General features: G+C 45.6%; 97 protein-coding genes (2 of these 97 only partly in view). 28 read left to right on the forward strand and 69 right to left on the reverse strand.

The features are described 5' to 3' along the window. Nucleotides 1-2,576: the 5' portion of an S-layer homology domain-containing protein gene (locus NSU15_RS29105; protein ID WP_339288451.1), read on the reverse strand. It extends 1,153 nt beyond the left edge of the window; the window shows 2,576 of its 3,729 coding nt (coding positions 1-2,576); its start codon is at nucleotides 2,574-2,576; its stop codon lies beyond the left edge, outside the window. A gap of 74 nt (nucleotides 2,577-2,650) precedes the next feature. Then, nucleotides 2,651-3,418, reverse strand: coding sequence for a hypothetical protein (locus NSU15_RS29110; RefSeq protein ID WP_339288452.1), 768 nt, complete (start codon nucleotides 3,416-3,418; stop codon nucleotides 2,651-2,653). A gap of 412 nt (nucleotides 3,419-3,830) precedes the next feature. Between NSU15_RS29110 and NSU15_RS29115 the strand changes: the two genes are divergently transcribed. Continuing rightward, nucleotides 3,831-5,189: a dicarboxylate/amino acid:cation symporter gene (locus tag NSU15_RS29115; RefSeq protein WP_042132548.1), complete on the forward strand. Its 1,359-nt coding sequence runs from the start codon at nucleotides 3,831-3,833 to the stop codon at nucleotides 5,187-5,189. A 143-nt stretch (nucleotides 5,190-5,332) separates the two neighbouring features. On the opposite strand, the gene NSU15_RS29120 is transcribed toward NSU15_RS29115, so the two are convergent. The 4 genes from NSU15_RS29120 to NSU15_RS29135 form a co-directional block, all read right to left on the reverse strand. Further along, nucleotides 5,333-6,328: a Gfo/Idh/MocA family oxidoreductase gene (locus NSU15_RS29120; protein ID WP_339288454.1), complete on the reverse strand. Its 996-nt coding sequence runs from the start codon at nucleotides 6,326-6,328 to the stop codon at nucleotides 5,333-5,335. 162 nt (nucleotides 6,329-6,490) lie between these two features. After that, nucleotides 6,491-7,444 carry a 1,4-dihydroxy-2-naphthoate polyprenyltransferase gene (gene menA / locus NSU15_RS29125; protein ID WP_339288456.1) on the reverse strand — a complete coding sequence of 318 codons (954 nt, stop codon included), beginning with the start codon at nucleotides 7,442-7,444 and terminating at the stop codon, nucleotides 6,491-6,493. Nucleotides 7,445-7,482: 38 nt separating this feature from the next. Next, a complete protein-coding gene (locus NSU15_RS29130; RefSeq protein ID WP_249923585.1) occupies nucleotides 7,483-8,259 on the reverse strand; it encodes a DUF6081 family protein in 777 nt (258 codons plus the stop codon). Nucleotides 8,260-8,392: 133 nt separating this feature from the next. Continuing rightward, complete coding sequence (locus tag NSU15_RS29135) at nucleotides 8,393-9,310, reverse strand: prenyltransferase (RefSeq protein WP_076120223.1); 918 nt, start codon at nucleotides 9,308-9,310, stop codon at nucleotides 8,393-8,395. A gap of 336 nt (nucleotides 9,311-9,646) precedes the next feature. On the opposite strand from NSU15_RS29135, the gene NSU15_RS29140 reads away from it, so the two are divergent. The 4 genes from NSU15_RS29140 (at nucleotide 9,647) to NSU15_RS29155 (ending at nucleotide 12,998) form a co-directional block, all read left to right on the forward strand. After that, entirely contained in the window at nucleotides 9,647-10,270 is a 624-nt protein-coding gene (locus NSU15_RS29140; RefSeq protein ID WP_042131454.1) for a GPR1/FUN34/YaaH family transporter, read from the forward strand. Between the two features lie 54 nt (nucleotides 10,271-10,324). Further along, on the forward strand, nucleotides 10,325-10,642 hold the full coding sequence (locus tag NSU15_RS29145; RefSeq protein WP_042131455.1) for a hypothetical protein: 318 nt from the start codon (nucleotides 10,325-10,327) through the stop codon (nucleotides 10,640-10,642). Nucleotides 10,643-10,885: 243 nt separating this feature from the next. Next, nucleotides 10,886-11,362 (forward strand): DsrE/DsrF/DrsH-like family protein, encoded by a 477-nt coding sequence (locus NSU15_RS29150; protein ID WP_042131456.1) that lies wholly within the window; start codon nucleotides 10,886-10,888, stop codon nucleotides 11,360-11,362. A gap of 124 nt (nucleotides 11,363-11,486) precedes the next feature. Then, on the forward strand, nucleotides 11,487-12,998 hold the full coding sequence (locus NSU15_RS29155) for an aminotransferase class V-fold PLP-dependent enzyme (RefSeq protein WP_339288458.1): 1,512 nt from the start codon (nucleotides 11,487-11,489) through the stop codon (nucleotides 12,996-12,998). An 8-nt stretch (nucleotides 12,999-13,006) separates the two neighbouring features. Here NSU15_RS29155 and NSU15_RS29160 read toward each other — a convergent pair whose 3' ends face one another. Beyond that, on the reverse strand, nucleotides 13,007-13,921 hold the full coding sequence (locus NSU15_RS29160) for an aldo/keto reductase (RefSeq protein WP_339291508.1): 915 nt from the start codon (nucleotides 13,919-13,921) through the stop codon (nucleotides 13,007-13,009). Between the two features lie 44 nt (nucleotides 13,922-13,965). After that, the gene (locus NSU15_RS29165; protein WP_042131461.1) at nucleotides 13,966-14,583 is read right to left on the reverse strand and encodes a TVP38/TMEM64 family protein; all 618 of its coding nucleotides are present in this window, start codon (nucleotides 14,581-14,583) and stop codon (nucleotides 13,966-13,968) included. A 182-nt stretch (nucleotides 14,584-14,765) separates the two neighbouring features. On the opposite strand from NSU15_RS29165, the gene NSU15_RS29170 reads away from it, so the two are divergent. Next, nucleotides 14,766-15,290, forward strand: a complete 525-nt coding sequence (locus NSU15_RS29170; RefSeq protein ID WP_339288459.1) for a GNAT family N-acetyltransferase — start codon at nucleotides 14,766-14,768, stop codon at nucleotides 15,288-15,290. Between the two features lie 285 nt (nucleotides 15,291-15,575). Here NSU15_RS29170 and NSU15_RS29175 read toward each other — a convergent pair whose 3' ends face one another. Genes NSU15_RS29175 through NSU15_RS29190 form a run of 4 tightly spaced genes read right to left on the reverse strand, consistent with a single transcriptional unit; the run spans nucleotide 15,576 to nucleotide 19,983 of the window. Continuing rightward, entirely contained in the window at nucleotides 15,576-15,827 is a 252-nt protein-coding gene (locus NSU15_RS29175) for a hypothetical protein (RefSeq protein ID WP_339288461.1), read from the reverse strand. Then, nucleotides 15,827-17,254, reverse strand: coding sequence for a dihydropyrimidinase (gene hydA / locus NSU15_RS29180; protein ID WP_339288462.1), 1,428 nt, complete (start codon nucleotides 17,252-17,254; stop codon nucleotides 15,827-15,829). Before hydA ends, NSU15_RS29175 begins: the two co-directional genes overlap by 1 nt. 2 nt (nucleotides 17,255-17,256) lie before the next feature. Continuing rightward, a complete protein-coding gene (gene preA, locus NSU15_RS29185; RefSeq protein ID WP_339288463.1) occupies nucleotides 17,257-18,546 on the reverse strand; it encodes an NAD-dependent dihydropyrimidine dehydrogenase subunit PreA in 1,290 nt (429 codons plus the stop codon). Nucleotides 18,547-18,591: 45 nt separating this feature from the next. Then, complete coding sequence (locus NSU15_RS29190; protein ID WP_042131466.1) at nucleotides 18,592-19,983, reverse strand: NAD(P)-dependent oxidoreductase; 1,392 nt, start codon at nucleotides 19,981-19,983, stop codon at nucleotides 18,592-18,594. A gap of 316 nt (nucleotides 19,984-20,299) precedes the next feature. On the opposite strand from NSU15_RS29190, the gene NSU15_RS29195 reads away from it, so the two are divergent. After that, complete coding sequence (locus NSU15_RS29195) at nucleotides 20,300-21,988, forward strand: PucR family transcriptional regulator ligand-binding domain-containing protein (RefSeq protein WP_339288465.1); 1,689 nt, start codon at nucleotides 20,300-20,302, stop codon at nucleotides 21,986-21,988. On the opposite strand, the gene NSU15_RS29200 is transcribed toward NSU15_RS29195, so the two are convergent. From NSU15_RS29200 to NSU15_RS29225, 6 genes are all read right to left on the reverse strand, one after another. Further along, complete coding sequence (locus NSU15_RS29200; RefSeq protein ID WP_339288466.1) at nucleotides 21,954-23,321, reverse strand: aspartate aminotransferase family protein; 1,368 nt, start codon at nucleotides 23,319-23,321, stop codon at nucleotides 21,954-21,956. The genes NSU15_RS29195 and NSU15_RS29200 overlap by 35 nt on opposite strands. Nucleotides 23,322-23,351: 30 nt before the next feature. Next, on the reverse strand, nucleotides 23,352-24,815 hold the full coding sequence (locus NSU15_RS29205) for a CoA-acylating methylmalonate-semialdehyde dehydrogenase (protein ID WP_339288468.1): 1,464 nt from the start codon (nucleotides 24,813-24,815) through the stop codon (nucleotides 23,352-23,354). Between the two features lie 105 nt (nucleotides 24,816-24,920). Continuing rightward, nucleotides 24,921-26,021 carry an ABC transporter substrate-binding protein gene (locus NSU15_RS29210; RefSeq protein WP_339288469.1) on the reverse strand — a complete coding sequence of 367 codons (1,101 nt, stop codon included), beginning with the start codon at nucleotides 26,019-26,021 and terminating at the stop codon, nucleotides 24,921-24,923. 243 nt (nucleotides 26,022-26,264) lie between these two features. Then, entirely contained in the window at nucleotides 26,265-27,182 is a 918-nt protein-coding gene (locus NSU15_RS29215) for an ABC transporter permease (protein WP_339288471.1), read from the reverse strand. After that, nucleotides 27,182-27,994 (reverse strand): ABC transporter permease, encoded by an 813-nt coding sequence (locus tag NSU15_RS29220; RefSeq protein WP_339288473.1) that lies wholly within the window; start codon nucleotides 27,992-27,994, stop codon nucleotides 27,182-27,184. The genes NSU15_RS29215 and NSU15_RS29220 overlap by 1 nt, the downstream gene beginning before the upstream one ends. A 2-nt stretch (nucleotides 27,995-27,996) precedes the next feature. Further along, nucleotides 27,997-28,779: an ABC transporter ATP-binding protein gene (locus NSU15_RS29225; RefSeq protein ID WP_339288475.1), complete on the reverse strand. Its 783-nt coding sequence runs from the start codon at nucleotides 28,777-28,779 to the stop codon at nucleotides 27,997-27,999. Between the two features lie 282 nt (nucleotides 28,780-29,061). Here NSU15_RS29225 and NSU15_RS29230 point away from each other — a divergent pair, with 282 nt between their 5' ends. Continuing rightward, a complete protein-coding gene (locus NSU15_RS29230; RefSeq protein ID WP_339288476.1) occupies nucleotides 29,062-30,654 on the forward strand; it encodes a histidine kinase N-terminal 7TM domain-containing protein in 1,593 nt (530 codons plus the stop codon). A gap of 139 nt (nucleotides 30,655-30,793) precedes the next feature. After that, entirely contained in the window at nucleotides 30,794-32,266 is a 1,473-nt protein-coding gene (locus tag NSU15_RS29235; protein ID WP_339291510.1) for an alpha-amylase, read from the forward strand. Nucleotides 32,267-32,865: 599 nt separating this feature from the next. Here NSU15_RS29235 and mprF read toward each other — a convergent pair. The 7 genes from mprF to NSU15_RS29270 all read right to left on the reverse strand — a co-directional run bounded on the left by mprF (nucleotide 32,866) and on the right by NSU15_RS29270 (nucleotide 40,248). Beyond that, entirely contained in the window at nucleotides 32,866-35,517 is a 2,652-nt protein-coding gene (gene mprF / locus NSU15_RS29240; RefSeq protein ID WP_339288478.1) for a bifunctional lysylphosphatidylglycerol flippase/synthetase MprF, read from the reverse strand. 280 nt (nucleotides 35,518-35,797) lie between these two features. Further along, nucleotides 35,798-36,148 carry a FlxA-like family protein gene (locus NSU15_RS29245; RefSeq protein WP_339288479.1) on the reverse strand — a complete coding sequence of 117 codons (351 nt, stop codon included), beginning with the start codon at nucleotides 36,146-36,148 and terminating at the stop codon, nucleotides 35,798-35,800. Nucleotides 36,149-36,259: 111 nt separating this feature from the next. Continuing rightward, entirely contained in the window at nucleotides 36,260-37,492 is a 1,233-nt protein-coding gene (locus NSU15_RS29250) for a multidrug effflux MFS transporter (protein ID WP_339288481.1), read from the reverse strand. 154 nt (nucleotides 37,493-37,646) lie between these two features. Next, a complete protein-coding gene (locus tag NSU15_RS29255) occupies nucleotides 37,647-38,267 on the reverse strand; it encodes an alpha/beta hydrolase (RefSeq protein ID WP_339288483.1) in 621 nt (206 codons plus the stop codon). Next, nucleotides 38,264-39,214: a ring-cleaving dioxygenase gene (locus tag NSU15_RS29260; protein WP_339288485.1), complete on the reverse strand. Its 951-nt coding sequence runs from the start codon at nucleotides 39,212-39,214 to the stop codon at nucleotides 38,264-38,266. The genes NSU15_RS29255 and NSU15_RS29260 overlap by 4 nt, the downstream gene beginning before the upstream one ends. 17 nt (nucleotides 39,215-39,231) lie before the next feature. Next, nucleotides 39,232-39,633, reverse strand: a complete 402-nt coding sequence (locus NSU15_RS29265) for a DoxX family protein (RefSeq protein WP_076120206.1) — start codon at nucleotides 39,631-39,633, stop codon at nucleotides 39,232-39,234. A 141-nt stretch (nucleotides 39,634-39,774) separates the two neighbouring features. Beyond that, entirely contained in the window at nucleotides 39,775-40,248 is a 474-nt protein-coding gene (locus tag NSU15_RS29270; RefSeq protein ID WP_042131483.1) for a MarR family transcriptional regulator, read from the reverse strand. 286 nt (nucleotides 40,249-40,534) lie between these two features. On the opposite strand from NSU15_RS29270, the gene NSU15_RS29275 reads away from it, so the two are divergent. The 3 genes from NSU15_RS29275 (at nucleotide 40,535) to NSU15_RS29285 (ending at nucleotide 43,064) form a co-directional block, all read left to right on the forward strand. Continuing rightward, complete coding sequence (locus NSU15_RS29275) at nucleotides 40,535-41,197, forward strand: futalosine hydrolase (RefSeq protein ID WP_339288487.1); 663 nt, start codon at nucleotides 40,535-40,537, stop codon at nucleotides 41,195-41,197. Continuing rightward, nucleotides 41,197-42,048, forward strand: coding sequence for a 1,4-dihydroxy-6-naphthoate synthase (locus NSU15_RS29280; protein ID WP_076120203.1), 852 nt, complete (start codon nucleotides 41,197-41,199; stop codon nucleotides 42,046-42,048). Before NSU15_RS29275 ends, NSU15_RS29280 begins: the two co-directional genes overlap by 1 nt. A gap of 194 nt (nucleotides 42,049-42,242) precedes the next feature. After that, entirely contained in the window at nucleotides 42,243-43,064 is an 822-nt protein-coding gene (locus tag NSU15_RS29285; RefSeq protein ID WP_339288489.1) for a class I SAM-dependent methyltransferase, read from the forward strand. 60 nt (nucleotides 43,065-43,124) lie between these two features. Here NSU15_RS29285 and NSU15_RS29290 read toward each other — a convergent pair whose 3' ends face one another. The 7 genes from NSU15_RS29290 to NSU15_RS29320 all read right to left on the reverse strand — a co-directional run bounded on the left by NSU15_RS29290 (nucleotide 43,125) and on the right by NSU15_RS29320 (nucleotide 50,377). Further along, a complete protein-coding gene (locus NSU15_RS29290; RefSeq protein ID WP_339288490.1) occupies nucleotides 43,125-44,105 on the reverse strand; it encodes an alpha/beta hydrolase in 981 nt (326 codons plus the stop codon). Nucleotides 44,106-44,300: 195 nt separating this feature from the next. Further along, a complete protein-coding gene (locus NSU15_RS29295; protein ID WP_076120200.1) occupies nucleotides 44,301-45,668 on the reverse strand; it encodes a HAMP domain-containing sensor histidine kinase in 1,368 nt (455 codons plus the stop codon). After that, nucleotides 45,665-46,339: a response regulator transcription factor gene (locus NSU15_RS29300; protein ID WP_076120199.1), complete on the reverse strand. Its 675-nt coding sequence runs from the start codon at nucleotides 46,337-46,339 to the stop codon at nucleotides 45,665-45,667. The genes NSU15_RS29295 and NSU15_RS29300 overlap by 4 nt, the downstream gene beginning before the upstream one ends. A gap of 233 nt (nucleotides 46,340-46,572) precedes the next feature. Further along, the gene (locus tag NSU15_RS29305; RefSeq protein ID WP_042131490.1) at nucleotides 46,573-47,646 is read right to left on the reverse strand and encodes an ABC transporter substrate-binding protein; all 1,074 of its coding nucleotides are present in this window, start codon (nucleotides 47,644-47,646) and stop codon (nucleotides 46,573-46,575) included. Further along, complete coding sequence (locus tag NSU15_RS29310) at nucleotides 47,643-48,476, reverse strand: ABC transporter permease (protein WP_042131492.1); 834 nt, start codon at nucleotides 48,474-48,476, stop codon at nucleotides 47,643-47,645. Before NSU15_RS29310 ends, NSU15_RS29305 begins: the two co-directional genes overlap by 4 nt. Continuing rightward, on the reverse strand, nucleotides 48,466-49,278 hold the full coding sequence (locus tag NSU15_RS29315) for an ABC transporter permease (protein ID WP_076120198.1): 813 nt from the start codon (nucleotides 49,276-49,278) through the stop codon (nucleotides 48,466-48,468). Before NSU15_RS29315 ends, NSU15_RS29310 begins: the two co-directional genes overlap by 11 nt. Next, nucleotides 49,268-50,377 carry an ABC transporter ATP-binding protein gene (locus tag NSU15_RS29320; protein WP_042132553.1) on the reverse strand — a complete coding sequence of 370 codons (1,110 nt, stop codon included), beginning with the start codon at nucleotides 50,375-50,377 and terminating at the stop codon, nucleotides 49,268-49,270. The genes NSU15_RS29315 and NSU15_RS29320 overlap by 11 nt, the downstream gene beginning before the upstream one ends. A gap of 302 nt (nucleotides 50,378-50,679) precedes the next feature. Between NSU15_RS29320 and NSU15_RS29325 the strand changes: the two genes are divergently transcribed. Continuing rightward, nucleotides 50,680-51,783: an FUSC family protein gene (locus NSU15_RS29325; protein ID WP_081389926.1), complete on the forward strand. Its 1,104-nt coding sequence runs from the start codon at nucleotides 50,680-50,682 to the stop codon at nucleotides 51,781-51,783. 181 nt (nucleotides 51,784-51,964) lie between these two features. Here the strand turns inward: NSU15_RS29325 and NSU15_RS29330 are convergent, their stop codons facing one another. Continuing rightward, entirely contained in the window at nucleotides 51,965-52,852 is an 888-nt protein-coding gene (locus NSU15_RS29330) for a DMT family transporter (protein ID WP_042131495.1), read from the reverse strand. A gap of 96 nt (nucleotides 52,853-52,948) precedes the next feature. Between NSU15_RS29330 and NSU15_RS29335 the strand changes: the two genes are divergently transcribed. The 3 genes from NSU15_RS29335 to NSU15_RS29345 are packed head-to-tail and all read left to right on the forward strand — an operon-like array spanning nucleotide 52,949 to nucleotide 56,248. Then, the gene (locus NSU15_RS29335) at nucleotides 52,949-53,821 is read left to right on the forward strand and encodes a LysR family transcriptional regulator (RefSeq protein WP_339288491.1); all 873 of its coding nucleotides are present in this window, start codon (nucleotides 52,949-52,951) and stop codon (nucleotides 53,819-53,821) included. 27 nt (nucleotides 53,822-53,848) lie between these two features. Next, nucleotides 53,849-54,823, forward strand: a complete 975-nt coding sequence (locus NSU15_RS29340) for an aldo/keto reductase (RefSeq protein ID WP_339288492.1) — start codon at nucleotides 53,849-53,851, stop codon at nucleotides 54,821-54,823. Nucleotides 54,824-54,856: 33 nt separating this feature from the next. Then, nucleotides 54,857-56,248, forward strand: a complete 1,392-nt coding sequence (locus tag NSU15_RS29345; RefSeq protein WP_339288493.1) for an aldehyde dehydrogenase — start codon at nucleotides 54,857-54,859, stop codon at nucleotides 56,246-56,248. Nucleotides 56,249-56,318: 70 nt separating this feature from the next. Here the strand turns inward: NSU15_RS29345 and pgmB are convergent, their stop codons facing one another. The 5 genes from pgmB to NSU15_RS29370 all read right to left on the reverse strand — a co-directional run bounded on the left by pgmB (nucleotide 56,319) and on the right by NSU15_RS29370 (nucleotide 64,526). Beyond that, nucleotides 56,319-59,324: a beta-phosphoglucomutase gene (gene pgmB, locus NSU15_RS29350; RefSeq protein ID WP_339288494.1), complete on the reverse strand. Its 3,006-nt coding sequence runs from the start codon at nucleotides 59,322-59,324 to the stop codon at nucleotides 56,319-56,321. Between the two features lie 119 nt (nucleotides 59,325-59,443). Continuing rightward, nucleotides 59,444-60,535, reverse strand: a complete 1,092-nt coding sequence (locus tag NSU15_RS29355; RefSeq protein ID WP_339288495.1) for a carbohydrate ABC transporter permease — start codon at nucleotides 60,533-60,535, stop codon at nucleotides 59,444-59,446. Further along, the gene (locus tag NSU15_RS29360) at nucleotides 60,535-61,659 is read right to left on the reverse strand and encodes a sugar ABC transporter permease (RefSeq protein WP_339288497.1); all 1,125 of its coding nucleotides are present in this window, start codon (nucleotides 61,657-61,659) and stop codon (nucleotides 60,535-60,537) included. Before NSU15_RS29360 ends, NSU15_RS29355 begins: the two co-directional genes overlap by 1 nt. A gap of 106 nt (nucleotides 61,660-61,765) precedes the next feature. Further along, nucleotides 61,766-63,190, reverse strand: coding sequence for an ABC transporter substrate-binding protein (locus NSU15_RS29365; RefSeq protein WP_339288499.1), 1,425 nt, complete (start codon nucleotides 63,188-63,190; stop codon nucleotides 61,766-61,768). Between the two features lie 331 nt (nucleotides 63,191-63,521). Beyond that, on the reverse strand, nucleotides 63,522-64,526 hold the full coding sequence (locus NSU15_RS29370) for a LacI family DNA-binding transcriptional regulator (protein ID WP_339288500.1): 1,005 nt from the start codon (nucleotides 64,524-64,526) through the stop codon (nucleotides 63,522-63,524). A gap of 256 nt (nucleotides 64,527-64,782) precedes the next feature. Between NSU15_RS29370 and NSU15_RS29375 the strand changes: the two genes are divergently transcribed. The 4 genes from NSU15_RS29375 (at nucleotide 64,783) to pepT (ending at nucleotide 69,417) form a co-directional block, all read left to right on the forward strand. After that, complete coding sequence (locus tag NSU15_RS29375) at nucleotides 64,783-65,796, forward strand: LLM class flavin-dependent oxidoreductase (RefSeq protein WP_339288501.1); 1,014 nt, start codon at nucleotides 64,783-64,785, stop codon at nucleotides 65,794-65,796. A gap of 479 nt (nucleotides 65,797-66,275) precedes the next feature. Further along, nucleotides 66,276-67,400, forward strand: coding sequence for a hypothetical protein (locus tag NSU15_RS29380; RefSeq protein ID WP_339288502.1), 1,125 nt, complete (start codon nucleotides 66,276-66,278; stop codon nucleotides 67,398-67,400). Between the two features lie 34 nt (nucleotides 67,401-67,434). Continuing rightward, nucleotides 67,435-68,088 (forward strand): sortase, encoded by a 654-nt coding sequence (locus NSU15_RS29385; protein WP_052414768.1) that lies wholly within the window; start codon nucleotides 67,435-67,437, stop codon nucleotides 68,086-68,088. A 96-nt stretch (nucleotides 68,089-68,184) separates the two neighbouring features. Further along, nucleotides 68,185-69,417, forward strand: coding sequence for a peptidase T (pepT, locus tag NSU15_RS29390; protein WP_339288504.1), 1,233 nt, complete (start codon nucleotides 68,185-68,187; stop codon nucleotides 69,415-69,417). A 97-nt stretch (nucleotides 69,418-69,514) separates the two neighbouring features. Here the strand turns inward: pepT and NSU15_RS29395 are convergent, their stop codons facing one another. From NSU15_RS29395 to hxlA, 3 genes are all read right to left on the reverse strand, one after another. Next, nucleotides 69,515-69,892 (reverse strand): helix-turn-helix domain-containing protein, encoded by a 378-nt coding sequence (locus tag NSU15_RS29395; RefSeq protein WP_042131506.1) that lies wholly within the window; start codon nucleotides 69,890-69,892, stop codon nucleotides 69,515-69,517. Nucleotides 69,893-69,976: 84 nt separating this feature from the next. Next, nucleotides 69,977-70,534 (reverse strand): 6-phospho-3-hexuloisomerase, encoded by a 558-nt coding sequence (gene hxlB, locus NSU15_RS29400; protein ID WP_339288505.1) that lies wholly within the window; start codon nucleotides 70,532-70,534, stop codon nucleotides 69,977-69,979. 7 nt (nucleotides 70,535-70,541) lie between these two features. Next, nucleotides 70,542-71,174, reverse strand: coding sequence for a 3-hexulose-6-phosphate synthase (hxlA, locus tag NSU15_RS29405; protein WP_339288506.1), 633 nt, complete (start codon nucleotides 71,172-71,174; stop codon nucleotides 70,542-70,544). Between the two features lie 264 nt (nucleotides 71,175-71,438). Here hxlA and NSU15_RS29410 point away from each other — a divergent pair, with 264 nt between their 5' ends. The 6 genes from NSU15_RS29410 (at nucleotide 71,439) to NSU15_RS29435 (ending at nucleotide 77,149) form a co-directional block, all read left to right on the forward strand. After that, nucleotides 71,439-72,830 carry an MATE family efflux transporter gene (locus NSU15_RS29410; protein WP_339288508.1) on the forward strand — a complete coding sequence of 464 codons (1,392 nt, stop codon included), beginning with the start codon at nucleotides 71,439-71,441 and terminating at the stop codon, nucleotides 72,828-72,830. Between the two features lie 249 nt (nucleotides 72,831-73,079). Continuing rightward, nucleotides 73,080-74,750: a GAF domain-containing sensor histidine kinase gene (locus NSU15_RS29415; RefSeq protein ID WP_339288510.1), complete on the forward strand. Its 1,671-nt coding sequence runs from the start codon at nucleotides 73,080-73,082 to the stop codon at nucleotides 74,748-74,750. Nucleotides 74,751-74,772: 22 nt separating this feature from the next. Then, a complete protein-coding gene (locus tag NSU15_RS29420; RefSeq protein ID WP_042131514.1) occupies nucleotides 74,773-75,465 on the forward strand; it encodes a response regulator transcription factor in 693 nt (230 codons plus the stop codon). Nucleotides 75,466-75,615: 150 nt separating this feature from the next. Next, entirely contained in the window at nucleotides 75,616-76,179 is a 564-nt protein-coding gene (locus NSU15_RS29425; RefSeq protein WP_042131516.1) for an NADPH-dependent FMN reductase, read from the forward strand. After that, nucleotides 76,176-76,643, forward strand: coding sequence for a VOC family protein (locus NSU15_RS29430; protein WP_339288512.1), 468 nt, complete (start codon nucleotides 76,176-76,178; stop codon nucleotides 76,641-76,643). The genes NSU15_RS29425 and NSU15_RS29430 overlap by 4 nt, the downstream gene beginning before the upstream one ends. A gap of 44 nt (nucleotides 76,644-76,687) precedes the next feature. Beyond that, nucleotides 76,688-77,149, forward strand: coding sequence for a VOC family protein (locus tag NSU15_RS29435; protein WP_339288513.1), 462 nt, complete (start codon nucleotides 76,688-76,690; stop codon nucleotides 77,147-77,149). A 104-nt stretch (nucleotides 77,150-77,253) separates the two neighbouring features. On the opposite strand, the gene NSU15_RS29440 is transcribed toward NSU15_RS29435, so the two are convergent. The 3 genes from NSU15_RS29440 to NSU15_RS29450 all read right to left on the reverse strand — a co-directional run bounded on the left by NSU15_RS29440 (nucleotide 77,254) and on the right by NSU15_RS29450 (nucleotide 78,342). Continuing rightward, on the reverse strand, nucleotides 77,254-77,484 hold the full coding sequence (locus NSU15_RS29440) for a cold-shock protein (RefSeq protein WP_042131520.1): 231 nt from the start codon (nucleotides 77,482-77,484) through the stop codon (nucleotides 77,254-77,256). A gap of 119 nt (nucleotides 77,485-77,603) precedes the next feature. After that, entirely contained in the window at nucleotides 77,604-77,804 is a 201-nt protein-coding gene (locus NSU15_RS29445; protein WP_019914790.1) for a cold-shock protein, read from the reverse strand. A gap of 259 nt (nucleotides 77,805-78,063) precedes the next feature. Next, the gene (locus NSU15_RS29450) at nucleotides 78,064-78,342 is read right to left on the reverse strand and encodes a hypothetical protein (RefSeq protein ID WP_042131521.1); all 279 of its coding nucleotides are present in this window, start codon (nucleotides 78,340-78,342) and stop codon (nucleotides 78,064-78,066) included. Nucleotides 78,343-78,580: 238 nt separating this feature from the next. On the opposite strand from NSU15_RS29450, the gene gdhA reads away from it, so the two are divergent. Continuing rightward, on the forward strand, nucleotides 78,581-79,966 hold the full coding sequence (gdhA, locus tag NSU15_RS29455) for an NADP-specific glutamate dehydrogenase (RefSeq protein WP_042131522.1): 1,386 nt from the start codon (nucleotides 78,581-78,583) through the stop codon (nucleotides 79,964-79,966). A 100-nt stretch (nucleotides 79,967-80,066) separates the two neighbouring features. On the opposite strand, the gene NSU15_RS29460 is transcribed toward gdhA, so the two are convergent. Together NSU15_RS29460 and NSU15_RS29465 are read right to left on the reverse strand one after the other, a co-directional pair. Next, nucleotides 80,067-80,780 carry an HAD family hydrolase gene (locus tag NSU15_RS29460; protein ID WP_339288515.1) on the reverse strand — a complete coding sequence of 238 codons (714 nt, stop codon included), beginning with the start codon at nucleotides 80,778-80,780 and terminating at the stop codon, nucleotides 80,067-80,069. A 33-nt stretch (nucleotides 80,781-80,813) separates the two neighbouring features. Continuing rightward, nucleotides 80,814-83,381, reverse strand: a complete 2,568-nt coding sequence (locus NSU15_RS29465) for a DUF2339 domain-containing protein (protein WP_339288516.1) — start codon at nucleotides 83,379-83,381, stop codon at nucleotides 80,814-80,816. 158 nt (nucleotides 83,382-83,539) lie between these two features. Here NSU15_RS29465 and NSU15_RS29470 point away from each other — a divergent pair, with 158 nt between their 5' ends. Next, nucleotides 83,540-84,580, forward strand: coding sequence for a stalk domain-containing protein (locus NSU15_RS29470; RefSeq protein WP_042131525.1), 1,041 nt, complete (start codon nucleotides 83,540-83,542; stop codon nucleotides 84,578-84,580). Nucleotides 84,581-84,660: 80 nt separating this feature from the next. Here the strand turns inward: NSU15_RS29470 and NSU15_RS29475 are convergent, their stop codons facing one another. From NSU15_RS29475 to NSU15_RS29585, 23 genes are all read right to left on the reverse strand, one after another. After that, nucleotides 84,661-85,368 (reverse strand): DNA alkylation repair protein, encoded by a 708-nt coding sequence (locus tag NSU15_RS29475; RefSeq protein WP_339291512.1) that lies wholly within the window; start codon nucleotides 85,366-85,368, stop codon nucleotides 84,661-84,663. A gap of 62 nt (nucleotides 85,369-85,430) precedes the next feature. Continuing rightward, nucleotides 85,431-87,005 (reverse strand): diguanylate cyclase, encoded by a 1,575-nt coding sequence (locus NSU15_RS29480; protein ID WP_339288518.1) that lies wholly within the window; start codon nucleotides 87,003-87,005, stop codon nucleotides 85,431-85,433. An 83-nt stretch (nucleotides 87,006-87,088) separates the two neighbouring features. After that, nucleotides 87,089-87,610, reverse strand: coding sequence for a YcxB family protein (locus NSU15_RS29485; protein ID WP_042131529.1), 522 nt, complete (start codon nucleotides 87,608-87,610; stop codon nucleotides 87,089-87,091). Between the two features lie 149 nt (nucleotides 87,611-87,759). Further along, nucleotides 87,760-88,008, reverse strand: a complete 249-nt coding sequence (locus NSU15_RS29490) for a type B 50S ribosomal protein L31 (RefSeq protein ID WP_042131530.1) — start codon at nucleotides 88,006-88,008, stop codon at nucleotides 87,760-87,762. 207 nt (nucleotides 88,009-88,215) lie between these two features. Then, nucleotides 88,216-89,070, reverse strand: a complete 855-nt coding sequence (locus NSU15_RS29495) for a diguanylate cyclase (RefSeq protein WP_339288519.1) — start codon at nucleotides 89,068-89,070, stop codon at nucleotides 88,216-88,218. Then, entirely contained in the window at nucleotides 89,060-91,156 is a 2,097-nt protein-coding gene (locus tag NSU15_RS29500; protein ID WP_042131532.1) for a cellulose biosynthesis cyclic di-GMP-binding regulatory protein BcsB, read from the reverse strand. The genes NSU15_RS29495 and NSU15_RS29500 overlap by 11 nt, the downstream gene beginning before the upstream one ends. 52 nt (nucleotides 91,157-91,208) lie before the next feature. Then, entirely contained in the window at nucleotides 91,209-92,459 is a 1,251-nt protein-coding gene (locus NSU15_RS29505; RefSeq protein ID WP_339288520.1) for a glycosyltransferase family 2 protein, read from the reverse strand. A gap of 28 nt (nucleotides 92,460-92,487) precedes the next feature. Continuing rightward, a complete protein-coding gene (locus NSU15_RS29510) occupies nucleotides 92,488-94,044 on the reverse strand; it encodes a hypothetical protein (RefSeq protein ID WP_339288521.1) in 1,557 nt (518 codons plus the stop codon). Further along, nucleotides 94,041-95,591, reverse strand: coding sequence for a hypothetical protein (locus NSU15_RS29515; RefSeq protein WP_339288523.1), 1,551 nt, complete (start codon nucleotides 95,589-95,591; stop codon nucleotides 94,041-94,043). Before NSU15_RS29515 ends, NSU15_RS29510 begins: the two co-directional genes overlap by 4 nt. Nucleotides 95,592-95,622: 31 nt before the next feature. Then, a complete protein-coding gene (locus tag NSU15_RS29520) occupies nucleotides 95,623-96,762 on the reverse strand; it encodes a glycosyl hydrolase family 8 (protein ID WP_339288524.1) in 1,140 nt (379 codons plus the stop codon). 173 nt (nucleotides 96,763-96,935) lie between these two features. Then, nucleotides 96,936-98,984: a catalase gene (locus tag NSU15_RS29525; protein WP_339288526.1), complete on the reverse strand. Its 2,049-nt coding sequence runs from the start codon at nucleotides 98,982-98,984 to the stop codon at nucleotides 96,936-96,938. 157 nt (nucleotides 98,985-99,141) lie between these two features. Continuing rightward, entirely contained in the window at nucleotides 99,142-104,196 is a 5,055-nt protein-coding gene (locus NSU15_RS29530; RefSeq protein ID WP_339288528.1) for an S-layer homology domain-containing protein, read from the reverse strand. Between the two features lie 181 nt (nucleotides 104,197-104,377). Then, nucleotides 104,378-105,391: an ion channel gene (locus NSU15_RS29535; RefSeq protein WP_339288529.1), complete on the reverse strand. Its 1,014-nt coding sequence runs from the start codon at nucleotides 105,389-105,391 to the stop codon at nucleotides 104,378-104,380. A gap of 139 nt (nucleotides 105,392-105,530) precedes the next feature. Further along, on the reverse strand, nucleotides 105,531-105,923 hold the full coding sequence (locus NSU15_RS29540) for a DUF350 domain-containing protein (protein ID WP_042131538.1): 393 nt from the start codon (nucleotides 105,921-105,923) through the stop codon (nucleotides 105,531-105,533). Beyond that, nucleotides 105,920-106,513, reverse strand: coding sequence for a signal peptide protein (locus NSU15_RS29545; protein ID WP_339291514.1), 594 nt, complete (start codon nucleotides 106,511-106,513; stop codon nucleotides 105,920-105,922). Before NSU15_RS29545 ends, NSU15_RS29540 begins: the two co-directional genes overlap by 4 nt. A 39-nt stretch (nucleotides 106,514-106,552) precedes the next feature. Further along, entirely contained in the window at nucleotides 106,553-107,755 is a 1,203-nt protein-coding gene (locus NSU15_RS29550; RefSeq protein WP_339288530.1) for a glutathionylspermidine synthase family protein, read from the reverse strand. After that, nucleotides 107,752-108,438: a hypothetical protein gene (locus NSU15_RS29555; RefSeq protein ID WP_042131541.1), complete on the reverse strand. Its 687-nt coding sequence runs from the start codon at nucleotides 108,436-108,438 to the stop codon at nucleotides 107,752-107,754. The genes NSU15_RS29550 and NSU15_RS29555 overlap by 4 nt, the downstream gene beginning before the upstream one ends. A gap of 27 nt (nucleotides 108,439-108,465) precedes the next feature. After that, the gene (locus NSU15_RS29560) at nucleotides 108,466-108,681 is read right to left on the reverse strand and encodes a hypothetical protein (RefSeq protein ID WP_042131542.1); all 216 of its coding nucleotides are present in this window, start codon (nucleotides 108,679-108,681) and stop codon (nucleotides 108,466-108,468) included. 67 nt (nucleotides 108,682-108,748) lie between these two features. After that, nucleotides 108,749-110,104, reverse strand: a complete 1,356-nt coding sequence (locus tag NSU15_RS29565) for an MFS transporter (protein ID WP_339288531.1) — start codon at nucleotides 110,102-110,104, stop codon at nucleotides 108,749-108,751. 86 nt (nucleotides 110,105-110,190) lie between these two features. Next, nucleotides 110,191-111,225 (reverse strand): sugar diacid recognition domain-containing protein, encoded by a 1,035-nt coding sequence (locus NSU15_RS29570; protein WP_339288532.1) that lies wholly within the window; start codon nucleotides 111,223-111,225, stop codon nucleotides 110,191-110,193. A gap of 139 nt (nucleotides 111,226-111,364) precedes the next feature. Further along, nucleotides 111,365-112,522: a glycerate kinase gene (locus NSU15_RS29575; RefSeq protein WP_339288533.1), complete on the reverse strand. Its 1,158-nt coding sequence runs from the start codon at nucleotides 112,520-112,522 to the stop codon at nucleotides 111,365-111,367. Between the two features lie 33 nt (nucleotides 112,523-112,555). Further along, entirely contained in the window at nucleotides 112,556-113,854 is a 1,299-nt protein-coding gene (locus NSU15_RS29580) for an SLC13 family permease (protein WP_339288535.1), read from the reverse strand. A gap of 212 nt (nucleotides 113,855-114,066) precedes the next feature. Continuing rightward, a protein-coding gene (locus tag NSU15_RS29585) for a nucleobase:cation symporter-2 family protein (RefSeq protein ID WP_339288536.1) crosses the window boundary here: on the reverse strand, nucleotides 114,067-115,343 show its 3' portion. Its footprint extends 43 nt past the window's final position; 1,277 of the gene's 1,320 nt are visible here — the last part of the coding sequence; its start codon lies off the right edge, out of view — the gene reads right to left on this strand; the stop codon is at nucleotides 114,067-114,069.

A 115,343-nucleotide genomic window follows, 5' to 3' on the forward strand; every position in this document is an offset into this window, starting at 1 on the left:
GTTGATGATAAATTCACAGTATTACCGGTTGTTGTTGCAGCAACCAGTTGAGGGCTTGCTGTTGGTGTTGGTGTAGCCGTGCTCGGCGCAGAATTGCTGCCGCCAGGCCCACTTGTTCCTGGGTCTGAAATAGATACATAAGCAGGGACAACGATAGCGGTCACTGGACTTGCCTTATAACCTTCTTTCGCTGCGTATCGAACTTGATACGTACCTGGTATTAGACCTGTAATCTCTTTATCTGGTGCATACACATAATTAGTCACACTGGACAGCTTATATTCTAAGGCTGTTGTGGTTCCTGTAATTTTCCCATCATTGTTCGCTGTAGAGGTAGGTGCTACCCCCTGCAAACCGGATGGCGCTGCTTGCTCTGCAGTGAATACTGGAACAATCACTTCTGCTGCTCTGCCCGCATTAAATCCCTCTTTGGCTGCATATCTTACTTGATATATCCCCGGTACCAATCCAACGATCTCTACTTCTGTTGCATAGACATAATCGGTTACCGTTGCTAGCTTATATTCCAAAGCTTTCGTAGTCCCGGTGATTTTACCGTCATTATTGGCTGTGGTAGTCGGCGCTACGCCCACTAGCCCTGTAGGAGCTGCTTGCTCCCCATAGGCCGGAACTTCAACAGTAGTATCTTTACCTACGCTGTATCCTTCTTTTGCCGCAAATCTCACCTTATAAAAGCCCGGAGTAAGACCTGTGATGGCTACGCCTGTAACAGGCTTATAATCAGCTTCTACAGCACCCTTATACTCCTGCCTCTCAACTGAGCCCGTAATTTGCCCATCATCGTTAGCTTCAGAAGTAGGAGCTACCCCTAATAGACCTGTTGGAGCTGCTTGTTGATGGATATAAGCAGGCACCTCCACACTTACGTCTTCTCCAGCATTATAAGGAATGATCGTTGGTCCCGCTGCGTTCGTTGGACCTTGATATCCTGATGTAGCCGCATATCTTACTGTATAAACACCAGGCGCAAGCCCTGTAATCGCTGAACCTGATACTTGCGTATATGCCGTATCTCCAGCCAGCTTATATTCCAAGGCCGAACTTGTGCCCAAGATTTGCCCATCCTTACTGTCTGCTGCGGTTGGTGCTACACCTGTAAGTCCAGCAGGCACAGCTTCAAGTTTTGAGAATAGCTTATCCAGCGCTGTTGTAGTGTTAGTGTATCTGGCTCCAATTGGGTAATTAGCCTGCACGTAATCCGGTTGGATGTTCGTCCAGCTATACATAAGCTCAATATGCCCTAGAATAGGTGCATTAGTACCACTTGTATCTTTGTTGTCCTTGTTATACGTGAACAGATATGGAACCTGAAGTCTATCTCCTATCACAGTGTTTCCAAGCTCATTCACATAACTAATCACAGATGGTTTAGCTGCTGTATTGTTCTCGGTCTTAATATTGGTCAGATAAGTACGGACCAGATCAACATACAAATTTGCATATGGATGATTGGTTGTTCTAATCTGAAGCTCATTATTATTATGCGGATTAGCGTTGCCCTTAGTGCCGCTGTTGTTGCTTGGTTCAGCAACCGTCACCCCAGAGTCGAGCTTCGTATCGAAGAAGTAGACCTTATCGATATTATGTTTTTTGGCATACTCGTTAATATATTTGATAACCGCTTGTGTGTTGGGGCACCATGAGCCGCCTAACAAAATCGCATAGTTGCCATCACTCGCCAAAATTTGCTTCAGCTGATGATAGGTCACATGTTCATACACGAGCGTACCGTCCGATTCGTTGAAGATCGTAGGTTTGCCCTCATTTTCGCCCTCATAGTTCTTGTTAAATGCGGCCTTGATATAAGCAGACTCATCGATCGTGCTATACCCAGAAGCGGCACTAAGCACCTCTCTTACTGATGCTTTATAAGCATTAACTTTCGTAGCATCTAGCGTTCCGTTCGTTAGGAACTCATTCCACGAATAGCTCTTATCCAGATAGGATACAACAGGAGCACTATTTCCCTGTGCATCTTTGTGATCCTTGTTGTACACCAAGAGAAATGGAGATTCGATCTTATTAGCAGTTACGACATCCCCGTTTTTATTGGTATAGCTAACATTGCGTTCTGGAACGTCCTTCGAGGACAGATTCAAATTCTTTAAATATTTGTTTACCAGGTCAACGTATTTGTAAGCAAATTTATTATTGCTGTCTGCAATCTGGAGCGTGTCACCGTCCAGCTTAGTATCAAAGTTATAAATCGTAGAGATGCCATATTCTTTAGCTACTTCATTGATAAAGCCGATATCGGCCTGTGTATTCTCGCTCCAAGCGCCGCCAACCAGAACAGCGTAAGTGCCTTCACTCTCAAAAAGATGAACGATATCCTCATAGGTTGCCGTTTTAAATACATGGCTAGCATCATTCAAACGGTCATAAACATGACTGAAATAATCAAAGTGGCTTACACCGCTATTTGAGGCTAAAGAGGTTAGTGCCTCTGCGTTATCCGTTTCGGCATTAGCTCTGCCCGCTTGAAAAGGCAGGACAAGCAGGGAAGCTGCTAGAAGCAGCGTTACAATTTTTTTGAATCGCAATGGTTTTATCATTTATGTGCACCTCGCCTTATATCGATTTATGTGATGAATTTGCTGAAAGGAATCCTGAATGAGCACGCGACCCATCAAGGACAAACCTCTTCCTCAGCGGCAGGTGCGGGTGCTTGAGCCGGTTCCGCTGGCGCTGGCGCGCTGACGGTGGATGATGGTGCATTAGTAGAAGTCTTTGGCTGAGCTACCTCAGCCACTGGAGCGGCCGTCGCTTTAACCACCTCAGTTGTAGAGAAGGTAATGGATTTCGATTTCGAAGGTGCTTCCGTTGCCGTTACTGCAGGAGCCGAAGTTGCCTTTGGCTGAGCAGATACAACAGGAGCAGACGTTGGTTGAGCCGCTTTGGCGGTTACGATTGCTTTGGGAGCCGTCGTAGGCGCAGCGGTTGGAGCCGGTGTTGCTGTCTGGGTTTGCGTTTTGACAGTAGCAGCAACCGTGGTTGTAGTTGTTGCAGCCTTAGCGGTGTCCGCCGCCGGAGCTGCGGTCGCCTTAGGTGCAGCTTCACCCACTACAGGAGCAGCTGAGGCAACGGTCTTAGTCTTTGAATCTACTGTGGCATCTGGAGCAGCAGTCGCTTCTGCCGAGACAGTCTCCACTACTGGAGCTGAAGATTCCGGCTGAACCGTTTCTACAACTGGTGCCGATGTGGCTTCTGCTTGAACAACGACTGCGGCCGCTGCAGTAGCTACAGGTGCAGCCGCTGCAGAAACGGATACTGCTGTATTACTGCTTGCTTCAATAGATGCTGCCTCTGCTGTCTTTTTATTAGCGGATACTGCGGCATACGTCAGTGCGGAGAAGACGACAGTAGCAGCAACCAAAGATATCGTAAGCTTTTTCATATGTGTATCATCCTTTTCAATTAAAATAAGATCCGGGCACGGCACGTATTACGTACCTGTTGAATCTCTGGCTGTCCAGTAGATCCATGCTTCTTAACTACCATTGTTGTACCTTAACCCCTTATTTCTCCTTTCTCTAAAATAAAAAAGAGACTCAACGAGACGCCTAACTAAGCGTCTTTCGTTGAATCTCCGGCTGTCCAGTCGATTCCAATTGGTCTAACGATTAAGTTCCATATTATTCATGCAAGAGTCCCTTGTCAATCAATTTTTATTTTTCATATGGTTTTTGTCGGGATTGATTATTTTTAACATATTATTACATTGACTTTACTATAAATTCTATATAGATTGATCTCAATAGGATTAATCATATTAAAAAACTAGGTTTAAGGGGGTATTAGTAGTGAACATAGATAACAACTTGTTATCCGCCATCGAAACGAACTGGTATGGATTTGTAGCTTCCATATTTGTTTTTGCAATTTTGTTTCTACTGGCACGTAAACGCATTGGATTTGGTACTCGAGTACTCATCGGACTTGGCATTGGACTAATTGCCGGAATATTCTTTCAATACTTCGATTTAGAGACCAAAGCCATCAGCACATTCGGCAGCATTTATGTCAGCTTGATTCGCATGCTCGTCATTCCTTTAGTATTTGTACTCGTATTGAACAGTATTTCTTCCTTAACCAATCTGGAGTATTTGCGTAAAATAGGAATCAAAACCTTCGCCTGGTTCCTCGGAACGACGGGTATCGCTTCTATTATTGGCCTATCTGTTGCATTACTGTTCAATCCTGGTCAAGGGATACAACAGGACGTACCTGCAGATTTCGCCGCTCGGGAAATCCCGACCTTCTCACAGGTTATTCTGGACCTTGTGCCATCCAACCCTGTGAATGAAGCAGCTACAGGTAAGGTTGTGCCTCTGCTCATTTTCGCTATCTTCCTAGCAGTAGCTATAATCAAGATTGGCTCCAAGAAACCGGAAGCCGTTAAACCTGTACGTGATCTTATTGAATCCCTGACACTGATACTGCATCAGGTCGTTAAATTCATTATTCGCTTGACGCCTTACGGTGTCTTCGCACTGATTGCAGGAATTACCGCACGTTATGGCTGGGAAACGTTGCAGGAGCTGGGCAGTGTAATTATTACCTCATATGTCGCAATGATTATACATTTTGTTCTTATCTTTGGCGGGTTGGTTCTATTAGTAGCGAAGGTGAATCCAATTCGTTTCTTCCGCAAAATCTATCCAACCATTACCGTTGCCTTCACGACTAGAAGCAGCTACGCAACTCTTCCTGTCAATCTTGAAGTCATTACGAAGCGCCTTCATGTCTCCCCGCGGATCGCGAGCTTTATTGCGCCGTTAGGAGCATCGGTCAACTTCAATGCGTGCGGTGGCATTTGGCCGGCGATTGTGGCTGTGTTTACCGCCCAAGTATTCGGTATTGATCTGAACTGGACTGACTACATTACGCTGGTCTTAGTAAGTATTATCTCTTCTATTGGTGTAGCTGGCGTACCTGGACCAGCCGTAATCTCCACTACGGTAGTCTTAACCGCTCTTGGTCTGCCGCTTGAAGGAATCGCTATCGTTGCAGGTGTAGAAGCGCTCATCGATATGGGTCGTACCGCTGTAAATGCAACAGGAACAGCTGTAACCGCGCTGTTGGTCGCGAATTCAGAAGGTGAATTCGACCGCGAAGCCTTTAATAGCAATAATGACGAAGATGATATTCTCTTGAGCACAGTTTAAAATCCGAACATGCAAGCAAAAACGCCTTCGGCGTCCCCAAAGGACGGTACGCGTTTATGCGAGAAATATAAAAAACCTTCGACTATCTGCTTATAGCAGAAAGCCGGAGGTTTTTTCGCGTACATCTATATTAGATTCAGCTGTTACAGCATGCTAATTCTTTGCCGTTGTTTTGCTGAAGCAAGGCAGGTTTCAACCAGCCGCATACTTAGCACCGGATCCTCCGGTGCAATGAGTCTCTTACCTGTGAACACAGCGGCTGCAAAATCATCCACCTGCCGAATGTAAGGATTAGCCGCTGTGGCATCGACCCGTCTCACCTCATCGCCAGTGTACACAAAGAATTCCGCATCCTCGTCTCTAGCGTTGAAAGGCATAGGCACCTCTATTCGCCCCTCAGTCCCAAGAATCTCCAAGAGCTGACGGTTATATGCCCACATGCCACAATCAAAGATCAAGCTTAAACCATTTGGAAACTCTACCAGCCCTGAAGCCATCATATCAACATTATCATGCTCAGGGGAGAACTTCGCATGCACGGTCACAGCTTCCGGCTCCGTCCCAAACAACAGTCTCGCCGCGCTTAACGGATAACAACCAACATCATAAAGCGAGCCGCCACCCCAAGCCGATTTAAAACGAATATTTGAAGTGTCTGTAGCATCATTGTAAGTAAATGTACCTCGAATCGAGCGTAATTCTCCGATTTCACCGCTAGCGATAATATCCTGGAGTTCAGCAATCCGTGGATGATGCCGATACATGTACGCTTCTGCTAAGTGAACGCCTGCATCGTTGCATGCTTTCACCATCTCTGCGGCCTCTGCACTGTTCAGCGCGATCGGTTTCTCACACAACACATGCTTACCCGCTTCTGCCGCACGGATCACCCATTCTCGATGAAGATGATTAGGGAGCGGAACATACACCGCATCAATTTCTTTATCCGCAAGTAACTCTTCATAACTTCCATATGCCTTCTCTATTCCGAACTCTGCGGCTACAGCGCTGCTTTTTTCCAAGCCACGACTTGCTACCGCTGTAATCACTCCTGAATCTGAATTCATGATAGCTGGCATCACTGAACCTGTCGCAATCTGCGCACAGCCTATGATTCCCCACCGAAGTTTTTGTACCATGATGGCTACACACCTCTTCCCTTGGATTAGTTACTATACTTTAAGACACCTTATCATAGAATGAAACTCATCACTAATAGAAAAGAACTGTTACAACGCAAAAAAGCAGCAGCCAAAGGAGCTTAGACTCCGATGGATACTGCTTTTAATTCAGGGCAAAAATTACATTATCCTATTTAACAGCACCGCCGCACCAAGCACAGCAATACGCGCCGCGTTCATCAGCACGAAATTTTTGACGGCAAGAATAAAGGTACTCGCCTTCTCCTGCTTCCGTGTGAATACATCGATATTTCGGTGCAGTGGAATCAGTGTAAGTAGAATTGCCAAGACAAGAATAGGGTTAATCCCCAAGATCAGCAGCACTACAAGATCCAGATAAGAAACATAGTAGAGATATTTAAACAGCACGAGCGCATTGCGGCGGCCAATATAGACCGGAAGCGTATACCTGCGGTTCTCCACATCTTCATCAATATCACAAATATTATTAGCGAGCATAATCCCTGCAATCCCCAGAATGGCGGGAACAGAGAACCAGAACAGGTACAACACTTCCACAATGTTGATATTCAGACTGGCCCAACCGTTCTGAAGCACCAGCGATACCACATGATTATCTGTATGAATATAGGCAGAGATAAAAATAATGACAAAGCCCATAAACAAACCTGAGAACAGCTCACCTAACGGCATCCGCGAGATCGGAATCGGCCCGAACGAATAAAGGATACCTATTAAGAACGACAGCCCACCCAGCAAAAAGACCAGCAAACCCGTCTGCGTAACTAGCGCAATCCCGCCCCCTGCAGCCAGAAATAGCAAAATAACAATCGTCGCCACAACGGTGCTCTCTTTTAGCTTAAAATGTACAATCGCATTATGCGTCTCATAGCCATAGCCGTGGGTTTTGGAAGCTTTTTTGAAATCGTAATAGTTGTTAATCGCCGTTGTCGCCATATCAAAACTAAGCAAAGAAACGAACATCAACGCAAAACGTAACACATAAAAATCCTCAAACCGATACAGGGCATACAGCGTTCCCATTAGAAAGGGAATCATACTGGCTACTTTTGTCGGCAGCTCCACAAATCTTAGAAAGCTTTTAATATTCACACCATACACCCTTATTTATCAAATGAGCCTGCAAGGCATTACTGTTCAGTCGTTGTGATCTTCACTGGGGACCATTCTGCAATAACCGTTTGTCCATGCACAGACACGCTGCCTTCAGGACTCAGATCCTTCTCTGTCATAATTCCGAGCGCTACTGTAAAGTTGTTGAATTTGATCGGGATATTTTTCTCACGGCGTACTTCTTTACCATTCAAATAGAATACAGCCTCATCGTTGCCACGGTGGTACGTAATGCGGTAGGTATTAAATTCACGCGGTTTGAAATCCGTATCTTCTTTAAAAATGCAGAAATATTTCGTGCCTGTGCTCTCTGGTACTTGTACCCCCGGGAACGGCAGAATACCATACACACTAGCGTATTTATCATTTCCCGCAAAAAAGTCAAGCGCCGCACCTGTCGTAAAATCAAGCAGATTCAGCGATACATAACCGTCGTACAAATCTCCAGGTGCTGTTCCTTGTGTACGGCTGCGAATTTGCAGCTCAAAGCTGATCTCTCCCGCCTCAGGAATTACCACTGGCTCCGCGGAGTAATACATATGCTTAGCATTGTCTAGAATTTGAACTTGATGGTTCTCACGTGATAATTTCGCGCGTACATAGAGCGTGTCATTACGAACAATAACTACCGCTTCCGGTTCACGATAAGCCCAGAACGATCCATCAGGCAGTGTAAATCCACCTGTCTTCCAAACCTTTCCTTCTTCTAAAATAGAGTGGAAATCTCCAAGAACCATTTGGCTGCCTTTAGCGTTTTGTTCTTCCTTCATTAATTCCTTGTCCTTCTTTTCCATGAAAGCTCACTCCTTCTGTATGTTAATTATTAGTACAAGCAAAAACGCCTTCAGCGTCCCTAATGGACGGTAAGCGTTTATGCGAGAAATATAAGGATAATGTATAGCGTGAAACCTATATATTCTTATATTTTCAGAATAATCCTTGAATTAGTAATGCTGCTGCCATCACTACTCCGCAACGAACGGAGGCTTTTTGTGAAGCACCCATGAGCGGGATATAGGCTGGCGAAGCATTATGTGGCTTCAGTCCACGATAAATACGAATCGGCCAGAAGGCTGTAACCAAGGCCAACAGTGCATAAACAGGAAGTACGCCCATCAGTACACAGATCACAACAGAGGCGTAACCGGTGAAAAGAAGTACACGTGAGAATACAAGTGCCTTTTGTTCCCCCCATACTACAACAAGCGTAAGCTTACCCGCCTGCTCGTCTGCTTTCCAGTGTAGGAAATGGTGATTAAACAACAGTAATGTAGTCAAGAATCCAACCGGCAATGAAAGAATTACAGGCTTCAGACTAAAATGACCGGTTTGTACGAAAAAGGAACCTAACACAGGCATAATCCCAAAAGCTATAAAGATAGCCATCTCGCTGTATCCCTTACCGCGATATCCATAACGCAGTGGCGGGGCTACATAGAAATAAGCAATTAAAGCACCCACAAGCACAAACCAGAGGATGTTCCAACCGCTATATATACTTAGAATTCCACCGCAGATTAGGGCAATAGCCAGCATACTCCAGGTCATCCTTGCATAAAAAGACTCCGAGAGGATCCCACCTGTGAGTAGCCCGGAGTTTGTGCTGATTTCACCAGCGGAATTCTTTGCTTCTGTATCCGTTCCATTGCGGAAATCCCACAGATCATTCACCATATTGGAGAATAGATGCGCCGAAATCGCCCCTATTAAGGTAAGAATAAATAAAACCGGATGGAAAGTCCCTTCCCATACATATGCCCCAACGGTCCCCAAAACAATCGGGATGAGCATAACAGAAAAGCTCCAAAACCGGGTCGCCTTGGTAAATAATGTCCATTTGTTCACTTCAAGCTTACCGCCTTTTCTTTATGACTTGATAATAATTATCACTGACTATTATACATCAATTTTCAACAGATTGTGAAGAATATCACTGCATATAATGTCTAATCTTGGCATAGTTTCTCCGTTTGTTTGGCTTAGGAGCCTGATAATTGAAGCTGGACCTGACAATAACTTCTTTATTTATCATTAGACCACCATTTTACAACAAAAAATGAGTGTTGTTTTATAGGCAAGCACATACCGATATGATATGATAGGCAAGCCTATGAACAGCGCTCTTTGAGTGCTGTTTTTAAGAGCGTAAAACTATATATAATAATGGAGGCTTTTACTGTCATGTCAGCGCAATCCCCTAACACCCAATCTGTCAAAATCGTCACCGCAGACCCTAGCGCCATCGGGCTTTTCGGACTGGCTATTGTCACATTGGTTGCTTCTTCACAGAAGCTTGAACTTACAACAGGACTTAGCTACGTCATTCCTTGGGCTATCTTCCTGGGAGCATTCGCTCAACTATTTGCCGCAATTCAAGATGCTAAGCACAACAACACCTTTGGTATGACCGCTTTTGGCGCCTACGCTTTCTTTTGGTTCGGCATGGCTAGCAGCTGGCTAATCAAGCTCGGCGTATTCGGCCCAACGCTTGCAGAGGCTGTAGATCCTAAGCAGCTCGGATTTGTATTTCTGGGTTACTTGATCTTCACGATCTTTATGACCATTGGCGCGGTTGAGGCTAATAGAGTTTTGCTTATCATTTTTGTATTGATAGATTTCCTCTTTCTTGGACTCACTTTTGATTCCTTCGGCATTGCTCCTGAGTTCTTCCATAAGCTTGCTGCTTGTGCCGAACTTGGAATTGGTGTCGTGTCCTTATACGGATGTGGCGCTTCTGTGCTAAACGCTCATTTTGGACGCACTTTCTTACCGATCGGAGCTCCGCTAGGTATCTTCAAGAAATAGTAATTCACCTTTTTTGAACCCTAACTTTTGCAAGCCGAAAGGATGCCTGAGACCATGCATGTCCTATCCTCTTCTGAATTAGCCGTAACCGCTATATTTGCGCTTATTCTCGCAGTTATTGCCTATTTAATCATTCGGAATATCCCAAAGATGACTGGAGATATTGCGGCTTTTCGCAAAAGAACAATGGTCTGGACCCAGGTTTCGCTTGTACTAACGGTACTTCAGCTGAACTTCAAAGCAGGCGACTGGCGATTCTCTATCGTGCTTGGACTCATCGTATTATTTACCGGAAGCATTTGGCTTTCCGCCCGTTACCATGATATCCGCAGCACTCTAGATCCGGAAACTAAAGATTCTGAAGTACATTAGTAGAAGCTAAGGCAACAGAATAAAGGTGATGAAGCTCCCGTAAGGGGGCTTTTTTTTGTGAATTCGGAAGGTCGCTTCGCATACTTCTCCCCACCATAACCATACTAATGACATTCCAAGCTATAACGCCTTCGGCGTCCTCTTAAGGACGGTAAGCGTTTATGCGAGAATTATAAGAAAACCGTATATCGTGAAACTTATACTTTCTTATAATTCAAAATAAGTAACGGGAGGACTATGCAGGTGAGTAAAAAAATCAATCTGCTGATGTTTAGCGGAGAGTATGACAAAGCCATGGCGGGACTGATCCTAGCGAATGCCGCGCGAGATATTGATGTCGAGGTTACGATGTTTTTCTCTTTCTGGGGCCTGTTTCTGGTGCGTGATCCGGAAAAAATGACACTCGAGGATAAGAGTATTTATGAGAAGCTGATGGATGTTATTACGCCAAAGGGGCCTGGACAGCTACCTCTCTCCCATTTGAACTTCAGCGGGCTGGGCCGAATGATGTTAGAAGAAATGATGGAGGAGCAAGGCGCGCCGAAGCTGATTCATTTTCTGAAAGGGGCTCGTAAAAAAAACATTAAATTCTATGCCTGCAAGCTCTCCGTCGAGATCATGGGCTTTAAAACAGAGGAACTGCTGCCCGAGGTAGAGATTATCGATGCTGCGGCGTATTTAAAAGATGCACTAGAAAGCGACGTCCAATTATTTATTTAAATGATACCACTAGGCTTTAACCCAATTCTCCAAGCAAGCATATACTGGTGCCATAGAAACTACTGGTACGCCGAAAACACACTATAACTTTAGAATAGACGGTGTACGGGCTGGAGGGAAATCCGTGCTAAACATCATCCACGACTCTTCTGCAGAGACGCCCGCTTCACTACAAAACCATTTCGAGACTTTTCGCGAGCACACCATCGGAATTCGGCATCAGATCACCACACCCTATGGTAGACAGCCACTGCTGTATGCCGATTGGACAGCAAGCGGACGTTTATATGAACCGATCGAACGGAAGCTGCAGGAAGCCTTCGGTCCATATGTCAGCAATCCGCATACAGACTCCAACACTACCGGATTAACCATGACACTGGCTTATCATGAAGCACGACAAATCATCAAAAGGCATGTAAATGCCGGCCCTCAGGACGTCCTGCTCTTCTGCGGAAATGGAACAACGGGAGCTGTAAACAAGCTGCAGCGAATCATGGGCTTAAGGCTCCCTGAATGGCTTCAGGACTATGGTTCCCATTCGATGGAGGAGCGTCCTGTGATCTTCACCAGCCATATGGAGCATCATTCCAATATTCTTCCTTGGCAGGAGGGAGTTGGTGACGTTGTGACTGTTCCTCCCGGAGAGGACGGGAATGTAGATCTTCAGCAGCTTGAAGCGCAGTTAAAGTTATATCAGCATCGCCACTGGAAAATCGGTTCATTTACGGCTTGCTCCAATGTGACCGGAATTCAGACTCCCTACCAAAAGCTTGCCGCGATGATGCACCGTCACGGAGGCCTGTGTTTTGTAGATTTTGCCGCTAGCGCTCCCTATGAGCCTATCGATATGCATCCGGTCTCACCACTGGAGAAGCTGGATGCGATCTTTTTTTCTCCGCATAAATTTCTGGGTGGACCGGGCACGAACGGAGTTCTAATCTTTGATGAAGCACTAAGTAATGGGCGTATTCCTGACGAACCGGGTGGAGGTACAGTGGCTTGGGTCAATCCTTGGGGAGGACGCCGTTACACCAATGAAATTGAGATGCGGGAAGACGGGGGAACGCCGGGGTTTCTGCAAGCCTTTCGAACGGCATTATGTGTGAAACTGAAGGACCAAATGAATGGAAACGGTCATTACATGGCGATTAGAGAGCACGAATTGTGCCAGCAATTAATGAACGGACTCCGCTGCATACCCGAGTGCTCTTTACTGGCTGGGCATCATACAGAACGCCATGGGATTGTATCTTTTACACTACGTGATATTCATTATAATCTTGCAGTTCAACTACTGAATGATCGCTTTGGTATACAAGCCCGGGGTGGTTGCTCTTGTGCAGGTCCTTATGGGCATTACTTACTTGAATTGGGGTGGGCGCAATCTGCTCAGATCGCTAAGGCAATTACTGTAGGAGACCAGTCGCTTAGACCGGGTTGGATCCGCATCTCTCTACACCCCATTATGACGAATCAGGAGGTAGAGAGAATTGTATCCGCTATACGAAATATCGTGATCCATTTCCAACAATGGAAACAGGACTATTTTTATGATGCTTCTACGAACAGTTGGACCCATATCTACAATGAGGATCCCGCTGAGGCGAAGGTCAAAGCGCTTTTTTCGGTATAGTCTCCAACCTATTGCGCAGTATCCTTCACCATGTCCAGATCAGCAGCACTGGCGTTGGAAATGACCTGTTCTACATTCTTACAACCTGGAATCACACTGGTTACTGCGGGATGCTGAAGGCACCACGCCAAAGCCCACTGCGCCATATCGAGACCCGAAGGCACTTCGTTGGCAGCAATTTCAGCTACAGCCCGCAGCTGCTTTTGTCTTACATCCTCTTTATGGTTAGCACGCACATCACCCTGATCAAATACCGCATCCGGCTTGTACTTGCCGCTTAAATAACCACTCGCTAACGGAACACGCGCCAACACACCTAATTGATTCTCGATGCAGAGTGGAAGAATCTCTTCCTCCGGTTGACGATCCAGCCGATTATATACTACTTGTATGGCCTCTGCCTGCACATCCGCTGCCGCAGAGGTCTGATGTACACCCGAGCCCGATGCGCTGATCGAGACACCAAGGTGACGGATTTTGCCTGCCTGCTTCTGTCTGTCGAGCATACTCCACAGCTTGTCATTATCGAATTGCTCATCGGTTCCGGAATGGAATTGATAGAGGTCGATATACTCGGTCTGGAGTGCACGCAGTGAATCATCCAGCTGCTTCAGCACATCCTCAGCACGCCATAGCTGTTCCCGCTTCAAATGACCCTGAAAATGATGCCCGAACTTCGTAGCCACAATCCAGTCCTCACGCTTCCGGCGAGCCAGATAGCCCCCGATGAACTTCTCAGACAAATGATCTCCATAACACTCTGCCGTATCAATCAGGTTAATGCCCAGTTCTCCAGCCTTATCCAGCATAGCGTCAACTTCCGCTTGAGTGAAATCCTTGCCCCATTCTCCACCGAACTGCCAAGTACCCAAGCCGATCACCGATACATTCATCCCTGTACTGCCAAGTTTACGATATTTCATCATCATTTCCTCCTTTGTTCTATCAAAATAATTCATTCACAGGACTAAGCGACCTTATTTCCATCTTGCACCGTTCTAGCGAATCGCGCCTCAATAGCTTTAACTCCCCATAACGACAGTCCAATAAACACTAAGACATAGATGATCTCCCATGGTTGGCGAATGAAGCGTTCCAAGTCATTGCCAATGTATGAAACCGCAAATACCATGATCGCTTTGCCCACAGTGAGCGCAAGAAGATACGATCGAAATCTCATCCCAGCAAGACCAGCAGCCATATTAATTACAACGAAGGGCCCTACCGGGAATATACTAAGCAGAAACACATAACTGAATCCGCTTTGCCGCACCCATGTCATACTTTTGGCTACCTTTGGCCGTTCTGCCCATTTTCGCAGATACCGATGCGAAGCTACTTTGCGAATAATCCAAAATGTTGTCACACAGCCCGCAACCAAGCCGAGCCAAGAATACAAAAAACCTAACCATAAACCATATACAGCCCCGTTTAATCCTACGATTGCAATAGTTGGTAGTGGTGGTATAAATGATTTCATAAACGTTAATGCGATGCCCGGAAAGGGCCCAAACGAACGATATTGTTCAAGCAGATGCCGCAGATTATCCTCTGTCAGCCAAGACATAATATCAAGATAGTACATAACCAGCTGATCTCCTCATCCGATTGGAATTCTTAACTCCTGGTCTCAATTATACACGAAGTTTCGATCATTCCTACAGCCCTTCCAATATAAAGAAAACAAGCTAGAACTACATGAATGACAGCAAGCTAATCATCCGTTACCATAGATAGAAAATACATATGAGACAGGGGCGCATGGTTATGATTCTCCATTCAGAAGCCTTGGATCTACAACGCACCACTAAGCAGGATTTAGCGTTCGTTCTAGCCATTGAACAAAGTGAACTAAACCGCGTCTACATCGGTCAATGGAGTAAGGAGGAGCACACTACAGCTCTCCAAGATCCAGATATTCTACACCTTACAATTTGGGACAGCACAGGGAAAAGAGTCGGCTATATGATCGTAACAGGGCTTCAAGACACCCATCTTACCGTTTGCATTAAAAGAATAGTCATCCATTCCAAGGGGTTTGGGTATGGCAAGTTGTCGCTTCGTCTCGTGACCGACTGGATCTTTCGCAGCACTGAAACGCATCGTCTATGGTTAGATGTTAGAGACCACAACACCAGGGCACGGCATGTCTATGAAAGCTGCGGCTTTACACTGGAAGGCACTCTACGTGATTGCATAAAAGTAGGTGAACGCTTTGAATCTCTGCATATCATGTCCATATTACGGCATGAGTATATAACGCGTACAGAGCGTGAGCAGAAGGATAAATAGATTAGGGAAACCCTCCCTAATTATTGGTCTTTTAAACGATAAAAATTGCACTTTGGGGAACCCCCCCCTAATTTTTAGCGGTTTGGAACAAAATCGGCCTTGTTTTAGTGATTTTTAGGGAGATTTTCCCTAAAACATCTAGTTTGGGGCCGTAATCGGCTAATTTTGGGGAGAATCTCCCTAAAAAGTATATTACGCGCCGCTAATCAGCTACGGACACACAAAAAGCCGTGCACCAAGCCTCCCGATCTAGAAGCTTACTACTCGGCTTTCAATTCTTTCACCTCAAACCTCTCCACTGTAACAACTGGCCTGCTCACCAGCCGCCATCAGACCCGCAACCACAACGGTGGTCACATACTTACGGGCATCTGCCGTCAGCAACAATAGCTCTATCGAGCTCTTGGCCGGTTCCCCTCTAACAAACTTTATTCGAGCGCCGTCCAAGTCCTCTTGGATACTGGCAATTGTATATCCTTTAAAGAGCAGCCCGTCGATCTCTTGCTGTTCTTTGGCATATTCCGCATAGGCAGACATTAGACTACACCTCCGCTAATTTCCGCCTTAGACGGAAGAGCGGCCTCCGCTGCAAAACGCTTGCGTTTTAAATATTTTCCCGAACCGGCCTTGCCGACAAATTGCTTATCTCGAATTACAAACTCACCTCGACTGAGGACGGAAACAGGCTCTCCCTTTACATCAAAGCCCTCAAACGCATTATAATCGACGTTCATATGATGCGTGTCCGCAGAAAGTGTTCTTTCTACAGAAGGATCAAAAATAACCAAGTCAGCATCGCTACCTACCGCTACTGTGCCTTTTTGCGGATACAATCCAAACAGCTTGGCACTGGAGGTCGAAATGATGTCTACGAATTTGTTCAACGAGATCCGGCCCTTCTGTACACCTTCGGAATAGAGAATCGTAAACCGATCCTCGATGGTCGGGCCACCATTCGGGATTTTTGAGAAATCACCAAGTCCAAGATCCTTTTGTCCTTTGAAATCAAAGGAGCACTGATCCGAGCCAATTGTCTGCAAGCTGCCGCTCCACAGCGCATCCCATAGCACATCCTGATTCCACTGCTCACGCAGCGGCGGAGACCACACGTATTTGGCGCCTTCGAAATTAGGCTTTTCCAGCGCCGTCTGATCCAGCACTAAATACTGTGGACAAGTCTCGCCGTAGACACGCAGTCCCTTTTTACGCGCTTCAGCAATCTTCCAAGCGGCTTCCGCACAGGTCACATGTACAACATACAGCTGTGAATCCGTCAGTTCTGTTAAATAAGCCGCGCGTCCTGTGGCTTCACCTTCCAGCTCCGGCGGGCGGGTCAGCGCATGAAAGATCGGGTCGGTATTTCCAGCGGCTAAAGCCTGCTCCACCAGGTATTCAATGACATCCCCATTCTCCGCATGCACCATCACAAGTGCACCTTCTTTTTTCGCGGCTTGCAGCGTCTTAAAAAGTGTGCCGTCATCTGCCTGAAAAGTATTCTTATATGCCATAAATACCTTAAGTGAGGTAATGCCTTCATTCTCAATAATCTCCGGAAGCTCGCCCAGTACTTTATCGTTTAATTCCGAAACCATAAGGTGGAAGCTATAATCAATAACCGCTTTATCCTGCGACTTATGATGCCATGTATCTACGGCTTGCTGTAGCGGTTGTCCTTTGGTCGTTAAGCAAAAATCAATAACTGTAGTCGTACCGCCATATGCAGCCGCAATGGTTCCCGTCTCGAAATCATCCGCTGTAACTGTACCGCCAAAAGGCATATCCAAATGCGTATGCGGATCAATACCGCCAGGAAATACATAACACCCAGAGGCATCTATAATCTCCGCACCTGGAGACTCCAAATGGAGACCAATCGCTGTAATAACACCATTTTCAATAGCCACATCGCCTGTATAAGTATCTGCTGCGGTAACGATGATTCCATTCTTAATAATTTTCTTCATCCTTACACCACCTCCGCTTCCGAATAGGAGCCGTTCAAACTACTGATCACTTTCTGGCGTTCATTCCAGGTTAAAGGCGCAGCCCCAGTGTCCACTGGAACCATATCAATCGCCCCGTCTGCTGGACAGACAATAGAACAAAGATTACAGCCTACACAGTCTTCCTCGCGCACCTGTAGAATAGCTTTCCCATCTGCATTCGTTAACATATCAATACATTGATGTGAAGCATCCTCGCAGGCAATATGGCATTTATTACAGTTAATACAATTCTCTTCATTAATGCGTGCAACGACCTTATAATTGAGATCCAGATCTCCCCAGTTGGAGTATCTGGATACCGATTTTCCGATTAGCTCTGTTACGGAAGCCAACCCTTTGTCATCTAAATAGTTGTTCAGCCCATCGATCATTTCTTCCACAATCCGGAAGCCATGATGCATGACCGCTGTACACACTTGAATGCCCGTAGCGCCCATTAGCATAAATTCAACAACATCCTGCCAGGTTGAGATCCCCCCAATGCCTGAAATAGGAATACCTACCCCACGGTCACGAGCGCACTCAGCCACCATACTAAGCGCAATTGGCTTCACAGCCGGACCGCAATAGCCGCCATGCGCACCCTGACCCCCAACGTTCGGAATCGTATTCCAGCTATGAATATCTACCCCTGCAAGACTGTTGATGGTGTTGATCATACTAATCGCATCCGCCCCACCCTTAACCGCATGACGGGCAACGACAGTGATATCCGTAATGTTGGGCGTCAGCTTCACAATCACCGGAGTGGTCGCCACCTCTTTTACCCAAGTGGTCTGCGCCTGCACCAGATCAGGCTGCTGCCCCGAAGCCGCGCCCATCCCACGCTCAGCCATCCCATGTGGACAACCAAAGTTAAGCTCCAGACCGTCTACGCCGACATCTTCTACCCGCTTAACAATCTCATGCCACTTATACTGCGAAGGTTCTACCATCAGGGAGGCAATAATAGCGTGATTCGGAAATCTCTTCTTCGTTTCATAAATTTCCTTCAGATTGACCTCAAGCGGACGGTCGGTGATCAATTCGATATTATTAAAGCCCGCAACACGTTGCCCGTTGAAATTCACTGCCGCAAAACGCGATGAGGTATTAATAATCGGATCACCGAGCGTCTTCCACACTGCCCCGCCCCAACCTGCTTCGAAGGCCCTTTGCACTTGATAGCCTGTATTCGTAGGCGGCGCAGAGGCCAGCCAGAACGGATTGGGTGATTGGATTCCTGCGAGATTAATACTTAAATCTGCCATTGATGTTCCCTCCCTGTCTTGTAAAATCCAATTTGATTTCTAAGCTCAACCCGCAGATCTAACGACAACCTCCTGCTGGCCTGAGAACTGTTTCACAATTGCATAGGCTGCGTCCTTCCCCTGCTGCGCTGCAGATACCACCATCGCCTCACCTTTACCTGAGCCAAATATGATATCTCCAGCGGCATAAATTTGCGGATCGGAGGTTTGGCAAGTAGCCTCATCTACCCTCACAACGCCGCGGTCATGCACAAGGCCTAAGGAATCTATTAGATCCAGGCGACGCTTTTGACCAATAGCAATTACAACCGCATCAACAGGAATCAAGAATTCAGAACCCGCTATAGGGATAGGCACTGGACGTCCATCCTTGCCTAGCTCATCCGTCAGCTTCATCTGCACACATTCCAGTGCGGTTACATTCCCAAGCTCATCCCCCACGATACGTTTTGGTAAGGTAAGCCAACTAAACTCCACACCTTCTTGTTTCGCGAATTCATATTCAAAGTCGTAAGCCGTAATCTCTTCACGAGTCCGGCGGTAGACCATTTTTACATTAGCGGCTCCAAGTCGTACTGAGCATGTAGCTGCATCAATAGCTGTATTGCCTGCACCAATGACAGCAACCCGCTGACCCATCAGCTCTAGCAGAGGGATGCCGGTCTTAGTCGATTCTACAAGTGCAATGGCATCATATACGCCAGCCAATTTTTCACCTTCAATCCCTATCGGAGGTACATAACCCATACCCGCTGCCAAAACGATGGCATCATAGTTCGACTTCAACTCTTCTACAGAGACATCTACTCCAACTTTTACACCTGTACGTATTTCCACACCCAGCTTCTCTACCTGCTCCACTTCCCAGAGCGATATAGCCTGCGGAAGCCGAAATGACACAATCCCATGCGTATCCAATCCACCTGCCAGCTCTTTCGCCTCGTAAATCACTACAGCACAACCTTCACGAGCGAGCTCCCTAGCCGCTGACAATCCGGCAGGACCACCGCCGATTACAGCTACCTTTTTTCCATTAGGAATACCTGCTTTAAATAATTGAACTCCGCTATTCATCGCCCAATCTGTCGCATAACGCTGCAACAGTCCAATTTGGATCGGTGCCGAAGCATCATTTAACACACAAGCTCCTTCGCACAGTTCATCCGTAGGACAAACACGAGCACAGCTGGCACCCACAGGATTGGAATCCATAATCGTCTGTGCTGAGCCCTTCAAATTATCAGTAGCGATCCGTTTAATAAAAGAGGGAATATTTATACTGGTCGGACAAGCTTTTATACAAGGGGCATCGTAGCAATATAGACAGCGATTGGCCTCATCCATGGCACCCTTATGGGTCAGAGGCGGCTCAGCCTCGGCGAAATTGCGCATGAACATATCAGGTGTAAATGCTGTTAACGGAGAAGAATGCTCCATCACTAGTCCCTCCTTATGGATAATTTTTCTTATTTGTGTTATATAATATAACATTAATTCAACTTTTGTCTGAATATTTTACTTACATCCTAGAATTAATGTAGTAATATAAGCATTAACAGAAAAAAACCTTCATTTTCTCCCTAATCGAGTTATATATACTAACATCCGTTAATCAAACTATAGTCATTTCGAATTTTTGTTGCATTAGACACTTTGTCTAATTTCAAAACCTTATTTTTTACGTGTGAGAACAGGCTGAGAATAGCAAGACCTAAACAGAGGGTGGCGCACAGAACCGCGAGGGGGAATAACTATGGATTGGGAGCTTGTATTAACCATTCGTGACGCTTTAAAAAGACCACTATTCACAGAAGCCGAAGTCATCGGCGGTAAGAGCGGCTTAAGCCGTGCGATTCGTTGGGTACATGTACTGGAAAGTGCCAATTTCGATACCCTGATTCATGGAGAAGAAATGATTTTGACTACGGGGATTGGCGCAAGTGTCGATCTGTCCTCCTCCTTGGAATTTATGCAGAATTTAATTGATAAGAATGCAGCTTGCCTATGTATTGAACTAGGCACATACTTCAGCACCATCCCGCAAGAAATGATCGACTTAGCCAACACAAATGACTTCCCGCTGATCATTTTCACCCGAACGGTCCGCTTCGTAGATATCACTCTGGACCTCCACTCCATCATCATCAATCGGCATCACCGGATGCTGCAAGAACTCGAAAGCATCTCTCGTGAATTTCACCGTCTGACATTGACCTCACAAGGAACAGTGAAGGTGCTGCAATTATTATGCAAAAGCACCCGCACACAAATCGTCTATATGCAGCTGCAAGGCAAACCCTTATTCTTCCCGGCCCTTTCTCCCGAAGAGCAAGCACCTCTGCTGGATTTCTTCACCGCCTTCAGTGACGAGATGGAAGGCATTCAACCAGACACCGCTCCTTACACCCGAGAATACGGGCAAAAGACGATCGCCGTTAAACCTGTGGGCGCACTGGATCAGACCTGGGCTTACATCCTGATGGTATGCAATCACAAGCCACAGGAATTTGACTGCCTGCTGCTGGATTCCGCCTCTCTGTCCATCGCTCAGGAGCTGCTGCGTACTCGGTATATGGAGGAGCGTAAGCTTTTTTCAGAAAATCTATGGGTCGACGAGCTAATCAACGGACGCATAGAGGATGATAACCGCCTAAAGGGACTGATCGGAACGAGCTTCAACGTAGTCAATGAGCTCCCTTACCGCGTATGCCTTATCGAGATCAAGAACCCCAGAGACGTAAAATGGAACAGCTCAGAGAACGAATGGGAATCCATCACCTTCCACCTTTCGCTCATCCTGCGTTCCATTTTCGAAAAATATTCCCTACGTCCGCTGATCACACTCAAGAACAATCGCCTCACCGTCATCGCACTCGACATTCAATCGAAAATGCCTGGAAAAATGCGACTTCAACAAGCACTCGAATCCCTTCAACACATCCGCTCCGACGAGAAGCTAAAGGATTTACAGCTGGTCATCGGAGTCAGCAAATCGCATAAGCGCCTAAAACAAGCCTTTACCGGATATCAAGAAGCGCTGCAGGCTTTGTCGTTATACTCTTGTTACCAAAAGTCACTGCTCTTCTACGAAGAACTTGGCGTATTCCAGCTACTGCTTAGCCTAAATGACGGAAAGACATTACAAAATTTCATCCGCAGCTATCTGGGTCCGCTGATTGACCACGACCAAACTAAGGGCAGTGAACTACTCCTCACTCTGCGTGTCTATCTGGATCACGATGGTTCCAAACAGATTGCCGCGCGAAATTTATTTATCGTCAGGCAGTCACTGTATTATCGTCTCGACAAAATAACAGAGTTGTTAGGGGAGGACTTCATGCAGCCAGAGAACCGAATCTCCATTCAGGTCGCTCTACGCGCCTATCAATTCCTGTACCCGGACAAAATTACTTTGCCCAGCCCCCGTTCAGTACAGATTTAAACGTATCGATAATGAACGCTACATCTTCATCCGTCGAGGATAACGGAGGAGCGAAGGTAAGCACATTATTGAACCCGGCTACTGTATCGCCATTCTTACCGATAATAAGTCCCTTGGATTTGCATTCAGCAATGATGCCTTTAACGATATTCAGCTCAACCGGCTTCTTGCTAATTTTGTCTTCAACCAGTTCAATCCCTGTCACCAAACCAAAACTGCGGACATCACCCACAAGCTTGTGATCCAGCAAATCGCTGAATGCAGCGTTAAGTCTTTTGCCCAAAAGCTCTGCACGCTCCACCAGCATCTCCTGCTCAATAATCTCTAGATTACGAAGCGCCAGTGCGCAAGAGGCAGGATTGCCACCAAAGGTATTCACATGGCGAAAATGACCGTAATCATCACTATTATCTTTGAACGCCTCGTAGATCTCTTTACGCACAGCAGTGGCAGACAAGGGAAGGTAAGCACTAGTCAGCCCCTTAGCCATCGTAACAATATCAGGCTTCACGTTGTAATTGTGGTGTCCAAATTTCTGTCCGGAACGACCAAATCCGCATATGACCTCATCGATAATGAGCAGCACTCCATGCTCACGACAGATTTCCTGCACTCGATCCAGATAGACCTGATGCGGCACAATTACACCGCCACCAGTAATCACTGGCTCCATGATTACCGCCGCTACCGTCTCCACACCTTCCCAAATAATCATGTCCTCAATGGACTGTGCACACTGGAGGTTAAATTCTTCTACAGACATCCCTGCCGGGCGGCGGTAGCTGTCCGGGGGAGCTACATGTAAGAACCCACCCGTCAGCGGTTCATATTTATATTTGCGCTGCGCCTGACCTGTTGCGGACAACGCGCCAAGCGAACTGCCATGATATCCACGATAACGCGCAATGAATTTATGGCGATAATGCTGGCCGATTTGCTGCTGATATTGGCGGGCCATTTTGAAAGCAGCCTCGTTGGCCTCTGACCCACTATTGGAAAAGAAGATCACGTACTCGTCTCCAAGCCACTCATTTAGCTTCTCCGCCAGCGCAATCGCTGGGAGATGACTTTGTGTCAGAGGAAAATAGGGCAGGGTCAGCAATTGGTTGTATGCAGCTTCTGCCAATTCCTTGCGGCCATACCCAACATTTACGCACCATAGACCAGACATTCCATCCAAAAATCGATTGCCCTGAATATCCGTAATCCATGATCCACTCGCCGAGGCGGCTATCATAGGCGGGTTCTTCTCACTATAAGGTGTAATATTGTGCCACAAATATTTCTGATCCTTGTTCACCACAAGCTCGCTATCATTCCCCAGACTCTGCATAACTCTTCTCCTCTCAACTTTCCATTCTCATTAATAACGGGCAGTAATCATCTTTTTGCGCGTATAGAATTCCACCCCATCACACCCATTGGCATGCAGGTCTCCATAGAACGATTTCTTATAACCTGAGAAGGGGAAAAAGGCCATCGGCGCAGGCACACCCAGATTGACGCCCAGCATCCCTGCATCAATTTCTTCCCGGAACTCGCGGATCGCTTTTGCACTATCTGTGTAAATACATGCCCCGTTCGCAAACGGAGATTGATTCGTTACTGAAATAGCCTCACTTAGACTCTTCACACGGATCACTGACAATACCGGTGCAAAAATTTCATCCTTCCAGATGGTCATTCCCGGCTGCACATGATCAAATATTGTCGGTCCGATAAAATAACCAGCAGCGCCGGTCGCAGCATCTTTCCGCCCATCCCGCACAAGCTCAGCTTGTTCAGCCTCGCCAGTCTCAATATAATGCAGCGTTCGATCCTTATTGGATTGACGGATCACAGGACCTAGAAACACTCCAGCCTCGGCGCCATTGCCGATCTTTAATTCATCCGAAGCTGCCACTAGACGACTAACCAGTTCTTCAGCGATATCCTCATGAACTACCACAACCGAGCAAGCCATACACCGCTCACCCGCAGAACCAAAGGCTGCCGCGATAATATTCTTCACCGCATTGCCCAGCTCCGCATCAGGTAGCACAATCGAATGATTCTTGGCTCCAGCCAGTGCCTGCACCCGCTTTCCCTGCGCCGTCCCAGTTTTGTACACATATTCCGCTACCGGCTGGGAACCCACGAACGAAATCGCCTTCACTTCTTCATGCGCCAGCAGCCCGTTCACAACCTCATGCGCCCCATGAACGACATTCAGAACGCCTGGCGGAAAGCCCGCTTCAGCAAACAGTTCAGCTAACCGATTAACCAGCAGCGGCGTACGCTCAGAAGGCTTCATCACAAAGGTATTGCCGCAAGCAATGGCGAGCGGGAACATCCAGCAAGGGACCATCATCGGAAAATTGAAAGGAGCAATCCCACCGATAACGCCTAGCGGATAGCGGTACATCCCGGATTCAATTCCCGTAGCGATATCCGGAAGCTGGCTGCCCATCATCAACGTGGGGATGCCTGCGGCAAATTCGACACATTCAATGCCGCGCTGCACCTCGCCTTGCGCTTCTTCCAGACTCTTGCCGTTCTCCAGCGTAATCAGCTCCGCCAGCTCATTCCAATGTTTTACCAATAGCTGTTGATATTGAAAAAAGTAACGCGCACGACGCGGCACAGCGACTCTTTTCCACGATTGAAATGCCGTAGCCGCAGCCTCGACCGCCATACTAAGCTCTTCTTTGCTTGATATAGGCACATAGGCAATCACTTCACCAGTCGCGGGATTGTATACCTCTTCTTCCAGTCCGGATAAAGATTCTACCCAAGCTCCATTCACATAATTCTTAACTCTTTCAACCTGCGTTACTAGGAGAGACATAGCTCGCACCTCTTTCTCTGTTTCAGATGCACTGATGGACTGCTGATTACAATAGATGACCGCCAAATCAGGCGGTCATCTACTATAACACTTGAGCTCAACTGGTTATTTTCCTGCCATTTCTACGATTTCATTCGTGTAAGCTTCATCCACTTTAGCAGGCTCTTTAATGACACCGAACTTTTGCGAAATATCAGCCGTTTGCTGGAATGCAACCGCATCGGTATACCCCATCTTGGAGCTGTCGAAGCCCTCAGGGAGAATCAGTTTGGCAACCTCAGTCATCATCGTCAACTGATGCTCCTTCGTTGTACTGCCGTCTTCCGCTTGCTTCATTACGCTGTCTACTGCCGCCGCAGGATCGGCAATGGCATCCTTCCAACCTTTCAATGAGGCACGAACAAACTTCGCCGCAGTCTCTTTGTTCTCCGCAAGCCATTCTTTGTTGGCGAACAAGTTATCCTCAAGCATCGCAACACCTTCCGTGTTCATATCGATGACATTCAGATCTTCCGCTTTTATGCCCGACTCCAGCACAACTTGATACTCGTTGTAAGTCATTGCCGAGGCTGCATCGATTTGGTCACCTAAGAACTGATCCATTGTGAACCCTTGCTTCGTAAAGCTTAGATCTTTGTTCGGATCGAACTTGTATTTATCGAATAGGGCCAATAATCCAAATTCGTTCCCCCCCATCCAGTTGCCGACCTTCTTACCCTTAAGATCAGCCGGGGAGTTGATGCCTGCAGATTTCTTGGAGACTAGGACAAGTCCACTCTTTTGGTAGATCTGAGCGATTTGCACAAGTGGCATCCCCTGTTCAAGGCTCGGAAGCAAGCTGGCTACCCAGCCAACACCGATATCCGCAGAGCCACCTGCCACTTGCTGCTCCGGAACAATGTCCGGGCCACCAGGCATGATCTCTACGTCCAGTCCTTCCTCCTTGTAATATCCTTTATCCTGCGCCACAAAATACCCTGCAAACTGTGCCTGCGGCACCCATTTCAACTGCAATTTCACTGTAACCGGATCAGCCGCCGGTTCGGTAGTTGCACTTGCCTCAGGAGCTGTCGAAGCCTCAGGTGCAGTAGTTGCCTCAGTGGCCGAATTATTATTGTTGCCCCCACACCCTGCCATTAAAGAAACTACCAACATCATCACTACCGCCAACAATCCACCACGAAATTTGCGTTTTTTCCCGTTCATCAATCGAACTCCCCCTACCGTATTTTTTGTTTGTAACAAGCACAAATGCCTTCGGCGTCCTTACAAGGACGATGAGCGTTTATGCGAGAAATATAAGGAAGATGTATAGTGTGAAACTTATAGCTCCTTATATTTCAAGACGGCACAGTATGGACAATCATCGTGGTGCGTTTTATGCATACAGCCGTGGGCGGTTTCTCTTTTTCCTTCCCACTAGGACTGGATGTAATGATGTTATAGAGCTCATTTACGTTGCGAAGGATGCCACTTAATGAACACTTTCTCAAGCCGCTCAACCACTAAATAGAAAAGCACGCCGGCAATTGCGGCCAGAACGATACACGACCAGCCCAGCGGCATTTTGGCGACTTTAATGGAATTGGAGAGCAAATACCCAAGCCCTTTGGAGGAGAAAAAGAATTCTCCAACAATCGCCCCAATCATACTAGCCGTTGCGTTGATCTTCAGCGCCGTAAATACATAAGGTAGACTGTTCTGAATCCGCAGATAACGGAACACTGCAGGTTTACCAGCCGCATAGGAATGCATCAGATCCAGCGCCAGCGGATCAATCGCAGCCATGCCCTTATAGGCGTTAATTGCCATCGCAGCCATCGTCGTTGCCGTAACAATGGCAATTCTTGAACCAATCCCATCTCCGAACCAAAGATTCATAATGGGCGCGAGGGCGACGATAGGCACAGCGTTCAGTGCAGCAACTAGCGTTAAGCTTCCACTACCCCAACGCGGCCAAGCTGTAGCTGCTAAAGCAATCAAGAAACCGATAGCCGAACCAACCAACATTCCCAGCACAGCCTCAGCAAGGGTGTATCCGGTATAGGACAACAACAAGCTGAAATTATCCTTCATCGTCTCGGCAATTGCTGTGGGTAGCGGCAGCTGATATTTTTTCAAATCAAAGATCTTATGGAAAAATTCAAACTCCCATAGCCCAAGAAACAACACACCCGCCAATACAGGCAGTAGCACCCCTGCACTAAACGCCTTCTTTAGCCCACGAGAACCGCCTTTATGTTTCGCAACCACCATAGGGTGCGAGCTTGTCGCAGCATTTTTCTGTGTAGCCGTTAATGCCGGCTGGGTTATCTCTGTACTAGTAGAGCCAATAAATGAAGCCTCCCGAACGGAGCCCGTTTCCATTAGCGGTCCCCCCCTTTCGGTCGAAATTCAGGTTGCCACGGCGCCACCAAACGCTCGATCAGACTGATCAACCAGTAGCTCACGATTCCAAGCATGGCGCCTACAATCACCGTAGACCAGAACATGTAGGTATGAGAGCTTCCATAATAGAGATTACGTAGCATAATCACGCCAATGCCATGCTGAGCACCCATAAGCTCCACAAGAATCGCACCCGTAACAGCAAGTGGAGCAGCAATCTTGAGTCCTCCGAACAACCCAGGCAAAGCTGCTGGAAATTTTAGCTTCCAGTACACAGCCCAAGGCTTCGCAGCATAAGAATGCATTAATTCCAGCGCGGAAGGGTCTACACTTCGCAAGCCACGCAGCATATTAAGAGCCACCGGAAAGAATGTAATATAACCCGAGATAATAATCCGCGAAGTCTGCTCATCTCTCACAATCCCATATATGATTGGTGCCAACCCCAGAATCGGAATCATCTGCGAGGCGATAGCGTAAGGAAATGTTAACTGCTCTATCGTCTTCGATAAGCTCATCAGAACTGCCAGCGAGGCACCAGCCACCGCACCTATCAGGAAGCCAACACCCGCATTTCCAAAGGTGGCAGCCCCCTCCTTCAGAAGTGTGCCACTATACTTCCATAGCGTGGACAGCACCTCATGAACGTAAGGCAACTTGGACTGAGCTAGCGGCGTCTCCACCACATGGAGCAACATCCATGATGTTCCTTCCCAGACCAGCAGCAAACCAAATATCCAGACAAACAACGGCAGCAGGCGACCTCGTACAAAGATACTGCCCCCTTTCATCCCTACACCCCTTCGAAGCTGTCGCGAATACGCGCGATCAGTTCGAAAAATTCGGGGCTGTTTCTCATTTCCGCTGTACGCGGACGCGGCAGGGGAATATCAACCACGGCGGACAAGCGACCCGGATGTGGGGACAGAACGAACACCCGATCAGAGAGGAATATCGATTCAGGAATACTATGGGTTACGAAGACAATTGTGTTCTGCACCTTGCTCCAGACGGATAACAGCTCTTCGTTCAGACGCTCACGTGTAAACTCATCCAGTGCAGAGAACGGTTCATCCATAAGCAGAATTTCCGGCTCCATCGATAGGGCTCTGGCAATCGCTACACGTTGCTGCATCCCCCCACTAAGCTGCCAAGGGTATTTATCTGCGAAGCTCTGTAAGCCCACTAGGTCAAGAAGCTCTAACGCCTTCTCCTCACGGATCGACTTTTTGACTCCCATCAACTCCAGCGGCAATGTGATGTTATGCTTCACCTTCCGCCAGTCATATAGCACAGGACTTTGAAAAACAATCCCATATTTCTGCGCCAACCTTGCTTCTCTAGCGCTTTTCCCAGCTACTACAATATTCCCACCTGTTGGCGCGATCAGATCGGCCATCAGTCTTAAAAGCGTTGTTTTACCGCATCCGGAAGGTCCGAGCAGTGAGACGAATTCCCCCTTTGCAATATCAAGACTCACCTGATGCAGCGCAAGCACTTCCGCAGCTTCCGTCCTATAACGCATTTCAACATTTTCCAGCTGAATCTCAGGAATATTTGTCGCGAGCAATGACATCCCCAGCCCCCCTTATCAAAATAAGCTATGCACTGAATGTTAATTAACCTTACTCATAACAGAGATTTTTGAGTCTAAATCTTCTCTCACGTAGTATTAACTAACATGTTACACGCTGTTCAATGGACTCACACTAGACAATTAGTAAAATAGCTCCCGCTAAATTACGTCATTTTGTCTAGGGGACATTTTTTAAAGTTTTGCATTAAAGTGATTTTTAAATATTTGTAGATATGTGGTAATATTTATCCATATCTTTCCTCAGTAGGAGACAATAGACCCATGGGATCTGTAATTTCGAATTATATTGTTATTGTGGCTATATCAGGTGTTCTGAGTGTCTTACTAGCCCTTTTCGCCTATTATAAGAAAACTGATTTCTTAGGAATCAGAGCCTTTGTTATAAGCTCCTGCACTTCCGCAATTTATACCTTCGGCTTCGCGCTAGAGCTGTCGGGAAAAACACTGGAGGAAATGAGCTTTTGGATTAAGGTAGAGTATCTGGGGATGCCTTTTATAGCGCCGGCGAGCCTTATCATGGTAATGCATTTCGTGGGACTGGAAAGTCTATTTAAAAAGGGCATGCGAGCAGCGCTGTACATCATACCGTTCATCACAACACTGATGGTGTGGACCAATGATTATCACCATCTCTTCTATAAGTCCATTTATTTGCGAGACAACACCCCCTCCCCACTCGTTGATGTAGTAATGGGTCCTTGGTATATCGTTCACGGCAGCTTTACCTTTGGCTGTCTACTGGCAGCCATCTGCCTCATGTTATGGCAGTGGAATCGGATGAAACGGGTATACCGCAGACAAATCGTTACCATTCTAATTGGACTAAGCCTCCCAACGTTAGGCTCTTTTTTATATTTGATGGGCCTGACTCCTTACGGCATGGATCCCGTTCCGATCATTATGAGTGTTACCTCTACCCTATATATCTGGGCCATCCTATCAAGAGGCATGTTAACAGCCGCACCTATCGCTCGTGAGAATTTGTTCGAAAGTATGCGAGACGGGGTGCTTGTCACCGATCGTTCGGACATGCTCGTCGATTACAATCGCGCAGCCGCGGATATGATAGAAGGACTTAATTCCTCGGCGATTGGCAAACCGCTGGCACAACTGTTTCTCAATGCAGGTAAAGACGCCTTGTCCTATGTTATGGATGCAGAGCCGCTGCTACGCGAAGAACGGGAAGTGGCTTGGAACAAAGGAGACGAGATTTGTTACTATCAAATTCGATCCTCTCCCGTACAGAAACAAGGGGGATACTTAGCAGGACAAATGATCATGCTGATTGACGTAACTGAACGAATACTGCTTCAAGATAAGCTGCGACAATTGGCAACGATGGACAGTCTTACGGGGATTTATAACCGTACCTATTTTTTGGAGCTGAGCCGAGGGCTTCTAATTCAGTCCGCAAGCGATCGGAGTTCATTATCAATTATTCTGCTGGATGTGGACTTCTTCAAAAGTATTAATGATCGATTCGGACATCAATATGGAGATCAAGCCCTTCAGCACATTGTTGAGGTATGCAGCAGACATCTGCGGGAAGGTGACATCTTCGGCCGTTATGGCGGTGAGGAATTTGTGATCTGTCTTCCGGGCACATTCTTAAAGCAAGCCGCATTGCTCTGTGATACCATCCGTGCGGATATCGAGCATAGTACATTACATACCATGATCGGCCCTATTCATGTGACCGCCAGTTTCGGAGTCGTAGAGGCCTTAAGCCCAGAAGATACTCTGGAAGAGCTGCTGTCAGAGGCTGACCATGCCCTGTACAGTGCCAAACGAAACGGGCGTAACGCCGTCCACCTTTCCCAGAGATCAGAAATTACACTTTTTAAGCCTATATAAATCGCATCTTTGTACCTCCCCACCGCATTCATCAGCCTGCCTTATTTTTCATAGTCTGTTTTTAAGTTTAATAAGAGTTATCTGAAAATCTAATCAGAGTGAAGAAAAAATTCGCTTTATGGATATGGAGGCGCAAGAAATAATGAGGAACCATACAATGATGCAATTTTTTGAATGGCATGTTGCTGCGGATGGGAAACACTGGGATCGCCTGAAAGAAACAGCTTCCGCACTAAAAGCCGTGGGCATTGATTCTGTTTGGGTACCTCCTGTGACAAAGACCGTCTCCGCCGACGATACAGGCTATGGCGTGTATGATCTATACGATCTGGGCGAATATGACCAAAAAGGCACGGTACGCACCAAATATGGCACCAAACAAGCCCTAATTGAAGCCATTTCAGAATGTCAAAAAAATGGGATTTCCGTGTACGTTGATTTGGTCATGAATCACAAGGCAGGAGCGGACGAAAAGGAAGTCTTCCAGGTGATCGAGGTCGACCCTAATGACCGGATGAAAGAAATCTCCAAGCCTTTCGAGATAGAAGGCTGGACTAAATTCACCTTCCCCGGCCGCGGTGATGAACACTCTTCCTTTAAATGGAATCACAATCATTTTAACGGCACTGACTTTGACGCCAAATCGGGGCGAACAGGTGTATTCCGTATCGTAGGCGAGAATAAAACATGGAACCAGAATGTTGACGACGAGTTCGGCAACTACGATTATCTAATGTTCGCAAATATTGATTACAGTCATCCAGAAGTCAAAAAAGAAATGATCCAATGGGGAAAATGGCTGGTGGACACGCTCCACTGCAGCGGCTTTCGTTTAGATGCCATCAAGCATATCAATCATGAGTTTGTGAAAGAATTCGCGGTCGAAATGTTTAATAAATGTGAGAAGGATTTCTATATCGTGGGTGAATTCTGGAATTCGGATTTAGAATCCTGCCGGCAATTTCTAAATACCGTCGACTATAAGATCGACCTCTTCGATGTCTCCCTTCACTACAAGCTGCATTCAGCTTCCTTGGGGGGTAGAAACTTTGATTTAACCAAAATCCTCGACGACACACTGGTGCAGACCCATCCTACCAATGCCGTAACGTTCGTGGACAATCATGATTCTCAGCCCCATGAGGCTCTTGAATCGTGGGTAGATGATTGGTTCAAGCAAAGTGCTTATGCGCTTATCCTGCTGCGACGCGATGGATATCCTGTGGTCTTTTATGGAGATTATTATGGGATCGAGGGACCTACACCTGTGGCAGGCAAAAAAGCGGCGATTGATCCACTACTATATACCCGCTACCACAAGGCTTACGGTGAACAGAAGGATTACTTCGATCACCCGAACACGATTGGTTGGACCCGCCTCGGCGTGAAGGAGATTGAACACTCTGGATGTGCGGTTGTGATCAGTAACGGTGAGAACGGTCAGAAGAGAATGTTCGTAGGGGAACAACGCGCCGGTGAAGCATGGGTAGACTTTACTCATAATCACAAGGCGACTATAACGATTGAAAAAGAGGGCTGGGCGACCTTCCCAGTCAACGGTGGCAGCGTATCTGTCTGGGCCCTGCCTGATGCAGAAGTCGACGAAAAATAAAGGTTGTGCTGCTCAAAATAGATGAGGCTGCTCTCGAAAGTAGTGAATGCTGCTTACGGGGCAGCCTCATCTATTTTATGGAATAGTCCAAGTAAGGATCTCACTTAGCCATTAACCCTTTTCAGATTGGGTGATGATGGCAGACGATGATGAGGATATGGAGCAGGAAAGTGCGTTGGAAATGAGCTGCGGGGACGTAAAATGACCGCGGGGATGTGCAGTAGGCGTTTTTGCGGTGAGCGGAGTGGGTTTAGCCACTAATTAGGGAAAAGCTCCCTGATAATATTCGATATTCGCTTATAATTAACGAAATTAGGGAATTCCTCCCTGAAAATTAGGGTGATTGCTTGAAATTCCACCAAATCAGATGAATTTTAGGTATATTTTCCCTAATTGTAAATCTAATGACCAGTAATCTAAGAATTTCAGGGAGAAATTCCCTAATTATTGAATTGGTGTTTCACTCAAACCATCATTTGAAACTTCAATTAACCTTCAACACGAAAAAGGGCCGTCCCCAAGTAGCTAAAACTACTTTGAGACGCCCTCCTCTTCTTTAGTGGCTTCAATGTACACAGAGACTTCACCCTCGTCTCCCTCTATTCCTCCGCCTTTGGATGGCGGGATACTAATCTCACCAGATCCAGCGTCAAGATCGGCAACGCAATGGAAGCCGGATAAGCCAGGTAACGCGGTTCCCACTCCGGACTGAACTTTTCTTTGTATCGGCGAAGTCCGACAAAGCCGTACCAATGCCCCCCTCTTTTAAATACGAGATGAGCCAGCTTCTCTTCTTTCAAGGCCCCAGCATTCTCGCCTACACTGGACAGAGGCGCATTACCTAGATTAAATCGATGATATCCCTTAGATTTCGCCCATTCTAGTAAACGGACAAATAAGTAATCCATCGTTCCGTTCGGCACATTCTTTCGATGGCGCATCAGATCAATCGATAGGGTCATGCCCTGATCATACCCATATGCAATAGAAGCAAATGCCAGTATCGTCCCTTTGGCATTCCGCAGCAGCGCGATCGGAGCCAGCTGTAGATAGGGCTTGTTAAACCAGCCCAGCGAATACCCTTTTTCGGTACGCCCATTCAGCCATTCATCTGAAACGGATCTCAGCTCTTTAAATAGATCTTCATTGTGCGGTGCCTCTGCAACTCCAAAGGTATATCCTTCCCGTTCAAACCGGTTGCATACGCTACGCAGATCACTGTTCTTCTTGCCACTGAGCGTGAAGGTATCGAGCGTTACCAACGCCTCTTCCCCCAGCTTGAAAAAGTGATATCCCTGCTCATGATAGATCGATAAAAATTCAGGTGTAGCCTGATAAAAAACTACTACCAGACCGTATTTATCCGCAGCTTGCCTAAATTCACTGATCGCCTCATTAATGAGGCCTCTATTACCCAGTGGATCACCAAGGACGACAAGTTTATCCCTAACTCTGGCGAAAGCGAGCAACACTTTTCCGTCTTGCGCCCAGAAGAAGCTTTTATCACCCAAAAACAACATATGAGTTAAGGTATTGCCTTGAAACTCCCCTAGAAAACGTTCTAGCCTTGCCATATCAAAGTTTCCGAATAGCTCCTCTGGCTTACGGTGAGGTCTGAGAGTGATCAGTAAAGTAAGAATGATCCAAGAGAAAGCTAGTCCCCCTACAGCCGTAAATGCAACATCACTATGACGTTGCAGCCACTCTGGCTGCACACCGGGTGGGAGATGCTTCAGAAAGCCACGATGTACATGGCTTCCCAATAGATAGTAGCTTAGGGCAATTACCGAAGTAAGCGCAAGCCACCAGATCGTACTCTGTCTGCTAACGGGAGCACTAATCCGGTAGAACCGGGATCTGGAGATCCACAGAATGAGTGCAACGAGAAGCAGAAACAGCGCCTCTTCATAATCAAAGCCTTTAGCTACCGCAAATATAGACCCAGAAAATAGTAGAGCACTGGTCCAAATGTATGCGCTACGGACCCTTAATGTAATGCCTCGCGACAACAAAATGAGCATAAAACCAATAAGTACAGATAAATGATGTGAAAGCTGCATGATCGGGAATGATAATATTTCCTCTGTAATCTTCAGCCTATACAACAATCCAGGTGTAGCTGTTGATAGTAAGAGAATAAGCCCGCTAGCTAGTACAAGCTTGCCTAGAGCCCACACACCAAGATCGCTCAGAAAAGTATACTGCCCTGGCCAACCCCATATCTTTTGCCATATGTTAAGAGAGGGTTCAAACCCGGGGGCTGAACGATCTTGTCCCTTTTTTCCTTGCAAACCAAACTCCAATGCAGCAAGCACCAATCCGATCAACCACGGAATGAGATAATAGAACAATCTAAAAACGACAAGCACTGCCATAGCCTGATCACTTTTGAATCCAAGCTGCGTAAGACCCAGCAATGCGATAAGGTCAAAAGCACCGATACCGCCAGGTGCCATACTCAAGATGCCCGCAATAGCCGCTATTGTAAAGATGCCGAATATGACTGGAAAATGCACATCTTGCAAGAGATGGCTACTGATTGTCCAAAAGGTTACCCCGGCAAAACTCCATTCTAGAAAGGAAGCACCCACAGAGGCAACAACTGTAAGCCATGGCGTTCTGCCCTTTCCCCGGTTAATCCACTTTGCATAAAGCGACGAGCGCTGTACAAACACGAAAAACGGCAAATAAAGCGCCATACCCCATACCGCAAATACTAACCAATGATGCTCTTCGAGCAATGCCGTTGCCGGCAGCAGGCCAAAGATATTTGCCCAAGAAAGTAAAGATAACCCGGTTATCATTAGCGGTGAAAGAAATACGATTGCCGGCGTTAGGACGGAAGTTGGCACACCGCTTTTTTTATACATCAACGTCCGTAAACCTACTCCAGCCAGACCCGCAAAACCAATCAAATTATTAAACGTATTAGCAATCCAGCCATAACGGAAGGTGTCCCAGAGCCCTACTTTTAAACGGAAATGTGCCCGAATCAAATAATCATAGGCACTCATGACAGCTACTGCGAGAAGTGCGAATCCGATCATTTGCAAGACAGCGGACGTAGGTACTCTTCTTAATTCACGCATGATAAGTCCTAAATGAACCTGCTTCAGCTCATGCTGTCCCTCCCAATACACCAGCGCTATGATAGCCACTGGAAAGAGAGCTCTCACCGCCCGTATCCGGTATATGGATAAGAACAGCCTTACAATTTTAAATCTTTCTAATGTCTGTTGTTTTGAATGCATGAGGCACCTGCCTTTACCGCTGACACACGTTGTGCTAGACAAATTTTCAACCATTTCATTATAACAATTATTGGAATAAAAAACCCATGATAATCAACACCTATTCAATTAGACTCCCAGTACAGCCCCAATCCCTGCAATAGTTAAAGATTGTTATTGGAATTCTATACCGCTAAAGGGCATTGAAACTGTAGTTTACACATAAAAATACATAACAAAAAGGACATCCCTCACGGCAAAGGATGCCCTCTCTGTTATGTAACACAGGTCTAACTAGCGTTTACACTCGAATATCAAATCTGCCTTTACTATCCGTTGTTGCGGTAGCGATCTCTTGCGGACTTGCTGCAGCAAGCGCATTGTTCGCTGGTTTGGCAGGTGCCTCTACTCCACTACCTGCGGTGGAAGCGCTGCTCTGAGACTTTTGTGAAATTTGTGCCTCGATGGTTTTGATCTGTTGCTCAATTTGCTTCGTCTTCGTTTCTTTGGTCTTTTCATCGTCCGAGCTGGCATCAATCTTGTCTAGTTCAGCTTCCAGCTTCGCTTTTTGTTTCTCAAGCGCACTGGTATCTGTAGTGCTTGATGTCGAGGTGGTATACGATGCGGAACCTGAAACTGCTGATATACTCATGGTCATCCCTCCCTTCCTTACCTCCAATATAATCCTTTTGCAGATAAGGAACGTTAAGACCCGCTGAAAGTTTGCTGAAAGTACTACTTGCTAGGTTACAATGATAGACTGCTAGGTGCTGGCTTTTCCCCGTCTAACAAGCAGCAGATAAGACAAAATGGAGAGAACTCCAGTACATGCTATCACTATGGCCATCGGAAGTGCTGACTCAACTCCCCCAAGACCGACAAGTGGCGCTACACAGCTACCTAACAGTAGAGGAATCAAACCGATTAACGCCGAGGCACTGCCTGCAGTTTCGCCTTGATCTTGCATCGCCAATGAGAAGCTGGTCGCTCCGACAATCCCCACACTGGAGACAACTGCAAATAGACAGATCAGAATTGGGATTAATCCTCCTCCTACTAGAATCGTCAGCAGCAGCAAGATACCTCCCATCGTACAGAGCAATAGTCCACTAAGCAGCAGCTTAGTCTCACTTACCTTACCAGCAAGTCTGCCGGCAATTTGACCCGTAATAATAATCCCGAGACCATTCATAGCAAAAATCAGACTATATACCTGCGGAGTAACCGCAAAAATATTTTGCAATACAAAAGAAGAACCTGAAATATAAGCGAACATAGATGCCGTTACAAAACCTTGAGACAAGGCATAACCCATAAACTTACGGTTGCCCAGCAATACTCGGAAAGTAAGCAGCGTACCCTTCAGTCCGCTCTTAGAGCGTCGCTCCTTCGGCAGTGTCTCCGGCAATCGCAATAAAATCGTTAAACAAATAATAATTCCGGCAGCAAATAATACGAGGAATATCCCTTGCCATGTGGTCACTCTTAACAGCTGCCCCCCAATAACCGGAGCTAATATCGGTCCGAGACCATTCACAATCATCAATAGCGAGAAGAACTTCGTGAGCTCAGAGCCACTATATAAATCACGAACAGCCGCTCTGGAGACAACCACACCTACTGAGCCAGCAAGACCTTGAATAAACCGCAAACCGATCAGCAGTCCGATCGAAGGACTAAAGGCACATAATACTGAGGAAACGGCATAAATGAACATCCCTATAAGCAGCGGACGGCGGCGGCCATATACATCACTCAGCGGTCCGGCTACCAACTGACCCGAAGCTAGTCCCAACAAAAAAAAGGTCAGACTAAGCTGCACTAAAGCAGCAGTCGTACCGAAATCCGCGACAAGCGTAGGCAGTGCCGGCAAATACATATCAATCGACAGCGGGCCGATCGTTGTAATGGAGCCAAGAATCACAGCGAGCTGCAATCTCTGCTTCCTTGACGGTCCATCAGCGGTAAGCTTATTACCCTTTTGAATTCCAATCATGATTCTTATTTCAACCTTTCTACAGCAACCCTTGGGCCTTTTTTTGTATTCCTCATACTAACGTAAAGGAAGTGAATTGATCAATCCTTTTATGGAGGGTTATAGGTGGCTGTATAACAAGAATAACCGCCATTCGGCGGTTATTCTGATCGTTTTATGCATTTGTGGATGTACTGCGCATCTGCAACCAATCTCTGGCGGCTTCAGCCTCAGCAACACTCAGACGATGACCTTGATTACCCCAATGTGTTGTAACCTCTGCGCCTGCCTTCTGCAAAATAATCTCCAAATCCTCAGTCTCCGAAGAAGCAATGAGTGGATCATTCGTGCCTGCTCCAATGAAGATAGACACGCCTTCCAACGAAGGAAGTGTAATATTGCGGAGCGGCACCATTGGATGCAGTAGAATGGCAGCGCGGAAAATATCCTTATAATGAAACAGCAAGCTACCCGCAATGTTCGCACCGTTAGAGTAACCCACGGCTACCAGATTGTCAGCATCGAATCCGTACTGTGCGGCGGCATCATCCAGAAACTGCTTGAGCTCATGCGTACGGAAGATTAGATCTGCCTCATCGAATACCCCTTCAGCCAGCCGTCGGAAGAACCTCGGCATTCCGTTCTCCAGTACATTCCCTCTGATGCCCAACACTGATGACTCGGGAGATAGTAACCCGGCGAGCGGCAACAAGTCTTGCTCATTGCCTCCAGTACCATGGAATAATACAAGCGTGGGTTTCGTTACATCTTTACCTTTATGGAATACATGAATCATCCCTGCTTCACCTCAATTTCTCTTATTTGAATAGGACTTAAATTTTCTTCGATGACTGCACGATGCGGTTCATACCAAGATGGCAGCATCAGCTTCTCACCCAGCGCATCTGCGGCTTCATCACGGGCAAAGCCCGGAGGGTCCGTAGCAATCTCGAAGAGGATTCCACCTCTTTCGCGGAAATAGATCGCATTAAAGTATTGGCGGTCTTGAACCGGTGTCGGATGATGTCCATGACTCTGTACATGATGCGCCCATTCCAGCTGCTCAGCATCATCTTGTGCACGCCAAGCGATATGGTGAACGGTACCAGTACCTCCTGCTCCTTGCGGAACCGGCGTTGTCTTTAGATCAATAATATTACCCAAATTGCCAGTAGTTCTATAACGACTGTATCCATCTCCATCAGCGATATGCTCCATTCCCATCGTATGGACAAGCGTTTCTGCAGTTTGTAGCGGATCGTTGCTATAGAGTACAGCGCCTCCAAACCCTTTGATCGCATGCTCGGTAGGAACCCCACCGAAAGACCATTTACTAAGCGGCCCTTCCTCACGTTCCACCAGTTCAATGCGCAAACCGTCATAATCAGCAAAGGATAGATAAGATTCCGAGATTCTATTTTTAAGGGTAACTGAAATTTGATATGCGGCAAGACGCTGTTCCCAGAATGCCAGAGAGCCCACCGGTACCGCGTAAGTCGTTACACCAACCTGACCACTGCCGATTCTTCCTTTACGCCCTACAGGTGAAGGGAAAAAAGTAATAATCGTTCCCGGAGCACCTGCCTCATTTCCAAAATATAAATGATAGACTTCCGGAGCGTCAAAATTAATCGTCTTCTTCACAAGCCGTAGTCCCAGAATGCCTGCGTAGAAGTCAACATTACGCTGAGCATCTCCAACAAAAGCGGTAATATGATGGATTCCTGCAGTTTGAAGTGTCATAATAATAAACCCCCTTCTTAGTTAAAAATCAATGCATCCAGAGAAATCGAACCTGGTCCTGTAAGTGCTATACCTGCAGCAACTACCAGTACCGTAAGCGGAAACTCAATTCCGTTCGAAGTAGACCAGAAGCCATTTGGAGCATGAACCTTAATGATAGCCCCCAGCATAGTTGCAACAATCAACACTGCTGCAACAGGTGTCAGAAGACCAGCCGCGAACATGAATCCGCCTGCCAGCTCCATTATTCCTGCCAGTACTGCCATAGTAACCCCCGGTTTAATGCCGATGGACTCCATCCACCCACCTGTACCCTTCGGGCCGTATCCCCCAAACCATCCAAATAACTTTTGTGCACCATGTCCTATGAATGCAATCCCGATCACTAATCTCATCAATAATATTCCTACACTTATCATTGTTAATCCACTCCAATTTTCTTCGATTTAATTATCTTAACATTAAGATATATGATAAAAATTTTTGTCTTTCAGCGGTAAGAAGCAGCGAACTGCTTCCGACCTTATAGATGTGCCCTTAATTACGCTATTTCAGCGCTCCTATACACCTTTGCCTAGCTTCTTCAGTAATTCGATAGCCTGCCCCTTCTCATCCTTATCCAGTCCACGCATCAAATCATGAATCGAAGCCACATGACGCGGAAAAATCTGATCGAACAGCTCACGCCCTGCATCCGTAATCTCCGCATAGGTCACGCGTCTGTCCTCGCTACACGGCACACGTTTCAGCAGACCTTTCTTCTCCAGCTTATCGATATTATAGGTGATGCTTCCACTCGTAACGAGAATTTTCTCCCCGATCTGTTGCAGTGGAATACGGGTCCGGTGATACAGCACCTCAAGCACCATGAACTCGGCAGATGCCAGCCCATAACTCTTCATATCCTTCACAGCTTGATCCATCAAGCTTCTATAAGCCTTAGATAATACAACAAATAACTTTAAAGAAGACGCCTGATCCATCTCCGTAGTATTCTCTGCATTACGTACGTTCTCTTCGGTACTACTCATCATTTCCACCTCCACTCGGACAGCCTTGTTGTTCAATACAATGTAAATGTCTTTACATTAAATATCTTTAAGTTAAGATAACTATACTTCTTCACACTATCTTTGTCAACCTCGCCGCTAAAAAAGATTAACTAAGCGGCCTAACGAACTGCTTATGTTTTATTTGCGATCTTTTACGAACGTGATGAAAATCACTCTAAGTTTGACCTGACCCCTAAAACGGCGTATTCTTGTCTTTACGAATGACTATTTAGGAAGCGATTTCACAACCCTTAAAGGAGGCAGCCTGATGGTGGAGCAACAAGCTGGAACGCGGCGCGTGCTGATCGTAACAGCCGTAGCCGCAGAGCGTGACGCGGTCCTGCGCGGCCTGCAAGGCAGCGACAGGTTCCATGTGATTGCTGCCGGCGCAGGTACGGCAGCAGCGGCGGCGGGAACCGCCGCGGCACTCGCAGCCGGGTCTTACGGCTGCGTAATCAGCGCTGGGATCGGCGGCGGGTTCCCCGGGGTGGCACCTTTTGGCTCGCTGGTCGTTGCCAGCGAGATGATTGCCGCCGACCTCGGGGCCGAGACGCCGGAGGGCTTCCGCAGCGCTGCCGAGCTCGGCTTCGGCAGCGTGTCCGTGCCGGCTGACCGCGGCACGGTGCAGGCGGTTTCGGCCGCGCTGACAGCGGCCGGACTGACCGTAAGCACGGGGACCGTGCTTACGGTCTCAACGGCGACCGGCACCGCGGAGACGGCCGCCGCTCTCATCGCGCGGCATCCCGGTGCCGTCGCGGAGGCGATGGAAGGCCACGGAGTTGCCGTGGCCGCTGAGGCGCTGGGGCTCCCGGTACTGGAGCTCCGCGCTATTTCGAACCCGGTCGGTCCCCGCGACCGGGCTGCTTGGAAGATCGGCGATGCAATGGAAGCATTAACGGCGGCAGCCGCTATACTACTGGAGGTGCTGTAATGACAACTGAGCTTAATATCGCTTTTTCCCCTTGCCCTAACGATACCTTTGTATTTCATGCCTGGGCACACGGGCTTGTCCCGGATGCACCACAACTTAATGTAACCTATGCCGACATTGATATTACTAACACACTCGCTGCTAACGGAGAAGGACCTGAGGTCCTTAAAATCTCCTATGCCGCTCTACCTTGGGTTCTTGATCGCTACAAACTGCTGCCATGCGGCGGTGCACTGGGTCGTGGTTGCGGCCCGCTGCTTCTTACAGCAAGTGGCCCAACAGCGATCAAACGTCCCGAGAAGCTGGCCGGGCGCCGGATTGCAGTGCCTAGCGAACGCTCTACAGCATATTTACTCTTCAGATTATGGGCAGCACAGCATGTGACGGGAGGCATTGGCGAAATCATTGTCATGCCTTTCGATGAGATCATGCCTGCCGTTCGCGATGGACATATCGATGCCGGGCTGGTGATTCACGAAGCCCGCTTTACTTACGCGTCTTATGGTCTTAATATGCTGACTGACCTTGGCAGCTGGTGGGAAAGCGATACCGGATTGCCAATTCCACTGGGTGCGATCATTGCTCGCCGCGATCTGGATGCCGATGCCATTACTGGCTGGATTCGCAGCTCTCTTCAATATGCGTGGGATCATCCTACCGATTCTAGAGACTATGTGCTTAGTCATGCTCAAGAGCTGGCTCCAGAAGTGGCCAAATCTCATATTGATCTCTATGTGAACGACTTCTCGATGAACCTAGGCGATGACGGTTACGCTGCAATTTCCGCCTTACTAAATCGCGCTGCAGCAGAAGGACTTGTCCCTGCGATCGATCCTGCATTACTTCGGTAGCATGTACTAGACGTTCTTAGCGTACTATAAAATTAAATATTACCTAGATCCCCGATTACACCCATAAGGTGTCCTCCGGGGATTTTGTTTATTCTAAGTAGCATTATCTGCGATTGCCTGGTGACCATTATTTGGCATGTTGGAGCAATGGCTATACAATAGACCTATAAATAGGTTCTATGAAGGAGGATCACATGATACCTGAAAACAATAGCAAGCAGAATATCGACCGATTCCTAGGCTTTCAAGATGACTATGACCGCTACCGCCCCGAAGCTCCTGCCATGATTATCAAACTGCTGACCGATTACTTAGGCACCTCACCTTCACTCATCGCAGATATAGGCTGTGGTACGGGCTTATCTACTTTTCTGTGGAAGGGTGTCGCGGACAACATCATCGGCATTGAACCAAATCGAGATATGCTAGGAAAAGCAATCGATAAATTAAGCCAAATAGAAGATCCCCAATCCATCACATTTGTACAAGGTTATTCTAACCAGCTTCCACTTGCAGCGGACAGCGTAGACATTGTGACCTGCTCACAGTCATTCCACTGGATGGATCCTCAAAGTACACTTCGAGAAATATCCCGGGTCTTAAGAACGGGTGGCGTCTTCGCAGCCTACGATTGCGACTGGCCTCTCCCCCTTCATCAGAAAGTAGAAGAACGTTACAACCAACTAATCTCCAAATCAGAGGAACTGCTCGCCTCACTCTTACCTGATGCAGAGAGAGCTTACAAATGGGACAAAGAAGGGCATTTGTCACAGATTCAGGCTAGTGGCGCATTCTCTTTTGCTAGAGAAATCGTATTTCATAATCTAGAGTCCTGCGATTCAGAGCGCTATGTAGGACTCGCTCTAAGCCAAGGTGGAATACGAACCGTGCTGAAGCAAGACGCTGCCTTACTCGATCAAGACATTGCTGATTTCAGCGCTGCCGTCGAAGATCATTTCCAAGGACGCACCTTAGAGGTTCTGATCAGCTACCGAATGAGAATCGGCATCAAATAATCTCTACCCATAACGCAAAAACGCCCCGATTCTCCCCTTAGGACGGAGCGTTTTCTTATTTTATTTGACTTCTTCCATGAACAAATTTAGGTTCTCAACGATTTCCTTAGATCTGGAATGGTGTAAATAATGTCCGCCTTCGAATGTCATCACTTTTCCATGCACAGATTCCTTAACTTGCCCTTCATGCAGAGGAATCCAATCTTTCACGGTTGTATTATTCGCTTGTATAAAGAATATAATGGGAAGATTCTTGTCGAATTTCAACCCTCTGGCTGCGACAAAGTTAGGATATATATGTTCCATTTCATTTAAGGTAGTGGAATTATTCATATTTTTGAGCGATATCAATTTCATTTGTTTTTTGGTCTCATCATCAAATGGAAGTCCATCATAAGGGTCACCGCTTAATTGCAATCCCAATCTAATGATACCTAAGTCTTTGAGCAGCTTTAATTTTTTTATCGGGAATTTAACATCCATACCGCCTTGTTCAGGAACACTACTATCAACCCCTACAAATGCACTCACTTCGTTTGGATATTTCTTCGCATATTCCAATCCGTAAATACCTCCAATGGAGTGACCCATTAGAATATATTGGTCAATGTTTAGATTCTGTACGGCTTCATGAACTTCACTTACGATATTCTCTGTGGTTCGTTCTTTTTTAGTTTCATCGCTGAGTCCATACCCAAACGGTTCAACCGCCACTACTTTGTAAAATGGTGATAACTCATCAATCAACGGCTTAAAATCAAGTGCTGGCGCTCCAGTCCCAAAGCCCGGGATAAGCACAATAGTCTGCTCCCCTTGTCCTTGGATCAAAACATTCATACTTTTTCCGTCAACAGGAACTAATTGACCATATTGATGTATTTTTTTCTGATCTGTTTTGTTGCTAATCACATTAACTGTATAAACAACGGCTAGAAAAAGCACGATCAAAATCACTATTGCTCCTAATATTTTTAGCAGCAGGTTACGTACTTTATGCTTCTTCTTTCCGTTCCCCGTTTTTATTACCTCTGTTTGTGTCACCCTCATCTTCTCCTGTTCTAATCTGTTTCTAAAGTCGCCCTAACGTTTGCGCTAATGAGAGCTTAACCAAAGAAGATGTACTCCTAATGACGACAACATGAACGGAATATGAACAGGTGAAAAAAACTCCGGCATCACATGCAAGGAGGTTTGCATGTAACGCCGGAGCATGAAGAATAGCCCTTGCAATCAAATTTAAGCTGTCGGTGTTGTGATAGGTAAAGTCACGATGAAAGTCGTTCCGTTTCCAGGTTCGCTTTCCACTCGAATGTCACCTTGATGAAGCGAGACGATCTGTTTGACAATCGCCAGTCCCATACCGCTACCGCCATACTTGCGACTATGGGAACGATCTGCCTTGAAGAATCGTTCAAATATGCGCTCTTGGTCCTCAGGAGAAATGCCAATACCAGTGTCGGATATTCGGACGGTCACGTTGTTTAACTCTTGGGTGATACTGACGGTTATCACACTGTCATCTTTGGAGAATTTGATGCTATTGCCAAGGAGATTCGTCCACACCTGACTTAACAGGTCATGGTCAGCCCATACAATTACCGGTTTCAAATCAAGTTCAAAGCTAATGTTGCGTGCCGACCATTGAGGCTGTATCGCCACAATTACCCGTCTGATCTGTTCATCAAGACTGAACGTGATAAGCCGCAGTTGTTGCGATTGCGATTCAAGCAGACTCAGCTTTAACAGACTATCGCTCATCTTGGACATCCGCTCCGCTTCGGCAATTATAATGTCGAGATAACGATTTCGTTCATCCTCTGTGAGTGCTACTTTCTTGAGCGCAATAGCATAACCAGATATCGAGGTAAGCGGAGACTGAACCTCATGCGACACATTCGTTACGAACTCCCTGCGCATTTGCTCAAGATGCTGCAGATCGTGCATCATTTCCTCGAAGCTATTAGCCAAGGTACCTAGCTCACCCATCTGCTTAATATTTAATTCGACATTGAAATCCCCAGTTGCTATACGCCTAGTTGCCTTTGTAAGCCTTTTGATCGGTCTCACTAAGAACATAGAAGCGACCAATATCAATACGCTTCCCGTTATTAATGAATACGCCAAAAAATTAAATAGCAGATTCCTCGTAGAAGACAAAGTAGGAGGCACAAGCGGCTCCACAAACATCGCCTTCGTTCCCATTTCAGTTTTCAAAGGTAGTCCTAAGAGGTTGGAAGAACCTATACTCGGTTTAACTTGAACAGCTTCACCACCCAATACTTTCTTTAGTTGCTCCCTAGTCACGGTAACAGGGCTCTCTCCATTAAGCACTCCGTAAGACTGGAACTGGCCGTTCTCATCGTAAATTCGAATATGGTAGGAATCAAGCTGCTTCATTCCACTTATAAGAGCATCCGCTTCACGTGATGGTAAGGTTTCGTATATCCGGGCGATGTCCTGACCAAAGCGAAGTAAGGGAATTCGCAGGTTTTCGTTTAATTTATCTTGAAATACCCAGGTTGTCACAAATAGAGAAATCAATGTGCCTCCGATCACGGAGACCAGAAAGGTCAGAACAACACGTGTATATAACGATTTGATCATTCGTAAACCTCAAGCCGATACCCAAGTCCCCGCACGGTCTCGATTCGAAAATCAGGTGTAGTCGCAAACCGTTCGCGCAGCCGTTTAATATGTACGTCTATCGTTCGATCATCCCCAGCGTAATCAATCCCCCAAATCTGATCAATTAACTGCTCGCGCGTATAGACTTGCCCGGGCGTTCCAGCGAGCTTATACAACAATTCGAACTCCTTGAGTGGCAACGTCAGTGACTCAGTTCCTCTCATCACCTTATAGGTCTGCCGATCAAGGATGACATCGCCGAACTGGATCGTCTGTGTGGAACCAATCTTGTATCGCTTCAGTAAGGATCTAACACGAACCGTCAACTCCAGTGGATCGAATGGCTTCGTCAAATAATCGTCTGTCCCCAGTTCGAAGCCCTTCACCTTTTCCCAGGTCTCCCCCCTCGCAGTGAGCATAAGTAAGGGAAGATCAGGATCGGCTCTTCGGAGCTCCTTGCAGAGCGTCCAACCATCCATAATCGGCATCATAATATCGAGTACAACAAGATCAATATGCTTAGAGCCATAAACGGCTAGCGCTTCCTTGCCGTCTGCAGCTTCAGCTGTATCGAATCCGTCGTTACGTAGAAATAAACAGACAAGTTCGCGAATGTTCGCATCGTCGTCAGCAACTAGTATAGTAGGCATTCGTACCCTCTTTTCCTGTTATCCATCCTAGCCATTATACTACAATATTCTTCCGGCCAAGAAGGAGCGCCTTGCCCTCGGCATTCTTTCAGGACGTTGATTGTTTCTGCGAAAAATATAAGGATAATATATAGCGTGAAACTTATCCTTCTTAAGCTTCAAAAAAAGAGCGTCTAACACGGGAATCCGCATGTAGACGCTCTTGGAGTCGTTTGACTTTACCTCCAAACGACTTACTTCTTATTCATCTTAAACTTCAGGAAGAGCTCATTATAATGAGCAAGCATCCGTTTCCCAAGGTTATCATACACCTCAAGCCGATCCGTAATCTCGGCAGGCGGGTAGAACCGGGTATCCTCGGAGGTTTCCTTCGGCAGTAGCTCCAGCGCAGGAATGTTAGGTGTGGAATAACCTACGTATTCTGCATTCTTAGCCGCAACATCTGGGCGAAGCATAAAGTTAATGAACTTATGCGCTCCATCCACATTATCCGCAGTTCGTGGAATGACCATGTTATCAAACCACTTGTTCGAGCCTTCCTCAGGCACTACATAATCCAGCTTATCATTCTCGTCCATGATCTCAGAAGCATCACCGGACCACACAATCCCGACCGCTGCTTCTTCATTTGCAAGCAGCATTTTGATTTCATCTCCGACAATTGCTTTTACGTTAGGGGACAGTTTATTCAGCTTGGTCAGCGCCTCTTGAAGATGCCCTTCATCCCGGTCATTTACGGAATAGTGCAAGCTGTTCAAAGCCATCCCCATCACTTCACGCGCTCCATCGACCAAGAAAATATTGTTCTTCAGTCTGCTGTCCCAGAGAGAATCCCAGCTGGTGAAGTCCATCCCTTGGGTCATGTCCGGGTTGAAGATAATCCCGACCGTTCCCCAGAAATAAGGTACGGAATACTTGTTGCCAGGATCGAAAGAAAGGTCCATAAAACGTGAATCAATATTCTTTAGATTCGGAATCTTGTTATGATCTAGCGGTATGAGCAGATTTTCTTCTTTCATCTTAGCAATGGCGTAATCAGAAGGAATTACGACATCAAAAGTAGTTCCACCCTGCTCCACTTTCGTTAGCATGGCCTCATTAGAGTCAAAGGTTTGGTAAATGACCGTTAATCCAGTCTCTTTTTCAAATTCCTTCAACAGATCAGGATCGACATAGTCGCCCCAGTTATAGATAGTCAGCGTATTTCCTCCGGAATAGCCCTCTCTCGAGTTCATCCAGGAGCCCAAGTACATTAGCGCAAATGCCGTGATCACGATCGCCAGAAAAGCATTTACCAGCTGTTTCATCTAGGCACCCCCGCTTCCGCTACCGGCTCCGCCACAGCTTCCGAGGTATTCTGACGGTTCTTCTTAAGAGTCAAGAAGTAATAACCGACAACAAGTAGTATCGTGAACAGGAAGATCAGCGTCGACAAAGCATTAATGGATAACGATACCCCTTGCCGAGCTCTGGAATAAATCTCAACAGATAGCGTCGAATAACCGTTACCCGTTACGAAGAACGTAACTGCAAAGTCATCTAGTGAATACGTAAGCGCCATGAAGAATCCACTAAAGATCCCCGGTTTGATAATCGGCAGAATCACCTTAGTCAGAACATCCTTGCGGCTTGCCCCAAGGTCACGCGCTGCATCCGTCAATGAAGGACTCATATCCTGTAAATGCGGCAGAATCATCAACACGGCAATCGGCACACTGAACGCGACATGCGAGAGCAGGACGGACACGAAGCCAAGCTTGATGCCAGCAATGGTGAACAGGATCAGGAACGATGCACCGATAATGACATCCGGACTAACGATCAGTACGTTGTTCAGAGATAACAAGGTGTTTTTAGCACGGCGGTTCTGTACACTCTTAATGGCCAGTGCACCAATAATAGCGATAAGCGTGGCGATAGCCGAGGACAGAAGCGCGATTACAAGCGTGTTGATCATGATAATAATCAAACGTGTATCCTGAAGAACCTCACGATAATAATCCAGCGTAAAGCCCTCGAATTTATGCATCGTTCCCCCGCTGTTGAACGAATAGTACATCAAATAAAAGATTGGCGCATACAGAACAGCGAACACTAGCACTAGGTACAGATTGGAGAACCCGTTTTTATTTCTCATTCCGCACCCCTCTCCGCGATCCGCCTGTAATAATCATGAACAGCGCCATAATAGCAATCAGAAATACTGCAACCGTGGAGCCCATGCCCCAGTCCTGTGTGACCAGAAAATGCTGCTCAATCGCAGTACCGAGTGTAATGACCCTGTTGCCTGCAATCAGACGAGTAATCATAAACAGGGACAGCGCTGGTATGAATACCGCCATACATCCGGAACGTACACCCGAAATGGTCAATGGAAAAATAACGCGCCGGAACGTTGTCCAGCCCGAAGCACCCAAATCACGTGCCGCATCCAGCAAGGATAAATTGAGATCCTCCAAAGCACTGTAGATCGGCAGGATCATGAATGGGATAAAGATATACACGGATACAAATACAAAGCTAAAGCCCGTAAACAAAATTTGCTGTTCTCCGATTCCCAGCAGATCAAAGAAATTGTTAATCGGCCCGAACGTACCGAATATGCCGATAAAAGCGTAAGTTTTCAGCAGCAAATTAATCCATGTCGGTAAAATAATCAGCAGTAACCATAGCTGCTTATGCTTCGTTCTCGTCAACAGATAAGCCGCCGGATAGGCGACCAGCAAAGAGAATGCTGTAATTAGAAACGCGTACCAGAATGAGGTCAGCGTCATTTTTAAATACACAGGTGTAAAAAAGTTCACGTAGTTATCTAGCGTAAGATGCCCGTCCAGATCAAATAGAGAATAATAGATGACAAGTAGCACCGGTGCGATTACAAACAAGGCGATCCACAGGTAATAAGGGATGAGATAATACGATCTGCCCTTATTCTTCATGACTCTCCACCTCGGCGTAAGCTTCCAGACGTTTGTCGAATTCTTCCTCCGTTTCACCGAAACGCATAACATGAATCGCTTCAGGGTCAAAATAAAGGCCAATTTCACTGCCTACAGTCGCCTTACGTGTAGAATGCACAAGCCATTCATGTCCGGATTCATCATAACAGCTGATTTCATAGTGCACGCCCCGGAACAACTGGGAATCCACTCGCACACGTAGTTTACCCTGCTCCAGTGTTGAAATCTCCAAATCTTCGGGACGAATAACTATTTCCACAGCTTCGTTTGGTTTAAGCCCGGCATCGAAACATTCAAAGCGCCGACCGTTAAACTCCACCAGATAGTCTTCAATCATAACCCCCGGCACAATGTTGGACTCGCCAATAAAATCAGCCACAAAACGGTTGATCGGCTCATCATAGATATCGTTAGGCGTACCGCTTTGCTCGATTTTCCCTTTGTTCATGACAAAAATCCAGTCGGACATCGCAAGTGCCTCTTCCTGGTCATGGGTAACGAAAATAAAGGTAATGCCTAGCCGTTGCTGCATTTCACGCAGTATGTACTGCATCTCTGTACGCAGCTTCAGATCGAGCGCAGATAGAGGCTCGTCCAGCAATAGAACCTGCGGCTCATTCACAATCGCACGGGCAATGGCCACGCGCTGCCGTTGACCACCAGACATTTCGTTAATGGCACGCTGCTCGTAGCCCACAAGGTTAACGAAACTTAGTGCTTCCTGCACCTTCTTCGCGATGACGTCTTTCTTAAGCTTCTTAATGCGCAGTCCGAAAGCCACATTCTCGAATACGTTCAGGTGTGGAAATAATGCGTAATCCTGAAAGACCGTATTGACCTGCCGCTCATTGGCTGGAATGTGGTTAATCACTTTACCGTTTAAATAGATTGAACCGCTTGTTGGCTCTGCGAACCCAGCAATCAATCGTAGAATAGTCGTTTTACCACAGCCTGATGGACCAAGTAGTGTATAGAATTTGCCTCGCTCTATCTCGAAGCTAACTCCTTTCAACACCGGATCTTCGTCGTCATATTGCTTGGTAACCTCTTCAAATGAAATAATGGTGCCTTCCTGAATAGCTATAGCTAACAACCTCCCTTACCTTAAGTATTACAATACTATTTTACCCGCATCTCGCGGAGAACAATCGAATGGGCATGCTCAGCGCTAATAAGCGACAATTCCTCCTTTCATTTGACACTCCAATAGATATAGCATATTAGATTGTACCATTATATACGATAGCGTACATATTAAAGGAATGCGTAAACTTAACAACTTTGTAAAATATCCAGTCTTCCAAGGCTTTTTTTGGATGCTATAATGAAAACGTACTGAAAGACCAGACAGTTTTTTCATTTTTTTCCGAAAGAAGATGAATGATAATGAACGAGGGGTTACAAGACCGCCTTGAAAAATATGGTTTCTCACTTTACATGATACGAATTACGCTGGCTGCTTCACTTTCATGGGTCGCCGTACACAGCATATATGGTAGCCAATATTTATATTTTGCACCCCTTGCGGCTATCCTCATCACTCAAGCCAGCGTTAAAGCATCGCTTGAAAAAGGAATCTACCGCCTGCTCGGCATTATTCTTGGCGGGATCGTTAGCCTAGTTGTTGGCCAGTTTTTTGATGTAGGTGGACTTTCTATCCTGCTCATTCTACTCATCGGGATTGGTATCGCTACTGCTTGTAAGATGAACATTCAAGCTGTCTCACAGGTAGGTGTTACTTCCGTTCTAGCTCTTACTTTTTACCAGAATGACTACGTGCTTTGGAGAATAGGGGAAACATTTATTGGTGTGCTGATCGCCCTGGCCATCAATATGATTATCGTGCCGCCGAACAGGTTCGTCAAGGTAAAAGCATTGGCATTCGAAGGAAGTCTTCTGCTTGCGGATGCATTAAAAGATCTCGTAGGCGTAAGACGTGATTCTCCGAAAGATAATTTACTGGAAGAAGCAGGTAAACTCCTGTCAAATAGCAGCCGGGAACAGAAAGAAATGTTCTATACCCTCACACATTATCAGTGCCGTGGTAAACTGAAGGGGCTCATAGAGGCTACCTCACATCTAAAAAGCATTCATTCCTATGTCAAAGAGATTGCAGACGATATTCGTCTTCTGCCCGCGCATCATGCCTCTTCAGACTGGATGAAGGATGTGCTGGAGGCAACCGCAGATTGTATTGCTCTTTATGGAACCAAAACTTTATCGGATGCCGAGTGCCAACGTTCTCTTGCGGATTGTATCCAACACGCTCGTGATCTGCAATTGGCTAGTTTCTCTGAACTGCAAGGGAATTGTTCGCTAGCAAGTATTCGTGATCTTGGCGCAGTCTTCAGTCACCTAAACCGGGTGCTGGAAGAAGTAGAACGTGCTAAATCTGCTACTTATGTCGTAGCCACTCGGCCCTCAACGGTTGAAGTCGCACGCGCTTTACGCTTTATTAAAAAGGGACTCTCCCAGAAGCTATAAGCTTCGGGGGTGTCCCTTTTGTTCAAATATAAGAAAGTATAAGTTATACACTATACTTTATCCTTATATTTCTCGCTTAAACGCTTACCGTCCTTATAAGGACGCCGAAGCCGTTTATGCTTCCCTATTCATCAATATGCCCTCTTAGAACCCTGATTACTACTTATACTTTATATTTGAACTAAACCGACTGCTTCGCGGCACGCCCGATCCTCACATTCACCAGAACGATGCTGCTAACAATAAGCAACAGGCCAATCACAAGATTCAAGGTAATCTGCTCATTTAAAAAGACTACGCTTGTCCCTATTGAGATCAGTGGGATTAAAAAGGTGAATGATCCAACCTTCCCTGCCTCTCCCTCGTTAATCAGCTTGAAGTAAATCAGCCATCCTAGCGCGATCACAAAAATTGCGATAAACAATGTATCCATGATAAACGTTCCGCTCCAAGTGATATCCGACCACTTCTCTGTAGTAGATCCCGAAAGCAGCAAAATGATACCGCCGATCGAAATTTGCATAGCGGTCATCCATAGCATATCCACGCGCACAGCATTTCGTTTCATATATACTGTTCCTAACGCCCAGCTCAATGCACTGGCTAAAGCAAGTATAATTCCCCAGATAGAGATGCTTCCATTAAGTCCTCCAATACTGAGGGAGGCTACGCCGAGGAACCCTAGCAATAGACCCGCCATTTTAAGCCCATACATGTTCTCTCCTAACCACAGCCAAGAAAAAATGCCGAGCAATACCGGCTGCAGAAACACAATAGATGAGAACAATCCTGCGGGTACATACTGCAAGCCAATCGTCTGAAAGCCATAATAGAACACAATACTTAATATAGCCGAGGTCAGATAGATCGGCCAGAGCTGCTTGAAGCGGAGCTCCTTCACCTTAGGAAGTGCAATTAGAATCAGAATAAATCCGCCGATGACGGTTCGGATACCTGCAAATAATAAGGGCGGAGCGTAGTCTAAGGCGATTTTAGATATAGGCCAATTAATGCCCCATACAATCACCAAAAATATAAGAAGGATGATGCTTTTCTTCTGCTGATTCATGTATTCACTCCTTGGTGTAGATTCATCACAAATGATACAATAATTAAGAATATAAATGAAATGAATAATACTCATAAGGGGCATATCATATTTGTTATGAACAATACTCAAATTCGCTTGTTCGTCAAAATCGCCGAGAGCGGTAGTTTTACCAAAGCTGGTGTAGAACTGAATATGACCCAGCCTGCTGTCAGTCGAGCGATCTCGTCTCTAGAAGCCGAACTGGATGTTAAGCTATTACTTCGGGATCGGCGTAACGGTCTTATGCTTACTGACATTGGCAAGCGTATCCTTGTTATTTTTCGTGAAATTCTAATGGGCTTTGATAAGGTCAATCAGGAGATTTACGCGGAGCGGGGACTTGAGAAAGGAAGCATTCGGATTGGCGCTTTTCCCGTGGCTTCTGCCTATTTTTTACCGAAGATTATTAGCTCTATCACTGCACGATATCCGAATATCACGATCAGCCTGCAAGAAGGCTCTATCGCCGAAGTCAGAGAATGGCTGGAATCCAAAGAAATTGATGTTGGCTTGTTGCTTGCTCCCTGCGAATCGTTCGAAACTATCCCATTATATAGAGAAAAGTTGTACGCCGTAATCAGAGATGACCATCCCTTGCATAAACAATCTGTCATAGGTGTGAGAGAATTAGCGGGAGAGCCCATGCTGATCTGCAAAGCAGGCTATGAACCGCCGGTGGTGGATTTATTCCGCAGAAGTAGCAGCCATTTGAATGTAAAATACGTGGTAAATAACTATGCAACAGCTCTTAATATGGTTCAAGAGGGGCTGGCTGTTGGTGTCATGTCTGAGTTGTCCTTGTTATCTTTACCTCCAAATGTAGTTACCCGCGAACTACAGCCCGACGCCTTCAGAGATATACATATCGCGGTTAGTTCGCTTACCGATACTTCCATAGCTGTGAAGATGTTCATGGAGACAGCTCTGGATCTTTTTGCTCAAGAGTAGATCATTTTATTATGAGGAGTGCTGAGTATGAACTTTAAAAGACTTGGGAATAGCGGCTTACAAGTATCCACATTGGGACTGGGGACGAACGCTTTTGGCAAAAGGGCAGATCAAGAGACCTCCATTCAGATTGTACATGCTGCGCTGAATCACGGAATTAACTTTATTGATACCGCTAATATTTACGCTGGAACAGAATCCGAGCGAATCATCGGCCTGGCCTTGGAAGGTAGAAGACATGAGGCTGTTCTCGCCACTAAAGCAGGCTTAGTTAAGCATGACGGACCTAACGGAAGCGGCTCCTCAAGGCGCCATTTGATGCAGGAATTAGAAGATAGTCTTCGCCGTCTACAAACGGACTATGTCGATCTATACCAGATTCACACCTTTGATCCCTATACGCCACTTGAAGAGACGTTACGGACCTTGGACGATATGGTGTCTTCGGGAAAAGTGCGCTATATCGGGGCTTCCAACTATACAGCATGGCAATTGATGAAGGCGATTGGAATCAGTGAGGCTCGGAGCTTCGCCAAGTATATTTCGATTCAGTGCAGCTATTCCTTAGCGGATCGGACGCCGGAGAATGAGCTTCTCTCCCTTTGTCTTGATCAAGGTGTAGGAATCATTCCTTATTTTCCACTGGCGGGCGGAATTCTCACAGGCAAATATAATTCAAGCGGTTCCGCACCTTCAGGGTCCAGAGCAGATACCGATCCTAATTTCAAAAGATTCCTTGATCATGACCGAATCGAACTGGGGCAGAAAGTAGTGCAAATTGCTGAAGAACTGGGAACCTCTTCTACTGCGCTTTCCTTAGCTTGGCTCATGAATCGTCCTGCCGTCTCGACAGTTATTGTTGGGGCTACACGCGTGGAGCAGCTGGAACAGAATTTGCAAAGCACGTCCATTCAACTTAATGAAGAAACGGTTTGCAAGCTAGATGAGGCAAGTGCTTCCTTTCGTTTTGGCGAGCCCTTTGCCTTTTACCGGCTCCCATAAATCGGGCCTATTACAAAGAAGGAGGGGAGTATTATGACTCCACAGACAACGGCTAGCATCCAAGTGATGCTTGAAGAGCATAAGGACTTTTTTAATCGTGGCGTAACGAAAGAGGTTGCTTTTCGACTGAGTCAGCTGCAGAAACTTAAAGACAGTATTAAACGATATGAGAGTCGGATTATGGCTGCTTTACATCAAGATTTAGGAAAAAGTGAGTTCGAGGCTTATGCCACAGAAATCGGCTTCACCTTGGACAGCCTCGGTTACATGATGAAGCATCTCAAACGTTGGTCGAAACCCGTAAAGGTTAGATCACCACTCCATTTATTTCCTGCAAAGAGTTATATCTTAAGTGAACCTTACGGTACTGCACTCATTATTGGCCCATTTAATTATCCGTTTCAGTTGCTGATTGAGCCGCTGATCGGTGCCATTGCCGCCGGCAACTGCGCTGTCCTCAAGCCATCGGAGAGCACACCTGCTATCACGGCAGTGATAGAGCAGCTTATTCAGGAAACCTTCGAATCGCAGTATATCCGCGTAGTTCAGGGGGAGAAAGAGACAACGAATTTACTGATCCATGCCAGGTTTGATTATATTTTCTTTACGGGTAGTGTTCCGGTCGGCAAAATCGTTATGGAAGCCGCTGCGAAAAATCTAGTACCTGTAACTTTGGAGCTCGGCGGGAAAAGTCCGGTCATTGTCGACAAATCAGCCAATCTGGATATTGCAGCGAAGCGAATCGTATGGGGCAAATTATTAAATGCCGGTCAAACCTGTATTGCGCCCGATTATTTGCTTGTACAAAAGGACATTGCTAATGAATTGATCACCAAAATCAAACATCAAATCACTGAATTCTACGGTCAAAATGCACAGCCGAATACTGACTATGGCCGGATCGTGAATGAGCGCCAGCTGCAAAGACTTTCCGACCTCATTGAGCGGGATCGGGAAAAGGTGGTAATGGGCGGAACCGTCATTTCAGAAGAACGTTATATTGAACCTACACTAATCTATCCTGCGGTTTGGACTGATGCTTCTATGGAGGATGAGATCTTCGGTCCGATCCTACCCATATTGGAATATCATCAATTGGATGATGCGATCCGGAGTATTAACGAGCATCCAAAACCGCTTGCGCTTTATCTGTTCACAGAGGATAAACATGTTGAACAAGAGGTACTTTCCCGAGTCTCATTTGGTGGTGGCTGCATCAATGATACGATCTCTCATGTGGCGAACACTAACCTGCCATTTGGTGGAGTCGGCAATTCTGGAATTGGCAGTTATCACGGTAAACACAGCTTTGAAGTCTTTTCCCATCGCAAAAGCATCGTCAAGAGAGGTACACGAATCGACCTCGGGATTGTATACCCACCCTATGGGAATAAGGTCAAGCTGGTGCGGAAAGTATTGAAATAGACAAAACAGCAAGCCTCCCATGATCGGGAGGCTTGCTGTTTATCAGACTTTTCAGGAGCAAGACTTTTCACTACTGAAACAACTGTACCAAATTCTCTACCTGTAACTCCGAGGTAGAAGGAACCCATAGTTCAGCACTATCTCTCATAGACATATCTCCAACTCCAACAGACCTCAGACCAGCGGCTTTAACGGCAGCTATCCCCTCCTCTGTATCCTCGACACCTACGCAGCAGTCAGGTGAGATGCCCAGCATCTCAGTAACCTGCAAATAAATTTCCGGATCTGGTTTGCCCCTACGAATGTTTTTGGGATCAGCAATAGCCTGAAACAAACGCCCAATCTTCAAGTGTTCAAGAATCAACATCGCATTCTCATTGGTTGAAGCCAGACCAACGGGGATTCGCTTTTCTTTCAAACTGGTCAGCAGACTATGGATACCCGGGAGCAAATCATCCGGTGTCATTTGTTGAATTAGCTGTTTATACTTTTCGTTCTTTTTGTTGCAGAGCATTCCCTTTACCGGTTGGGGTAAATTCAGGCCGCTTCCCTCCAGTAGGATTTCTAAACATTCCATTCGGCTATGGCCCTTCAGACGTACATGCTTCTCTCTATCAAAAGAAATCGCCAGCTCATCGGCTAAGGCTTTCCAGGCCAGATAATGATGCTCTCCAGAATCGGTAATAACCCCGTCCAGTTCGAAAATAACAGCCTCAAGCTGCTTTGTAATTGAAAGGGACAACGGCTTCTTTGCAGTCAGCTGCACCAGATTTCCCTTATGCAGAATCTCAATCATATCACCTACTAATAGGGTATAGACGACTACCTTATCATCCACATAAATATCCAATAGCTGTCCGCCGCTTGTTACTTTAAACCGATAGCTGTCCCATTGTGCCGGCAAGACAGGATTAAAGGATAGCATACCGCCACATAAGCGCATCCCACCAAAACCATTTACAATCGACAGCCAAGAACCCGCCATAGCAGCAGTGTGTAGCCCGTCCTTCACATTGCGGTTAATATCATCCAAGTCCATCCGTACCGTACGATCAAAATAGGAATAAGCCCCCGCTAAATCACCAATCTCAGCAGAAATAATACTGTGAATGCACGGAGACAAAGAAGAATCATGTGTCGTCAGCGGTTCATAGTAATTGTAATTGCGGATCTTGTCCGCCAAGCTAAACTGATCACCCAGCAGGAACATGGCCATCACCAAATCTGCCTGTTTGAGCACCTGATGACGGTAAATTACCAGCGGATGGTAATGGAGCAGTAGCGGATATTTATCCTCTGGCGTATGTTCGAAATCCCACTTCTTCTTAGTCAAAAAAGTATCATCCTGAGCATAGATGCCCAGCCCCTCATCAAAAGGGATATACATCTTCTCCGCTGCAAGTATCCAATCACCTGGCTCTTTCTCAGTCAGACCAATCTTTCGCTTCAGACGTTCAAAATACTCCGGATACTGCTTGCCTAGCAGTTTGGCTGTCTCATATGCATAATAGAGTTGATCTCGTACCATTAGATTAGTGTACGCATTATTGTTAACGATAGCTGTATACTCATCGGGACCCGTTACCGCATCAATACAGAACGCACCCTCCCTGGCCGGATTAAAATGACCCAGATCTACCCAAAAACGGGAGGTCTCGAATATCATCTCGGCTCCCTTCAGAACTAAAAACTCATCATCTCCAGTAGCCCGCACATACTGTTTAATGGCATAGGCAATATCCGCGTTAATATGCATTTGTGCTGTTCCTGCCGGAAAATAAGAAGAGTTCTCAGCGCCATCTATGGTACGCCAAGGATATAATGCTCCCCTCTGAGACATCACCGCTGCTCGCTCCCGCGCCTTATCTAACGTGGCATAACGAAATTCGAGTAGCTTCCGGCTAATCTCCGGCTGTGTGAATGTAAAGAAGGGGATCATGTACATCTCGGTATCCCAGAAATAGTGACCTTCGTATCCTTCTCCCGTCAGGCCCTTGGCCCCGATGTTCGTAACCCCGTCACGTCCTACGGATTGCAGCAATTGAAACGCATTAAAGCGGATACCCTGTTGAAGCGCAAGATCCCCCTGAATCTCCACATCAGTATGTGCCCAGAAATGATCCAAAAAAGCCCGTTGTTCTTGAACCAGAGCTTTAAACCCACCATTCTCCGCCAAGCTCAGCACTCCCAAGCACTTGCTTAACAGCTCATCTTCTATGTAATCCTTAGAGGTATGATATGAAATGTACTTGGTCAAGGAGATCCTTTCCCCCATCACCACCGGAACAATCCATTGCATGGATAATCGCTGACCTTCTAGCTGCACGGCCCTTTCATATCCAGAGCTACAATTCAGACTATGGCTCACCCCTGTTAGTAGCGCAAACCGGGTATGCCGAGTCCTATGCTTCATCCACAAAAAGTTCTGTTCGAGCTCATGACCGGTATCCACCAGCAGCAAACTAGGTTCTTTACTCCCCGAGCCCAGCCGGGGGTCATCCGTAACCCCCGGCCTTTGAATCTCACCATCGATCGATGAAGTGAGCATTAGGGGCCCTTCAAAATTCAAGGCCGTGACCTCGTAATCGATGGCGGCTAAATGTTTATGCTGCAAAGCCACCATCCGCCGAATGTTCAGCTCTACCCTGTGTCCGGCAGGAGATTCCCATTCTAACTGTCGATGTAGGATTCCATTTCGCATATCCAGCTGCCGTTCATACCGATGCACTTTTCCACTGTTTAACTGAAAGGCATGCCCCTCAATGCTCAGCTCAATAATCTTGGCGTCCGGCACGTTAAGCATAGCTTGATTGCGGGAAGGATAACCATAAGCTCCCTCTGGGTATACAATAGGCTCGGAATCAAAAAATCCATTCAAATAGTTCCCTGTTACAGATGAGCCCGAGTGGCCATGGTAGCCTTCCTCGAAATTACCGCGCATGCCAATATATCCATTACCAAGAGCAAATACACTTTCGCTTCTTTGATTGTTCTCTTCATTATAATTTTCTTCATCTAGGCTCCACTCCCGGTAAGGATATACTGCAGCTGGATGTACGTATGGTTTCATCTTCATCTCTCTAAGTCCCCCCCTGACACAGTTTTGTTCAGTTATAAGAAAGTATAAATTTGACGCTATACTTTAGCCTTGTAATTCCCGCGAAGGTGTTTGCTTACGTTTCCACAATGTTCAAATCAGCCTTTTATCGATCCACCCATAAGTCCTCTGACGAAATACTTTTGCAGCAGGAAAAAAATAGCGAGCGGCATCAGCATGGAGATAAATGCAGCCGAGGTGAGTAAATGCCAGTCGTTGCCCCGTGAGCCTACTAAGTCGGCAATTTTCATCGACATGACCTGAACAGAAGGTTGATTGCCGATAAAAATCAGCGAGACTAAATAATCATTCCACACCCATAAGAATTGAAAGATTCCGATAGAAGCCAGTGCAGGCACAGATAACGGTAGTATCAATCTACTGAAAATAGTGAAATGGCTCGCCCCATCCATAAAAGCCGACTCAAACAAGTCCTTAGGTAGCTGACTGATAAAGTTATACATAAAGTACGTAACTAGCGGTAGCCCAAAAGCTGTATGCGCCAGCCAAATGCCCAAATAGCTTCCGTTCAGTCCAAGCGCGGTATAATCTTTAAGCACTGGAATAAGTGCCACTTGGATTGGAATAACGAGCATAGCGATAATGATGACAAAGAGTGTTCGCCGTCCAGGAAAACGCAGCCAAGCAAATGCATAAGCAGCAAAAGAAGCAATCAACACCGGAATAACCGTCGCCGGAACAGCAATCGTCAGTGTATTCCAGAAGGCTTGCGACAATCCGGTACCTTTTTGCACCGTTTCACTGCCATCAGCTTGCTTGAGCTTATATTCCTTACCCGAGAGCACATTATTATAGTTATCCAATGTAAGATCCGGTGTCATTTTCCAGCCTTGTTCCTGTTGATTTATGGTACGTGCTCTACGGTTCTCCCACATCAAACGACTGCCATCGGCCTTCACGCCTGCCTTCAGTTGATCATCGGTATAGGTTTTGCCGTTTACCTCAATCGGCTCCCACAGATCCACATCCTTCGATAACTGAAGGGTCTCTCCAGCCTTCCACTCCTGATGGGGAAAAGCTTTCCACCATCCAGTCTGCAAAATATCGGCAGCCGGACGAAAGGAGGAAATAAACAGCCCCAGCGTCGGAAGTAGCCAAATGAAGCAAATCACACCCAGCACGATATTTACAATCGTCTTGCTGCCTTTTCTCTTCTTTTTCCCGGCCATTAGAATCCCCCTTGCTTACGGAACTGACGTAGATTGATTATGATCACTGGCAACACCGCGATCAGCAGAACAATAGCCAGCGTGGAGCCGTAACCGAAGTTTCGGTACATAAAGAATTGCCGGTAAAACTGCGTAGCCACTACCTCTGTATCGTATTGACCTCCTGTCATCACCATGACGACGTCAAATATTTTCAACGTAAAGACGATAATGGTCGTTGTCACAGTCAGAATAGTTGCTGAAATATAAGGGATCATGATTCCAAAGAAGATCTTCACCTCATTAGCACCATCCACCCGTGCAGCTTCCAGAATGTCGTCAGGAACTCCCTTGATAGCTGCAGAGAATATTACCATCGCAAACCCAGTCTGCATCCAGATCAGAATAATAATGAGGAAAAAGTTATTCCACGGCTGAAGCATACTCGTCCATGCCTGTGGTTCTCCCCCAAAATAAGTAACGATGGCGTTCAATAGTCCAATTTGTTCATCACCGGGTTGATAGTAATATACAAACTTCCAGATGACCCCTGCTGCGACAAAAGAAATAGCCATCGGCATAAAAATGATCGATTTGGCCATTTTCTCGTAGCTGCTTCGATCTGCAAGAATTGCAATTAGGAGTCCAAAAGCTACACATGCCAGTGTACCTATGAACACCCAAAGTAAATTGTTACGCAGTGCCGTCGCCATCAGATGGTCGCTAAAGATCGCAGCATAGTTGCTCAGGCCTACAAATTTCTCTGAAGAAGCATTAAAAAAGCTCAAATAGAGTGTTCGCAGTGCAGGCAGCACCAATAGCCACCCCAATAAAATCACTGCCGGACCTATAAAAATATAGGGCAACACCTTTCGGCGTATATGATCAGGATATTGTTCAACTGCCCAGGTAAGTGTGTAGTAGATCAGATAGACGCCCAGAACTCCCCAAAGAACGGCTAGAACTGCTGTTAGTAGTGGGTTTAACGTCGAATCCCGAAAGAATAAAAAGATCAAGCCATTCACAACAACGTTAGCAATCAATACTAGAAGAGACAGTAATACCGCCCTAAGCCTGACAGCTTGCTTAGCTTGTGATTGCGGCTCCCTCTGTGGCTGTGGTTGTGTTTGTGTTTGTGCACCCATATTAGCTCCAGCTCCTCCTATACTCGCGCTTTGGAAAACAAAAAGAGGGGCAGAGTACTCTCAATTCCCGCTGCCCCTCTTTTAACTGTGTGCTTTCAATATTAGGTTAGTTGTTCCAGCCAGACTGGATTTGTTCCAACGCTTGATCCAGCGTCGCTGTACCACTTACATAGTCGGTCATGCCTTTCCAGAAGGTACCTGCACCTACTTTACCCGGCATCAAGTCAGAGCCATCAAAGCGCAGTGTGGAAGCATCCTGAACCAGCTTCGCCATCCGGCGGTCGGATTCTGAGGTATACCAATCGAGGGAAGCATCGTTCATTGGCGCAATTACGCCGCCCGACTGTACCCAGCTCTTAATGGACTCACCTGTAGTGAAGAATTCCATAACCGCACGTACTTCAGGACGATCGTTGAACATAGCGTAAATATCGCCAGCAACTAGCACCGGTTTGCCATATTGAGGATCAATAGGCGGCAAGTAGAACCAATCGTAATCTACATCAACCTTTGCCGTTTCAGGGAAAAAGCTTGTAATAAAGTTACCGAGCATATTAAACCAAGCTTTAGGCGGATTATTGAACATTGGTGCCGGTGCATCCCCGAACGATGTCGTCACAATGGATTTAGCACCACCATAGACATAATCCTTGTTGAGCCAGATTTTAGACATTACTTCTACTGCATTCTTCACTTCTGGAGAAGTGAATGGCAGCTCACCTTTTACCCATTTATCGTAATTCTCAGGTGTAGTTGTGCGCAGCATTATATTTTCTACCCAGTCTGTTGCTGGCCAGCCTGTTGCAGCACCACTCTCGATTCCAATTGCCCAAGCAGGATCGCCGTCTTTAGCAATTTGTTCCGTCAGAGCTATCATCTCATCCCAAGTCTCAGGAACCTTGTAGCCCGCTTCATCAAATTGTTTCTTCGGATACCAGACTAAGCTCTTTACGTTACTGCGGTTCCAAATCCCCGCCATGATCTTGCCGTCTTTCCCGTCCATGTTAGACATATCGAGCCAGCTCTTGTTGTAATTAGCCGTCAATTTAGCTTGATCCAGCACGTTGGTCAAATCGATAACCTTACCAGTCTTAGCAATCGAGGCTAACAGACCCGGCTGTGGAAAGTCCGCGATATCCGGCGCATTTCCACCGTCTACTCGAATGTTTATCGTAGCTTCGAACTCTTTGGAGCCCTCGTATTGAATATCAATTCCGGTCTTCTCTTCAAACTCTTTGATACTATTCTCAAATTTCACTTGGTCAGCATCCACGAAGGGGCCGAACATCGTTACTTTAGTTCCTTTATAGTCGCCTTTCATGGCTAGCTCTAGTGGAGACCCCGTAGGCTCGGTGCTTGGAGCAGCCGTTGCTTTCTCGGTGTTATCTGCTGTTGGGCTGGTAGTCGCCGCAGGCGGATCTGTAGGCGCTGCATTGTTGTTATTGCCCCCGCCGCATGCGCTCAGCATCATAGTGAAGGATAAACACAGTACTAAAGCCAATGACTTCTTACGTCCTGAGGTCTTCTTCATCTTTGTACATCCCCTTTAATGGATTTAGAGATTGCTTCTGACTCAATCATCCGGTACCCTGGCATGTAAAAGCAGCTTGTAGCAGATCACCTCCTTGCAAAGCTTTTCAGAATCTAAGGATCTATACTAAATAAGAATCGAATCACAAGTTCCAATTAATTGTAGCGCTTACATTTGTTATAGTATCATATAAAGTAAGCGTTTCCAATCCATATCTGAAATGTTTTGGTAAAAATTATTTTTATTGTCCAAGCAGATATTCAATTATTAATTAAAATTAGTCCGAAATTCTGAAAAGCTTTTCAGAGGGTGGTACAAAAGTGAACTACCCTTATTTCTCCCGTGTAGATTCTCGCACAATCAGCTTATGCTCCATCTTCTCATTCAATACCTGCACTTCTCCTGTTGTAAGTAATTCATGCAGCTTCCCGGCAGCACGATACCCTAACTCGTAAATCGGTTGGGCAATTGTAGTTAACTTCGGAATGAACATCCCTGACATTCTTAAATTATCAAACCCAATCACAGATACCTGACCTGGAACAAGAATGTTACGATCCTTCAGATAAGAAATCGTCCCCATCGCGAATTCATCAGCAACACAGAACACAGCAGTTATCTCGGGGTAATCCGTAAATAATTCATGCGCAGCTTGGTAAGCATGTTCAAACCGGTGGCTGGCATATTTGCTCTTCACGATATTTTGCTGTAGCCCTGACTCTGTTAGCGCCCTTACAAACCCTTCATAGCGTGGTGGGCCTGATACAGAATTATCATGGTTAAAGCCAATCATACCAATATCTTTATGACCTAAATCAATCAGGAACTTCACCGCATCATAAGCAGCTGCTTCATCATCCACCTCCACATTTGGAATGTCGAACTCATCAGAATGCGAGGACACTAGCACAAACGGAATTCTACAACCGACCAATTTGTCATGATATTCAGGATAAAGGACATCACTGGCAAATACGATTCCATCTACCTGTTTCTCATGGAAGTTATCAATATAGGACAGTAGCCGTTCTTTATCGCGGTCTGTATTGCAGATCATTAGACTGTACCCAAGCTTGATGCATGCATCCTGCATTCCCCGAATCACCCCAGCGAAGTATAGGTTCTCAATATCGGGAATAAGCAGCCCCAGTGTAAAAGACTTCTTGTAAATCAGACCACGTGCAAATGAATTAGGTTGATACCGTAATCGTTCTACAGCCTCCATCACTCGATTCCGTTTGCTCTCCACTACCGAATTCGGTGCATTCATAACACGTGATACCGTGCTAATTGACACCTCGGCCATTCTGGCAACATCTCTTATGGTTGGCTTCATTATGATAACTTCCTTTTTTAGGGGACTTTTCGAAGTGATTATAGCAAGCCCGTTTGGAAATAACAACAGAATTTTTGAAGCGCTTACATTATTTTTATTAATTAATCTTGTCCTTCTCTTTCCTCATTCTGTGAACATACAACTTACTTAAAGTGTGTATATAGTTTTATTTCATGATATACTAGCCGAGTAGCGATATTCATAGCTGCAAATACTGCTCTAGGAGCATAGAGCATTTATTATAGGAGGGATAACATTGAAACAACCTCGGGACATTCGATTCTCCGTGCTGGACTTAGCTTCTATTGTGGAAGGAGGGACAGCAGCAGACTCTTTCCATAACTCTCTAGATTTAGCCCGACATGCTGAGAAGTGGGGCTATCATCGGTATTGGTTTGCTGAGCATCATAATATGATCGGAGTGGCCAGCTCTGCTACCTCACTCTTGATCGGACATATCGCGGGTGGCACTCAAAGCATACGTGTTGGCTCTGGTGGTATTATGTTATCCAACCATGCACCACTAGTCATTGCCGAACAATTCGGCACACTCGAATCTCTATATCCGGGACGGATCGATCTTGGACTGGGCAGAGCACCCGGATCTGATCAACCAGCTTCCCGTGCGCTGCGTCGTGGCCTCGGAAGCGATGGCAGTGAATTCCCTGATCAGCTAAGTGAGTTAAGAGCTTACTTCGACCCTGCAGGCGCAGGATCCCGTCCAGCTGGCGTGCGTGCGGTTCCTGGAGAAGGCCTAAATGTTCCAATCTGGCTCTTAGGCTCCAGTGGCTTTAGTGCTGAGCTAGCAGCCAAGCTAGGTTTGCCTTTTGCCTTTGCCAGCCATTTTGCACCTGAGTATTTACTTCAGGCCCTGCACATATACCACAGTAATTTCCGTCCATCAGAAGCACTAGACAAGCCTTATGTTATGATCGGACTAGGGGTTACAGCGGCCGACACCGTAGATGAGGCAAGAAAGCTGGCTACCTCGCAGCAGCAGCAGTTCCTCAATATCATCCGTGGGCGTACCGGAAAGCTACAACCTCCCGTTGAAAGTATGGATGGGTTATGGTCGATACAAGAAAAGGCAATCATGCTCGATAAGCAGCGTTATTCTTTCTCTGGCGATAAAGCGGCGATTAAAGAAAGACTTCAAGCCATTCTGAAAGAGACCCAAGCAGATGAACTGATTATCTCTGCAGGAATTTATGATCATGAGGCTCGTCTTCGTTCTTATGAAATTGTAGCTGAGGCTATGAAAGAACTGTAAGATTGCAAACTTAACAAGGCAGGACATTTTATCTGACTATCGGGAATTCTTCCGTTTCAGATTAACGTCCTGCCTTTTTTTGTTTTATTTCCAAAGCCGTTCTTAATAAAACACTATTAAGATATGAATAAACATAAAAATAAAGAGATATAGAGAGAAATCAACAGATAAATAGATAATATACTTGTTATTTAACCAAATATGACCTAATTGGTTGTAATACATCGTTTTTCTTTAGATATCATTTTGATTATACTTTATGTATTCGCTATAACGAACGAATTATGTTTTAGCTATCCCCCTCTTCCTTCGTTCTTTCGGAAAGATTCCGTATGCAATTGCAAGAGTGGTACCTTTCGAAACTACTTATTTCGACATTGTAGGATGGAATAATCGTTTAAAACGAAGGATTTTGCCGGAAGCCCGCAGATTTTGTTTTTCAACAGCTACAGTGGGCTCAGGAGAAAGGAGCAACGAAAATGAAGAAAAAATACCACTCGGTCTTCATAGCTGCTTACGTTCTGATTATTCTGGTAGGAGTAATATGGCAGGCTGGAGGGGTAAGCGCTCAGGATACCATTAAACTTACTGTGAATTCTCACACTACGAGCACAGCAACCATGAACAATATGAAGCCCGGTGACGAAATGAGCTCAGAGTACACGATAATTAACGACGGCACAGAAGGCTTTGATTATTTTGTGGACTTTAAATTCATCTCTGGGGACGTAGAGTTGTACAATATTCTCCAAATGACTCTCGAAAAAGAGGGAGTAATCATCTATTCGGGAGTGATGAGTGAAGCTGCTGGCAGAGTGACCATTGGTTCACTTGCTGGAGGGGAAAAGAGTGTAATTCAAATGGCTGTAACTTTCCCTTGGGAAGCCGGCAACGAATATCAAGGGAAGGCCACGACCGTAGCTTTTGAATTCTCCGCTTCCGGAGAACCAGGCCCATCTGCGGAGCCTACTTCAACACCAACGCCGACAGCAACAGTTACACCTACACCTGATCCATCACCTACAGCAACCGCAACGGCGACAGCTACAACTGAACCGACTACAACACCTGCTGAAACACCTACAGCAACCACAACACCAACAGCTACACCAGAAGCTTCACCGACACCAACAGTTGCACCAACCACAACACCTACAGATTCACCAACAACTACAACTTCACCAACAACTACAACTTCACCAACTACGACACCTACAGATTCACCAACGAATACAGCTTCACCTACAGCTGTCGTAACACCAGGTCAATCAGTGCCACCAACAACAGTTACACCAACACCAACACCATTGCCTACACCTACACCGCCTGCAGATGAAATTAGCGTTACTGAAGAACCGATCCCAATGGGCGGAATCAGTAATAATCCAACATCGTCACCAAGTGCTGGTAATCAAACTACCAATGTAACGCCTCAGCCAAGTGATGAAATAGCCTTACCTGACGGCGACATTCCTTTGGGCGCACCAGAGGCAGGTGACAAGCTCCCAAATACCGCGGAGCCTTGGTATAACTTAATTCTTGCCAGCTTAGCTATCGCAGTGCTCAGTGTGATTGTTATGCGCAGATTGAAATCGAAGAAATAATAACATTTAGTAACATAAGTCTGGAGGAGAGAGTATGAAGAAGCGTAATGGTGTCTTACTAGCCGTGAAGCTAATCTTTATACTCTCTTTAGTTGTGCTGATTTATTCGATCGTTCAAGTCGTCAAAGCACCGATTGAGGCCAAACAGGCCCTAAATGATTGGGCAAAAAAGAGGGAGGAAGCTATCGCCCGCCCCCTTCCAAACGAAGAGAACCCTCTTCCTAAAGGAATGGTCAGTTCTCCAAAAGAACAACCCATTTCTCCTCCGTCCTATACAGAGGGAGAGGTGATTGGGGAGATCCGCTTCCCTACCTTAAATAAGAAGGTGGCTGTTCTGGAGGGTACGGATAGCCCTGAGTTAAAAAAAGGGGCCGGACACTATATAGGTAGCGCAGCTATCGGTGCCGCCGGCAATAGTGTGCTTGCTGGACACCGTGATACCGTATTCCGCAATCTAGGAGAACTCGTCGCAGGGGATCTGATCGAACTGGAAAGCACGGACGGTACGTTCATCTATGAGGTGACAGGCAGTAAGATTGTAGACGGAAATGAACGCGGAGCTATAAAATCAAGCGATAAGGCCATTCTTACTTTGATCACCTGTTATCCTTTTTCATACGTTGGATCAGCACCCGACCGGTATTTACTTTCAGCGAAGCTAGTGAAGCAAGAGACATTGCCTCAATAATGCTAATCTCAACTCTTAATCTTCTTTCTCAGGGATGAGACCGGATATGGAAAGTGATACTATATAGATACAACAGTAATGAGGAGATGACCCATAGTGAAAAAAGAGGTTATAGAACGGTTTATTTCGTATGCTCAAATGGATACCCAATCAAACGAGGATAATGAGACTTGTCCATCCACTCCGGGGCAGATGGTGCTTGCTCACAAGCTGGTTGAAGAGCTCAAGGAAATCGGCATGGAGGATGTCCAGGTGGACGAGCATGGCTATGTTATGGCGACACTCCCTGCGAATACGGACAAGGATGTTCCGACCATTGGTTTTTTAGCCCATTTGGATACGGCGACTGATTTTACTGGAACGAATGTGAAGCCACAGATTATCGAGAACTACGATGGCCAAGATATTCTTTTGAACAAAGAGTTGAATGTTGTATTGTCCACAGTGAGCTTCCCAGAGCTGGCAGAATATAAAGGCCACACATTAATAACAACCGATGGTACCACTCTGCTTGGCGCAGACAACAAGGCTGGTATTGCTGAGATTATGACAGCGATGAATTACCTCCTTCAGCACCCTGAAATCAAGCATGGCAAGATTAGAGTCGCCTTCACACCGGACGAAGAAATCGGCCGCGGCCCTCATAAATTTGACGTTGCTGCTTTTAATGCTTCTTATGCTTACACTGTGGACGGAGGCCCTCTCGGTGAACTAGAGTATGAAAGCTTTAATGCCGCATCTGCAAAAATCTCTGTATACGGCGTCAACGTACATCCTGGTACCGCGAAGGGAAAAATGATTCATTCCGCAAAAATCGCCATGGCTCTACACCTCAGACTCCCTTCTGAGGAAGCCCCAGAATTCACGGACGGTTATGAAGGCTTTTACCATCTTAGCTCCATTGAAGGTACCCCCGAGTTCAGCAAGCTCCAATATATTATCCGTGACTTCGACCGCGAGAAATTCGAGGCACGTAAAGCCTATCTCTCGGCCATCGTAGATGAATTCAAGAGCATTCACGGTGAAGAGAACATCGTACTCGAAATGAAAGACCAATATTACAACATGCGTGAAAAAATCGAACCCGTGCGTCATATCGTCGATATTGCCCATGAGGCGATGGAGAATCTGGACATCACACCGGTCATCCGTCCGATTCGCGGGGGGACAGACGGCTCACAGCTTTCCTACATGGGCTTGCCTACACCTAATATTTTCACCGGGGGCGAGAATTTCCATGGTAAATTCGAATACGCCTCTGCTGACAACATGGTAAAAGCGGTAAACGTCATCGTAGAGATCACCAAACTATTCGAACAAAAAGCTTAATTGGTTATCCGAGTTACTCCATAATTGACACAATAAAATCCCTGTAGAAGGTCTATTCAGACCTCTCAGGGATTTTTAATGATCAGAGACTATTTGATTAGCATCTTTCGTCTGGCGGTGTGTCTTTCCAGATCACATTTTCTCCGTAATTTTTGCCCCAATCATACATCAGTCGAAGGACGGGAAGCAGACTCTGACCATATGAAGTCAGGGAATACTCTACTTTTGGCGGAACCTCGGCATACACTTTCCGAAGAACCAACTGATCTTCTTCAAGCTCGCGAAGTTGATTGGTTAACATTTTTTGCGTAATATGAGGAATTAGCTTCTTCAGCTCACTGAACCGTTTGGTCCCTTCAAGCCCTAGATGCCACAGGATAATCAGCTTCCATTTGCCTCCAATTACCGCAAGCGTTAATTCCTTCTCGCAATTAATTTCCTTCAAGTTGATGCGATCCTTAATCTCGGTTGCCATACCTAAAGCGCCTCCTCTCTTCTGTTATCATACTAACACAAAAACGAATATCCTCCTTATAGGAAGGCATTCGTTTCTGTAAGCTCACTCTAAATTAGCATGCTTGCCAAACATCTGCTTAGTCGTCTGCCCCGTCTTCTCCATCATCCGCAGAATCACCGCATCGTAAAAGACTAACATCGTCTGTTCAAATAAAGAAGCCATTGGCTGAATTGTGTTGTAGCTTCCACTAGCCTGATCTTTTGGAGATCCTGGCAGCTTCACTACATAGCTCGCTAAACGTCCGACGGTTGAATCAGGCGCAATTGTAACAGCAATAACCTCTGCACCCACTCCTTTGGCCTTCTCAGCCATAGAGATCAGCCCCTTCGTCTCTCCTGAACCGGAACCGAGCACAAGCACATCACCAGGCTCAATACCCGGGGTTACCGTTTCTCCTACGACGTACACTTCTTTACCGACATGCATGAGTCGCATTGCAAAAGCTCGTCCCATCAATCCCGATCTACCAGCCCCGGCCACAAATACCTTATTCGACTGAAGAAGAAGCTCAGCCATTCGTTCAGCCTCTTGATGATCAAGCTGAGAAATGGAGCGCTGAAGCTCCTCAATAATTCGCTGCGCATATTTCATTGTGTCCATTGTAATCTTAAGCCTGGCTTACTAAACGCTTCATTTCTGCTGCAGCGGCCTTTTGATCAGCTTCAGCTGTGATGCCTCCGCCAACGATAACAAGATCAGGATTCGCGGCGATGACCTCTGGAAGCGTGCTAAGTTTGATCCCTCCGGCGATAGCGGTTTTAGCCTGTTTAACCACACTCTTAATTGCATTCAAATCCGCAAAAGAATTTTTACCTTCTGCTTGATGGTCATACCCAGAGTGTACGCAGACATAGTCTACGCCAAGCGCGTCTACTTCAGCAGCTCTTGTCTTGATATCCTTCACATTGATCAGGTCAACCAGAATCTCTTTATTGGTTTTCTTAGCTTCCTCCACTGCACCTCTAATGGTAGCATCATCAGAAACACCAAGTACCGTAACAATATCCGCTCCTGCTTCCACGGCCTTCATGACTTCATATCCACCTGCATCCATGATTTTCAGATCAGCCAACACGGTCAAAGAAGGAAAAGCTTCCTTAATAGCTTTCACTGCGTGCAAGCCTTCATTTATAACGATAGGTGTTCCAATTTCAACGATATCTATATATTCGGCAACCTCTGATACAATCTCTTTCGCTCCCGTAATGTCCACTAGATCCAGCGCTAATTGTAATTTCATATTTATTTGCACTCCTTGTTAATATATTTTAGTAAGTCATGTACAAATTCTAGATCCTTACACCCCTTAAGGGAAGTAGGCACTTTATTGTGATGTAGTTACCTGGAGGATACTAATGTGCTGCTACCGGCTTTATCTTTGCAGTAATTAAGAAACGCCTTGTCATATTTTTGTAAAAGTACTGCATTTTCATGAAAGCTATGCTAATATTACAGTTTGTTTATGGAATATCAGGAAATTTATCATGATGTAAGAAGGTGTACAATGAAGCAAAATAACCACCAAGAATTTAACCTCGTAAAGCTGACTTGGCCGATATTTCTGGAACTGTTCCTTTTTATGCTCATGGGCAGTGTGGATACTTTTATGATTAGCTCTGTGTCGGACGATGCTGTATCGGGTGTCGGTGCAGCGAATCAGATCATTGCGATAGCCATTTTAGTTCTAAGTGTAATTGGCAACGGTGCGGCAATTGTGGTCTCCCAATACCTCGGTTCCAAAAAACCTCTGGAAGCGGCTCAAGTGACCGGAAATGCCATTACCCTCAATCTGTTAGTAGGAATTCTCTTAAGTACGTTTTTGCTGATATTCGGAGGGACGCTACTGACTGCCTTAAATGTTAAAGGGGATATTCTCGTTTATGCCAAATCGTATATACATATCGTCGGGGGCGGAATTTTTCTTCAAGCATTAATCAATGCTCTGGCGACCACAATCCGTACACACGGCTTCACTAAACAGACGATGGTCGTATCCTTGCTGATGAATATCATCCATGTGGTGGGTAACTACCTGCTCATCTATGGTCATTTCGGTCTTCCAGCGTTAGGTGTCGAAGGAGCGGCTATCTCAACGGTGGCCAGTCGTTTTATCTGTCTAATCGTCTTCTTCCTGCTACTCTACAGAGTGATGGAGATACGAGTGAAGTTCACCTACTACATTCATCTTTCCAAAAAATACGTGCTGCAAATTCTCAAAATCGGCATCCCGTCCGCTTTTGAATCGATTACCTATCAGTCCTGTCAGCTTGTATTCACACTGTATATTACTTATTTGGGTGCTGAAGCTATGGCTACTCGCCAATACGCGCTCAATATTTCCAACTATATTTATTTATTCAGCGTAGCTGTTTCTATGGGAACCTCCATTGTCGTAGGGCATCTGGTGGGAGCTAGGCGTCCCGATGAGGCCTATAAGCGTGTGTTCTCCAGTGTGAAGTGGGCGTTGCTGGTTACAGTAATAATAGACGCTCTGGTGATTATTTTCCGAGTACCGCTATTTGGCCTCTTCACTGAAAATGAGAACATTATCACGATGGGGGCTCAGGTTATACTGCTTAGCTTCTTCCTAGAAACTGGACGTACAACTAATTTGGTCATTATCAACTCACTACGGGCCTCTGGCGATGCGAAGTTCCCTGTATATATGGGACTGATCTCCATGGTCTGCATGAGCTTGCCCCTTGGCTATTTTCTGGTGTTCCAGCTTAATCTAGGGTTAGCCGGTGTGTGGATTGCCACTGCGGCCGATGAGTGGCTAAGAGCTGTCATTATGTATTTCCGTTGGAAGAGTCGGGCTTGGGAGAAACACGGACTTATTCAGCACGATGATGCAGAACACAGCACACCTTCCACTACCCCTGCAGCTGTAAATTAACGCATACCCTTAGCGGTTCTTTAAGGTCATACCAGACCTTAAGGGGCTGCTTTTTTATGGCATCATGATTACATAAAATTTTAGAATGAATGGAGTATTCTAAGTTACAATAGATAGAACCTTATCAGCATATACGCCTTCGGCGTCCTAATAAGGACGGCAAGCGTTTAAACGAGAAATATAAGACATAAAGTATGGTGTGAATCTTATGATTTTTTATACTTTAATTAACCTAAAGGGGAGAACCTCATGCCGGAAGAAACCGGAATCCACGAGTTACTGACGCTCAAGACAATTGCGGAGACCTTAAATAGTTCCAATGAGCTCAAACCGATGCTCGATACAGTTATGGGCAAGCTGTTAGACCTAACGGGAAATACAGCAGGCTGGATCTTCCTGAGCGAAGAGAATATGGAATATGAATGCGCCGTAGATCGAGGTTTGCCGCCAGCGCTGCAACGGGATAATAAACAGCCGATGCAGTGTGGAACCTGCTGGTGCTTAGAGCGCCTATGGGACGGACGGTTAGAACAAGCTGTCAACATTCTAAACTGCAAGCGGCTGAGTAATGCCAGGCAGTATAACTGGGGGGATACTTTGGGGATCACCCACCACGCCACCATCCCGCTCCATTCAGGCGATCGCTACTTAGGGCTTATGAATGTAGCAGCACCGGGCAAAGCGCATTACGCCGACAGCGAGCTTGCTCTACTGCAATCGGTGGCCTTGCAAATTGGCAGTGCCATTGAACGCATGCAGCTATACAGCACCGAGCAGCGCCGGGCCAATCTGTACGCCAAATTAGGTGAATTCAGCGCAGCTTTAAATCTCACGGCTAGTGAATGCATCTCTCCAAGCATTCTGGTAGAGAAAACTACCGCCCTGATTGTCCAATATTTTGATTGGCCTTTTGCAACGATTATCGGACAACGAGAGGAGAAATTCGAAGTACACGCAGCCGCTTATGCAGCTAATATAACACCTGAAATAGCCCCTTTTGAGCTCTCAGATTCCTTTAAGAATCGTCTAGTAGATATCTCGCAAGGACACCGCTTTGCAACATTAACCTCTGACGAGGAACAGGAAATTACGAAATCTTGCTGCTCTGAACAGCCTGATAGAGAGCGAGTTGTAATGCTTGCCGTCCCCTTTCGGCAGATTACCGTGCAAAGCTCAGCCATTCTACTCATCGCCTCGCCTAAAGCACTCGCCTCGGCGACCGCAGATGGAGAAGTACTCGAAGCGATCGCTGAGCATATTTCAGCTACGCTGGAAAGCGTACAGCTCGGAGAGAAGCGCCGAGAAATCGCTCGTCTAGACGAGCGGAATCGACTGGCCCGTGACCTGCATGACTCAGTGAATCAGATCCTGTTCTCCCTTTCAATGACAGCCAAAGGTGTGGAAAGTATGCTGAAGCAAGAGCACACCTCCCATCCGGCTACTGAGGCTGTCCGTGATATACAAGAGCTCTCGCAATCTGCACTCAAAGAAATGCGCGCTTTAATCATGCAGCTTCGTCCTGCAGGGCTGGAAGCCGGGTTGTTGACCGCGCTTCAGGCCCACGGTCAGCAACTAGGGCTGCTGATACAGACTGGGCGAAGCGGCGTTCTCGAGCTCCCTCGCAATATTGAAGAGGGTCTACTACGCATTGGTCAAGAAGCACTCAATAATGTGCGCAAGCACTCCGGAGCTTCTAAAGCTGAAGTATCTCTGCATTTGAACGCTACCGAGGTGATACTGAGTATCATCGATCAGGGTAAGGGCGGCGCCAAACGGCGCTGTAGCACAGACACCAATGAATCTATCGGGCTGCATATTATGAAGGAAAGAGCCGAGGCGCTTGATGGCCATTTTTCTATTCACAGTGAGGAGCATCAAGGTACAACGGTTGAGGTAACCATCCCTTTACCATCAAATTAACATGAAGTCGGGTGATCAATAAATGACGATAAACTTATTATTAGTAGACGACCATGCAATGGTACGCCGTGGGCTGCAGGTGTTTCTCTCCACACAACCTGATATCAAGGTTATAGGTGAAGCCTCCAACGGCCGTGAGGCGTTAGAAAGAACCGCCGAATTGAATCCGGATGTTATATTAATGGATTTGCATATGCCCATTATGGACGGCATTGAGACCGCTCAAGCACTGCGGATCTCCCATCCGCAGGTCAAGGTCATTGTGTTGACCTCATTTTCGGATCAGGATCATGTACTGCCAGCAGTCCGCGTAGGGATTAAAGGCTATTTACTTAAAGATATAGAACCAGAAGCACTGGTAGTCGCTATCCGCAAAGTACATAACGGGCAAGTCGAGCTACATTCCGAGGCTGCCAGTCAGCTGATGAATCTAATGGCAACTTCTACACTAGAGCAATTGGAAGTCCGTACTTCAGATCCAAACGATCCAAATACAACACTAGCTGCTATCACCGGATTAGAGCTCCTTACTCCACGCGAGCAAGAAGTATTAGATCTAATTGCACTCGGCATGAGTAACAAAGAGATTGCCAGCAAGCTGGTCATCACCGAAAAGACCGTTAAAACACATGTCAGCCATGTACTCGGAAAGCTAAACTTATCAGATCGGACTCAGGCTGCTATTTTTGCATTAAAAAACGGCTACAGCTCATAGCGACTCAGCTCATCTACAACTTTAGTCTTAGACGTTCAGCACAATGGCTGAGCGTCTTTGCTATGCAGGTTCATTCCATGTGCTGATTTCAATAAATCCCGATTCAGCTATCATTGGTGTATAGCAATCACCTTATAGGAGTGGATACAGATGAAAGTGATGATCCTGACAGGCAGTAATCGAAAAGAGGCGACCAGCACAAAGCTGGCAGAGCATGCCGCACACTTTATTAATCAGCAAGGTGAAAAAGTCACCCTGTTCGATCTCCACAAACGCCCGCTTCCCTTTTATTCACCAGATGAGTCCCACCCAGAGCATGAGCATTTAAGCACCCTCCATCAAGAGATGCTAAGCGCGAACGCAATCATCCTAATTACCCCGGAATACCACGGCTCCATGAGTGGTGTGATGAAAAATGCGCTGGACCATCTAGGCCAGACCCATTTCAACGGCAAAGTGGTACTGTCCGCCAGTTCTGCAGGCGGAGCTGTAGGTGTAAGCTCATTGCTTCAATTACAGGCGGTTGTACGCAACCTACATGGGATTAATACACCTGATTGGATTTCCATCGGCGGGATGCAGCGTAAGCGCTTCGAGGTTGGATACGATGGGTACGAGGGCGGCCAAGAGATTGAAGATCGCATTCGTCTAGTCTTAGAATCATTCCTAAATTTAGCTCGCAAAATCAATAGCCCGGCAGGTGCCGCCCTATGATCAAAGGACTGTTTGAAACCCATCTGAACGTGACTAACCTTGAACAATCTTCTCATTTCTATGAACATGTTCTGGGACTACCCTTAGCCCATTCGGAGAATACTAAAGGCCGCAAGCGGCGATTTTACTGGATTGGAGAAGATCGTAATCAGGCCATGCTCGGAATTTGGGAGAAGGCACCTTCCGAGGTCGTGCGTCAGCACTTTGCTTTTCAAGTAACGCTTGAGGATTTGAAGCAGTCGGTATCCTATCTGAAGGCCAAGGGGATTGAAACCTCCAACTTCCTGGATGATGAGAAGGAGCAGTTATATGTATTTGGCTGGATGCCAGCCGTATCCGTGTATTTCAAAGATCCAGATGGTCATTCCTTAGAGTTTCTAGCCGTACTGCCTGATCTGCCCAGACCTGAGCTAGGAATCGTACCATGGAATGAATGGGAAATCGCGCACGAAAGAACCTGGTAGTTATAAATAAGATACAGGCTAAGCCTGCAAAAGGAGACAAGAACATGATTAAAGGACTATATGAAGCACATTTACCAGTGAGTAATCTTGAGGTATCTATCGAATTTTATGAGAAATTGGGATTAAAAATGGCTTGGCGAGATGAAGAAACTGCATTTTTCTGGATTGAGGAAGGTCGGAGCTGGATTGGCATTTGGGAAGGAAAGGAAGTAGAAACGCCATACCATCCATCCTTACGGCATATTGCCTTTCGCGTAACTTATGAGGATTTGAAGCAATCCCTGCAGTGGCTGCAATCCATTGGAGTAGATGCTGTGCCGTTCCGTAATCGAACTTCCGTTGAGCCTTTTATCCGAGCTTATCAAGGAAATGCCTCTGTATACTTCAACGACCCGGACGGCAACAGCTTAGAATTCATGTGCCACGTAGAGGTTCCTGAACATTTGAAGCATATCTCAGAGAATATCACCTTAACAGAGTGGGAGAAATTGCTCGATCAGAAATAAAATACTCCAACAAAAAAACAGCTGCCCACCATCAAGGGTCCAGCTGTTTGAGTATGTTAGCTGCTTCTATTTAACCATCTCTAGCATGGTTTTAGTAAAGGCTGTTACTTAATCGTGATGCCTTTCTTCATAGCCTTCATATCTGAATTCGTGTTCACAAGCATTGGCAATATCTTCATACTTCTAGTCATGGGAGAGTTACATTGCCAGCAGGTAGGTACATACTGAAATGCAAAATTATCGCGCATCCAACCGGTGCAACCTTCCTTGGTACAAGACCAAATGGCTGTGTCTTCCTGTGGAAGATCCTCCAGTGCTTTTTTACGAAAATACATAAATACCCCTCCTTGGATCGAATCGAGACGATTTCGCCACCCTATTAGGGGCAGATTCATATGTTCAAAAAATAAAAAAGCTGCCCTCAACTTGTGTTAAGGGCAGCCTAATTTTCGAATTACAGTTTTACAACGTTTTCGGCTTGTGGTCCACGAGCGCCTTGAGTTACGTTGAACTCAACGCGTTGGCCTTCGTCCAAAGATTTAAATCCGTCGCCTGTGATTGCGGAGAAGTGTACGAATACGTCGCTTCCACCTTCAACCTCGATAAAACCAAATCCTTTGTCTGCATTAAACCATTTAACTGTACCTGTTTGCATGATATTACCTCCAATATTTTATTTAACACATGTCCTTTTATTCCTACGTAGTGTACGAACAAATAAAAATTCACACATTGGAAAAGGACTCATACGCACAAATGATAACCTTTTACAATATGTGAATTAAGGGTTAAATTTATGATTAATTTCATTGTACCACACTAAATCACTAAACGCAATGCAAATGCCTATTTTTTTCATTCCGGCTCTATATCCTCTTGAACAAAAGGCTTTAAAGCCGGACATATGCAAAGCCTTAATCGATATATCCTGCCAAACCTTTATCCATTAAGTAATCCATCTCCGCATCAAGAATCGTCTCAACTGTGATTTCATCCAGCTTCACATCGCGCTGGGAAACAACATAGTCAACCAGATCATCATTGTCGATGTCTACCTCACCTTTGGCATTGGCCTTCGCGTTATTGATAAAGGTCTGTTCATGCTTTAATACTAAACGTATTAATTTAGGATCTACTTTAGTTTTGGCAGATAATACGGTTACTAATTCCTGCTCGTTTAATTTGTCACTCATTTTTTAAATTTCATCTCCCTACAATTATTACACATCATTTTAGCATATTTCGCGCTTTAACGCGTCATTACACGAAGTACAGCAAGCTTTTTTAACATATTTCATAACACCATAGTCTAAAAAACGTTCCACTTCAAGTAAGTTATTTAATAAAAACAGTTGTGAGGAACATTGACTTGTGCCAAAATATAAAAAAAGTGTTGGACCAAATTGAATACTAGAAAAGGCGGTTGAATTCATGAGCTCAGTATCTACCCAGCAATTAGACACAAACAGCAACAAGGCACATCGTTATATCGAAGACGTGTACGCACAGGTTGTTGCACGCAATCCTTTTGAGCCCGAATTCCATCAGGCTGTAAAGGAAATCCTCGAATCTTTGCTTCCGATCCTCGCTGCTGAACCTAAGTATCAGGAAAATGCCATTCTGGAAAGATTGGTCGAACCAGAACGTTTGATTATGTTCCGCGTACCTTGGACGGATGATCAAGGCAAAGTAAGAGTGAACCGTGGGTATCGTGTACAGTTCAGTAGTGCAATCGGACCTTACAAAGGCGGACTTCGTTTTCACCCATCCGTTAATGCTAGTATCATCAAATTCCTCGGCTTCGAGCAAATCTTCAAAAACGCTCTTACCGGCCAACACATCGGCGGAGGTAAAGGCGGATCCGACTTTGATCCTAAAGGGAAATCCGAAGGCGAAATCATGCGTTTTGCACAAAGCTTCATGACTGAATTGCAAAATTACATCGGTCCTGACCAAGATGTTCCTGCAGGAGATATCGGTGTAGGTGGTCGTGAGATTGGCTACATGTACGGACAATACAAGCGGATCCGCGGAGGATATCCGGCTGGCGTATTGACTGGTAAAGGTATTGGTTACGGCGGAAGTCAGGCTCGGACAGAGGCTACTGGTTACGGAACAGTTTATTTCGTAAACGAGATGCTGAAAGCAAAAGGCCTTTCCTTTGAAGGAAGCCGCGTTGTTGTTTCCGGTTCTGGTAACGTAGCGATCTATGCGATTGAAAAAGCAGTTCAGCTAGGTGCAACAGTCGTAGCTTGTAGTGACTCCGCTGGATATATCTATGACGAAAACGGCATTAACCTCGAAACTGTCCGCCGCCTGAAAGAAGTGGAAAGAAAACGGATTAGCGAGTATGTGAATGAACACCCTAACGCTGTGTATACCGAAGACTCCACGCAAATTTGGACTATTCCTTGTGATATCGCCCTTCCGAGTGCTACTCAGAATGAGATTGATGAAACCATGGCATTGAAACTAATTGAGAACGGTGTTAAAGCAGTAGGCGAAGGTGCCAACATGCCATCCACCCTCGAAGCTATTCATCAGTTCCAACAAGCTGGAGTGCTATTCGCACCTGCCAAAGCTGCTAATGCTGGCGGCGTAGCTGTATCTGCGCTTGAAATGGCACAAAACAGCATGCGTATGTCTTGGAGCTTTGAAGAAGTTGATACGAAGCTGCATGAGATCATGGTTTCCATCTATCAACAATCTGTAGATGCATCCGAGCAGTATGGACAGTCCGGCAATCTCGTTGCAGGAGCGAACATCGCTGGATTCAAAAAAGTAGCCGATGCTATGTTGGCTGAAGGCGTAATCTAATCAAGCATAAACAAACGGCGTTGCAATCCTAAACGTCCGATATACGAAGTCCCCGTAACCGGTGAGTAAGCAGCCGGGTACGGGGACTTTTTTTGTACAACTATGATTTCCAACCTGGGATTAGCCGCAAATCGCCATCCCATATAGAATACGTACTCTTCACAACCATATTAGAAGGCGAAGAAGCCGTGTGTATATAGCAGGAATCTATGCCTACCTTTAGAGCACCCTCAATATCCGTACGAGGATCATTTCCAATCATAATAGCTGAGCTCAAATCCGCTTCATATTTGTCGACTAAGTAGCTGTAAAATAGCGGATCAGGCTTACTCACCCCTGCTTCCGAAGAGATCGCAATGCCATCGAATAGATGGATGATTCCGAGGATAGTTAATTCTGCTTCAATGAAAGTCTTCTGCCCGTTGGAGAGCAGGAATACTTTTTTGCCACGTTCTCTTAGCGTTTGTAGAATTTCATCCACACCGTCATATAGAGAGATATGAACCATCGATAATGTCCGCAGCCATCTAACGGTTTCATATAACCATGCTTGATCCGGTTCTCCGCCTAGTTGACGGGCCACAGACCGAAACACCTCCTCCATCACGAAATCCGGATACTCACAGCTCCGTGCGGCTTCACTTAGCTGAAGATCCCGCTCCTGTAGAAACCGTTCTTGCAGTTCTCCCCCTGATATAGAGAGTCCCTGGTATCCAAAATGGAGAGCCAGCCGTCCCCAGACCTCAGAATGCTCCTCATCTGTCTTAATATCAATTAGTGTACCGTACAGATCGAAAATATAAGTCTGATACATCCCCGTCTTCCTTCCTATGGTTCACTTGGTAGTCTACCCCTTAGTCACATTCTCCGTTGCTGCCTGCCCCTCCTCCATTTTGTTCGATACCTTTTGATAAAGATAGGAGATGCCAAGCAGGCAAATTCCAAAGCTGGCATAAGCGATGATTTTACTTCCGGTATTTAGTAGTCCCAGATCGTATAGCAGCAGCTTACCTGTTGCCATTAATGTTAATCCAAGACCGAAGCGTCGGATGTACACATATCTTTTGCGGAAGCCGTACATGATGAACAGAACTGCTATTAATAGATAAACGAGACTAAATATTAATCCCGCATCACTCAATTGCAGCTGTACCCCTAGAAAAGCGGTGATGATTCCGAGTAGATACACTCCCATGAAGACAGGATAGATCTCCATACTTTTATACTCACGTTTAAGTACTGCGATCAGCAGATCACGTCCGCTAAACCATACGAAGATATTAAAAATGATAAGTACACTCAGCGCAATATAATCAGCCCCAGTATTACGTGCAATATCATTCTGCAGACTTGGCAGGCCCACTGTAATCACCAAGCAAATAGCATAACCTATCCCAAAGAGAAGTCTCACAAAATATTTAACGATGGTGTCATACAACACCTTCACCTTCGGCAATACATAGGCTAGAACAATAGTTAACAGAGCAGACAGCAGCAAATTATAGAAGGTTCTATGTGAGAAATCCTCCGGTACAGCCAGACGATACAATCTTCTCGATTCATACAATCCATAGATCCAGAAATTCAATAACGCTGCGTATTTAAACCATAGGGCTAAGGTGATTTCGTATGGCTCACTGCGCTGCAGAGCATCCTTGCGGTTATGTTGAACGGCATACCATACGGCGATAATCAGCATGCCTGCAGTAATGAAGAAATATTTTAGCGGAAAATAAGCGTCTGCAGAATTCATCCATTCATTGGCTATATCCAACTGCATCGGTACATTTAGTCCGAAGAACACCACAAGGCACAGCGTCAAAATACCCCAGCCTGCCTTTTCCATCCCCTTAAACCGATTCAGATTACCAAACAGGGTAAGCACGACGCCTTCAATCAACCAGCCAATGGACCACCAAGCCGCTCCGAATTGGAAAGGAATCATTAGAATACCGAAGGTCAACGAAGTAGCGTAGAACAGCAACATGCTTTCTTTTTCCTGTGGCATTAGCTTCTGGATTCCTCGTCCAAGCCCTAGATACAGCAGACAGAAGACCAGCGCCAGCGCTCCGTTGTAATCCTTCAGCCCTGCATCCAGAAATAGAAGATACAAGGTGAGACAGCTAATAAACGTATTGCATCCTAATAGAGAGAAATCCCACCAAGACAGCTTGGAGCGATACTTGAACGGGTACCATAACGTAATGCCCAAATACATGGCAAAAGTCAGCACCGCATAAATCATATTCACTCCGTTGCTATCTGATAACGCAATTAATATCAGCATGGAAGGTGTATTAAATAAGTAACTGATATAATTGACAACGTTCCAACGTTTGCGGAAGGAGATCAATAGAATGAACAAGTTTAAAAGAAACAAGTAACCCATCGCCACGTAAACCGCATTGCCCGAAAGACCGAATGCCCCCAAATAAGAGTATAGTGGCAAATACCCTCCGATTAAGCCCAAAGCACAAATACTTCGTGATTCATACCTTAGAGACAGAAGTACAGCAGTTAAAGTGATGAGTACGGATAAGGATAGCCCTACATAAATACTGATAATATCCAGTAAAAAATAGCTATAGAACACAGAGCCGTACAGCACTGAAATTCCGCCGCCAAGCAGCCCTAAAGCGAACGTCCCTTTTCCTTTGCGATACAGCCACTCCCCGCCCCCTAACATCAGTAATCCTAATAGAAAAAAGGCGCTCCCCTTCATATAACCTGTGAACCAGTTGGAATAGGAATATCTGAATGCCGCTCCCACAGCCAAAATCAGCAGCAGGATCCCAAGTTTATTAATCCAGCCAAGTCCAATCTTCATTTCGATCTGATTTTGTTTTCTTCGACGCTCCAATACTTCTTCACTGATCTCTTCTGAGGCAAAATCATGTAATCCGTTATCCATGCTAGCGTTCTGATGAATTTCGGATTCCCTCAGCTTTTGTCGCTGCGCTAGTACACGCTCATTCAACTCCGCCGACAACGCTCCAATCCGGCTGGATAACTCTACTTTATCCTCCCCGAGCTGCCTCGCAGCTGTTTGGTACAGCTGCTGAATGCGACGTTTCGTCTCCATTTCAAAAGCCGTCAGCCGGTCTGTATGGGCAAGGCTTTTAGAGGCAAAATAAGTCTGCAGCTTCTGTCTCGACAAGCTAAGAATGCCAAGCTTCTCATTTAAGATTTGTTCCGTTAGTGTAATTTTTAGCTCGGTATTCTCTTCTTGAAGCTTCCCTACCTGAGTCTTTAACTCAACTAAAGCAAGCTTATGTTTCTCATGTTGCTTCTTCAAGTGTTCATTCTCATTGACCAGATCGTGACTTTCATATTCCGCAATCAGAGCTTCATATTCTTTAATAAGCCCGTCCTGCTGGACCTTCATAAATCTAAGTCGATCTTTGAATGACTCCATAGCGCCTCCTAATGTGAGCGATTGTTAATATTTCCATTTTACTACAAACGGAAAGGTCTCTTGCTCTTTTTATACAAAAAAACTGCAACATATTGGAGAGATGCCCCGTCTAGATAATAACAACACTAACAAATCAACTTAAAAAGGAGCTCACAACTATGAACAACACCTTAAAAACAAGTATGGTTCTCTTAACTTTGTCCCTAGCACTTTCAACAGGAGCAGCTTATGCCGCACCAACCACAACTTCTGCAAAAAATGATGCTACTCAAACCTCTGTTAACGCTAATCAAAAGACGTTTGCAATTGAAATCAACGGTTCCACTCTGAAGGAAACTGGCTTCCAGACTACAAATGGAAAAGAGCCTATGGTGCCACTTCGTTCGGTTAGTGAAGCACTCGGCTTCGAATTAACTTGGAATGGACAAACTAAATCCGTTGATCTTATCAATGGTGCTGTATTCACTACAGTAAAAGCCGGAGAAGATCGCTATAGCATCAATAAAATGAACACTACGCTTGGAACTGCACCACAATTGGTTAACTCCATTTTGTATGTTCCAGCTTCCTTTGTAAGTGAAATTATCCACCACAACATGACAGTGAAGGGAGATTCCATCGTGATCACTGATGCTAATCAGCAAGAGCACATGACCAAGACTGGCGTGATTACAGCTGTCAATAATGAGGGTAAATTCCAATCCGTTCAGATTCAAGGTGTTGGCACAGATGGCATCGTACTGAATGTAGGTGAAGATACGACTATCGAAATGGCAGACGGTACTAAGCTTGCACTGAAAGATCTTCAGATCGGTATGACCGTAAAGGCTGAGCATTCCATGATCATGACCATGAGCTTGCCGCCGCAAACTCCAACTTACAAAATCACTGTTCTAGATGAGCAGAAACAAAATGATCTTCTGGGCACTGCTGGTGCCATTGAAGAAGTTCAAAAAGACGATGAAGGAAACATCAGCATCACCGTTAAAGGCAATGGTCTTAGCGAACAGTCACAAAAAGAAGTAGTCCTTCGTATTAGTAAAGATACTGTGCTAATGAACCCTGATGGCAAAGCTGTAAACAGCAGTGAGCTTGTAAAAGGTGCAAAAGTTATAGGATTCTACAGCCCTATGCTGACTAAGAGCCTGCCACCGATTGGCACTGCTGTTAAAGTCGTAGTAGATTCCGCTCAACAATAAGACTATATAAAAAGGGCCAGTTCTCAGATTAAGTGAACTGGCCTTTTTGACGATTCGATTGTATCTTGCTTTCTTATATTTTAACAAATACAAGTCTTCTTCTTCACACCAAGCTTTCCAGCCTGTTCAACCTTAGCAATATAGTCTACAGCGAGTGGTACTTTACATACAGTTGGTCCCATATGCACTTGGACCTTTCCAATGCTTGCAGCAATCTGCGTGGCCTCATCATACAGTTCGGTTACGCTGCTGCCAGCAATAATTACAAACATATTCATCGTGTAACGAACTCGATTCCGTTCCTGATGAATGGTTGTTTGTATTTGCTGTAATAGCTCTCTGATCTCAGCGATGTCCAGCAGATCATCCGGCGTAACTGAAATGTAATTTCCATAAGTACTCCAGCCGCAAGTAGCCACCATTTCATCCGAGGAACGAATCCACTCTCTGGCGAGCTCCAATGCGAATGGACTCTCTGCGGCGACAGAGGCTACCGTATATTCCGCTAAAGCAGAGCAGTAAGCTGCCTCTACCCAGCTTTGAAGCTCTTCCTTCGTAAGCGTCTTGGGGTCAATTGTAAGTCCTGCTAAATACATCGCATCATAATTACCCGTCTGATACAATGCGCGAGCCAGACTTTGGTCTTTCTTGATATCCTTCACCAGCTTCTTCATGTCCCCAATTCTTACTCCGAATAAAGGCTCCTTAGCACCATGTCGTATAAAGGTACGCTTCGTCTGCTCTGTACCCATTTCCTCAAGCTTACTCATCACTTCATTAATTGTCAGATTCATTAGGACACCCCTTCTTCTTCGTTGCTCAGCACGCAGATCTGGCTTCTCGATGTTCCCTAGCCCTTCACCGCTTCTCTTAAGACAGGTTCACGACCCAGCGTCACTCTATTCTTGCCCGTATTCTTAGAACGATATAACGCTTCATCTGCTTCTCGATATAAATCTTCAAAGGTCACTTCTCTACGCTCTGTAAAAGAAATGCCAATACTTGCGGTAAGGTGAACACTATCATATTCGTTCAAAATTATGGTGTAACCACTCATCGTCGTACGAAAATCTTCGGCTTCCTTCAGTGCTGCGCGTTTATCCTCAGCAAAAAAACATACGGCAAATTCCTCGCCGCCGACCCTTCCGGCAATGCCTTTATCTTGGTATACCAGAAGTATTTTATTCGAAAAGTCAACCAAAGCTTGATCTCCCGCCAGATGACCATAAGTATCATTAATTAATTTAAAATCATCGATGTCGAATAACAACAGTGCCAGTCCTAATCCGTCTGGAATCGTTTGATTTTGCACCATTTGCATAAAATGCCTGCGATTATAAAGTCCAGTCAAATCATCTACTGTAGCTTGATAGAGCAGTTCACGTTCATACCGCTTCTTTTCACTATGGTCACTAAAAACGATCAGCATCCCCTTGTTCTCTGTTGCCCGATGCTCCGTCGCAATCAAAGAAACGCCATAACAAATCTCTCTCATTCCAGTACATTCAATCTCAAACTGCCCTTCGGTTCTTTGGCTATAATGAGCGCTGATGTCCTCGTGATCCCTCATAAAAAGATCAATATCCTTCCCCATCCAGGTCTCATGCAATATCCCGGTAATCTCCAATAATATGGAGGTCGCAGCCTCATTTATACCAATGATTCTATCCTTCTGATCTGTTAGAACTACGCCGTCTTTCATATGCTCTAAGATTTTAATTTTAGTTAAAGGGTAGACCGTAGATTTGGGGTCAATGAACAGACACAAATAAGCCGCTATAATTGCGGGTAAATAAGTGAAGGCTGTAAAGCCTGTAAGCGTGATCTTCAAAAGAGGAAGTAAAAAAACGGAAACAACCGGAACAAGCAGCCCAGCCAGCAGCAGGAAAGAACGCCGCAAAAAGGCTCTCGGTCTATTGATCAAGGAAAGAGCCAGCAAGCAGACCGCATATAGACCAAAAAGCTGATCATAAGCAATAAAAGCCATGCTAAGGAGCGTAGGCTTTACAGTAATTCCACTAACACCCGCAACAGTGGCAATGCCCACTTCACTACGCATTAGATGATGATAGGTATCCGTAAAAATAAGCAGTATATCCAAAGCAATAGGAATCGAAAAAATAGCAAGCTTAATAGGTAGGCGTTCCGTGGATGGGGACAAATATTCTTTGACTACAGCATAAGTAAATAGCGCACTTAAAAAAAGCGGAGCCTGCTGCATATTCTTCCACCACAGCTTAGCCTGAAAAGAGGATGACATAATCTCCCCCGCCGTCGCAATAAACATGAGGCTAACCAGCAGCATTAAGATCCACAGATAGCGTCTTCCTGCCGACTTCCGATGTCGATAGGAGCTTATAGCCATGTAAAAGCTTAGAACACTGCCCATTAATAAGTAATACGGATATCCTTGAATCCACGGCATGCCATATTTCTCCTATTTTTCAAGTCGCTTCTATCATTATATCCTAATCGAACCTACAAATGAATCGACAAAAAACAGTAATTCTACGATTTGAACTTCACTCGATGAGAGAACATATACTTTCTGGCCAAATCCTTAAATGTTGTTTTATCTTGTTCTGACTGAAAATATCGCTTAGGGATAATCAGCGCTCTATTAGAAGACACAAAAAACACGAACAAGCTCATCGTTTCGCCTATTTTATGTATCTCCTCCCATTTCACTTGCCCGGAGCCCGCCTCGGATACGTACTTTATACCTTCGTCTGATATGGAATAGCTCTGAGGCTGCTGGGCTAAGCTGTCTGTAGCGAAAGCTTTTTTAGATTTTTTGACTAAACTTGATTTGGTCATATACCATAAAACAGCAGCAAGAATCACCGCAGTCCCAGCAAGGACTGAAATATTCGTAGTACTGTAATTCTTAGTAATTAACAGTAAAATCACAAAATAAGCAACCACACTGAAAGAGTTAAGTATAATTCGACTATTCAAGCTAAACCATAGGTTAAACTCCTGAACGTCCTCACTCTTAAGAACTGTATCTACTTTTATTTCATTTTCCATTACCGATCGCTCCCCTGCCACTATCGAAATTTATCAATTCCATTCATTTTAACATGTCTGAACACAAAAAAGGGACATCCCTGAAGCGATCGCTTCTAAATGGGTTGTCCCTTTTTAAGAATATAAGAATTTGCTGTCCGTAAGGATTCTTATTTCTTTTGTGCAAGACGTTGTTTGAACTTGTCAACACGGCCGCCTTGTTCTGTATCTCTTTGTTTACCAGTGTAAAACGGGTGGGATGCGGAACTTGCGTCCACGCGGATAACAGGATAAGTGTTACCATCTTCCCATTCCATTGTTTCATTGGATGATTTTGTAGATGCACTCAGGAATTTGAAGCCTACGCTTGCATCCATGAAAATAACCTTGTTGTACTTAGGATGTATGCCTTCTCTCATTCTGATCGTCCTCCTTCTGAACAAATTAGTGGAGCCTTTATGGTAAATTAACCAAATGATCTGTAGGTTTATATATAAGCATAACCTAATAAACGTAGGAAAATTCGTAAATCTTACGATTTAGACCACCACTCCATCATACGTGAAATCGACATATAAAGTCAACTAATATCCCATATTCCTTATATTCCCTCGAAGTCAAGCAGCTTATACATCATACTCCAGCTGTTTTTTAGCCTGAACAATGAAATCCAGCGGATTCTCAATAGTGCACGATTGATACTCTACGGCACCGATTTTAAGACCGAGGCTGACTTTATACTTTTTGACAAATTCAGTGTCATTAAGCTCTTGAAGCTTCAATTTAATCCGATCAATCACAATCTTTGCTCCATCGCTATCAGTGAACAGCAGCAGGCCCCATGTTGCGTCATCTTTGTCTAGTAAATACAGTGCATCATTGGTACGAATGCTCGCCTGACTGAGCTGAGACACGTCGTGAATAGCCTCAGCCAGCTTATCTTCGGGAATGATACGTCTAATCTCATTCCAGTATTTCACTTTCACTACAAGCAGTGTGAGTGGAATCTGATATCGAGTCGAAATGCCTGTAAATAAGGTGGCATCCTTCTGAAAAGAAATGCTGTTTCGCAGATCTGTGTTCTCGTCGATGATAGCCATATTGGCAGTCTTTTTCTCCAAACGTTGATTCTCAGCCTGTAGCTCTCGGTTGCTTAATGTAAATATCCATAGCACCACCGTTAACAATGGGGTCATAATTAGCCAGAAGTACGTGTTCATTCCAATGGTTTCACCCAGAGATATCGTCTGATACATGGTGTAGAATCCGTAAGCAAATATAAACACTAGATTCAAGACTAACCCTGCGGTCACCGTAGTAAAGTACGTAACGATCGCCAGAATAAAAGCTACATTTAAAATGATAATATTCTGGATATAATCATCGGGTGCCCCTGAAATAAAGACAATACAAATATATAGAAGCACCAGGAACGATAAGAGCGCAATATCTGAAATTAAACCGCTGCGATTACGTCTCACGCTTATCACCACGTTTCTTCATATGTTTACGAAGCAGCAGGATCAGCGATAGAATCACCAGCGTCAGCACTAGTACAATTACGATAATGAAGCTCAGTACGTCTGTCCGTTCCGCTATTTTCTTAACCACGGAATCCTCTGCTGCTCCAGTAATGATCTTGAAACGGTGCGCGTTGACATTACCGTCTTTATCCACGATAACCCCATCGCCAAACACCTTCCATTTGTCCCGCTCTGTTGCGATCAGCTTCGTCGCCAAGTAGTACTCTTCAGAGTCAACTGCCGTAACAGCAAGCAACCCTCGTCCAGCCTCAAATGGTGATTCAATCAACTGCAATGTTCCGATTTGCGCTCCATATTGCTCTTCAATACTCATCTTCTCGTTGGAACGGATCGCTGATCCGCTCCCGTTATATTGAAAATAGAGCTTATCATTATGATCACGGATAATCTTATTATTCTTGTACGCGCCTATCGCGATGATATTATTATTCTTCAAATGATCTGCGCTAACGCTATCCGTGTAGAACTGAATGTTCCCTGTATTACCGCTTGCGTATTTTCCAAGCAGATTAAACACATTAGATAAACTCAGATATGCATAATCATCCATTTCTTGTGGCAGAACAACTGCCACTTGATTGTAAATGCCGTCACGTATGAACGGATACGGATAGTTATTAAACAAGAGCTCCGTCCGATCTTTAGTATTAAGACGCATTACAGAATCCTTACTGATATAAGCCCACGGCGTTTGATCCTTATCCAGGGTACACCCGGCACCCTTCAGCTCCAAATCAAAAGCTACTGTCACCGTAAAATTACCGGAAATATTCAAGTTTTGAGGAACTGGAAGCTCCAGCTTATCGCCATTCGCCAGCTCTTTGGTCAGCTTCTTGCTGCCAATGGGTGTGTTGTTGATGCTGACCGTCATTAATGAACGGTCGAAATCTAAATTCTGTGCATAACGGAAATCGAATCTGATTCTGCCTGAATCTGCAATCGAGCGGTTAGAGGGCAGTGAAACAAAGTAGGTCTGCTCCTGATGACGTGCCCCAGTGAGTTTATCACCCGTTTCTGTAAACGTAATATTGGAGCTAATCGAAAGGGGTGGTGCAGATACTTCTGTAGCATCATCGACCACCTTTAAATCACTGCTGATTTGACCCAATAACTCTTGATTCGCAACAAAACGGCCTGCTTTAATCAGTAAGTTCTCATCCTTCGAGGTTACGACTAGTGTGGGCTGAGTATCCTTATTCACTAACTGCAGTAATGCATGTGTACTTAAATCTTCAGAGGTGCTTAGCTGAGCCTTTAGCGCATTTGGTACTCGGTCATACATAGCTACCAGCACAACCGCAGCTTTATTCTTCACCGCATCTGACCGGTAGGGAAGCATTGGAATCGTTCTATTGTCCAATGTATTCCCCTTCACAAGCCCGGAGAGCGCATAAGTAGCCGACTCCAATTCTGCCCCTGTGCTTTTATCCGGTACGGTCAGAATACTCTGATTCTTCGTTAAGGTATCTATTCCAGAGAAACGATCGCTAAAGTCACTGATCCCACCAGTCAAAGGCTTTGGCGTATACAATACGTTAATGCTGGATGTATTAAACAGACGAAGCCAATTATCATAATCATAATCGACAGTACAAGATAACTCATCTGTATTGCTCGACTGTAAATAGCCCTGAATACCAAGCGTATTGGTCCCCTTTTTCAGAAGCTCTTTGGGGGCTTGAAGGACCAGCTGTTGTTCACCGTTGTTCTTTAGAGAGGGTCTAAATGTATAGAATGGGCTGCCATTTAGCGTTAAGGTAACGCTAGAAATCTGCTCCTTGGTAATTTGCGAAATTTGAAAGTGCAGGTTAATTCTGATCTCATCCACATTCCAATAATCCATAACCTCAAAATATTGCTGCTTAGTACTCGAACCCTTTAGCGCAGTATCCGTCCCCGTGAAAGAGGTTGTGTATGTTAATCTTGTATCCTTAGGCGGGGCCTCGGCGGCTGCAATATTCATTTGAATTAGAAAAAGAGAGAGGCAGGTCAACAGTATAACCATTTGTTTTTTCATCATCATGTTCTGTTTCTCCTGTGATCACATATTTCTCATATTACTTCTTTGTTCGTTATTAATAGCGCTCAGTCTTATACCACTTTGCTTCTCTTTTGAAGATGAGGTCTTTGGCATAAAGATATAATCCGTAAGCAGCGACAACCATCCACAGCTGACAATAGGAGATGTACATCAACATTACGATCCATAAATTGGACAAGCTCATCTCGCCCTTCTCTGTCGTCAACGTTATAAAAGTACCTACAACGAACAGAATAATGGCGAGCAACCATAGAAAGTTACTAAGCCCAGCAATAGTAGTATGTACATAGCCCAAAGCATGCAGGATGAGCAGCACATCGGAGGTGATTAACGACAGCAGCAATAAGAAGTAAATGGCTAGAAAGTAAAGAATATCGAATCGGACTTTAGCAGCGGATTTATCGAAAAGCAGGGGGATATTTTTGACAATGACATAGATATTGCCCTTGGCCCAGCGCGTTCGCTGCTTGAACCAGACTTTTAAGGTCTGAGGCTCCTGCTCCCAGGTGACGGATTTCGGCTGGAACTTGATCCGATAACCCATCATATAAATTCTGAAGCTGATTTCTGTATCCTCGGCTATTGCTTTAACATCCCAGCCGCCGATACTTTCTACAATAGACCTGCGCATAATAAAATTAGTGCCGGGGATGGTGCATAGCTTGAACAACTTCCAGCGTCCTGCTTGCGCCATCCATTGAAAAGATAACGTCTCAATATTAATAAACCGGGTAAGTAGGCTTGCATTACGGTTACGGGTTCTAAATTTACCAATTACCGCTCCGAGGCTAGAATCATTCATGATCTCAGCAACCAGATAGCGTAGAGCCGTTTTTTCCGGAGTGTTGTCTGCATCATAAATCGCAATTAACTGCCCTTTGCAATGAGTGAAGCCTATATTCAGCGCATTCGATTTGCCTTTGCCACCCGTAATCGAATCTGTATTAATAACGATCAGCTGGCGACCCGGATTTCGATTTTGGATACCCGCCAGTAGTTCAGCACTGTTATCAGAAGAATTATCATTAATCACAATAATCTCATATCGATCATCCGGATAATCAAGCGCTAGCAGAGACTCCACTGTCTTACAGATTACTACCCCCTCATTGTGAGCAGGAACCATAATTGAAACCAAAGGATATTCGCCCGCTATCTCTGGTATTTCCTCATTTTCAGATTTAATGTAATATAAATAGCCTGCGATAATGAGGGTCACATTTACCAGCAGCAGAGACCAGATACAGATCACTGCAATCACCATCAGTATGTCTGAAATCGTCATAGGATCCTCCAAATCACGATTAGTTGTCTCATTTCAAATACTTTTTCCTATACATTCGGTATCCGATGATCATTAATCCGCCAAATAGCAGCAGAGAGATCATTATGGCAACTATAAAGAATTGATTCTGTATATTAAAAAGCGTAGTAAAGCTCTTCTTCTGCTCTTCTGTATATCGATAATCGCTATCCACCGTTTCTGGCGTATAGTTTAGACTTAAGGGCTGTCCATTAATAGATATCGTCCCTTCTGATGAAGTGATCATATTGACGTCAGTAACAACCTGATGCCTCTCTTGCTTATAATCTGCAAAAGAAACCCAGTATTGTTCCAACGTCTTCAGCAGTTCCTCAAGCTCTTCCTTATCCTTAGGCATATCCACAGTGATTACCGTGTCCATCGGCAGTTCTGGCATCACATTATTGGATGTCTGCAGACCCTGCAAAAAATCAACCGGCACACTATACAAAGAGGATGGAAAGGACTTAGAGGTGTCGCTCTGCTCCATATAGTCAACATTTTCATCCGGATACAGTATCACGGAATCGAAAAACCCCATCCCCGCCTCCGAGTATTCCTTGTCATACGCCCAGTGCATCTGTGCTCCGATTCCAAGCGGCCCAATTTTGTTGTGCACCAACAGATTAATAAACGCGTTCATTTTCGCCTGAAGTGAATGATCCATATTACTAGTACTCGTTGAATGCATCGCAACAGGGGCATTAACCAGAATGCTGCCATTATTCGATTGCACTCTTTTGATAGCTACCAAATAACGCTGCATTGCCGGATAATCAGTATTGCTGAACACGGGTCGTATACTTGCGAGAAAAGGAATCCCCACTTGATACAGCCGCTCCGCAGTCTCTGTCAGCAGTTCCAGATCAGAGAAGGGATAGATCTCCTTGATCGCCAAATACACTTTAGGCGTTGACGTGATATGAAGCCAGTCTTTCAGAACATACGCCATTGCCAACGCACTGACATTCCCTTGTTCAAAATACGGAACATACGCATCATCCCCTTTACTCACAGCATAGGGTGCTTGCAGGCCATCTTCCTGGAAGGATAGCTTTCCGAGTGACTCTGTCCCCTGACTCCCGGCAATATAGAGCATATCCTGTACCTGAATTGGAATTTCCGAAAACTCCCCGATCTGGAGATCCGCATTCCCGTCATATATCACATCAGTGGTTAACTGTAGCTTCTTTTTCAGCGAGGCTGGAGGGCTGTATCCGATATGTAAATACTGTCCCTGATAATGCTCCCAATCCTCTACATAAAATTTATTAGTAATCAAAATATCCGCTGCGTTACGGACCATGATCACTTTGGAGTAATGATCCAGCATCCCTTGTTCATATTGATCCAGACCCTTAAGCGTTACCTTGATAGAATAGGACGCCAGCAGTCGCTGAAGTTCAGTCACGTTACCTTCCTTCGTTGTGCCCTTAGCGAGGCTGTCATAGAGCAGTAGAACCTGCTGTGGCGTAGCTGCAGATTGAACAGGTGTAACGGGAACCAGCAGGGCTGTCAGGGTCAACGTCAGTAGCAATATACTGTTTAAGACTCCTCTGATGCTCACATACTCACATCCTTTTGAGGCTTTGTATACGGGCTAGAAGGGATGTTCTTGCTAACCTGCTTAACCTGATTGCTGTTTTTAGAAACTCTGCGCCCAATCACACTGGATAGGGTCAGAAAAGTGACTAAATCAAAGGATAATGTAAATAAGAACTCATGCTTGGAAATATCGGCATCGCCTGCCCCGATAATCGATACAAAAATACCTGAAAGCCCAATGCCCATCGAAGCGACTATCAATACCAATCGTTGCATACCTCTGAAATCACGGGACTTGATCGCTTTTACAAAGGAAGGCATATAGAGACCGATAACAAGCACCATCCACAGGAAAATAAACCCAAAGGTTCGCGGGGCCAGCGTTAATTTCAGTTGACTATATCCGGTGAAAAAGTGGCTCTGTGCTCGAAATTCCTTTCCAACGGATTGCTCGTAGTTCCCCATGGCTGCTGGTTTGATTGAGAATGCACTTTGAGCGGCCACATTAAGAATCGAGTTAAGCTGGTCCGGATTCGTTAAATAATATTTAAGAATGGATACAAATCCATACCGACTGTAGAAATTCTCTTCGAGAAGTGGTGAATTTACGTCTATGGTCACGTACTTCTCATAATGAATGCTGTTCTTCAGAATGGCGTATTGCTCATCCATCCCTAACGCTTTTAAAGCAGCCTCTGGATCTGGTGATTCCTTCAGCACCCCTCGGGTCATAGCATGGAATTGGTTAATGTTTACGAACTCGTTTGAAATATTCAAATACGTGAACACACCTGCGAACAGCATCAGAGCAAGAGACGCCATCGTAAGGATGCGGAAGATCTTATCTCTGCGAATCCAAAGAAGTGAACAGCCCAGTAGAGCAATGATCATACCCACTGGAGCATTCTGCTGCTTAGAAGTAGTCAGGATCAACGTACTAATTACGAATAAGGCCAGCATCGCGTAGTCATTGAATCTTTTTTGATATAACATCAGCCATGAAGCGAACATGAAGATCATCGTGATCATCACAACGCTTTCGCCGTAAAAGGAGTTAAAATAAGCCGTATAACCGGTATCTCCGAATATAAAAATAGCAATACCTGCGATGATGAATCCCTGTTTTCGGGACATCTTCCATGTAATAGCCTCTATTAATAAGTAAATTGCGACTACATATAGAATCGTATAAATCGCCGCTTGAAAGCGGATGTCGAATACCTCACTGCTGAAGAACAACTTGTTAAGTCCTATAGCCAGCTTGATAAATAAGGACTGAGAGGAAAATAACATTGCACCATTCTCATTAAAATATTGAAAGATCCCGTATTGCTTCACAAAATAACCAAAGTACTGACTATCATAATCCGGCAGATTGAAATAGAGGCCATTACTATAAATGCTACGGAAAAAGTCACCGTTATCCGCCATTCCGACATACGGAGCTGTGAACAGCGCGATGACGGTAATAAGCAGCACTCCAAATGCAGCAAGAAATGCAGGAGAAACCGAAAAATTAGCAAGTGTTATGCTTTGCCTTAGAGGTGTTTTCACCGTGTTGTCCATCATGCAGGTTCACCTTCAATACATTAGGTTTAAGTTAATAGACATAGGCCAGTAGTGCCATCAGGTTGTCAAAGGAGTAGGCTTGGCCGCTAGCCACATCGCCGAATCCTCCGTACAGTGGGCTACCCACATCTGTTACTCTGAACTCGTTCATTCTTTCGATACTTTTATGGTAGAGCGATTCATCGCCGATTTCTGCGCCAATCATAGCTGTTATGGCATAAATGGCTGTAGAACGGATATCATTCAGCGGCTTACCTTCTCTCGAATATTGCCCATACAACGTTCCAGCTTCGACCTGTTGCTTGATAAAATCAATGCTGGTGGATTTCTCCTGATCTACCTCTACTAAGGCTAGAATGGATAAAAGCGACTCTACTGTATTGATGTTTTCTGAGCTATATTTTCCGGTCTCATAATTAAACCGTGTCTCATAAAAGGGGAATTGATCCGATAAATATCCGTTTTCCAATATTACGTTCATATCATTCGTCAGCTTCTTGCTAAATTGGCTAGGAATCGACAATTTTCGCAAAGTGCCCAAATTAATATAACACAAAGTGACGAATGTGTTTGTTGAAGAATATTCCATATCGTAGAAATCATAAAGCTTCTCATTTTTTACATTATAATCGTAGAATCTTTCGCCATATTTATCCGCTTCAGCTGTATATTGTGTATCACTAAACTTTTCGCCCGCCTCATAAAGAGCTCGAATCATGCGCAAATCATCAACGGCAGCATTCAAGGGGTATAGCTTCTGCTGTTTGGGACTGTAACGGTAGCTGAAACCGCTGTTCATATCAAAGGTTTGCTTAGCCAGTTGCCATTGCTCTGCAAATCTCTCTTGTTGGCCGCTACGCACAGCTGCCAGCATCCGGAGAGATGCCGATTCACTCAGAACCTCGTGTCCACTCGCCGCTTCCGCCGACTGATCTGTTTCAATAAAATTAGTATATACACCGTACTCACCTGTGAGTTTTGAGGTAATAAACTGCTCTAAGTTAGTTACTTCCTGTGTCTGGGTTACCTTAGTATCATTTTCCGAATCTACTGGAGCTGGAGAATTAGTATGAACACTATTGGACGGATTCGGTACTGCCGTTTTTTCGCATGCCGTTAACCCTAAAATGCCTGCAAATATCGCTAGTGCAGCAATAATTTTTTTCCTCAAGTGATCACCTCCCTTTAATATTCTCCTATTCTGCTTACTGCCTAGTATTATCTATAACGGTAATATACAACAAAATGTTAAATCAAACTGTGAGCGTTATGTATCTATCCTTAGACAAAAAAGAGATATCCTTACGCCTTTGGCGAGCGGGATATCCCCTCTGTATCAGTTATTTATTCATTCATACGTTCCCAAAAACGATGGGCAGTAATTGCCGCGACAAGGCTGGCAGCGAACACCTCTCCGCCATCTCCAATGATTACACCCGGACTGCTTCTATGCTCGGCCGTTTCAAGTAGTTTAGCATTTTCAGTAGTCACCGCGATGGGCTTAAAGTGAGAATAGGCTTGGTTCAGGAATTGCGCTGTATCTTTATGGAATTTCTTATGTTCCGAATTTCCACCAGCTGCATAGATTGCATCAAAGAGCACCGAATCTGTAGTGGATAAGGTATGAATAACTTCAAGCTCTGTCCCTTTCGAGCCTTTAATAAATCCAAGCTTATCACTGATTATTTCCGGCTGGATCCCGGCTCTCATAAGCGTATCCAGAACAGGCATCACCAAGTCTTCATCAAATCTGCCGCCTATAATCACACCTATTTTACGTGTGTTTGGGTGCTTCTTCGTATTTGCCTGACTTAGTGCCGGGGAGATTTGAGCTACCTCGGAACCGCTTGTTTTTGGTGGCGTCGCCCCAATAGCTTCTGCTACAGGCACAGCAAGCTCTAACGTAACGTTCGCGAGCATATCTACAACCTGCTGCCGGACAGACTTACTCTTTACCTTCCCGAGCTCGAATGAATAGGCTTCAATAATATGCGTTTTTTCTGGAGCACTCATGCTGTTCCAGAACAGCTTAGCTTGTGAAAAATGGTCTTCAAAGCTTTTGCTCCGGCTACGCACCTTACGGCCCTCAACCTTCTCCTGATAATGTACATAACCACCTTCAGCCTCTGTTGCAGGTGCAGGCGTATTGTTAGCAAGCGAATTATTATGATAGCTCACTGAACCCTGATTAATCGTCTGCCGTCCATACCCGTCACGCTGATTGTTATGGAAAGGACATACCGGTCTATTGATCGGCAACTCATGGAAGTTAGGACCGCCAAGCCGAATTAGCTGAGTATCCGTATAAGAGAACAATCTGCCCTGAAGCAGTGGATCATTGGTGAAATCGATGCCTGGAACCACATGTCCAGGGTGGAAAGCTACCTGCTCCGTTTCGGCGAAGACATTATCCACGTTGCGGTTCAAGGTCATTTTCCCAACAATCTGTACAGGTACATCTTCCTCTGGCCATAGCTTTGTAGGATCCAGCACGTCAAAATCAAACTTAAATTCATCTTCTTCACTTAGAAGCTGAATGCCCAACTCGTATTCCGGAAAGTTGCCGGCTTCAATCGATTCCCATAAATCACGGCGATGAAAGTCAGGGTCCGCACCTGATATTTTCTGAGCTTCGTCCCACACCAAAGAGTGTACACCGAGCACCGGTTTCCAGTGGAATTTAACAAAATGGGCTTTTCCTTGCTCATTAATCAACCTGAAAGTATGCACCCCAAACCCTTCCATCATTCTGAAGCTACGTGGAATAGCACGGTCCGACATCAGCCACATTGCCATATGGGCCGATTCTTGGTTATTGGCTATAAAATCCCAAAAGGTATCGTGAGCCGATGCCGCCTGAGGCATTTCATTGTGCGGCTCAGGCTTAAGCGCATGTACTAAATCTGGGAACTTGATCGCATCCTGGATAAAAAAGACGGGCATATTATTTCCTACTAAATCGTAATTCCCTTCCTCAGTATAGAATTTGGTAGAGAATCCGCGGGCATCCCGCACTGTCTCAGCTGATCCCCGTGATCCGGCTACCGTCGAGAATCGGACAAACACCGGTGTCTTCACGGAAGGATCTTGAAGGAATTTCGCCTTCGTATATTCTTTCAGTGATTTATATACTTCAAACTCACCATGAGCAGCAAATCCACGTGCATGCACAATTCTCTCAGGGATTCGCTCATGATCGAAATGCGTCATTTTTTCCCGGAAATGAAAGTCTTCCAGTAAGGTTGGGCCCCGATCACCCGCCTTTAAGGAGAACTCGTCCTCTGATACTTTTAAACCCTGGTTCGTTGTTAAGGTGTGACCTTCATCCTTACTGCGAAACTGTTCCAGTTGCTCATTCTTGCTGTTTTCGTTCACTTTTTGATGTTCACTCATTAACAATGGCTCCTTCCGAAGGTAAAGTAAATATTGTCATGTATCTCTTACCCTTAAGGAAAGATTGGCAAACAAAAAAAGGTCGTATCTAGCACCCACTTGGCACTAAACACGACCTTGTCTCAGTGAATCAGCTTATTTCCTATTTTTGTACTTCTTATTTCACACCATCACTAAGGGCCCGAAGCCATTTCTCACTTCCATCTCCATTACGAACCGCTTCATGAGAGAACGTAGCTTCCTGTACATCACCGAAGCCCCAATGGTCTTCTGCAACATCCGGGAATAGCAGTGCCAAACCTTTCAACGGTCCGCGATACAGCATACGATTAATCAGGGTTACCGCTTCGACACGAGTGATTGCATTCTTCGGCTTGAAGGTTCCATCCGGATAACCCGTTAGAAACTTTCCGTTATACAATGCTTCAATCGCATTGCCTGACCAATGACCAGAAGTATCCGTGAAATGTGTCACCGCCGGTGCGCCTGTCTCAAGTTTCAGGAAACGAGCCATAACCGAAGCTAACTCTCCTCTGGTTACAAGTGCGTCCGGACGGAACAACCCGCTCGGATCTCCTGTGAAATACCCGTTCTTCACAGCAATGCGGATATAATTGGTTGCCCAATGCCCCACACGGATATCGCTGTAAGGAAGAGCATAAGTAATAGTCTCATTCTCCGTTAGTCTAGCTACAATTGCAGCCAGTTCTGCCCGTGTTAGAGAGCCATTTAGCTTAAACTCCTTATCCGGGTATCCTAAAATATAACGGTAATGCTTCAGTTCTCCAAAACGATCGGAGTAGATATTTACCTTCACCAATGCCTTAGCAGAGGATTGCCCGGAGATAAACTCTCCCGGTACCGTTAAGGCGACCTCTGCAGCATCGATCAATGGCCACTTTACAACAGGAGTAAAGCTACCGCCCTTGCCCACACCTATATTCGTTACTTTCCATACGATTACGTTACCCGTAACCGTTCCGCCAGCAGCATCTACAACAACTACGCCGTCAGGAAGAGTAATCTTAACCTCACCTGTTGCCGATACAGCGGACGAATCGTTCTTGTAAACTACTGTAATCGGTGACTGCTCATTTTCCTTCACTGTGTTCTTCTCTACAGAGAGAGTAAGTGCTACTTTTACTGCCAGATCGTTCGAAGTCGATGGAGTAACACCAGAAGTGTTAGGCACTGGCTGAAGCTGTACATCATGCCGCACAATATCTGTACCCACAGAAAGAACAGGACTCTTATAATTAATATATCCCTCATTCGTCACCATCAAGTAATAATCGGTATCTGGATAGACCATGTAAGCATAGAAACCATTACTATCGCTCAACTGTTTCGGACTCGCATTATCATTCGGTGCAAATCCTGCAATCACAGGCAATGTAACCTCCGCATTCGGAGTCAAACCTTTACTAACATTCCGTGGAGTATCCGCGTAATGCAGCATCACTTTTGCGCCCTCAATGACATGACCAGTTACAGCGTCAGTGATCGTACCATAAGGATCAACCAGAGACTGTGAAATATTCAATTCACCAGCGGCGGTTACAGCTATTGTATTACGGCTGACTACAATAGATTTTCCAGATTCCAGTTCGTATCGCACTTCAAGCTCATACTGACCTACAGCAAGGCCCTCTGCATTAAATACGCCCTGCGCCTGTAGTGGGAAAGCCTTAGGTTTACCATTCTCCGATACATAGCTGCCATCTTGCTGTTTTAAAAATACACTAGCATGTCCAAGCCATTCGGAGTTCAGCAAGGAAGATTGACCGTTCGTCTGTTTGAAGAGCACCAGACCTGTCAGCGTCTTCTCCGATTCGAAGTTCTCGTCTCCTGAACCCGTTACTTGTCCCACTTTTGCATACTGTTTATACGTAACTGCCGTAGGTACACCGCCCACGTCAACCGTTTGTGTAATCTCCAGCTCATATTTGGCATCGCCTTTAGGCACGACTAGATAATACGCACCCTTCTCATCGGTCACGATATTCTCAATGAAGTCCACACCAGGCTCAATTTTGCCATCACCGTTCAAATCAAGGGTAGCTCGTACTTGAGCACTTGCTACAGGAGTGTTAGATCCCCCCGTTGTAATAAAGCCCTGAATCGAAGCTGGCAAGAATGTAATAGTAATCTCACTCTTAGCTAATAGACCATGCTCGGCATTGTTCACATTAGCCTGAACAGGTATATTCTGCTCGCTAACCCCTGTGATTTGTGCAGAATGATAAGTTACCTTCGCAATACCGTTGTCATCGGTCACTGCGCGATCACTACCTACAAATCCACCAACAGCTGCAGTAAAGACCACTTCAATCCCCTTGATTGGGTTTCCATTACTGTCTTTGAGGACGGCAGTCAACTCTGTTGTAGCCTTACCGTCACCCAAAATGCGTTCTGGATTTGCACTCAATATCAATTCCGTTTGAACCACCTGATAGTTGTTGTCTATCAGCTTATCCGCCCCTTCACCAGCTAACGGAGCATCACCTGCACCCCAAGCGCTAAATGAAACTGCATAGCTATTCGCTGGGGTATTCAAAGGCAATACAAACGTGGTGTATTCCCATTGCTTAAATCCGTCAGTCTCGTAAGTAAGCGGATTAGCTAAAGTCAAAGTCACGGAAGTATCAGCAACATTCGCCGTTACCTTCTCAGCCGCAAGCGAGCTCACTGCCGACAGTTTAAGCGGTTGACCTTGTATCGCTTTTACGATAGTTGGATCACCTTGTTTCTTATTACCAACCCATCCATTCAGTGCTTTATGAAGTTCAATCTTCACGGTTGCTTCAACAGGACTTGTCTGTCCGTCAGCATCGGTCACAACATAAGTGAAGCTGTCTTTACCCGAAATGAAATCAGAGTTTGGCGTGTAAATCCATGTATCTCCTGCCGGATTGCCTGGATCAGCAGGTGTTAATATTCCCTTCAGTGGAGGTGTAGCAATGCCGTACGTAAGACCTGTAACCGTTTCGCGGTCAGTCCCCTTCAGTACAACAGTAAGGGAAGGCACACCCTCGTTTCCTTCTACGCTCAGTGCATTAGCCACCGGCAGTCCATTATAAGTAATGATGACCTCGGCAAGATTCTCAGAGTATACCTGACCATCATACCCTTCCCACTTGAATTTCACTTCTGTACCTTCAGCCAGTTTAGTATCTGGAACAAAGGTAAGACTGCCCAGATCAGCTTTACTCAGAACCGCTGGAATACCTGGCTCAAGATAGACTGCTTCTGTCACCGTATTGTTATAATACAACTGCCCATTAGCAGCAAAGTCTGCTGGAAGAGTGATCCTTACCGTGCTCAGATTACTATTATCATCCTTATAGACATTTGCGAAATCATCTGTTGTAAAAGGAATAGCAGCTCCATGAGCACCTGTCTTATGAATATCTGCGACTACTGGTGGCGCATTGATGGTGATTGTAACATTCTTACTTTCCTTCGCGTATTGCTTGCCATCTGTGCCATTCCATTGGAAAGCCACTGTACCCGTGGTCTCCGCTGTCGGAATAAAGGACAGACTGGCCAGATCTGCCGCGCTGATCTCAACTCCCGGAGTCACCGTCTGTTCAGGTCCATTACCTACACGGTAAACAAGCTTACCTTGACCTTCCGCTGGAACAGTAATGATCTTGACCTTAGTAAGCGGATCGTTCTTGCTGTTTACCAATTTATCCGTGAAGTCTTTGGCAATAAAAGGAACAATATTTCCTTTCTGACTCGACTTCTCAATATGACCCACTGTTGGTGCTGCCGTTGCTGTAAGCGTAACTACAGCATCCACCGCCCCGTATTTCGAGCCATCATACCCATTCCATTTAAAATCAATATTCCCAGTAAAACCGGTAGTCACTGGAACAAAGGTTAATTGCCCAAGATCATTCACCGAAATTTCATCACCGGCTTTTACTGCCGTTTCATTTAATACTAATTGGCCTTTTTCAGCATCCGGCAGTGTAACAATCCTTACCTTCTGCAGCTTAGAACCATAGGCATTACCATTAATTTGATAGTATTTGCCGGAAAATTCATTGGCATTAAAGGCTGTTGGCTCATATTGCAACCCTGCCTTGGTAATATCCTTCGCCACCGGATCGAAGGTTGAAAAAGTATAAATATGCTGAGCTTCGCCCGGATTTGTATATTTTTCTCCGCTAGTTCCACCTCCACGGTCATCAAAGAGAATCACATTTACCGTGTATTCTTTAGACGGACTAAACGTACTGTCCGTAAATTCAGTTTTCCAAGTCTGCTCTTGTCCAGCAGTTGGCTCTTCAAACAGCTTTTTATCGAGCCCTACGTTCTTATCGATTAACTCGCCGTCAAACTCTCTCTTCTCAACAACGCTTACTTCCATGGAATAATCTTTACCCGGTAGCTTAGGAATAAAGCTGGTATCCAGAGTGATCTTTCCATTCTCTACCTTAATCCCTACATTTTCGATCTCTCCGGTCTGCCGTTCACCACCATCAATAACAAGCTGGGCCCAATCCACCTTCATGGTCCAGTTGGTATTAGGGACCACTGAATCCCGGCTCTCTTTATCATTAAAATAATGATGAATCGACAAGCCCACATAATTATCGCCTAGGCCAATTTTGCCAAGATCCTCTTTTTTGAAAGGCAATACCGTTGTATTCCATTTCGAATCTTGCCCTGAAAGCGTTCCTAAATAAGCGCTTTGAGTTATCTCTTTTAGATAACCCTGTCCACCAGTACCTACACCGGAAGCGGCGACAGATGTTTTCCATTTACCAGAAGTTTGCCAAGCTGTATAAGGGTTTACAAGTGCAATATCAGCAGGATTTTTGGAGAAATATACTCTATCCCATTCACCATTTGAACCCGTTTTTGTTAGTGATGCGATCTCATCCACATCGTAAGCCCGAATCAGCATATTAGCGCTCTGCGTCGGAAGCTTAGCAACATCCTTGATCTTAAACTCAATCGGATACTTACTATAGTTATCCGCGGTTGTTTTGTTCTGATTCTTAATATCCACGTCCATGTCACCATCGGCTGCTTCCGTGCCTAACGGACCCCCACCCCAATTATCGGTGTCCGTAAAATAAGTTTTACCAGATGATGCATCGGCAGCTTGTACTATGCCGAAAGTCTGTAGCATTGGGCCTGCCAACAGCACTACAGACAACAAAATACCAACTATTTTCTTAAATATTTTTCCATCCATTCTGTATTTATCCTCCCTAGTATAGTTCTTAGGACATAATAAACCATAATAAGGAGGGTATCTGAACAAAATCTGAACAGAAAACAATTTTAACAGTGAAATAAGTCACATTTTATCAAAAAAGGCGGAATCCCGCGAAGCCTCAGCTTCCGAAAATCCGCCTAATCCGTTTATTTCTGGTCTAACCCTTAATCCTACGATACGTCTCTTCATCGGAAACAACATACAATCTAGCATCCTTAGGAATAGCCTGATCCAGCTTTCGATTAATACTTAGGTCGCTACGATCCGCTAATAAGGTTGCGCCTTGCAAGAGCAGGTTCTGAAACGCGTCCCCATAAGTCTTCCATGAATTATTCAATGGAATCTCATAAATATCATCACCATATTTACGGCTCAGCAGCTGCGTTATCACCTCAGAGTTGCCCTCTTGGAGCGCAGAACGAACAGCCAGTCTAGAAATGGCATCATGTGAAAGCACGAACTCGTTTACCTTGACATGCCTGAAATTCTGTATATTCTTCTCTTGCATTATTTCTACAGTCGTATGTACTTGTGGCGCAATTCGCTCAATACTAGAGGCAATTAACAAAGATTTGCCGTCGATCAGCGATGCTTCATCAATCCTTGTGTCCCCGAACACAATGGCTGCTCTTGCTTCATGGATGTTAGCCTTAAGAAGAATCTCATCACTGGAGGCATCACCGCTTATAAAGTGAACTTGATCCATATGCTCCAGAGGATGACTTCCTGTCTCATCAATGATGACAATATGGCATTTTGGCGAATAGCATAGAATCTCCTCTACGGCAGCTTGTGCTTTCTTACTCCAATTAATTAGAATCACATGATCCTTTCCACGAAAGCTCAACGTTCCCGCTCCTCTCCTTCTCTGCACCTCCGCAATGGAGTCAATGACCTTACCAATAACCAAGCTGAGGAGGCCGATACCAAAGATATATAGAAACATGGTAAATAGCTTTCCAACTACGGTCTCTGCAAAATAATCCCCGTACCCTACGGTCGCCATCGTTGTCATAACCCAATAAAATGCATTAAACCAACTGTGAAACGTACCCGGCTCGATCAGGTAAGCAATCGACGCACTAAGAATTATAAAGATCAGAATGATTAACCCTATCGTCCGTTTACGTAACCGCATCATCTTGGTGGAAATTCTCAGAAACAAATGCATCTGCCCACCCCTTCTTCACATCAAGCTAACACGCCTTCGGTGTCCTTTAAGAACAGTAAGCGTTTATGAGAGAAATATAGGCTGCCACTCGACGGATGGATCGGGGCAACCTTTGTCCTTAGCCTATTTCAAGTTCGAACTAAACAATTAAACTGCTGACCGCAAATGCAGTCCCAATAAACACCAAGCAAAGCATAGTGCCTACAGCCACATTCCCTTTCTCCAGATGCTCTGAAATCTTAAAGGTTGGGGTTGCCAATTCAAAGATCCAATAAGCCGCTATCAAGCACACATAACCTACCGCAAACCAAATGATCATGTGCAGAATGGAGGTATTCGTATACGCCGCTACGCCAATAATAATAGCCGTTGCCAGAAACTTGCCGCCTAAAGCCAAGGCTACAGCCACATTGCCTTTCTTCAGCTCCTCCATATCTTTAAACGGAGTCATCAAACCAAAAATCACCATGCCTAACACTTGCAAAAGAATAATCACAAACACACTCACAACCAAATTAACCACCATCGTCACTTTGCCCACCCCCGAAATTTCGCATACGCCGAATCATAATCGGCAAAATCATGTACTTCCTCAAGGACTACGGAAGCGGTTTTCTGTTTCTCTAATGCTGTATAACGTTCATCATCAATCGGCTGCTTAATCCGATTACCTGAAGGGAGTTCAAGCACCGCAAAGTTTCTTGTCTTATCGTTATATTTAGTCTTGTATACCCCTACAAGATCAACATCAGTCGTTACCGATACTTTTAGATTGGTAAGATCCTCTGCCGCTGTTTTTTCATCTGCATAAGACTTAATCGTGCTCCATGAAGATAGACGAACTTCGTTCTTTTGATCAGCGTCCGTGATTAGCTCGGCGTCCATGAACTGAAGCGTCCAAATTTTATCGCCAGTTGCATAATTCCCATCATTCGGAAGCAGTTCATTATCAGGCAAAACCGTCATGTCACTCCCAATTAAATCCCCTACGGTACTCTCTACCACCCGGTAGTCCCACGGTACCCTTGCTACACTATCTGAAGTTGTAGCTGTTCCTGAATCAAATACACTGCCCTGATTACTGGAACATGCGCTAAGCAGCAGTACCGTCAAAAGCATCATACATAAGACTCCGATTCGGGTTTTCTTGCTCTTATCCAATTATCTCACTCCCAACGCAATAAAATGACTGGCATTGCCTGTAATCAATCCACCCGCTCGGCCGAGCATACCACAAGGCTTCCCGTTAATCACGAACATGCCTGTCAGCAGATGAAATTCACCCTCTGAAGTCGTTATCTGTGCTAAATCGGCTCTTTTTTGATACACAGTAGGGAAAAGCTGACTACTGTCATAACCGTCTTCATCTTCAAGCTCTAGCGCACCACTATCATCAAACATGCGCACCGAACCTCCTTCACGGCCAAAAACAGATTTGGACACAAAGTTTCCAGAGAATACAGGCTTATTATAAGTAGGCAAAATATAGCGCGAGATCGTCTCTCGCTCTTCCTTATCGAATAGCAGACCCAGCTCATACATTCCCCACACCGCTGCAACCAGCCCCTTGGACTGGAGCAATATACTGTGAGGGCCGTTAAAGAGTTGAAGATTCCCTTGCTCTACGGCATAAGCGAGGGCATCCCCACCTTCATCAACAGCCATCCACTCTTTAGGATATAGGGCGAACATCCGCTCAATCACACGGTCCTCCCCATCCTTGAGAATTCCGTTGTCGACCCACAGATCAAGGCAATCCACACACCGAATATCGAGACCACTGTGCTTTACTAATGCTTCAATCGTACCTGAATCTTCGAGATGAGATCCATAAGCGACACATGCTGCGGTATCCGGACGTTCTACCTGCCAAGCTGCCGCAACTTGTTCCTTCATCCCTTGATTTGGACTCTGCACACCAGCTTGCTCACAAATCCATGGTGTAGCTATCGAGGCTTCCACATAACCTGTCGGGGTATCCGCATTTAATTCAAGTAGCTTAATCGTCCCATCATGGGCTATGGCAAAGTCGAATCTGGAATACCGACTAATAAAGCCTTCTTCTGGCATAGGACATCCATCAAGCATCTCCCAAAGTACAGGGGGAATCCCAAGCAGTTCATATAAATCGCGCTTTAGATGTACATAGCGAACGGCCTTATCGAGGATGATCCAGAGTTTTGACGAGGCTTCTTCAAGCTCCTTATAAGTGTCCCTGCGCATTACAGCAATTGCATCTAACCAATACTCTTCATCCTCAAGATCCGCCCAAGTGAACCCAAGCTCATACAACGCTTTGACCCGCGGACCTCTTTCAAGCTCAGACTGATCTAGAATTTCAAATACACTCTGCTGCTCACTCATCCGCCAAAACCACTCTTGCTTGAGCCTGATCTCGAAGAGGACTTTGAGCCTGAGCTAGATTTAGAGTTCTTCGATGAATTTAATCCGCTGGAAGTGCCACCGATTCCATTCTTTGATGAAGAACCTCTTCTCGTAATGGAGCCTGTAGAGGAAGTCGATGTTTTGGGCTTCACAACAGATCCGGGAACCTTCTTATTCTGGAACTTCTCACTACTATAGGTAGGCGGCTTATAAGTTGTTCTCGTCCCACCATAATAAGTTGGACGGTCCTTAGACCACCCTCTGGAAGAGTAGTTACCACCACTATTAAACAACATGTGATACAACAGTAAATCATCCCAGCCAAAACCTGAATGATAACCGCCATAGTTATTCACTACCGTCGTCCCATTATTGGTAACAACACCCTGACCTTCCTGTTCTACCTCTTGTTCACCTTCTGGATATGGAATATTCCAATCCACATTTTTGTCAAAATAGGCTTTAACCTCTTCGGTAGACCAAGACACTAGCTGCGGTTCATCTCCAGAAGTATTTGCGCTAGCCCCTGCGCCGCCAGGAATAAACATAGCATTCGCTAACAACGCTATGCCTAGCGAAGTAGATAATACTCGAATGGGCTTACCATCAGAGGTGAATAGTTTGGATACAGCAAGTTCCTTATCCTTTTCATCTTTAGACATCGCAAGGTTCTCCTTCCTTTATCTCAATCATTCAGTGTGCATCGGAACAAGCAGAAGCTCCAGCTTGCCTTCATCTACATTCAGCCGTCCTTCAACCGTTTCATATTCAACACTGCCCACCACAATATAATTGACATGCTCTAGCGCTGCGATCATATTCATGCTCCACGTGCGTTCCTCAATGACTCGCAGCCCGCCTTCCGGCATTTTTTCAAATAAGATAACATTCATCCCATTGTCCATTATTACCATTCCTTCCTAAGTTCTGCTATAGCATCTGATACGTCTTTATTACCTTTTCGTTTCAGTTCTAAGCGTGTGTAGACTGCCCAGCTTTGTTCTTGGCATTAGAACGTCTATATAAAAGAAGAATTCCTAACGAGCACAAGCTAACGAGGAGCAACACGCCGTATACATGCTGATATGCTTTTGCTGGAGAGATATCACGCTGAGCATGCAGCAAAATCCCGCAGACTGCAACAGATACAGAGCCTCCGAAGAATTGAACCAGTTGTAAAAGCCCCATGCCCGAACCGATCCAAGTCCTCGGAAGAACGATAGAAGCTTCATTGTTTAAGGATGCCATCGTAGCGGAGAAAGCGGGAGAGAAGCATAGATAACCTAGCAGTAGCACTACAGGTGATACAGAAAGATTCAGAGCAAACACAGCCATAACGGCTGCAAGTATACAATGTCCGATCACTAGGAAGCGTATATTACCGTATCGATCAATAAACCGTCCCACATAACGGGTCAGAAATGCAGATACTAACGCGCCCGGTGCGATAAACAAACCAATCATCAACGCTGACTTATCGAACAGATTAGCGAGCGCAAGCGGCATCAGAAACAAGTTTCCTAAGTTCAATACCAGAATACAAAAGCCTACGGCAACCAGTTTCAAGTAACCTGGCATGGTAAGCAGCTGCGGATTAATGAACGATTCCTTGGCTTTCTTCAGATGTAAGGCATGCACGGTAATAGACACTACACCCACCGCTAGCCATACAAGCGACTGGGTAGTTACGGCTACCAGCAGACTTGCCGCATTTACAACGGTCAGCGCCGCTCCCAGGATGTCAAAGCTTGCAGGCTGTGGCTGCTCCTTAGGCAATAACCGCAGCAGTACCGGCAGCACGATAAGCACAAGGCAAGTAATGCCGAACAATCCATTCCAGCCAAAGTACTGGCTGATGACGCCTCCGACAATAGGACCCAAACCAAAGGCCATTGCACTACCCGCCGAGATCATCGCAATTGCAGCACCCCGTCTTTCAATCGGAACGTAGCGGCTAGCGAGTACAAGACCCAATCCAGCCATGGATCCGGCACCCGCAGATTGCACGATTCTCGTGATTAATAGTAACTTAAAGTCATGTGCGAACAATCCAAACACGGATGCCAGTCCAAGCGTAATTAAGCCAATGGTCAAGAGCTTACGAATCGGCATCAAGTCGGATAATCGGCTATAAATAACTGTCGATAATGCATATCCAATCGAGTAGCTGGAAATGACCCATGAGCCTAGGTCAGCAGAAATTTGGAGATCCTTAATAATGGTTGGAAGCGATACATTAAACATCGTTGTATTCATCACTACAATAAAGAGGCACATCGTCCATAATGGCATGACAATTTTATCATTCATTACAACTTTCTCATTCATTCTTATTCCATCCCTGTCCTAATTTATCTAATACGTTCCAAACTAATTTTATGCCTATAAAAAGAGGTTGGCAATTAGAATAGGGATTACTTACGCCACATCAATCCACACACTAGTTCGAACAGATCTATATAGTTGCGCGGATTTTTACCCGTCAATGTATGAATGCGGTTAAGTCGGTAATTCAGTGTATTTCGGTGAATATTCAACTTCTGGACTGTTCGATTATGATCTCCATTCTCCGCAATAAATACTTGCAGTGTTTCAATCAGACCCGTCTTATCTCCCGACTGATCTAGAGGAGCATAAATCGTCCCGGTCCGCTCATCCCCATCATAAGATAAGTGTATTAGAAACTTGAGTTCCGCATAGTTGTAGAGCTTCTTAAATGGATCGACTCTACTGCCAATATTAATGGCCGCCTGTGCCTGTTCAAGGGAATAAGCAGCTAGCTCTTCTGCCTCACCAGAGCCAATGCGTCTTACATCACCGCACACACTAAGTTTTCCTATCAGCTCTTTGTAGAGAAACCCATCCGTGATAAAAAACACAGCCTTATCATTCTCCAAATTCCAGTAATGCGGATAGGATCTAGAAACATTTCTGAACTCTTTCCCGTTTACGTCTCCATCCACTAGGATTGCCCAGCATTTCTTCTTGAGATCGAGTCCATAGCTACTCGCCCGCTCTAGAAACTCAAGATCATACGCCTCTTTACGATAAGATAATTCATGATAAAATTTCACACGCCTTACTCTGTCATCCTGCTCCTGCTTATTCCTTGCTTCCTGTTCTATAAGTAATATAGTAGTAACTCTGACCAGCTTGCTAAACGGTCTAACCTCATCCGGATGTCCCGTAATGCCCACGACACCCAAAACTTTATGATCTATAATAATGGGTTCATTCACCCCCGGCTTCATTCCAACGCCGTCTTCGTATACTTCAAAGACATGCCCACTTTGAATAGCTATTCTCGCTCCCTCATGTAAGGTCCCGACCCGTTTTAGATCTCCACTCCCTACAATAAAGCCGTTCTCATCCATAACATTAATGTTATAAGGAACTACACTCATCATTTCCTGTGCGATTTGTCCTGCCAGTGATTTCGATATCTTCATGTCTGTCCCTCCTGTTCCCGTATATTCTACTCAGAAAACCTCTACTTTAAAAAGAAACAAGAAGAAACGGTTGTCGTCCTCAAAAGACGATAACCGTTTCTCGTAGTAATATAAGGTTGTGAAATCTCTCCGCAGCTTTTTATAATGATCTGCCTTGTTTCAGCATGATTAACCGTGCCACGTTCTCAGCGGTTCTTTCCAGATTCTCTTGCCCTTGCTTCAGGGCATCCTCCAATGAAGCTGCACCGGGCATGATGCCAAAAATAGCATCGATTCCTTTATCATACAGCACTTCCGTCTGATCACCGATCCTTCCAGCGAAGGCCAACACAGGTTTATTATATTTCTTAGCGACCTGTGCAACGCCTAGCGGTGTCTTGCCATATTGGGTCTGGAAATCGATGCTTCCTTCCCCGGTCCACACCATATCGGCCTGCTGTACCTTTTCTTCAAGTCCGGTGTAGTCAATAACAAGCTCAATTCCCTTTTTTAACACTCCGTTTAAGAATACCACCAGTCCTGCGCCAAGTCCGCCCGCTGCACCAGCTCCAGGCATTTCCTTAATATCGATTCCTAGATGTTCCTTGATAACACTCGCATAATGATGAAGGTTGCTGTCGAGCTGTTTGATCATCTCTGAAGTTGCACCCTTTTGCGGGCCAAACACGCTCGAAGCACCCGTCGGGCCACATAAGGGATTCGTAACATCACAAGCTACTTCAACCTGTACATCCTTCAGACGAGGGTCAAACCCAGTCAGATCAATATTGGCTAATCTGCCGAGCTCACCACCGCCGAATAACAGCTCATTCCCCTCTTCATCCAGTAGTCTGCCGCCCAACGCTTGAACCATACCGGCGCCTCCATCATTAGTGGCACTGCCACCGATACCAATCAGCAGCTTACGGACCCCACGGTCGAGACAAGCTTTAATTAATTGACCTGTGCCGTAGGTTGTTGTAATCAGAGGGTTTCGTGTCTCAGGAGACACCAGCTGAATGCCGCTCGCACTGGCCATTTCCAGAACCCCCGTCAATCCATCACCTGTAATTCCGTAGGATGCGCTAACTTCATTGCCGAGCGGGCCTTTAACTTTAGTAATATAAACGGTACCTTCGGTTGCATCGACCAAGGACTGCATTGTTCCTTCACCGCCGTCAGCCATGGGTACATGAATACAATTTATATTAGAATTCACTTTATGAATGCCTCTTTCCATGGCTTCACAAGCTTCTTTAGCTGTCATGCTTTCTTTGAAAGAATCGGGTGCCAGAACGATAACCAAATCTTTTTTCATAGAATATCCATCCCTTCTAGTTCGAAATAATCGTTATAGGATAAAGCCATATAGTATAGTAGCGACGATAGCCATCGTCAGACCCACGAGACTTTCATAAGGAATCAGTGACATCCGGTCCTTGATGTTCATCTTAACGGAATCAGCAGTGACGTGGAAGAAGTTACCGTGCGGCAGATGGTCAATCACTGTAGCCCCGGTGTGCACCATAATCGCCGCATTAAGCGGTGCTGTGCCCATAGATAGAATAGCGGGACCGAACGATCCGGCAGCCACAATCGAAGCCGTTGATGTGGACGCTGTAGCGGCCGCCATCAAGATACCTGCAATCGGAGCCAGGAAGGTTCCGGAGATGCCCATAGCTGTAATTGCATCAACAACCGTAGCGCTCAAGTCAGACTTTGAGATAATACCAGCGATGGCACCGGCACCAATCAGGATAATAGCTGTACCAGTCATTTTATTCAAACCGGATGTTGTAAAGGAAATGATGTTCTTCGTCTGTTTCATAGCAATCAGTCCAATGATACCGGCAAGAGGCAAGATGATCATAGAGTCAACTTTAAAGGATTTCAGCAATTCGATATTCAGAATGTTTCCGACCGGATTAATGGCCAGAAGCAAAATAGCGACAACTGGAGCGACGATAGCACGGCCGAAGCTTGGTTTAACCTTAGTATTATCTTCCTCTTTTGTGACAACATCGCCGTCTGCAATTTTCACACCTTTATTGACCAAGAGATTAGCAATAATAACAGTAACAATCAGACCTGCAACGGCTGGAATAAATCCATGGATCATAACCTGAGCTAAATCCACATCAAAGCCCTTCGCTACGGCAATGGTGTTTGGGTTTGGAGAAATAATATTACCTGCTTTACCGCCACCGACCAGTGCGAGTAGCAAAGCTGTTTTGGAAATGCCGATTTTCTTGCCTACGGACAAAGCAATTGGAGCGACGATAATGATCGCTACCGTGATGAATACACCAACTGCTGTAATAATCATAGTTGCTAGTGCTATAGACAATAAGGCTTTCTTTTCACCAAGCTTGTCTACGATGGTCTCGGCCATTCGTTCGGCTGCACCTGATTCAATCAGTACCCCCGCCAGCACACCTGCTGCGAGTACACGCACAACTGCACCCATTACACTATTCGTTCCATCGATAATATACTGTACCGTTTCCGCAATAGAAGCGCCGCCCAATATCCCTCCGGCAATTGCACCTAAAAAGAGTGCGTAAACCGGATTAACCTTTTTGAAAATCAATACGACGGCTAATATCAATCCTGCAACAGCGCCCATCCAGTTAATTACTGTGCCTTCCATCTCTAGTTGCCCCCTTAATATAAAAGTATGACACTGTAAAGTGTGTGTTTTGATAACGCTTTCTAAACTGAGTATACTGCGCTTACAAACCCAATTATATTGACGGGACAACCTATTTTTTTGTGCAAATGCACAAGTCCGGAACACAAAAAAAGACCAAGCTTAGGTTTCAGTACACCAGAGCTTGGTCTTTTATCATGAATCAAATAAGTTTAGGAGACTTGAGATTCCTTAGCGAGAACAGGTATGGTGTTATCCTCTAACTGCACATCATCCTTTGTCTTGGAGAGGAAAATGTTCAGTACAATCGCTGTAAGCGAACCGGATACGATACCGTTCTGCAGCAACATCCGAGCAAATTCAGGCAGCTCTGCGAACATTGCAGGAAGTGTTGCTGAACCTAATCCAACAGCGATACTGCAGGCAGCAATCAGTAGATTACCATCCTTACGGAGATCCACATCGGATAGAATGGATATCCCGGAAACGGCAACCGATCCGAACATGACAATCATGGCTCCACCAAGTACGGCATTCGGTACAATCGTCGTCAAGGCAGCCAGCTTAGGCAAAAGACCCAGTACAATCATGATCCCGCCAGCGGCAAAAATAACATTACGGGTCTTAATGCGAGACAGCGAAATCAAACCCACATTTTGAGAAAAAGCGGTGTATGGGAAAGCATTAAAGATTCCGCCCAGCATAATAGCTACACCCTCGGAACGCAGTCCGTTTACGATCTGCTTCTGTTCAACTTTCTGATCAATTACCTTACCTACTGCAAAATAAACCCCAGTAGATTCCACCATACTAACAATATTAACGATGATCATAGTGAAGATTGCAGTAAGACTGAACTCAGGCCATCCGAAGTAGAACGGCTGTGCGATGCTCACCCAAGAAGCGTCACCTACCGTAGAAAAGTTAACGATACCCATTCCATAAGCAATCGCAGTACCTACCACTAAGCCCACCAGAACAGATATCGAGCGTAGGAACCCTGTGGCGAAACGGTTAACCGCTAAAATGACAAGCAATGTAATCAGTGCAAGCAGCAAATTGCGAGGTTGTCCAAAATCAGCGCTGCCTTCTCCGCCAGCAACATTATTCATAGCTACCGGAATAAGAGATAGCCCGATAATAGTCACGACAGAACCCGTTACAATGGTCGGGAAGAACTTCAGCAGCTTCCCATAAAGCGGGGCCGCAAGTACAACGAACAACCCGGAAATGATGATGGCACCGTACGCAGTCGCCAGATTATGGGTCGAAGCAATGGCGATAATTGGGCCAACTGCTGTAAAGGTACATCCAAGAATAACGGGGAGTCTGCTACCAAAATACTTGGTGCCCATAATTTGCAGCAACGTAGCCAATCCGCAAGTGAACAAATCGGCTGCGATGAGGTAGGCCATCTGAGTTCCATTCAGCTTCAAGGCTCCCCCAACAATCAGCGGTACGATAACTGCTCCTGCATACATGGCTAGTA

The sequence above is a fragment of the Paenibacillus sp. FSL E2-0201 genome, assembly GCF_037963325.1.
Classification (GTDB): domain Bacteria; phylum Bacillota; class Bacilli; order Paenibacillales; family Paenibacillaceae; genus Paenibacillus_AQ.

What these genes read in the sequence shown, in the direction of transcription:
- NSU15_RS29130 (WP_249923585.1), bottom strand. Translation starts at nt 8,259, where the DNA reads ATGGAAAAGAAGGACAAGGAATTAATGAAGGAAGAACAAAACGCTAAA.
- hxlB (WP_339288505.1), bottom strand. Translation starts at nt 70,534, where the DNA reads ATGGACACAATGAAATATGCGCAGCGAATTATTGAGGAGCTTCAGCGC.
- NSU15_RS29445 (WP_019914790.1), bottom strand. Translation starts at nt 77,804, where the DNA reads ATGCAAACAGGTACAGTTAAATGGTTTAATGCAGACAAAGGATTTGGT.
- NSU15_RS29175 (WP_339288461.1), bottom strand. Translation starts at nt 15,827, where the DNA reads ATGTCTGCCTATGCGGAATATGCCAAAGAACAGCAAGAGATCGACGGG.
- NSU15_RS29195 (WP_339288465.1), top strand. Translation starts at nt 20,300, where the DNA reads ATGGATTGGGAGCTTGTATTAACCATTCGTGACGCTTTAAAAAGACCA.
- NSU15_RS29370 (WP_339288500.1), bottom strand. Translation starts at nt 64,526, where the DNA reads ATGAAGCCAACCATAAGAGATGTTGCCAGAATGGCCGAGGTGTCAATT.
- NSU15_RS29330 (WP_042131495.1), bottom strand. Translation starts at nt 52,852, where the DNA reads ATGAATCAGCAGAAGAAAAGCATCATCCTTCTTATATTTTTGGTGATT.
- NSU15_RS29500 (WP_042131532.1), bottom strand. Translation starts at nt 91,156, where the DNA reads ATGATGATGAAAAAACAAATGGTTATACTGTTGACCTGCCTCTCTCTT.
- NSU15_RS29280 (WP_076120203.1), top strand. Translation starts at nt 41,197, where the DNA reads ATGACAACTGAGCTTAATATCGCTTTTTCCCCTTGCCCTAACGATACC.
- NSU15_RS29460 (WP_339288515.1), bottom strand. Translation starts at nt 80,780, where the DNA reads ATGTATCAGACTTATATTTTCGATCTGTACGGTACACTAATTGATATT.
- NSU15_RS29110 (WP_339288452.1), bottom strand. Translation starts at nt 3,418, where the DNA reads ATGAAAAAGCTTACGATATCTTTGGTTGCTGCTACTGTCGTCTTCTCC.
- NSU15_RS29315 (WP_076120198.1), bottom strand. Translation starts at nt 49,278, where the DNA reads ATGAAGAATAAGGGCAGATCGTATTATCTCATCCCTTATTACCTGTGG.
- NSU15_RS29160 (WP_339291508.1), bottom strand. Translation starts at nt 13,921, where the DNA reads ATGAAATATCGTAAACTTGGCAGTACAGGGATGAATGTATCGGTGATC.
- NSU15_RS29345 (WP_339288493.1), top strand. Translation starts at nt 54,857, where the DNA reads ATGACTCCACAGACAACGGCTAGCATCCAAGTGATGCTTGAAGAGCAT.
- preA (WP_339288463.1), bottom strand. Translation starts at nt 18,546, where the DNA reads ATGGCAGATTTAAGTATTAATCTCGCAGGAATCCAATCACCCAATCCG.
- NSU15_RS29550 (WP_339288530.1), bottom strand. Translation starts at nt 107,755, where the DNA reads ATGAGTGAGCAGCAGAGTGTATTTGAAATTCTAGATCAGTCTGAGCTT.
- NSU15_RS29140 (WP_042131454.1), top strand. Translation starts at nt 9,647, where the DNA reads ATGTCAGCGCAATCCCCTAACACCCAATCTGTCAAAATCGTCACCGCA.
- NSU15_RS29385 (WP_052414768.1), top strand. Translation starts at nt 67,435, where the DNA reads ATGAAGAAGCGTAATGGTGTCTTACTAGCCGTGAAGCTAATCTTTATA.
- NSU15_RS29525 (WP_339288526.1), bottom strand. Translation starts at nt 98,984, where the DNA reads ATGAGTGAACATCAAAAAGTGAACGAAAACAGCAAGAATGAGCAACTG.
- NSU15_RS29580 (WP_339288535.1), bottom strand. Translation starts at nt 113,854, where the DNA reads ATGGAAGGCACAGTAATTAACTGGATGGGCGCTGTTGCAGGATTGATA.
- NSU15_RS29295 (WP_076120200.1), bottom strand. Translation starts at nt 45,668, where the DNA reads ATGATCAAATCGTTATATACACGTGTTGTTCTGACCTTTCTGGTCTCC.
- NSU15_RS29450 (WP_042131521.1), bottom strand. Translation starts at nt 78,342, where the DNA reads ATGAGTGACAAATTAAACGAGCAGGAATTAGTAACCGTATTATCTGCC.
- NSU15_RS29340 (WP_339288492.1), top strand. Translation starts at nt 53,849, where the DNA reads ATGAACTTTAAAAGACTTGGGAATAGCGGCTTACAAGTATCCACATTG.
- NSU15_RS29225 (WP_339288475.1), bottom strand. Translation starts at nt 28,779, where the DNA reads ATGTCATTGCTCGCGACAAATATTCCTGAGATTCAGCTGGAAAATGTT.
- NSU15_RS29265 (WP_076120206.1), bottom strand. Translation starts at nt 39,633, where the DNA reads ATGATAAGTGTAGGAATATTATTGATGAGATTAGTGATCGGGATTGCA.
- NSU15_RS29275 (WP_339288487.1), top strand. Translation starts at nt 40,535, where the DNA reads ATGGTGGAGCAACAAGCTGGAACGCGGCGCGTGCTGATCGTAACAGCC.
- NSU15_RS29515 (WP_339288523.1), bottom strand. Translation starts at nt 95,591, where the DNA reads ATGATGGACAACACGGTGAAAACACCTCTAAGGCAAAGCATAACACTT.
- NSU15_RS29120 (WP_339288454.1), bottom strand. Translation starts at nt 6,328, where the DNA reads ATGGTACAAAAACTTCGGTGGGGAATCATAGGCTGTGCGCAGATTGCG.
- NSU15_RS29170 (WP_339288459.1), top strand. Translation starts at nt 14,766, where the DNA reads ATGATTCTCCATTCAGAAGCCTTGGATCTACAACGCACCACTAAGCAG.
- NSU15_RS29440 (WP_042131520.1), bottom strand. Translation starts at nt 77,484, where the DNA reads ATGTATTTTCGTAAAAAAGCACTGGAGGATCTTCCACAGGAAGACACA.
- NSU15_RS29415 (WP_339288510.1), top strand. Translation starts at nt 73,080, where the DNA reads ATGCCGGAAGAAACCGGAATCCACGAGTTACTGACGCTCAAGACAATT.
- NSU15_RS29355 (WP_339288495.1), bottom strand. Translation starts at nt 60,535, where the DNA reads ATGGCCGGGAAAAAGAAGAGAAAAGGCAGCAAGACGATTGTAAATATC.
- pgmB (WP_339288494.1), bottom strand. Translation starts at nt 59,324, where the DNA reads ATGAAGATGAAACCATACGTACATCCAGCTGCAGTATATCCTTACCGG.
- NSU15_RS29575 (WP_339288533.1), bottom strand. Translation starts at nt 112,522, where the DNA reads ATGAAAAAAGATTTGGTTATCGTTCTGGCACCCGATTCTTTCAAAGAA.
- NSU15_RS29420 (WP_042131514.1), top strand. Translation starts at nt 74,773, where the DNA reads ATGACGATAAACTTATTATTAGTAGACGACCATGCAATGGTACGCCGT.
- NSU15_RS29165 (WP_042131461.1), bottom strand. Translation starts at nt 14,583, where the DNA reads ATGTACTATCTTGATATTATGTCTTGGCTGACAGAGGATAATCTGCGG.
- NSU15_RS29335 (WP_339288491.1), top strand. Translation starts at nt 52,949, where the DNA reads ATGAACAATACTCAAATTCGCTTGTTCGTCAAAATCGCCGAGAGCGGT.
- NSU15_RS29505 (WP_339288520.1), bottom strand. Translation starts at nt 92,459, where the DNA reads ATGACGATTTCAGACATACTGATGGTGATTGCAGTGATCTGTATCTGG.
- NSU15_RS29570 (WP_339288532.1), bottom strand. Translation starts at nt 111,225, where the DNA reads ATGAAGATATCGAAATCACTGGCAGGACAAATCGCACAGGAAATGATG.
- NSU15_RS29200 (WP_339288466.1), bottom strand. Translation starts at nt 23,321, where the DNA reads ATGCAGAGTCTGGGGAATGATAGCGAGCTTGTGGTGAACAAGGATCAG.
- NSU15_RS29245 (WP_339288479.1), bottom strand. Translation starts at nt 36,148, where the DNA reads ATGAGTATATCAGCAGTTTCAGGTTCCGCATCGTATACCACCTCGACA.
- NSU15_RS29300 (WP_076120199.1), bottom strand. Translation starts at nt 46,339, where the DNA reads ATGCCTACTATACTAGTTGCTGACGACGATGCGAACATTCGCGAACTT.
- NSU15_RS29365 (WP_339288499.1), bottom strand. Translation starts at nt 63,190, where the DNA reads ATGAAGAAGACCTCAGGACGTAAGAAGTCATTGGCTTTAGTACTGTGT.
- NSU15_RS29310 (WP_042131492.1), bottom strand. Translation starts at nt 48,476, where the DNA reads ATGAGAAATAAAAACGGGTTCTCCAATCTGTACCTAGTGCTAGTGTTC.
- NSU15_RS29215 (WP_339288471.1), bottom strand. Translation starts at nt 27,182, where the DNA reads ATGGAAACGGGCTCCGTTCGGGAGGCTTCATTTATTGGCTCTACTAGT.
- NSU15_RS29530 (WP_339288528.1), bottom strand. Translation starts at nt 104,196, where the DNA reads ATGGATGGAAAAATATTTAAGAAAATAGTTGGTATTTTGTTGTCTGTA.
- NSU15_RS29545 (WP_339291514.1), bottom strand. Translation starts at nt 106,513, where the DNA reads ATGATGCTTTTGACGGTACTGCTGCTTAGCGCATGTTCCAGTAATCAG.
- NSU15_RS29285 (WP_339288489.1), top strand. Translation starts at nt 42,243, where the DNA reads ATGATACCTGAAAACAATAGCAAGCAGAATATCGACCGATTCCTAGGC.
- NSU15_RS29395 (WP_042131506.1), bottom strand. Translation starts at nt 69,892, where the DNA reads ATGGCAACCGAGATTAAGGATCGCATCAACTTGAAGGAAATTAATTGC.
- NSU15_RS29205 (WP_339288468.1), bottom strand. Translation starts at nt 24,815, where the DNA reads ATGTCTCTCCTAGTAACGCAGGTTGAAAGAGTTAAGAATTATGTGAAT.
- NSU15_RS29535 (WP_339288529.1), bottom strand. Translation starts at nt 105,391, where the DNA reads ATGCATTTGTTTCTGAGAATTTCCACCAAGATGATGCGGTTACGTAAA.
- NSU15_RS29430 (WP_339288512.1), top strand. Translation starts at nt 76,176, where the DNA reads ATGATCAAAGGACTGTTTGAAACCCATCTGAACGTGACTAACCTTGAA.
- NSU15_RS29465 (WP_339288516.1), bottom strand. Translation starts at nt 83,381, where the DNA reads ATGGAGTCATTCAAAGATCGACTTAGATTTATGAAGGTCCAGCAGGAC.
- NSU15_RS29425 (WP_042131516.1), top strand. Translation starts at nt 75,616, where the DNA reads ATGAAAGTGATGATCCTGACAGGCAGTAATCGAAAAGAGGCGACCAGC.
- NSU15_RS29325 (WP_081389926.1), top strand. Translation starts at nt 50,680, where the DNA reads ATGATAATGAACGAGGGGTTACAAGACCGCCTTGAAAAATATGGTTTC.
- hydA (WP_339288462.1), bottom strand. Translation starts at nt 17,254, where the DNA reads ATGAAGAAAATTATTAAGAATGGAATCATCGTTACCGCAGCAGATACT.
- gdhA (WP_042131522.1), top strand. Translation starts at nt 78,581, where the DNA reads ATGAGCTCAGTATCTACCCAGCAATTAGACACAAACAGCAACAAGGCA.
- NSU15_RS29145 (WP_042131455.1), top strand. Translation starts at nt 10,325, where the DNA reads ATGCATGTCCTATCCTCTTCTGAATTAGCCGTAACCGCTATATTTGCG.
- NSU15_RS29470 (WP_042131525.1), top strand. Translation starts at nt 83,540, where the DNA reads ATGAACAACACCTTAAAAACAAGTATGGTTCTCTTAACTTTGTCCCTA.
- NSU15_RS29485 (WP_042131529.1), bottom strand. Translation starts at nt 87,610, where the DNA reads ATGGAAAATGAAATAAAAGTAGATACAGTTCTTAAGAGTGAGGACGTT.
- NSU15_RS29565 (WP_339288531.1), bottom strand. Translation starts at nt 110,104, where the DNA reads ATGAATGAGAAAGTTGTAATGAATGATAAAATTGTCATGCCATTATGG.
- mprF (WP_339288478.1), bottom strand. Translation starts at nt 35,517, where the DNA reads ATGCATTCAAAACAACAGACATTAGAAAGATTTAAAATTGTAAGGCTG.
- NSU15_RS29410 (WP_339288508.1), top strand. Translation starts at nt 71,439, where the DNA reads ATGAAGCAAAATAACCACCAAGAATTTAACCTCGTAAAGCTGACTTGG.
- NSU15_RS29255 (WP_339288483.1), bottom strand. Translation starts at nt 38,267, where the DNA reads ATGATTCATGTATTCCATAAAGGTAAAGATGTAACGAAACCCACGCTT.
- NSU15_RS29305 (WP_042131490.1), bottom strand. Translation starts at nt 47,646, where the DNA reads ATGAAACAGCTGGTAAATGCTTTTCTGGCGATCGTGATCACGGCATTT.
- NSU15_RS29230 (WP_339288476.1), top strand. Translation starts at nt 29,062, where the DNA reads ATGGGATCTGTAATTTCGAATTATATTGTTATTGTGGCTATATCAGGT.
- NSU15_RS29555 (WP_042131541.1), bottom strand. Translation starts at nt 108,438, where the DNA reads ATGTCTAAAGATGAAAAGGATAAGGAACTTGCTGTATCCAAACTATTC.
- NSU15_RS29260 (WP_339288485.1), bottom strand. Translation starts at nt 39,214, where the DNA reads ATGACACTTCAAACTGCAGGAATCCATCATATTACCGCTTTTGTTGGA.
- NSU15_RS29490 (WP_042131530.1), bottom strand. Translation starts at nt 88,008, where the DNA reads ATGAGAGAAGGCATACATCCTAAGTACAACAAGGTTATTTTCATGGAT.
- NSU15_RS29480 (WP_339288518.1), bottom strand. Translation starts at nt 87,005, where the DNA reads ATGCCGTGGATTCAAGGATATCCGTATTACTTATTAATGGGCAGTGTT.
- NSU15_RS29210 (WP_339288469.1), bottom strand. Translation starts at nt 26,021, where the DNA reads ATGAACGGGAAAAAACGCAAATTTCGTGGTGGATTGTTGGCGGTAGTG.
- NSU15_RS29560 (WP_042131542.1), bottom strand. Translation starts at nt 108,681, where the DNA reads ATGGACAATGGGATGAATGTTATCTTATTTGAAAAAATGCCGGAAGGC.
- NSU15_RS29270 (WP_042131483.1), bottom strand. Translation starts at nt 40,248, where the DNA reads ATGATGAGTAGTACCGAAGAGAACGTACGTAATGCAGAGAATACTACG.
- NSU15_RS29435 (WP_339288513.1), top strand. Translation starts at nt 76,688, where the DNA reads ATGATTAAAGGACTATATGAAGCACATTTACCAGTGAGTAATCTTGAG.
- NSU15_RS29380 (WP_339288502.1), top strand. Translation starts at nt 66,276, where the DNA reads ATGAAGAAAAAATACCACTCGGTCTTCATAGCTGCTTACGTTCTGATT.
- NSU15_RS29250 (WP_339288481.1), bottom strand. Translation starts at nt 37,492, where the DNA reads ATGATTGGAATTCAAAAGGGTAATAAGCTTACCGCTGATGGACCGTCA.
- NSU15_RS29360 (WP_339288497.1), bottom strand. Translation starts at nt 61,659, where the DNA reads ATGGGTGCACAAACACAAACACAACCACAGCCACAGAGGGAGCCGCAA.
- NSU15_RS29220 (WP_339288473.1), bottom strand. Translation starts at nt 27,994, where the DNA reads ATGAAAGGGGGCAGTATCTTTGTACGAGGTCGCCTGCTGCCGTTGTTT.
- hxlA (WP_339288506.1), bottom strand. Translation starts at nt 71,174, where the DNA reads ATGAAATTACAATTAGCGCTGGATCTAGTGGACATTACGGGAGCGAAA.
- NSU15_RS29190 (WP_042131466.1), bottom strand. Translation starts at nt 19,983, where the DNA reads ATGGAGCATTCTTCTCCGTTAACAGCATTTACACCTGATATGTTCATG.